Annotated in this window: 85 protein-coding genes and 5 tRNA genes; 45 read left to right on the forward strand and 45 right to left on the reverse strand. The window is 40.0% G+C overall.

Annotated features, from left to right (window positions below; all coding sequences use genetic code 11):
* Positions 1-522 precede the first annotated feature (522 nt).
* The 19 genes from rpoC to DCO56_RS21690 all read right to left on the reverse strand — a co-directional run bounded on the left by rpoC (position 523) and on the right by DCO56_RS21690 (position 22,991).
* Positions 523-4,800: a DNA-directed RNA polymerase subunit beta' gene (gene rpoC, locus DCO56_RS21615; protein WP_108635838.1), complete on the reverse strand. Its 4,278-nt coding sequence runs from the start codon at positions 4,798-4,800 to the stop codon at positions 523-525.
* Positions 4,801-4,872: 72 nt separating this feature from the next.
* The gene (gene rpoB / locus DCO56_RS21620) at positions 4,873-8,682 is read right to left on the reverse strand and encodes a DNA-directed RNA polymerase subunit beta (RefSeq protein ID WP_108636101.1); all 3,810 of its coding nucleotides are present in this window, start codon (positions 8,680-8,682) and stop codon (positions 4,873-4,875) included.
* A gap of 168 nt (positions 8,683-8,850) precedes the next feature.
* The gene (gene rplL, locus DCO56_RS21625) at positions 8,851-9,228 is read right to left on the reverse strand and encodes a 50S ribosomal protein L7/L12 (protein WP_002992785.1); all 378 of its coding nucleotides are present in this window, start codon (positions 9,226-9,228) and stop codon (positions 8,851-8,853) included.
* 78 nt (positions 9,229-9,306) lie between these two features.
* Positions 9,307-9,825 carry a 50S ribosomal protein L10 gene (gene rplJ / locus DCO56_RS21630; RefSeq protein ID WP_108635839.1) on the reverse strand — a complete coding sequence of 173 codons (519 nt, stop codon included), beginning with the start codon at positions 9,823-9,825 and terminating at the stop codon, positions 9,307-9,309.
* 2 nt (positions 9,826-9,827) lie between these two features.
* A complete protein-coding gene (gene rplA / locus DCO56_RS21635) occupies positions 9,828-10,526 on the reverse strand; it encodes a 50S ribosomal protein L1 (protein ID WP_046672240.1) in 699 nt (232 codons plus the stop codon).
* Between the two features lie 22 nt (positions 10,527-10,548).
* On the reverse strand, positions 10,549-10,992 hold the full coding sequence (gene rplK, locus DCO56_RS21640; protein WP_028072660.1) for a 50S ribosomal protein L11: 444 nt from the start codon (positions 10,990-10,992) through the stop codon (positions 10,549-10,551).
* Between the two features lie 254 nt (positions 10,993-11,246).
* Positions 11,247-11,402: a hypothetical protein gene (locus tag DCO56_RS29365; RefSeq protein WP_165305686.1), complete on the reverse strand. Its 156-nt coding sequence runs from the start codon at positions 11,400-11,402 to the stop codon at positions 11,247-11,249.
* A 54-nt stretch (positions 11,403-11,456) separates the two neighbouring features.
* Positions 11,457-12,125, reverse strand: a complete 669-nt coding sequence (locus DCO56_RS21645; RefSeq protein WP_108635840.1) for a CPBP family glutamic-type intramembrane protease — start codon at positions 12,123-12,125, stop codon at positions 11,457-11,459.
* A gap of 344 nt (positions 12,126-12,469) precedes the next feature.
* Entirely contained in the window at positions 12,470-12,943 is a 474-nt protein-coding gene (locus DCO56_RS21650) for a CPBP family intramembrane glutamic endopeptidase (protein ID WP_108635841.1), read from the reverse strand.
* A gap of 116 nt (positions 12,944-13,059) precedes the next feature.
* Positions 13,060-13,908, reverse strand: coding sequence for a TraB/GumN family protein (locus DCO56_RS21655; RefSeq protein WP_165305685.1), 849 nt, complete (start codon positions 13,906-13,908; stop codon positions 13,060-13,062).
* 19 nt (positions 13,909-13,927) lie between these two features.
* Positions 13,928-14,059 carry a hypothetical protein gene (locus DCO56_RS29915; RefSeq protein ID WP_277603201.1) on the reverse strand — a complete coding sequence of 44 codons (132 nt, stop codon included), beginning with the start codon at positions 14,057-14,059 and terminating at the stop codon, positions 13,928-13,930.
* A 252-nt stretch (positions 14,060-14,311) separates the two neighbouring features.
* A complete protein-coding gene (locus DCO56_RS21660) occupies positions 14,312-14,902 on the reverse strand; it encodes a DUF3267 domain-containing protein (RefSeq protein WP_108635843.1) in 591 nt (196 codons plus the stop codon).
* Between the two features lie 1,618 nt (positions 14,903-16,520).
* Positions 16,521-17,117 (reverse strand): CPBP family intramembrane glutamic endopeptidase, encoded by a 597-nt coding sequence (locus tag DCO56_RS21665; protein WP_108635844.1) that lies wholly within the window; start codon positions 17,115-17,117, stop codon positions 16,521-16,523.
* 89 nt (positions 17,118-17,206) lie between these two features.
* Positions 17,207-17,680 carry a CPBP family intramembrane glutamic endopeptidase gene (locus tag DCO56_RS21670; RefSeq protein WP_165305683.1) on the reverse strand — a complete coding sequence of 158 codons (474 nt, stop codon included), beginning with the start codon at positions 17,678-17,680 and terminating at the stop codon, positions 17,207-17,209.
* A 69-nt stretch (positions 17,681-17,749) separates the two neighbouring features.
* The gene (locus tag DCO56_RS29370) at positions 17,750-17,899 is read right to left on the reverse strand and encodes a hypothetical protein (RefSeq protein ID WP_165305682.1); all 150 of its coding nucleotides are present in this window, start codon (positions 17,897-17,899) and stop codon (positions 17,750-17,752) included.
* Between the two features lie 90 nt (positions 17,900-17,989).
* The gene (locus tag DCO56_RS21675; protein WP_108635846.1) at positions 17,990-18,322 is read right to left on the reverse strand and encodes a hypothetical protein; all 333 of its coding nucleotides are present in this window, start codon (positions 18,320-18,322) and stop codon (positions 17,990-17,992) included.
* A gap of 5 nt (positions 18,323-18,327) precedes the next feature.
* A complete protein-coding gene (locus tag DCO56_RS21680) occupies positions 18,328-19,674 on the reverse strand; it encodes a TolC family protein (RefSeq protein ID WP_108635847.1) in 1,347 nt (448 codons plus the stop codon).
* A 16-nt stretch (positions 19,675-19,690) separates the two neighbouring features.
* Positions 19,691-21,853: a peptidase domain-containing ABC transporter gene (locus DCO56_RS21685; RefSeq protein WP_108635848.1), complete on the reverse strand. Its 2,163-nt coding sequence runs from the start codon at positions 21,851-21,853 to the stop codon at positions 19,691-19,693.
* 37 nt (positions 21,854-21,890) lie between these two features.
* Positions 21,891-22,991: an HlyD family secretion protein gene (locus tag DCO56_RS21690; RefSeq protein WP_108636102.1), complete on the reverse strand. Its 1,101-nt coding sequence runs from the start codon at positions 22,989-22,991 to the stop codon at positions 21,891-21,893.
* Between the two features lie 113 nt (positions 22,992-23,104).
* Here DCO56_RS21690 and DCO56_RS21695 point away from each other — a divergent pair, with 113 nt between their 5' ends.
* Positions 23,105-23,746 (forward strand): rhomboid family intramembrane serine protease, encoded by a 642-nt coding sequence (locus tag DCO56_RS21695; RefSeq protein ID WP_108635849.1) that lies wholly within the window; start codon positions 23,105-23,107, stop codon positions 23,744-23,746.
* Here DCO56_RS21695 and DCO56_RS29375 read toward each other — a convergent pair.
* Entirely contained in the window at positions 23,743-23,880 is a 138-nt protein-coding gene (locus DCO56_RS29375; protein WP_165305681.1) for a hypothetical protein, read from the reverse strand. The genes DCO56_RS21695 and DCO56_RS29375 overlap by 4 nt on opposite strands.
* A gap of 156 nt (positions 23,881-24,036) precedes the next feature.
* Here DCO56_RS29375 and DCO56_RS21700 point away from each other — a divergent pair, with 156 nt between their 5' ends.
* Positions 24,037-24,360 carry a helix-turn-helix domain-containing protein gene (locus DCO56_RS21700; RefSeq protein ID WP_108635850.1) on the forward strand — a complete coding sequence of 108 codons (324 nt, stop codon included), beginning with the start codon at positions 24,037-24,039 and terminating at the stop codon, positions 24,358-24,360.
* A gap of 1 nt (position 24,361) precedes the next feature.
* On the opposite strand, the gene DCO56_RS21705 is transcribed toward DCO56_RS21700, so the two are convergent.
* The 10 genes from DCO56_RS21705 to DCO56_RS21750 all read right to left on the reverse strand — a co-directional run bounded on the left by DCO56_RS21705 (position 24,362) and on the right by DCO56_RS21750 (position 28,617).
* Positions 24,362-24,778 carry a hypothetical protein gene (locus DCO56_RS21705; RefSeq protein WP_108635851.1) on the reverse strand — a complete coding sequence of 139 codons (417 nt, stop codon included), beginning with the start codon at positions 24,776-24,778 and terminating at the stop codon, positions 24,362-24,364.
* 146 nt (positions 24,779-24,924) lie between these two features.
* Positions 24,925-25,668, reverse strand: coding sequence for a hypothetical protein (locus DCO56_RS21710; protein WP_146191112.1), 744 nt, complete (start codon positions 25,666-25,668; stop codon positions 24,925-24,927).
* A 206-nt stretch (positions 25,669-25,874) separates the two neighbouring features.
* Positions 25,875-26,420, reverse strand: coding sequence for a transcription termination/antitermination protein NusG (nusG, locus tag DCO56_RS21715; protein WP_104384853.1), 546 nt, complete (start codon positions 26,418-26,420; stop codon positions 25,875-25,877).
* 20 nt (positions 26,421-26,440) lie between these two features.
* On the reverse strand, positions 26,441-26,635 hold the full coding sequence (gene secE, locus DCO56_RS21720; RefSeq protein WP_028072657.1) for a preprotein translocase subunit SecE: 195 nt from the start codon (positions 26,633-26,635) through the stop codon (positions 26,441-26,443).
* A gap of 23 nt (positions 26,636-26,658) precedes the next feature.
* Positions 26,659-26,729 (reverse strand) — tRNA-Trp (locus tag DCO56_RS21725).
* Positions 26,730-26,892: 163 nt separating this feature from the next.
* Complete coding sequence (gene tuf, locus DCO56_RS21730) at positions 26,893-28,077, reverse strand: elongation factor Tu (RefSeq protein ID WP_077437774.1); 1,185 nt, start codon at positions 28,075-28,077, stop codon at positions 26,893-26,895.
* A 72-nt stretch (positions 28,078-28,149) separates the two neighbouring features.
* Positions 28,150-28,221: transfer RNA gene (locus DCO56_RS21735), tRNA-Thr, on the reverse strand.
* Between the two features lie 95 nt (positions 28,222-28,316).
* Positions 28,317-28,389, reverse strand: a tRNA-Gly gene (locus DCO56_RS21740).
* 48 nt (positions 28,390-28,437) lie between these two features.
* Positions 28,438-28,518, reverse strand: a tRNA-Tyr gene (locus DCO56_RS21745).
* 26 nt (positions 28,519-28,544) lie between these two features.
* Positions 28,545-28,617 (reverse strand) — tRNA-Thr (locus tag DCO56_RS21750).
* A gap of 325 nt (positions 28,618-28,942) precedes the next feature.
* Here DCO56_RS21750 and DCO56_RS21755 point away from each other — a divergent pair.
* Positions 28,943-30,106: a BamA/TamA family outer membrane protein gene (locus tag DCO56_RS21755; RefSeq protein ID WP_108635853.1), complete on the forward strand. Its 1,164-nt coding sequence runs from the start codon at positions 28,943-28,945 to the stop codon at positions 30,104-30,106.
* Positions 30,107-30,360: 254 nt separating this feature from the next.
* On the opposite strand, the gene DCO56_RS29775 is transcribed toward DCO56_RS21755, so the two are convergent.
* The 5 genes from DCO56_RS29775 to DCO56_RS21780 form a co-directional block, all read right to left on the reverse strand.
* Complete coding sequence (locus DCO56_RS29775) at positions 30,361-30,897, reverse strand: hypothetical protein (protein WP_245935894.1); 537 nt, start codon at positions 30,895-30,897, stop codon at positions 30,361-30,363.
* A gap of 258 nt (positions 30,898-31,155) precedes the next feature.
* Complete coding sequence (locus tag DCO56_RS21765; protein WP_108635855.1) at positions 31,156-32,475, reverse strand: sensor histidine kinase; 1,320 nt, start codon at positions 32,473-32,475, stop codon at positions 31,156-31,158.
* Positions 32,476-32,478: 3 nt separating this feature from the next.
* Complete coding sequence (locus tag DCO56_RS21770) at positions 32,479-33,840, reverse strand: sigma-54-dependent transcriptional regulator (RefSeq protein WP_108635856.1); 1,362 nt, start codon at positions 33,838-33,840, stop codon at positions 32,479-32,481.
* Between the two features lie 31 nt (positions 33,841-33,871).
* Positions 33,872-35,254 carry a TolC family protein gene (locus DCO56_RS21775; protein WP_146191113.1) on the reverse strand — a complete coding sequence of 461 codons (1,383 nt, stop codon included), beginning with the start codon at positions 35,252-35,254 and terminating at the stop codon, positions 33,872-33,874.
* A 176-nt stretch (positions 35,255-35,430) separates the two neighbouring features.
* Positions 35,431-36,291, reverse strand: coding sequence for a TraB/GumN family protein (locus DCO56_RS21780; RefSeq protein WP_108635858.1), 861 nt, complete (start codon positions 36,289-36,291; stop codon positions 35,431-35,433).
* Between the two features lie 322 nt (positions 36,292-36,613).
* Between DCO56_RS21780 and DCO56_RS21785 the strand changes: the two genes are divergently transcribed.
* From DCO56_RS21785 to DCO56_RS21825, 9 genes are all read left to right on the forward strand, one after another.
* On the forward strand, positions 36,614-37,867 hold the full coding sequence (locus DCO56_RS21785; RefSeq protein ID WP_108635859.1) for an efflux RND transporter periplasmic adaptor subunit: 1,254 nt from the start codon (positions 36,614-36,616) through the stop codon (positions 37,865-37,867).
* 83 nt (positions 37,868-37,950) lie between these two features.
* On the forward strand, positions 37,951-40,326 hold the full coding sequence (locus DCO56_RS21790; RefSeq protein WP_108635860.1) for an ABC transporter permease: 2,376 nt from the start codon (positions 37,951-37,953) through the stop codon (positions 40,324-40,326).
* Positions 40,327-40,361: 35 nt separating this feature from the next.
* On the forward strand, positions 40,362-42,728 hold the full coding sequence (locus DCO56_RS21795; protein WP_108635861.1) for an ABC transporter permease: 2,367 nt from the start codon (positions 40,362-40,364) through the stop codon (positions 42,726-42,728).
* 100 nt (positions 42,729-42,828) lie between these two features.
* On the forward strand, positions 42,829-43,512 hold the full coding sequence (locus DCO56_RS21800; protein ID WP_104385115.1) for an ABC transporter ATP-binding protein: 684 nt from the start codon (positions 42,829-42,831) through the stop codon (positions 43,510-43,512).
* A gap of 104 nt (positions 43,513-43,616) precedes the next feature.
* Entirely contained in the window at positions 43,617-46,034 is a 2,418-nt protein-coding gene (locus DCO56_RS21805) for an ABC transporter permease (RefSeq protein WP_108635862.1), read from the forward strand.
* 34 nt (positions 46,035-46,068) lie between these two features.
* A complete protein-coding gene (locus DCO56_RS21810; protein ID WP_108635863.1) occupies positions 46,069-48,474 on the forward strand; it encodes an ABC transporter permease in 2,406 nt (801 codons plus the stop codon).
* Between the two features lie 48 nt (positions 48,475-48,522).
* Positions 48,523-50,898, forward strand: coding sequence for an ABC transporter permease (locus DCO56_RS21815; protein WP_108635864.1), 2,376 nt, complete (start codon positions 48,523-48,525; stop codon positions 50,896-50,898).
* A 210-nt stretch (positions 50,899-51,108) separates the two neighbouring features.
* Positions 51,109-53,526, forward strand: a complete 2,418-nt coding sequence (locus DCO56_RS21820; protein WP_108635865.1) for an ABC transporter permease — start codon at positions 51,109-51,111, stop codon at positions 53,524-53,526.
* Positions 53,527-53,579: 53 nt separating this feature from the next.
* On the forward strand, positions 53,580-55,982 hold the full coding sequence (locus tag DCO56_RS21825; protein WP_108635866.1) for an ABC transporter permease: 2,403 nt from the start codon (positions 53,580-53,582) through the stop codon (positions 55,980-55,982).
* Between the two features lie 65 nt (positions 55,983-56,047).
* Here the strand turns inward: DCO56_RS21825 and DCO56_RS21830 are convergent, their stop codons facing one another.
* Both DCO56_RS21830 and DCO56_RS29595 read right to left on the reverse strand, forming a co-directional pair.
* On the reverse strand, positions 56,048-57,112 hold the full coding sequence (locus DCO56_RS21830; protein ID WP_206531868.1) for an AAA family ATPase: 1,065 nt from the start codon (positions 57,110-57,112) through the stop codon (positions 56,048-56,050).
* A gap of 68 nt (positions 57,113-57,180) precedes the next feature.
* Positions 57,181-57,480: an ATP-binding protein gene (locus DCO56_RS29595; RefSeq protein WP_206531867.1), complete on the reverse strand. Its 300-nt coding sequence runs from the start codon at positions 57,478-57,480 to the stop codon at positions 57,181-57,183.
* 353 nt (positions 57,481-57,833) lie between these two features.
* Between DCO56_RS29595 and DCO56_RS21835 the strand changes: the two genes are divergently transcribed.
* The 7 genes from DCO56_RS21835 to DCO56_RS21865 all read left to right on the forward strand — a co-directional run bounded on the left by DCO56_RS21835 (position 57,834) and on the right by DCO56_RS21865 (position 74,937).
* A complete protein-coding gene (locus tag DCO56_RS21835; RefSeq protein WP_108635867.1) occupies positions 57,834-60,242 on the forward strand; it encodes an ABC transporter permease in 2,409 nt (802 codons plus the stop codon).
* A gap of 53 nt (positions 60,243-60,295) precedes the next feature.
* Positions 60,296-62,677, forward strand: coding sequence for an ABC transporter permease (locus tag DCO56_RS21840; protein WP_108635868.1), 2,382 nt, complete (start codon positions 60,296-60,298; stop codon positions 62,675-62,677).
* A gap of 33 nt (positions 62,678-62,710) precedes the next feature.
* Positions 62,711-65,077, forward strand: a complete 2,367-nt coding sequence (locus DCO56_RS21845) for an ABC transporter permease (protein WP_108635869.1) — start codon at positions 62,711-62,713, stop codon at positions 65,075-65,077.
* Between the two features lie 215 nt (positions 65,078-65,292).
* Positions 65,293-67,656, forward strand: coding sequence for an ABC transporter permease (locus DCO56_RS21850; protein WP_108635870.1), 2,364 nt, complete (start codon positions 65,293-65,295; stop codon positions 67,654-67,656).
* Positions 67,657-67,686: 30 nt separating this feature from the next.
* On the forward strand, positions 67,687-70,065 hold the full coding sequence (locus DCO56_RS21855) for an ABC transporter permease (RefSeq protein ID WP_108635871.1): 2,379 nt from the start codon (positions 67,687-67,689) through the stop codon (positions 70,063-70,065).
* A 31-nt stretch (positions 70,066-70,096) separates the two neighbouring features.
* A complete protein-coding gene (locus DCO56_RS21860; RefSeq protein WP_108635872.1) occupies positions 70,097-72,502 on the forward strand; it encodes an ABC transporter permease in 2,406 nt (801 codons plus the stop codon).
* Between the two features lie 50 nt (positions 72,503-72,552).
* The gene (locus DCO56_RS21865) at positions 72,553-74,937 is read left to right on the forward strand and encodes an ABC transporter permease (RefSeq protein WP_108635873.1); all 2,385 of its coding nucleotides are present in this window, start codon (positions 72,553-72,555) and stop codon (positions 74,935-74,937) included.
* Between the two features lie 88 nt (positions 74,938-75,025).
* Here DCO56_RS21865 and DCO56_RS21870 read toward each other — a convergent pair whose 3' ends face one another.
* Positions 75,026-75,643, reverse strand: a complete 618-nt coding sequence (locus DCO56_RS21870; RefSeq protein WP_108635874.1) for a hypothetical protein — start codon at positions 75,641-75,643, stop codon at positions 75,026-75,028.
* Between the two features lie 931 nt (positions 75,644-76,574).
* Here DCO56_RS21870 and DCO56_RS21875 point away from each other — a divergent pair.
* Together DCO56_RS21875 and DCO56_RS21880 are read left to right on the forward strand one after the other, a co-directional pair.
* Complete coding sequence (locus DCO56_RS21875; protein ID WP_108635875.1) at positions 76,575-78,980, forward strand: ABC transporter permease; 2,406 nt, start codon at positions 76,575-76,577, stop codon at positions 78,978-78,980.
* 27 nt (positions 78,981-79,007) lie between these two features.
* On the forward strand, positions 79,008-81,404 hold the full coding sequence (locus DCO56_RS21880) for an ABC transporter permease (protein WP_108635876.1): 2,397 nt from the start codon (positions 79,008-79,010) through the stop codon (positions 81,402-81,404).
* Positions 81,405-81,542: 138 nt separating this feature from the next.
* On the opposite strand, the gene DCO56_RS21885 is transcribed toward DCO56_RS21880, so the two are convergent.
* Positions 81,543-82,226 carry a hypothetical protein gene (locus DCO56_RS21885; RefSeq protein ID WP_108635877.1) on the reverse strand — a complete coding sequence of 228 codons (684 nt, stop codon included), beginning with the start codon at positions 82,224-82,226 and terminating at the stop codon, positions 81,543-81,545.
* A 123-nt stretch (positions 82,227-82,349) separates the two neighbouring features.
* On the opposite strand from DCO56_RS21885, the gene DCO56_RS21890 reads away from it, so the two are divergent.
* From DCO56_RS21890 to DCO56_RS21925, 8 genes are all read left to right on the forward strand, one after another.
* Positions 82,350-82,574 (forward strand): helix-turn-helix domain-containing protein, encoded by a 225-nt coding sequence (locus DCO56_RS21890; protein WP_104384877.1) that lies wholly within the window; start codon positions 82,350-82,352, stop codon positions 82,572-82,574.
* Between the two features lie 124 nt (positions 82,575-82,698).
* Complete coding sequence (locus tag DCO56_RS21895) at positions 82,699-83,865, forward strand: ATP-binding protein (RefSeq protein WP_108635878.1); 1,167 nt, start codon at positions 82,699-82,701, stop codon at positions 83,863-83,865.
* Between the two features lie 213 nt (positions 83,866-84,078).
* Positions 84,079-86,481, forward strand: coding sequence for an ABC transporter permease (locus DCO56_RS21900; RefSeq protein WP_245935895.1), 2,403 nt, complete (start codon positions 84,079-84,081; stop codon positions 86,479-86,481).
* A gap of 23 nt (positions 86,482-86,504) precedes the next feature.
* Complete coding sequence (locus DCO56_RS21905) at positions 86,505-88,952, forward strand: ABC transporter permease (protein WP_108635880.1); 2,448 nt, start codon at positions 86,505-86,507, stop codon at positions 88,950-88,952.
* A gap of 34 nt (positions 88,953-88,986) precedes the next feature.
* Entirely contained in the window at positions 88,987-89,181 is a 195-nt protein-coding gene (locus DCO56_RS21910) for an ABC transporter permease (protein WP_108635881.1), read from the forward strand.
* Between the two features lie 212 nt (positions 89,182-89,393).
* Complete coding sequence (locus DCO56_RS21915) at positions 89,394-91,796, forward strand: FtsX-like permease family protein (RefSeq protein ID WP_108635882.1); 2,403 nt, start codon at positions 89,394-89,396, stop codon at positions 91,794-91,796.
* A 54-nt stretch (positions 91,797-91,850) separates the two neighbouring features.
* Entirely contained in the window at positions 91,851-92,510 is a 660-nt protein-coding gene (locus tag DCO56_RS21920; protein WP_108635883.1) for an ABC transporter ATP-binding protein, read from the forward strand.
* 98 nt (positions 92,511-92,608) lie between these two features.
* Positions 92,609-93,460, forward strand: coding sequence for a transglutaminase-like domain-containing protein (locus tag DCO56_RS21925; protein ID WP_313533326.1), 852 nt, complete (start codon positions 92,609-92,611; stop codon positions 93,458-93,460).
* A 16-nt stretch (positions 93,461-93,476) separates the two neighbouring features.
* Here DCO56_RS21925 and DCO56_RS21930 read toward each other — a convergent pair whose 3' ends face one another.
* The gene (locus tag DCO56_RS21930) at positions 93,477-94,625 is read right to left on the reverse strand and encodes a hypothetical protein (protein ID WP_108635885.1); all 1,149 of its coding nucleotides are present in this window, start codon (positions 94,623-94,625) and stop codon (positions 93,477-93,479) included.
* Positions 94,626-94,801: 176 nt separating this feature from the next.
* Here DCO56_RS21930 and DCO56_RS21935 point away from each other — a divergent pair, with 176 nt between their 5' ends.
* The 13 genes from DCO56_RS21935 (at position 94,802) to DCO56_RS21995 (ending at position 107,703) form a co-directional block, all read left to right on the forward strand.
* The gene (locus DCO56_RS21935) at positions 94,802-95,452 is read left to right on the forward strand and encodes an epoxyqueuosine reductase QueH (RefSeq protein ID WP_104385119.1); all 651 of its coding nucleotides are present in this window, start codon (positions 94,802-94,804) and stop codon (positions 95,450-95,452) included.
* A 102-nt stretch (positions 95,453-95,554) separates the two neighbouring features.
* The gene (locus DCO56_RS21940) at positions 95,555-96,091 is read left to right on the forward strand and encodes a YceD family protein (RefSeq protein WP_104384881.1); all 537 of its coding nucleotides are present in this window, start codon (positions 95,555-95,557) and stop codon (positions 96,089-96,091) included.
* 14 nt (positions 96,092-96,105) lie between these two features.
* Positions 96,106-96,297 (forward strand): 50S ribosomal protein L32, encoded by a 192-nt coding sequence (gene rpmF, locus DCO56_RS21945; protein WP_046672269.1) that lies wholly within the window; start codon positions 96,106-96,108, stop codon positions 96,295-96,297.
* A gap of 106 nt (positions 96,298-96,403) precedes the next feature.
* Positions 96,404-97,342: a phosphate acyltransferase PlsX gene (gene plsX, locus DCO56_RS21950; RefSeq protein WP_108635886.1), complete on the forward strand. Its 939-nt coding sequence runs from the start codon at positions 96,404-96,406 to the stop codon at positions 97,340-97,342.
* A gap of 6 nt (positions 97,343-97,348) precedes the next feature.
* Complete coding sequence (locus DCO56_RS21955; protein ID WP_108635887.1) at positions 97,349-98,338, forward strand: beta-ketoacyl-ACP synthase III; 990 nt, start codon at positions 97,349-97,351, stop codon at positions 98,336-98,338.
* A 75-nt stretch (positions 98,339-98,413) separates the two neighbouring features.
* Entirely contained in the window at positions 98,414-98,893 is a 480-nt protein-coding gene (accB, locus tag DCO56_RS21960; protein ID WP_108635888.1) for an acetyl-CoA carboxylase biotin carboxyl carrier protein, read from the forward strand.
* A 71-nt stretch (positions 98,894-98,964) separates the two neighbouring features.
* The gene (gene accC, locus DCO56_RS21965; RefSeq protein WP_108635889.1) at positions 98,965-100,320 is read left to right on the forward strand and encodes an acetyl-CoA carboxylase biotin carboxylase subunit; all 1,356 of its coding nucleotides are present in this window, start codon (positions 98,965-98,967) and stop codon (positions 100,318-100,320) included.
* A 76-nt stretch (positions 100,321-100,396) separates the two neighbouring features.
* Positions 100,397-101,257, forward strand: coding sequence for a twin-arginine translocase subunit TatC (tatC, locus tag DCO56_RS21970; RefSeq protein ID WP_108635890.1), 861 nt, complete (start codon positions 100,397-100,399; stop codon positions 101,255-101,257).
* Positions 101,258-101,270: 13 nt separating this feature from the next.
* Entirely contained in the window at positions 101,271-101,717 is a 447-nt protein-coding gene (gene rpiB / locus DCO56_RS21975) for a ribose 5-phosphate isomerase B (protein WP_108635891.1), read from the forward strand.
* A gap of 184 nt (positions 101,718-101,901) precedes the next feature.
* A complete protein-coding gene (locus tag DCO56_RS21980; RefSeq protein ID WP_108635892.1) occupies positions 101,902-103,476 on the forward strand; it encodes a M28 family peptidase in 1,575 nt (524 codons plus the stop codon).
* A gap of 221 nt (positions 103,477-103,697) precedes the next feature.
* Positions 103,698-106,382, forward strand: coding sequence for a peptidase associated/transthyretin-like domain-containing protein (locus tag DCO56_RS21985; RefSeq protein WP_108635893.1), 2,685 nt, complete (start codon positions 103,698-103,700; stop codon positions 106,380-106,382).
* A gap of 90 nt (positions 106,383-106,472) precedes the next feature.
* Positions 106,473-107,408: a DnaJ C-terminal domain-containing protein gene (locus DCO56_RS21990; RefSeq protein WP_108635894.1), complete on the forward strand. Its 936-nt coding sequence runs from the start codon at positions 106,473-106,475 to the stop codon at positions 107,406-107,408.
* 4 nt (positions 107,409-107,412) lie between these two features.
* The gene (locus DCO56_RS21995; protein ID WP_108635895.1) at positions 107,413-107,703 is read left to right on the forward strand and encodes a chaperone modulator CbpM; all 291 of its coding nucleotides are present in this window, start codon (positions 107,413-107,415) and stop codon (positions 107,701-107,703) included.
* A gap of 36 nt (positions 107,704-107,739) precedes the next feature.
* Here DCO56_RS21995 and DCO56_RS22000 read toward each other — a convergent pair whose 3' ends face one another.
* The 5 genes from DCO56_RS22000 to DCO56_RS22020 all read right to left on the reverse strand — a co-directional run bounded on the left by DCO56_RS22000 (position 107,740) and on the right by DCO56_RS22020 (position 112,353).
* Complete coding sequence (locus DCO56_RS22000) at positions 107,740-108,633, reverse strand: hypothetical protein (protein ID WP_108635896.1); 894 nt, start codon at positions 108,631-108,633, stop codon at positions 107,740-107,742.
* Between the two features lie 12 nt (positions 108,634-108,645).
* Positions 108,646-110,685 (reverse strand): energy transducer TonB, encoded by a 2,040-nt coding sequence (locus DCO56_RS22005; protein WP_108635897.1) that lies wholly within the window; start codon positions 110,683-110,685, stop codon positions 108,646-108,648.
* Between the two features lie 29 nt (positions 110,686-110,714).
* On the reverse strand, positions 110,715-111,083 hold the full coding sequence (locus tag DCO56_RS22010; RefSeq protein ID WP_108635898.1) for a BlaI/MecI/CopY family transcriptional regulator: 369 nt from the start codon (positions 111,081-111,083) through the stop codon (positions 110,715-110,717).
* 149 nt (positions 111,084-111,232) lie between these two features.
* Positions 111,233-111,637 carry an alternative ribosome rescue aminoacyl-tRNA hydrolase ArfB gene (gene arfB, locus DCO56_RS22015; RefSeq protein WP_108635899.1) on the reverse strand — a complete coding sequence of 135 codons (405 nt, stop codon included), beginning with the start codon at positions 111,635-111,637 and terminating at the stop codon, positions 111,233-111,235.
* Positions 111,634-112,353 (reverse strand): DUF1003 domain-containing protein, encoded by a 720-nt coding sequence (locus DCO56_RS22020; protein WP_108635900.1) that lies wholly within the window; start codon positions 112,351-112,353, stop codon positions 111,634-111,636. The genes arfB and DCO56_RS22020 overlap by 4 nt, the downstream gene beginning before the upstream one ends.
* Positions 112,354-112,610: 257 nt before the next feature.
* Between DCO56_RS22020 and bshA the strand changes: the two genes are divergently transcribed.
* The 3 genes from bshA to frr all read left to right on the forward strand — a co-directional run bounded on the left by bshA (position 112,611) and on the right by frr (position 115,124).
* Positions 112,611-113,753, forward strand: a complete 1,143-nt coding sequence (gene bshA, locus DCO56_RS22025; protein ID WP_108635901.1) for an N-acetyl-alpha-D-glucosaminyl L-malate synthase BshA — start codon at positions 112,611-112,613, stop codon at positions 113,751-113,753.
* Positions 113,754-113,827: 74 nt separating this feature from the next.
* Positions 113,828-114,532: a UMP kinase gene (gene pyrH, locus DCO56_RS22030; RefSeq protein ID WP_075991132.1), complete on the forward strand. Its 705-nt coding sequence runs from the start codon at positions 113,828-113,830 to the stop codon at positions 114,530-114,532.
* Positions 114,533-114,560: 28 nt separating this feature from the next.
* Complete coding sequence (frr, locus tag DCO56_RS22035; protein ID WP_104384897.1) at positions 114,561-115,124, forward strand: ribosome recycling factor; 564 nt, start codon at positions 114,561-114,563, stop codon at positions 115,122-115,124.
* Positions 115,125-115,343 lie beyond the last annotated feature (219 nt).

Raw genomic sequence — 115,343 nt, forward strand, 5'->3', positions numbered from 1 at the left:
GAAGTTTTTTTTCTTTTTCTTTTTCCAATTTCTGCGCCTAACTCCCGTTAAACCCTTCTTTTTTCAGGATTCCTTCTTTCGAAGCAACCGTTCCTCCCTTGCGGAGTGGTGCAAAGATAGGGAGTTTTCGGGCAAACTTCCAAGCCTTTTGTTTATTATTTTTTAATATTAGCGTTAACTTACTGTAACATTGAACGATTTATTTTTAAAGACGCCTTCGGCAAACAATTCAAACAGATCAAATCATAGGTTAAATAACCAACAACTTTATCTAAAAACCAACCCGAATCCCAATCATTAACAACAATCCGTTGGCTAAAAATGGATAAGACAACAGCAATTCCCATAATTTTTCTCTTATCCAAAGTGAAATAGAAGGTGATCCTAGATTATTTTCAACAAGACAATATATAGCTAATTAACATCCTTAAGAATAAGAATTCATAAAAACCTAGTTCCATAAAGCAAAAAAAGGTCCAGACATGCGCCTGGACCTTTCTATATGAAATAATCTATGCTAGATTAATCTTCTTCTTTCGAAGCCAACAATTGATCGTATTCTTCACGAGAACCGACAATTAAGTTGCTGTATTGACGGATACCTGTACCTGAAGGGATCAAGTGACCAACGATTACGTTTTCTTTCAAACCTAACAAGTTGTCACGTTTACCAGCGATAGCAGCTTCGTTCAACACTTTAGTAGTCTCTTGGAAAGAGGCCGCTGAGATGAACGATTTCGTACCCAACGATGCTCTAGTGATACCTTGCAACAATGGACTTGAAGTTGCTGGAATTGCTTCACGCACTTCTACAAGTTTTAAGTCACGACGTTTCAAGCTTGAATTCTCCTCTCTCAACTTACGTAAAGAAACAATTTGTCCTGGACGTAAGCTATTGGAATCTCCCGCATCGACAACGACTTTTTTGTCAAACAAAGAATCATTCTCTTCCATGAAGTCCCATTTGTTTACAGCTTCTTTTTCTAAGAAACGTGTATCTCCCGGATCCTCAATGTTAACTTTTTGCATCATCTGGTGAACGATCGTTTCGAAGTGCTTATCGTTGATCTTCACACCTTGAAGACGGTATACCTCTTGGATACCATTCACGATGTAATGTTGCACCGCTGACGGTCCTTTAATCGATAAGATATCTGCTGGAGAAATCGAACCATCCGATAATGGCATACCTGCTTTCACAAAGTCATTATCCTGAACAAGGATATGTTTAGAAAGTGGCACCAAGTATTTCTTGATTTGACCATCACGTGATTCTATCGACATCTCACGGTTACCACGTTTCACACCACCTAATGTTACCACACCATCGATTTCTGTCACGACAGCAGGGTTAGAAGGGTTACGTGCTTCGAATAGCTCGGTTACACGTGGAAGACCACCCGTGATATCTCGTGTTTTACCAGTAGAACGAGGAATCTTAACTAAGATACCACCTTCTTTCACAGTCACCCCGTTAGCAACAGCAACGTGGGCGCCCACCGGTATATTGTACGTACGGATAACCTCTCCGGATTTATCAAGAATCTTGATGGATGGGTTTTTCGTTTTATCACGTGTTTCAATAATTACTTTCTCTTTGTGACCAGTTTGCTCATCTGATTCTTCACGGAAGGTAACACCTTCGATGATTGCATCAAACTCAACTTTACCAGCAAATTCAGAGATAATTACCGCGTTATATGGATCCCATTCTACCAATTTATCCCCTTTAGCTACAGTACCACCGTCTTCAACGAACAATTGCGAACCGTAAGGGATATTTTGTTGGAATACAATTTTATTATGTGCATCAATGATCTTAACCTCACCAGAACGTCCTAAAACGACTTGATGTGTACCATTGTCATTTGTTTGCGAAACGGTACGCACATTTTCAAATTCGATTCTACCATCGTATTTAGAAATGATGCTTGAGTCTGCGGCGATGTTTGATGCCGTACCACCCACGTGGAACGTACGAAGTGTTAACTGTGTACCCGGCTCACCGATTGATTGAGCTGCGATAACACCGACAGCTTCACCCAATTGAACACGTTTACCGGACGCCAAGTTACGACCGTAACAACAAGCACACACACCACGTTTCGATTCACAAGTTAATACAGTACGAATTTCGACACCCTCAATACCTGATTTCTCGATGACTTCAGCGATTTCCTCCGTGATATCTTCGTTTGCAGAAACAATTAACTCATCTGTTTCCGGATGGAATACATCATGTAATGGTGTACGACCCAAAATACGATCGAACAATGGCTCAACTACATCATCATTATCTTTTAATGCTGTTGTGTAAATACCACGTAAACCACCACAATCTTGCTCCACAACGATCATATCCTGAGCAACGTCATGTAAACGACGAGTCAAGTAACCCGCATCCGCCGTTTTCAACGCCGTATCCGCAAGACCTTTACGCGCACCGTGGGTAGAGATAAAGTACTCCAATACGGACAAACCTTCTTTAAAGTTTGACAGGATCGGGTTTTCAATAATCTCACCACCTGAAGTACCGGATTTTTGAGGTTTCGCCATCAGACCACGCATACCACATAACTGACGGATCTGCTCTTTCGAACCACGGGCTCCAGAATCCAACATCATATAAACTGAGTTGAAACCTTGATTATCGTTAGAAAGAATATCCATTACGTGCGCTGTCAATCTATTGTTGATACGCGTCCAGATATCGATGATTTGATTGTAACGTTCGTTGTTGGTAATGAAACCCATGTTATAGTTGTTCATCACTTCTTCAACTTCGTTCGTTGCTTGTTGGATCAACTCAGCTTTCGCAGCAGGAATGTTCAAATCTTCCAAGTTGAAAGAAAGACCACCTTTGAAGGCTGTTTGATATCCCAATTCTTTCATATCATCCAAGAATTGCGCTGCACGAGCCATACCCGTAGTCTTCACAATCTCACCGATGATATTACGCAAAGATTTTTTGGTAAGCAATTCATTGACAAATCCCATTTCTTCAGGAACAACTTGGTTGAAGATCACACGACCCACAGTTGTTTCTAATAAGGTATCAACGATGCTACCATCTTTTTGTCTAACTTTTGTTTTTACTTTAATCCAAGCGTGAAGATCGATTTGCTTCTCATTTAAAGCAATGATGACCTCTTCAGCCGAATAGAAAATCATATCTTGACCTCTTACGATATGATCACCAGCAGTTTTACGGCCTTTAGTAATATAGTAAAGACCCAATACCATGTCTTGAGATGGTACTGTGATCGGCGAACCGTTCGCAGGATTTAAGATATTGTGTGCTGCCAACATCAAAATTTGGGCTTCCAAAACTGCGGCATTACCTAGAGGTAAGTGAACCGCCATCTGGTCACCGTCAAAATCGGCGTTGAACGCTGTACACACCAATGGGTGTAATTGAATCGCTTTACCCTCTACCAAGGTAGGCTGGAAAGCTTGAATACCCAAACGGTGAAGCGTAGGTGCACGGTTTAGTAATACAGGGTGACCTTTCAATACGTTTTCAAGGATATCCCATACAACCGGATCTTTACGATCTACGATTTTTTTAGCTGATTTTACTGTTTTCACAATACCACGCTCGATCATCTTACGGATGATAAACGGTTTGTAAAGTTCAGCAGCCATATCTTTAGGAAGACCACACTCGTGTAATTTCAAGTGAGGACCTACCACAATTACCGAACGAGCCGAATAATCCACACGCTTACCTAATAAGTTTTGACGGAAACGCCCTTGTTTACCTTTCAAAATATCAGACAAAGACTTCAACGCGCGGTTACCTTCAGTCTTAACAGCATTCACTTTACGCGAGTTGTCAAACAATGAATCTACCGCTTCTTGAAGCATACGTTTTTCGTTACGTAAGATTACTTCTGGAGCTTTGATTTCAATCAAACGTTTTAGACGGTTGTTACGGATAATCACACGACGGTATAAGTCGTTCAAATCCGAAGTCGCAAAACGGCCACCATCCAAAGGCACCAAAGGGCGCAATTCAGGCGGAATGATTGGAACAATCTTTACGATCATCCATTCTGGACGATTCTCGATATTTTCACGTGAGCTACGGAAAGCTTCAACAACATGAAGACGTTTTAACGCCTCATTTTTACGTTGTTGCGAAGTCTCGTTAGCAGCTTGGTGACGTAAATCGTAAGATAATTGATCCAAATCAATACGTTTCAACAAATCTTCCAACGCCTCAGCCCCCATCTTAGCGACAAATTTTTGAGGATCGTTATCGTCTAAATATTGATTTTCTTTTGGTAAAGTATCTAAAATATCTAAATATTCTTCTTCAGTCAAGAAGTCCATAAAGTTGATACCATCTTCTTCCTTAATACCAGCTTGGATAACCACATAACGTTCATAGTAAATGATCATATCCAATTTCTTGGTAGGAAGTCCCAATAAATAACCGATTTTATTAGGAAGAGAGCGGAAGTACCAGATGTGCGCAACAGGAACCACCAAGTTGATGTGTCCCATACGCTCACGACGTACTTTTTTCTCCGTTACTTCAACACCACAACGGTCACACACGATACCTTTATAACGGATACGTTTGTATTTACCACAGTGACATTCGTAATCCTTTACAGGACCAAAAATACGCTCACAGAATAAACCATCACGTTCTGGTTTGTAGGTACGATAGTTAATCGTTTCCGGTTTTGTAACTTCACCACTTGAGCGTTCCAAAATAGTTTCTGGAGAAGCCAAGCTGATCGTAATCGAAGTGAAGTTGCTTTTAATTTTATTATCTTTTTTGTAAGACATACTTATTCAAAAGTTAAAGCTTTATAAAGAAGCTTTGAAGGACTGGAGCCCTTCAAAGCCCTAATTGCTTAATTAATCCAATGTGATATCTAGACCCAATCCGCGCAACTCGTGTACCAATACGTTGAACGATTCTGGTACCGATGGTGTTGGAAGATTGTTACCTTTTACGATTGCCTCGTAAGTTTTGGCACGACCAACCACATCATCCGATTTCACAGTCAAGATCTCTTGAAGGATGTTAGATGCACCGAATGCTTCCAATGCCCAAACCTCCATCTCACCGAAACGCTGACCACCGAATTGTGCTTTACCACCCAGCGGCTGTTGCGTGATCAATGAGTAAGGACCGATTGAACGCGCGTGCATTTTATCATCAACCATGTGACCTAATTTCAACATGTAAATTACACCTACAGTCGTTGGTTGATCAAAACGGTCACCTGTTAATCCGTTATACAAATATGTACGTCCGGATTTTGGCAAACCAGCTTTCGCCACCCAGTCTTGTACCTGATCCATTTCAGCACCGTCAAAGATTGGCGTCGCAAACTTAACACCTAATTTTTGACCAGCCCAACCCAATACGGTTTCGTAGATCTGTCCCAAGTTCATCCGTGAAGGTACCCCAAGTGGGTTCAACACGATATCAACAGGTGTACCATCTTCCAAGAAAGGCATATCCTCATCACGTACGATACGTGCAACGATACCTTTGTTACCGTGACGACCAGCCATCTTATCCCCTACTTTCAATTTACGTTTTTTAGCGACGTAAACTTTAGCCATCTGCACGATTCCTGATGGAAGTTCATCCCCGACAGATACTGCGAATTTATCACGTTTGAACGCACCTAACTCTTCATTAATTTTGATATTGTAATTATGAAGGGCCATTTTGATCAACTCATTTTTATCTTCGTCAGTTGTCCATCCCATTGGGTTGATGTTGTTGTAATCTAATTCAGCTAAGATTTTTTGTGTAAACTTAGCGCCTTTAGCGACCAACAACTCTTTATATACATTGTATACACCTTGGCTTGTTTTACCATTCACCACAGTGAATAATTTTTCCACCAAACGCTCTTTCAATGATTTAACAGCTCTATCGTGAGCAACCTCTAGTTTCTCTAAAGTTTTACGTTCAACCTCTTTAGACATTTTCTTCGCACGGGAGAACAACTTCGTATCGATCACAACACCTTTCAACGAAGGCGGCGTTTTCAATGAAGCATCTTTCACGTCGCCAGCTTTGTCACCAAAGATTGCACGTAATAATTTCTCTTCTGGAGAAGGATCAGACTCACCTTTAGGTGTGATTTTACCGATCAAGATATCGCCACCACCAACTTCTGCACCAATACGGATAATACCGTTTTCATCCAAGTCTTTTGTCGCTTCTTCAGATACGTTAGGAATATCAGCTGTCAATTCTTCCTCACCACGTTTCGTATCACGAACTTCAAGTTCGAATTCTTCAATGTGAAGAGAAGTAAACCAGTCTTCTTTCGCTACACGCTCAGAAATTACGATCGCATCCTCAAAGTTATATCCTTGCCAAGGCATGAACGCTACTTTCAAGTTACGACCCAATGCCAATTCACCATTTTCAGTAGCATAACCTTCACACAATACTTGTCCTGGTTCAACTCGTTGGCCTTTTCTAACGATAGGCTTCAAGTTCATACAAGTATTCTGGTTGGTTTTCTTGAATTTGATCAATCTATATGTTCTGACATCATCATCAAATGATACAAGACGATCATCGTCGTTTCTGTCATAACGGATCTTAATTTCATCAGCATCTACATACTCTACCACACCGTGACCTTCAGCATTGATCAAAGTACGTGAATCTTTCGCTACACGACCTTCAAGACCAGTACCTACGATAGGAGCTTGCGGGCGCAATACAGGCACAGCCTGACGTTGCATGTTCGATCCCATCAATGCACGGTTGGCATCATCGTGTTCCAAGAAAGGAATCAACGAGGCCGCAATAGATGTAATTTGGTTTGGAGCGACGTCCATATAATCAAGCATATTAGGCTCGATAATCGGGAAGTCACCCTCATATCTGGCTTTCACTTTTGCATCTTCGAAATTACCTTTGTCATCATACAAAGCATTCGCCTGTGCAATTGTTTTGCCATCTTCATCTTCAGCAGATAAGTATACTACCGGTTCGTCGACCACAACAACCCCATCTTTTACCTTACGGTAAGGAGTTTCGATAAAACCTAAGTGGTTAATTTTCGCGTGTACAGCCAACGAAGAGATCAAACCGATGTTTGGACCCTCCGGTGTTTCGATTGTACAAAGACGACCATAGTGTGTATAGTGAACGTCACGGACTTCGAAACCTGCACGCTCACGGGAAAGACCACCAGGACCTAAAGCTGACAAACGACGCTTGTGCGTAATTTCAGCAAGAGGATTGGTTTGGTCCATGAACTGAGACAACTGGTTAGTACCGAAGAACGAATTGATTACCGACGAAAGTGTACGTGCATTAATCAGATCCGTTGGCGTAAACACTTCATTATCGCGGATGTTCATACGCTCACGGATTGTACGGGCCATGCGAGATAGACCTACACCAAATTGAGCATATAATTGTTCGCCTACAGTACGTACACGACGATTTGACAAGTGGTCAATATCATCCACCTCAGCTTTAGAGTTGATCAAATTGATCAAATACTTCACAATTGCGATGATGTCCTCACGTGTCAATACTTTCGTATCGTCCGGAGTATCCAACTTCAATTTACGGTTGATACGGTAACGACCAACGTCGCCCAGATCATAACGTTTATCCGAGAAGAACAAACGGTCGATGATACCACGAGCTGTTTCCTCATCGGGTGGTTCAGCGTTACGCAATTGACGATAGATATGTTCTACCGCTTCTTTTTCGGAGTTGGATGTATCTTTTTGTAAAGTGTTATATATAATAGAATAGTCCGCATTGTTTGAGTCATCATCTTTCGCTAAAATAATAGACTTAACGCCAGCTTCGATGATCAAATCAATGTGATCTTCTTCTAGAACAGTTTCACGCTCAAGGATAATTTCGTTACGGTCGATAGATACTACTTCACCAGTATCCTCATCCACGAAATCTTCTACCCATTTTTTCAATACCCTAGCCGCAAGACGACGACCAACATATTTTTTAAGACCAGATTTACTAACTTTTACTTCATCCGCTAAATCGAACAATTCCAAGATATCTTTATCCGAATCGTAACCGATAGCACGCAATAAGGTAGTAACTGGGAATTTCTTTTTACGGTCGATATACGCATACATGACGTTGTTTACGTCTGTTGCGAACTCGATCCAAGATCCTTTGAAAGGAATTACCCTTGCAGAATAAAGTTTAGTACCATTTGTGTGTCTACTTTGACCAAAGAAAACGCCCGGTGAACGGTGTAATTGCGATACGATGACACGCTCTGCACCATTTACCACGAAAGTACCTTTAGGAGTCATATAAGGGATAGTCCCTAAATATACATCCTGAACAATAGTTTCGAAATCTTCGTGTTCTTCATCATTACAAGATAACTTTAACTTAGCCTTTAAAGGAACGCTATAAGTCAAGCCGCGCTCGATACACTCTTGGATATCATAACGTGGTGGATCAATGAAATAATCCAAAAACTCTAGCACAAAAATGTTTCTTGAATCAGAAATAGGGAAGTTTTCCGAGAATACCTTGAACAGCCCTTCCTGATGGCGGTTGTCAGAAGTAGTTTCTAATTGAAAAAACTCCTTGAAAGATTCCAATTGCACATCTAAGAAATCTGGATATTCCAATACTTTCTTACTTGTTGCAAAGTTTATTCTTTCTTGTTGAATATTATTGTTTGCCAAGGGAATATGAATTTTAGTTTTAAAAAAACTGCGCTTACATGTATGCTGTAAACCACATGTCCACTGTGCCCAGCATATACACAGCATAGTGGCGTATTGATATAAATAGGAATAGACTCTGACGAAAAATCGTCAGAGTCTAAACCTTTTCGGGCTAATTAGTTGAGATTATTTAATCTCAACAACAGCACCAGCTTCTTCTAATTGTTTTTTCAAAGCTTCTGCTTCGTCTTTAGATACACCAGCTTTCAATTCTTTAGGTGCTCCGTCAACTAAATCTTTAGCTTCTTTCAAGCCTAATCCAGCTAAATCTTTAACCAATTTAACTACAGCTAATTTTTGACCACCAGCTTCTTTCAAGATAACGTCAAATGAAGTTTTCTCTTCTGCAGCAGCAGCACCACCTTCAGCTGGAGCAGCAGCTACAGCAACAGCAGCAGCAGCAGGCTCGATGCCATACTCGTCTTTTAAGATATCAGCTAATTCTTTAACTTCTTTTACTGTTAAGTTAACTAACTGTTCAGCAAGTTGTTTTAAATCTGCCATTTTATTTTGAATTTTTGAATGTACTTTGTAAAAATTGTTAATTAAATTGTAACGAATGATTCTGTTCTAGAGGATTCGTTAACCTCTTTCTTCTAAAGCTTTTACTAAACCTGCAACAGTATTTCCTCCTGATTGAAGAGCCGAAATAACATTTTTCGCAGGTGACTGCAATGCAGCGATAACGTCAGCGATAAGTTCGTTTTTAGATTTAAGATTAACTAATGCAGTTAATTGATTATCTCCTACGAATGCTGTTGCCTCAATGAAAGCCGCTTTTAACAACGGTTTCTCACCTGTTTTGCGCAATTCTTTGATCAATTTAGCAGGTGCATTAGCGACTTCAGAAAACATCATTGTAGACGCACCTTTAAGCGTTCCAAAAATATCTTCTTCTTCAACACCAGCTTCGATCAATGCTTTCTTAATTAAAGTGTTTTTAACAGCTTTAATTTCGATACCTTGCTCAAAACATTTACGACGAATGCTATTCACTTTTTCAACGGACAACTCAGCAGTATCGGTAATATAGAAGTTACCGTAAGATTTAATCTGTTCGGCCAAAGCTTGAACAATTTCTTGTTTTTCTTCTTTTCTCATGATTAAATACCTGCTACTGATTTAGTCTCAATATGAATACCAGGACTCATAGTTGAGGAAATGTGAATACTTTTAAAGTAAGTTCCTTTAGCTGCAGATGGTTTCAAACGAGCTAGAGTTTGTAATACCTCTAATGCGTTATCATATATTTTATCTGCATCGAACGACGCTTTACCAATAGAAGTATGGATGATACCGGTTTTGTCAACTTTGAAATCGATCTTACCACCTTTTACATCTGTTACAGCTTTACCAACTTCTGTTGTAACTGTACCAGTTTTAGGGTTAGGCATCAAGTTTCTTGGACCTAAAATACGACCCAATTTACCAACTTTAGCCATAACACTAGGCATAGTAATAATGATATCAACGTCAGTCCAACCACCTTCAATTTTGCTGATGTAATCATCTAAACCTACGTAGTCTGCACCTGCTGCTTTAGCTTCTTCTTCCTTATCAGGAGTACACAAAACTAAAACGCGAACAGTTTTACCAGTACCGTGAGGTAATGTTGCAATACCACGCACCATTTGATTTGCTTTACGAGGATCTACGCCCAAACGAACGTCGATATCCACAGAAGCATCAAATTTGGTCAATGAGATTTCTTTAACTAAAGCCGAAGCTTCTTTCAAAGAGTATGCTTTACCAGCTTCAATTTTGGATAGTGCCGCTTTTTGATTTTTTGTTAATCTAGCCACTTTTCTTAAATTGATTTCTTAATTAATTGTTCCAAGGAGCATTACCGGATACAGTAATACCCATACTACGTGCTGTACCAGCTACCATTCTCATAGCAGCCTCTACAGTAAATGCATTTAAATCAGGCATTTTATCTTTAGCGATAGTCTCAACTTGTTCCCAAGTGATAGCCGCAACCTTTTTACGGTTAGGCTCGCCAGATCCACTTTTTAATTTAGCAGCATCTTTTAATTGAACTGCTACCGGTGGAGTCTTGATGATAAAATCAAATGACTTATCCGCGTAAACTGTAATGACAACAGGTAATACTTGACCTGGTTTGTCTTGCGTACGAGCGTTGAACTGTTTACAGAAATCCATGATATTCACACCTTTAGCACCTAATGCAGGTCCTACTGGAGGTGAAGGATTCGCAGCTCCGCCCTTAACTTGTAATTTTACTAACGCACTGACTTCTTTTGCCATTTTGTTTTGAATTTAATTTTGTTAAATGTCTGTTAGTAAGTTGGAAGCAAATAACGTAACATTCATCGATCGGGACGTAACACCCCAACCGAGGTGCAAAGTTAATAAGAAGATTTGAATCCTGCAAGTATCTAACTTTTAATTTTTCAGGAATTTAGGTTTTTCTTTGTAAAGGTTCAATCTATTCCGACATCCTTCCATTTGTACTCAATTGCCATCACCGAATAACCTTGTTTCATAATTTTCTCCGAACGCTAACTCCTGTCTCCGCTATTTCCAAAGACATCATCTATTCCCGCATTTACGCCTTGCATAAAAGCATCAAAATTGTTGATCAATGCAATCAAAAAACCGATTATGACCAAAGCATATAGGAGATACTTAACCCTTTCAGATTTTAAAATTTCCATAGCCTAATTTTATTTAAATAAATTATTCATATTATAGACTTTCGCGTATTGTGTTTAAATTTTCACAAGAACAGCAACAAAATTCACCAACACATGCAGCACCACCCCATATATAAATCCATACCTTACCCTTAGAAAAACTGTCAAATATCCAAGGATGATCTGTGGAAGTACATAAATAGGATAAAGAAACCAAATACTCGTATTAATAGGGGCAAAATTTGCTATGTGCACTAATCCAAATGAAATGGCACTTATTGAGCCCAGAACCTTTATTGAAACAATCCTCATTAGAAATTGTTCAATATTCATACCCTTCAGTATTTGATAGGTCAACAAACAGATCAGCAAAAAAGATGAAACGATGGCCAAGGTCATTAAATTCATCTTAAATAAATTCTTAAAGCCTAACAGGGAATAGATTAAAATAACAGAAAGAGATATCGCTATATGCCGTGGATCAAAAGACAGCCACAGACGAAACATAGTCTCCTCCACTAACGGGGCAAAGAAAGCAGCCAATAAAATTATATAAAAGCTATTATTATGCGCTAAAGCCCTGATCGATCTAAACACATCATGATTCAACAGACTTGGCAATTTATAATAATCAACTACCAAAAAAGTATCAACAGATTTAATGATTAACATGAGTACCATGCCAATTCCCATAAATAGCAGATACAAATAACCAACTAACTTTATTTTATCTTTTGTTAACATGGCTGAACGTTAAACATAACAATAGTCATATTAGGAATCAGCCAACATTACTTATTCCTTGTTGAATTGTATCCCTCATTAAACGCTTCGATAAGCGCGCTGCTATTAGAAAAAACATAAACAATGAATGCTATCAATGCTATTATAGCCCCCAATTTTAAAAGTGTTTTAATTTTCATGCTACTTTAGATTTTAGTTACTGTTCCATCATAGACATTTACCGACGGGATGGGCAATTTTTTCTGCTCGTCTACAAACTGTATCTGAGCCTTGGATTGTAGATTTGCGAGCAGACAAATCAGAATAATAATAAACCTTATTCCCATATTGTAGAGAAGCTTCGACTAAGCATAAGTACTAAAAAAAGCAACTATATTGGCCATGGCATGTAGTGCAATCAGCAATAAAATTTTATTCCATTTTCCTTGTGGACGTAATGCCATATAATAATAAGCAAATACAAACCCTGAAATAATAGTTGCAAGTATATACCATATATTATAATAATGAAATAAACCAAAAACAATAGCTGCAATAACAACGCTAATTGAAGCGGAAACTTTTAATTTACGTAATACTTCCAATATAAAAAATTGTGCAAAAAAAGTTTCCAAGATCGGCGCCACAATCACCAATAACACAAATGTAAATGTCAATCCCTGTTTATGATATTCCTCAATATCAGCAAAACCTGGCGAGAAATGATCAAAAAGATAATACGCACCCCAATTTGTCATTTCTTCAATTAAAAAGAATACCAGAAAAAAATACAGATTTCTATGCTTAGGTATTGCTATTACTTTAAAAATATCGCTCATTTTATACAGCTAACATCATTAAATTACGAAGCAGCATTTGATTCCTTGCCAACAACATAATTTAGTCTCCCCCCCCTATCAACGTACTACTTACTTTATATCTAAAAAATAACACCTTAATTAATTGCCGTCAGGCTATAACCCTTTTCTCTAAGTAATGAGATCAACCCCTTTTCACCAGACAGGTGTCCAGCTCCTACAGCAACGAAGCAGCTCTGCTCCTTGACTAAATTCGGAATAATCGTTGTCCAGTTTACATTCCGTCCTGCCAAGAGCTTTTCTTTCTGTTCAGCTGTCATCCAAGTCGGATCCTGAATCAATTCCGTTAACTCGGTTAAGTTTTCATTCTTATAGGCGGCTACCATCTTAGCTGTCAGCTCAGGATACTTATCCAACTGAAACACTGACTCCATAAATAACTTTGGCGTAATCAAATCTTTTAATAGATTGAATTGAAAATCGGGAGTTTCAAGTTCGCCAATTGACTTTCCCTTTATTCTTGCGATCTCTGCCAATTCGGCCTCAAATGATTTGATCTTGGTTGGATCCGGACAGTTAAAACCTTTCATTGCAAATAAGGACATGGCCGTGACAGGCGATACATAATCCAATAGTTTAATGGAAAGCTGCTGAGGCACCAAGATGCTATCCATACTTTTTATATCACTTTCAGTAAATTTTTTTATAAAATCAGGCTGCGGAGCGGCGAAAGCCTGCATGATCTGTAGATTTTCAGGCTTCGTCAGATCAACTTCAAACACGACTTTCTCACTTGAGTTAAGCGCATCCAGGCATTTCTGTTTGATTTCAAAATCGTCAGGACACAACATGTGGATCGTACCAAACAAATAGGAATCGTGTTTCAGGCCATTTCCCGAGATTTTCCATAGCATCGAATTACTTTGCGCAAAGCCACCAGAAGTGACAAAAAAGAAGAGTATTAGGAGAATAAAATATTTTTTCATGTATATTAATATAAGATTATTATTTATTTCTGGCCGCATTCAAACCATCTTCAAATCCTCGAATAAGTTCGCCAACATTAGATAGAAGGTATACACAAAATGCCAAAACAGCTATTATACCTACAAATTTTAAAAGTGTTTTAATTTTCATGATGATTTAGATTTTAGTTTATGTACCAAAAATAAACATTACGATATATTTGTACCACAACCTGTGGTTGTATTGCAATAAATTTCTTTTTTTGGCAAATAAGTAGCAAAATGGCGTATTAATATACGGGATCAAGGCATCTCTTATTACAATAGTTGGGTTGGAGGCATTGGAAGAAATTAAGAACTAGCTACATGGTATTTAGACCAGCCCTTCAGATAGGATATTCTTCGTAATCAGAAATCCGCTAAATTACATAACCTTTTTCAAAACAAAACACCCTCCCTCAGTAGGATGATCAAGTACCAGGTTATCTTTATTCTCTTTATAAATTAAATTTAAAATCATGAAATCACCTGCTGCTGCACCTGAGAAAAAAATTGCAAAAAGTAATAGTGGCAAATTCCCCGTAAAAATTGAATAAATACCTGGCAATAAACCAACTATAATAAAAGGCATAACAAGAGCAAGCATATAAGCCCTAACTTGTAGGGGTTCTTTACAATGAGCATAGGGCGTGAGCATCTTCCATAAAACACCAAATTTTATCGATTTAAAACCCTCTTTGGCGAAAAATGCAAATACAATACCATGAATCAATTCATGAATAACGATACCCGAAACAATAATAATTACATAAACCCACCATACATTAGAATCCTTATCATAAATATTATTTTTCATTATAGAAAAACTTTCCTTTATATCCCATAACAAATAAAAAGGCAGTCCATATAATAAAATAAAAATAGCAAAGAACAAAAAACCAACTACATTGGCTTTATACAAATTAATTAATCGTGGCTCTACGACATATCCTGGATAATTCTCTATTTCACTCATAAATTTCTAGCTTTACATCTGCTTATTATTATCTAAAACCAACACCGCCACAGTGTGGACTTAATTTAATCAAGATGTTCATCATTAAATCACCAAATATAACAACTGCTTTTCAATAGTACTTGTTTGCTCTATAACGATGCATTATAAATCAAGAAAGATAGCATTGTTTATATTTTTTAGATAATACCAACAATGCTATCTAAAATTCATGTTAAGTTAACGCTAAACCTATCGCCAACCCCGCAACAAATCATTAGAATCAACAGAGGTATACCTCCACCATCAAGTTCCTGCATTTCCACTTCTGTAAGTGGAACCAATGACATATTTTCAATTTTCATATTATTACGAATTAACTAGCAACATACATACGAATTTCAGCTCCAATAAAAAAACCAACAGCCATGAACCGAACCCGAATTTTGTCGGATGAGCTCTTGAATGCCGATAATAAAGAAAAAACTCCATGAAAAAAGTTCTCGGTGCCTTTTGAAAACATGCACTTTTAGAAAAAATAAAAAGCGCTATATATGAATATTCAATTTGCTATTTCAATACGCTGTCGTTCAGCAGTATTTTTCCCTATTCTATAACCTATATAAAAAGCTATTAACAATAGAAAACCAAAGCATATAAATGCATCCACATATTTACGTTTTACACTTAATTGAAGAATGTTTTTGTTCACCAATATACTCTCTATTTGCGTTTTTTATGAAATATCGGGAATCGTTCGCATACCACTTTTATTTATAGGTGAAGATCCTCAATATTTTTACTGGCTTGCACTTCCCCCTATTTCATATCCTAAAGCAAACTCAGCATTCCCTATCAATCACCTCATTTCTTTCTTATCAATTTATTCTTGTGATTTTTATGCTCTCCTTCAAATACGCATGCTATCGACACAGCTCTTTGATCTTCACTATCAAATTATCAATATCAATTTGGAGCAAATACACTAATATAGCAATGGCTACAACAGTTAGCACATTTTTCCATATTTTTTTTGTTCCTTCACTCATTTTATATAGGAAAGTATTTGAATAACATTCCGCCTAGAACGTAACCCAGCCTATAAAGAATAAATATGAAAGCGAGTGCTAAAAAGCAAAAATTCTTGTGAGACACAAAAAACAAATAAAACTTCTCCATACATTGATAATGAATTAGAAACTTAGGAATCTAAAAATAAAAATATTGATCGATTTTTGCAATAAACAAATGGAATAATTTCCAGAAAACTCTTAAAAAATTCTCGCTCTTCTCATCTAAGCTTTTATCAATGTGATATAAAATGTAAATCGATTCGCTATCTTCCAACACGGTTATTATTATATTCAAAAACTAAGCGTATTAAGCTTAATTTTTTTAATCAATCTCGGTTCTACAACAAACCCAGAATAATTCTTTATTTCATTCATAAGTTTATTTTTGCTCCAGATAATCATTATGTTTTCTCGATATTAATCGATTGATGAATGCAGAAGAATGAAAATTTGACTTGATGATTTAGATTTGATTTACTATTCCAAAAATAGGCAACACCTCCCGTACAAACTATAACCAGAAGTTGTATTTTGAAATATTTTAACAGAATATTTAGCATTTTTATTTACAAATTGTCATTAATAGATTTCTTATCATAGCGAGAAACAGTAAATACAACAAGGCATAACAAAAGCCCCCGAACAATTAGGCTTGCAAGCCCCCCTTCTATTCCATAGGCTCCTCCAAACCAATAATTGACGGTTGGAAAAGTAAGATTAAACCAACCTTCCTTTATCGTTCCACTCATTGGGAGCGAAAATAACCATTGAGCATAATTCCATCCGAAGTGCAATCCTATCGGGTAATATATATATTTTGTCTGCATATAAGCATAGGCATAAATAATACCGCCTAAAAAATGGGAAAAAAAAGCAATGGCAGTGAAATTAGAATTTGCCAAATGACAAATAGCAAATAACAAACTGGAAATTACTATTGATTTTTTTCTACTGAAAGATTTCCCTAAACCTTTAATCAAATAATATCTAAATATGATCTCTTCAAAAAAAGCTGAACAGATACATATTAGAAAAATATTAAATTGATCAGACATGGTAATAGTGTTGGAAGCTATATCCAAGCCAAACAATAGAAAAAACACAATCAAAATAATACTTGATTGTAAGGTACCAAATATTAAAAGTTCTATTTTCTGTTTCAATAAATCAAACTTAGGAAGAACCTAAGTAGTAAAGTACTTAGGTTCTTACGTAAAATAGTTTTTATTTTGAAAGTACTAAATTACCCATCTTATATATAATCAAAAAATGAAATAAAATTCCCTATCAAATGAAGCATAAAAACAAATACTATTTTATTGCTTTTCCCTTGATCCCGTAGAGCCATATAGTAATACGGTAATATCCAACCCGTCAATAAAATATAACCCATATATGGAATATTATAATTGTGAAATAATGCAAAGATAACGGTACTAACAACAATAGCTATACTGGGCGAAATCTTTAGCTTTAATAGTAACTCCAGCGCGACAAATTGGAACACTATTGTTTCAAATAGTGGAGCAAATATTACCATGATTACAAATAAAAGCCACTTAGGAACATTAGCGACTGACTCTACAGCACCAAAATCAAATGTAAAATAATTAATGATCTGCGTAAAACCGTAACTTAGAATAGTATCTATAAAAAAAAACAGCAAAAAAAATAAAAAATTATATTTTTTATGTATTTTAATAACAGGAAATAATATATATTTCATACAAACCATTAAACGAATGGTATGGCATCTACTCAAATAAAGTCAATGCCACACCAAATTAGATAACTATTATAAAAAAGTTTCCGCAACCCAAACAGCTAGCTCCCCAGCTGCCTTCAACCATTTACCTACGCGTGTCTGCTGTCCACCATCAATTTCCATCATTTCCTTAGCATTCATCTCTTGAACACCGAAACCTTTTAAATCTAATGTATTCATTTTTTTGATTTATAAAAAATTAGCTCCTACTCTATTTTAAGCCTTTTCGGATTCCTGCTTTGTTATTTAATACTACTAAATTACTTTTCCTCAATGCACAAAAAAAGCATTCAATAAATGAATTGAAATAAAGTTGTCACCCGCATTTGCTTGCCTCATTTGATTTAGATCTAGCAAATGGATATTTTCTTGCTGAACTTCTACCTTGATTTGTATTGAGTATTCTTTTTCATAATAATACGTATTAAGCGATCTATCAAAAGCAATTGGAGCACCTATATCCTTGAGATATTCAATAATACGGGCCAATCGCGATACAGAAAGCCCAAGTCGAATCGCTAGTTCCGACTGAGTCCCCGTCCTTCTCCGCCTGATCAACTTGTCCAACAAATTAATCCGGTCTATATATTGGAATAACTTCATATAATTTAATTTATCGTTCCATAAATCTGGTAGCGTAGCAGCAGCTGATTGAACACCACATTATATTTGCTGCGGATCTTTTCCGACTCCGCCTTGATCAAATTACTTTTACTGGTATTGATGTCGTAAATAGATGCCTTGCCTGCCTCAAAACTCCGCAAGGTGTAATCCAAAGATTGCTCCGTTGCCGTGCTCGCTTCTACCGCAATACCATATTGCTTTCTGTTCTCGTCCAATTCAAGCAATAGCTTGTCTAGGATATGTTGCTGAGCGAGCCTTTCATTGTCGGCCGACAATTGGATATTTTGCTTGTTAAATTCGATCTGCTTCAACTGCCGTTTTGTTTTCCCCTTGTTAAATATGGGTACCGAAACCGTTACGGCGAGCTGCTGGGCAAAATTATCTTTGCTCTGCACAAAAAAAGACCGCGTATTCTCTGCTTTAAACGCATTGAAATATGTACTCCCCAAACCAGCAGATCCTTTTACTGTCGGAAATAGTGCTGCTTTAATTAGCTTGGATTCGAGGTCAAGTCCATCCTTTTGATTTTGGAGTTTAGCAAATACTGGATTATGTAAATAGGCTTCTTCCCGCAAGTTCGATATTTCCGAAAAAGTACTGTCATGCTGCGGATCTTGCGCAGTTATCGGGACCGCCAATCGCAAACTACTGTAATCTGGATGGTTCATCAATTGAGCCAATTTGAGCAAGGACTGTTGTCTATCTTTGTGATACTGCTGATATTGCTGCCTTTCCCGTGCCAGATTGGCTTTTGCTTCTGCAACTACCGACACAGCTGTTGCTCCCACCGCCGTACTTTTCTCGGCTTTATCCAATAACTGCTTTGAAAACTGCATGGCCGAATCCTGTGATACCAATAGCGCCTGAGCCAGCAAAGTCTGCAGATAGGCTTCCATCAGCTGAACGGTAAGATTTCTTTTCAATATTTCTTTCTCGATACGTTCCTGCTCCGCTTCAGAAGCTGCTTTTTTGGCCTGATTGCGAAAATAATTATACTGGTAAAGGGTTAGTTCCGCGTTGATCCCCATATTGCTATTCAAGTTATCATTACGCCGGATCGTACCGAACACATCCTGTGATGATCCAAAAGTGGTATAACCGTTCGCATAGCCATTGACACTTGGCAAACGCTCACGGAGTGCCATTTCCTGATCCAACACCTTTATCGCAGCCTTAATTTCCTGCTGCTTGATCGGCAGATTATGCTCCACCGCATAATCGATACAGTCTTGCAAAGTCCAGGTTTGTTGTGCCAGCACATCCACAGACAGCATTACCCATATAAGAATAAGACAATACTTTATACTCTCCCTTCGATAAATGTTCATCATTGAATAATAGGCTAGATTAGTTTAACACGATCGATTGCTTTTTCCACATATCCTTATAAACCGACTCCTGCGCCAGTAGCTGCTTATGTTCCCCCTGTTCGATAAGTACACCGTCTTTAAGCACAAGGATCGTATCCGCTTCCGCAATGGTGCTCAGCCGATGTGCAATGACGATCATCGTCTTACCCGAATCTTTGAAGCGGCGAAAAGCCCGTTGAATCACCTGTTCCGTTGATGTATCCAAGGCCGAAGTCGCTTCGTCTAAAATGAGAATATCCGGATCACGATATAGCGCACGCGCAATGGCAATACGTTGCCGCTGTCCACCCGATAACATAGACCCGTTTTCACCCAGCTGTGTCTCAAAACCAGCAGGTAGCTTTTCGATAAAAGACATCATGTCCAATTCATTGACCACCTGCAATAGACGCTGAAAATTAGGGATATCCTCCCCGACGACTATGTTACTAATGACGTTACCCGAAAATAAATCAATCTGCTGGGGTACTATGGCGATGCGTTCCCGAAGTGAACTCTTTGAGATATAATTCAGATCGTACTGTCCAATGGAGATCTTGCCCTCCTGTAGCGGGTACAGTTTTTGGATAAGTGCTCCGAGAGTGGTCTTACCGCTGCCACTCTCCCCGATCACAGCTGTCATTTTCCCCTGCTCTATTCGGCAGCTAAAATTGCGGAATACCTCCACCCGCGATCCATAGGAAAAACGGACATTATCGAATACGATATCACCAACCAGATCCGATGTCAGCTGTAATTTTTCTTCGGATTCCTCACGCTCCAGATCCATGATTTCAAACAACCGATCTGCAGCGATCAATGCATTCTGCAAGGTTTTGTTCATTCCGATCAATTGTGTCACCGGCCCGGTAAAATATCCGATCAACGCATAAAAGGATAAGAGTTCGCCCGGTGTGATCGTACGTTCGATCACATAATAAGAGCCTGCCCATAAGAGGATAATGGTAAAGAGCCGCGACAACAATTCACCAGAGGTGCTGGAAAACAATCCATTCATCACCGAGGCATAGATTGTTTTCAACAAATGCGAAAACCTGTTGTCTGTACCGCTATTGAAATAAGTTTCGATACCAAACTGCTTGATAGTCTTGACCGAATTGAGCGATTCGACCAGATGCGATTCCAGTTCGGCTCCCTCTTCCATCATCCGCCGCTCTACTTTTTTGTTTAGTTTATTGGAAAGCCAATATACCCCCAGATAAAAGGGGATAACGAGCAGCATTATCAACGCCAGTTTCCAGAAATAAGTAAACATGAGCGCAAAGGAAAATACCACGATCAGCACATTGACCACAGCCTGTATGGCCACATCATTGATAAAAGCACGAATTTTGACCGCATCATTGACCCGCGATATAATCTCGCCGACTTTCATTGTATCAAAGAAGCGCTGCGGAAGGCTCAGCAAGTGTTTATAATAGCCTAAAATAAGATACTTGTCGATCCTTTGTCCCGTCTGTAAGACCATCACGCTTTTCAATGTACCAATGAGCAGCTGAAAAACCAGAATGACCAGCATACCGATAGAAAGCAGGTTCAGTAGGCGTACATTGCCATCCACCAGCACATAGTCGGTAATTTTTTCAATGTAAAATGATGTTGAAAGTCCCAGCAGCGTATACACCGCAGCGCCGACCAGCGCCTGAACAATGACCGAGCGATGCGGCTTGATCAGATTCCAAAATCTTTTATAAACGGCGGTCTTTTCATTTTTCTGTTCAAAGTACTCATTAGGTTCCATTAATATCAGTACCCCGGTCCAGATCTTCTGAAAGGCCTCAAATGTGTATTTTTCCACTTTTCCCAGTCCGGGATCCATCACCGTAATTTTATCTTTTTCAACCTGATAGATCACCACATAATGCTGGAGCTGCTCTTTAAGTACAACATGAGCAATTGCCGGAAGCGGGATCTGCGGAATAGCATCCATTGCGCCCTTGACACCTTTGGCATTAAAACCCATCTGCTGCAGTCCTTGCACCATCCCCAATACATTGGTACCACGCGTGTCGGTATGGCAATACTGTCTGATCTTGGCGATGGGAATATGCGTGCCATAATAGCCTGCAATAGAAGCCAGACAAGCCGCTCCACAGTCACGGATATCGTGCTGTTTGATACAAACAGGTGATTTTTTCATTCGTACAAATTATTATTGTCAGATAATAGAGAAGTTTTTATAATGCGCTCGTTTTAGCGCCAAGGTTTGGATTGAACAGGTCATCAGCCCGATCAAACAGGAGCTGCCATAAGGTACGGTCCAAGAGATAAAATCGGGCATTGAATGTATTCCCCTTTCCTACAAAGACCTTATTACCATTGGGTAAGCCCAGAAAATTTTGATCCATGCGGCACCTGACCCTAAAAAAAGATCCCTGCTGCTGATCCGTCACCAAATTGTAGTCGATATCATGCACTGTACCCGACAGAAATCCCCATTGGTTATAATTATACGTATCCATCTGAAACTTTACCGATTGACCGTTTTTGATGTAGCCAATGGATTTGGTAGGCACCATACATTCGGCTATAAGCTGATCTTCTGGTGAAATTTCGAGGATATCCTGACCCTGTACCAGCTGTCCTCCTTTTTGATACCCTTTAAAATTGACCACGGTCCCAGTGATAGGTGCCCGAACAATATAGTTTTGACCATCAATCAAGATAGACTTTTTCTCAGACGACAGCGATTGCGCCTTTTGTTGCAATTCGACCAGCTTAGCACTCCATTGCGCCATCTGTTGTTTGCGTATTGTTAGAAACTGATTTTCCAGTTGTTCAAAGGAATATTTGGTCTTATCGAGCTCAGCTTGAGACACCACCCCCTGGCTATATAGTTTATTATTACGCTCCAGTTCGCGGCGTGCTAATGTAAGTTGCGACTGGATTTCGGACATCCGCTGCTCCATCGATAGATATTCCAACTGGTATTGTCCACCTTGCACGTTTTTTGCGTCTCCCGCGAGAATGAGTTTCAGGTCAGCAATCTGTCGTGAATAGTCTGCCATCAAATCCTTATTTAAGGACAGCTTATTTTCCAGATCTTCAGAGACGACAATCAGTAAAGTGTCCCCTTCCTTTACCTGCTGATTGTTGCCCACGATACGATTGTCAATGATGCGACCACTGACCAAAGAGAGTATTTTTGCATTCTCCATCTTGGGCCTAATGATCCCCTGTGCCGAAATTGAGATCGGCACCTTGATTAACGGCAATAATATCAGCCCTATCACTATAGCCGCTATCAGCAGTAAGTATATGATATTTGTTCTTTTCATCTTGGTTTTGATCAACGATACAAAATTGATCAATAGCCCGAACACCCACCACAACCTGAGGTTGTATTTTAAAATTTATTAATTATCTTCGGAAGCACAATTAATGGCCGTTGATGAAATTTTTTGATATATTTCCAACTTTTTCCGAAGCTCCATATTCCTATATCGTCGTTCCGATTATATTGGCCTGCAGCATGATTGGATTTTATCACAAACCATTTTTCCATGCACTGATCCTGCACCCCTACGAAATAGCAAGAGGTAAGCGTATTCATACCTTGCTTACCTCCGCATTAGTTCATCGCAACGGGATTCACCTATTGTTTAATTGTATTGTAATTTTTGGATTAGGGTATGATATGTTTGCCGTCTTAAATCAAGCATATAGTATTATCATTGCACAGGTGTTCACAATATTGATTTTTCTTCTTTTTATAATAGTACCTAATTTCGTTCAAACACTTTTTAAAAAGAAAGACTTCAGGTTTACGGCTGTTGGTGCATCAGGCCTTTCCTCTGCACTATTCGGTTTTTCCACACTATTTTTCCCTTTGCAAAAAATCAATCATTTATTTATACCTTGGATTCATAATGCCACACATTATTGGCTATATATGTTATTAATATCTTTTCTACTTTCATTCATCAAGATTTCTAGAATAAATAGACCATTACACTTAGTCGCATTTATCCTTGGCTCTATATTAGCACTCATAATCAGCCCTTATACATTCGAGTTGAAAGATGCTTTTTAAGGTTTAAAATAGTTCAATATTGACTCAAACCAACTTACATCTTTAGAATTTTCCCTTTCAGTTCCCCCCTCAATTTCCACCACTTCTTTTTCATCTAATTCTCTTACGTTAATTTCTTTTAATTTTTTTTCCATGATATCTGATTTTTATTTTTTCAAAATTCACAGAAAAGCAGTTTAGGTACCACAACCTGAGGTTATATCCTATAACCACCAGTTTTATCATAGAAAAACTTACAACTTCAAGTTATATTTATTAAATTAGGCCTTCTTATTTGGGTATTGAAAAGAATGGCAAAAGAGGAAATCGGAACTATTATCAGACAGAAAAGAGAGAGCCTCAAGATATCACAAGAGGCTGTTGCGTTTATTTTGAACATGTCACAGGCAGCGTATTCAAAAATTGAACGAAATGAGACTAAACTAAAAGTGGAGCAAGTTTACAAGATAGCTGACTATTTTGGCATTACGATCTATGAATTGTTGCCGCCTGCCCTAGCAAGCGATATAACCGGAGAAAATATATTCGGGCTGCTCTTTAATTATATCATGATTGCATGGAAAAAAACAAAAAAGCAATTTAAGAAAAAGAATACCGATATTCATGAAGCCTAGTTTATCCAAAAAATGCGATATGTGCCAGAAAGGCCTCAGCGTATATCGGGCCTATCGGAATTTTATGATTGACATGTTCTAGCGTCACCGAATTTGCAGTGACCGATATTATTTTATCAATTCCGCCATAGCTGCACTCGCCCTCCAGCATAAAAAATAAATACAGAAATCGCTCGGGTACATTAAGATTAAAACGGAAGGGTACAAGGGCTTCAACCTGAATAAGATCGACAAAGAATGAATCGTAAAAATAATACTGGCTCATCAGCCTACCAGCTTCATCATCCGCAAGCTGAATAGTATTACCAGTAGCAAAGTGTAAATCATAGCGATAGGTGGTGTAGCTCGGCTCCATGGCGTGACATTTTCCATCTTCCCATACGATGTAATAAGGTCTATTTTTTTGGCTCTTTAGCATAGGCTAACAAATTTGGTTAAAACTTGCTTCAAAAGTTTTTTACCAATCTAGCCTACTTAGCCAAAAACGAAAAAAGTAATCGATGAAATCGGACGGTTTTCGGACGAAATTCCGAAATGAACAATTCCATGTACAAAGCATCCGTATTACCCGGATGTATTATTGCGCAAATGATCACAGCGGAGCGCAAGATTCTTTAGCTTTTTTTCAAGCGCCTTCTTTGAATCCTGCTGCAGCATAGCACCATCCATATTCCGCAATGTCCGCAATGCTTCATAAATCAGATTACGTATTAATATGCGATTGCTTTCATTATCAAATAAACGTTCTATCACGCGGATCTGTGTCTGGATACCAGCCTCCTCGTCATCAGGTAATAACATGGCTCGGGATTCAAGCCTGCCTAAGTGAACTTCCAGTTCTCCTTTCGATTTTTTGAGCTGGCCTGTAACCTCAAGGTCTTTCAAGCTCCTAGAAGCTCCCTCTATTAATTTGATTATTATAGTTTTACTTCCTTTATTCTTTAGAGAACGTCTTATTAGCTCAATTTTCTTTCGCAGCCCCTCAAGAGCGTTTGCTGATGGAGCTTCCTTTTCTTGCCGTCCGTTGGCACGAAGTTCTTTTGCCTTATCTTTCTCATCCGTCACTTCCTTGTAGGCTTCCAGCACTAATTCTGTTTTGCTAGGAAGGTCCAGTTCCTCGCGTCTGCTCGTCAGATGCCAACCATCACATGCGATACAATGATAAGATCTTACGGGAGCATAGCCTGACTCGTTCAGAATTTCTTTGTTATTATATTGCATAAAGTTTTCGGCCTTTTTCTGCGATTCGAAAAGCATTTTTGAACGTTGTGCCTCTCTACAAAAAAATCGACTTTTTGTTGGTTTCATAGTTCATAATTTTTATAAAAGGTTCTGGGAACATATGACCGGCAGTTCAATTTACAAAAAAAAACAGATACCGCTTTTAACATTTTCTTTACAAAGAACGGTGCTGATGAAGCAGTCATCAGTCCGAGATAACATAAAAGAGGAAAAAATAAAAAAAAAGCCTTACATTTTCATGTAAAGCTTTTCTCTATCGTTAATTACTAATCTTACTCTTTTTCTACTTGCATGTAGTTTAACTCCAGCGGAGTCTTACGACCGAAGACTTTCACCATGACGATCAATTTCTTCTTATCTTCATGAACTTCTTCGATCTCACCAGTAAATCCATTGAAAGGGCCATCGTTTACTTTCACTGTTTCGCCCACATAGTAAGGAACATTAATGGTTTCACCTTGCTCGGCCATTTCATCTACCTTACCTAGAATACGATTTACTTCTGCTTGGCGCAAAGGAACAGCATTACCAGCTTTGTCTCCCAAGAAACCAATTACGCTATTGATATTTTTGATGACGTGTTCTAACTCTCCGTCAAGAGCGGCTTCCAATAAAACATAACCAGGATAGTAGTTACGTTCTTTAGCAACCTTCTTGCCATCGCGCATTAAGTAGTATTTCTCCATTGGAATTAACACTTGAGGAACCAAGTGTTCAATACCTAAACGACTAACCTCGGCATCAATATATTGCTTTACTTTCTTTTCTTTACCACTTACAGCACGAACTACGTACCACTTTAAACCTTGATCTGCCATAAATAAATACGATTGAAAAATTAAGAAGCAATACCGTACAAGAATTCTAACCCTACACTTGAAGCTTTATCCATTACAAAGACAACCAATGCAATAAGAAGAGACGCAACAAGCACAATAACAGCTGAACTTTGTAACTGAGACCACGTAGGCCAAGTCACTTTCTCAGTGATCTCCACGTAAGAGTCTTTAAAAAAATCAAGTACTTTTGCCATTTTAGTTTATCTGTTTTTATAAGCACGGGCACCAGGACTCGAACCCAGACCAAAGGTTTTGGAGACCTTCGTTCTACCTTTAAACTATGCCCGTGTATTTCTTATTTTGTGATGCAAATATAGTGTTTTAAACCACTTTCTGCAAATCTTTTTTTACTTTTTTTTATTTTAATCCGATAAATCGCTTATCGAAAAAATAAGCTAATCAACAGCAGTTGATTAGCTTATTCTATGTGATTCTAGATCTTTATGAAAGACTAGATGATTTCAGTTACCTGACCAGCACCTACTGTACGACCACCCTCACGGATAGCGAAACGTAGACCTTTTTCCATAGCGATAGGAGAGATCAATTTAACAGAGATCGTAACGTTATCACCTGGCATAACCATTTCAGTACCTTCTGGTAAAGAGATTTCTCCAGTTACGTCAGTTGTACGGAAATAGAATTGAGGACGGTATTTGTTGAAGAATGGTGTGTGACGACCACCTTCAGCTTTTGACAATACGTAAACCTCAGCTTTGAAATGATCGTGAGGAGTTACTGAACCTGGTTTACAGATAACCATACCACGTTTGATATCAGTTTTCTCAATACCACGTAACAATAAACCTACGTTATCACCAGCTTCACCGTAATCTAAGATTTTACGGAACATCTCAACACCTGTTACTGTAGATTTCAAGTTCTCAGCACCCATACCTAAGATCTCAACTGGATCACCAGAGTTGATTACACCTCTTTCGATACGACCTGTAGCAACTGTACCACGACCAGTGATTGAGAATACGTCCTCGATAGGCATCAAGAAAGGTAAATCAGTCAAACGTGGAGGAATTGGAATGTAGTTATCTACAGCATCCATTAATTCCATGATTTTCTCAACCCACTCAGGCTCACCGTTCAATGCACCTAAAGCAGATCCTTTGATTACAGGGATATCATCACCTGGGAATTCGTAGAATGATAATAACTCACGAACTTCCATTTCTACTAAGTCTAACAACTCAGGGTCGTCAACTAAGTCAGTTTTGTTCATGAATACTACTAACGCAGGAACACCTACCTGGCGAGCCAACAAGATGTGCTCACGAGTTTGAGGCATAGGACCATCAGTCGCAGCAACTACGATGATAGCACCGTCCATTTGAGCAGCACCAGTTACCATGTTCTTAACGTAGTCAGCGTGACCCGGACAGTCAACGTGTGCATAGTGACGGTTAGCTGTAGAATATTCTACGTGTGCAGTATTGATTGTGATACCACGCTCTTTTTCTTCAGGAGCAGAGTCAATTGAATCAAATGAACGAGCTTCTGACAAACCTTTATCAGCCAACACTTTAGTGATAGCAGCTGTAGTTGTAGTTTTACCGTGGTCAACGTGACCGATAGTACCAATGTTTAAGTGTGGTTTACTACGGTCAAATTTCTCTTTTGCCATGTTTATGCGAATTAGTAATTATAAATTATTTCTATTTGTTATATACTCTTGCTTAACTTTTACACAAGTACGAGCCAAAGATGGGATTTGAACCCACGACCTCTTCCTTACCAAGGAAGTGCTCTACCCCTGAGCTACTTCGGCTTACTAAAAAACCTTATTTACGTATTAATGCCCCCACCTTTAGATACATTATTATCAAAGAAGATAGAGACTAAATTTAATACTTGAAAAATTTGAGCGGAAGACGAGGTTCGAACTCGCGACCTATAGCTTGGAAGGCTATCGCTCTACCAACTGAGCTACTTCCGCTTAATAACTAGAAACTAGAGTAAATCTAAACTCCAATTAAAAAAAGTGTGGAGGGAGAAGGATTCGAACCTTCGAAGCCGAAGCAACGGATTTACAGTCCGTCCCATTTGACCGCTCTGGAACCCCTCCAGACCTGTAACTTTCGTTACATTTAGAGCCTCTTATCGGGATCGAACCAATGACCTACTGATTACAAGTCAGTTGCTCTACCAGCTGAGCTAAAGAGGCTTCTAATATTTTTAAAATAACTTACGTTCTATCAACGCCAATCCGATAACTTTATCTTTTCAGCGAGTGCAAATATCGAATTTACTTTTGATTTTTGCAAGTTTATTTTTTACTTTTTTTTCATTTAAAGAACTAAGCAAACTTCGTTATTATGAACCGTTGTTCCCTTGTTTGCTGATGCAAAGATAGACACAAAACTCACTTTACAAAAATAATTGTCAAAAAAAAACAACACTTTTTGTCAATTATACTGATATGCAGCACAATAATTTTTAATTGACTATTTGCCTATTTTGGTTATTTGCCTAATGTGCTATCTTTGGGCATGCAAATTTTACCGCAATCACTTTCAAAACTTACCCGCTATACAGCGCTACTTGCACTATTTGTAGCTGGTAAAGGCGATTTGAAAGCTCAAAATATTATTCAAAAATTGAGTAAAAAATTTCTTTCGGCTGAAAAAGACTCCACCCGATCAGGCAGTTTTATGGTTTTACCGGCCGTTGGTTACGCCCAGGAAACGGGAGTAGAATATGGATTAGCGAGTTCATACAACTTTTACCTGGACAAGTCTGATCCCCATATCCGTACCTCCACAATGACGCTCATGGGGACGTTTACATCCAAACATCAGTCAAATTTTAAATTTCAAACTGATCTTTGGACAAAAAATAACGATTACCATTTCGTCAGTGAAATCCGATACCGCAACTGGCCATTTAATTACTATGGCATCGGCATGGATACCTGGAAGAAGGATGAAGAAAGGGTTGATCAAAAGCTATTTCGATTAAAACTGGAAGCTGAGAAAAAAGTCGGCAACCATCTTTATTCGGGCATCAATATACAGTACGATAATTTTTCAATCCGTAGCGATAGCAGCGACCATATATTCAATCAATCGGGTCTTATCGGAAAAGAGGGCGGTCAACAATTGCTGCTTGGCGTATCTCAATTATTTGACAACCGAGACAATGTTTCCTATAGCACCCGTGGTTATTATGCCAAATTGCGACTTGCTTACGCGCCTAAGTTATGGACCAGCACAGACTTCAACGGGGCAAACTTGGACATAGACCTTCGCGGCTTTATTCCATTGCATAAAAAAGTCACACTGGCACTTCAGGGGATCTTTCGCTCGACATTCGGGAAAACAGTTCCTTTCTATAATTACCGTGAACTGGGTGGCGACATGATGATGCGCGGGTATTACCTCGGTCGTTATCGTGACAAAAATTACCTTGCTTCCCAAGCGGAATTACGTTACCGCTTTCATCCTCGTTTTGGTATTGTCGGTTTTTCGGGAATTGGATCAACCTTTTCAAAAGAAAACAGCAGCAGATATGTACCGAGTTACGGTGGTGGCTTGCGCTACTTCTTTAGCTTAGAGCACAATAGCAGTATCCGATTTGATTATTCCTATGGTGAACAGAGGACGGGTGAGAAAAGACAGTCTGGTTTTTATCTATCTTTAAGCGAAGCTTTTTAATTAAAAACGGGGGAGCCTCAGCTGATGGCCTCCCTCTTTAGACCGCCTCCCTTTTCATAAATAGCAATAAAAGCATCTGATTGATGCTATTTTCGTTCTGTGACCACAATAAGTTTGACCCCAGGTAAAGTCCGCCTTTTTAAGTGAGCGTATTATGCTGATAAGATGTCCGCATTCCGGTCATAAAACGAAGCGGAAAACTTCAGAGACCTAATAAACTTTACGCAAAGCTTGTCGGAAGTAAAGAGAACAAACTAAAACCTGATCAGAAAATTTTCCTTTCGTTGTCCGGCCCTAAAAAAGACCAAACCAATTCGATACAGATCTATCGTGACAACCACGCGATCATCATCCCTAAGTTTGTTCCAATACTCTTCCCGTTCGACCGACAAATGGGGCTCGTTTACAATCAGCATATCGCGTTCACCGACAACAGCCAGAAAATCCAGATCAAGGTTTGTTTGGTCAATATAATAGATCTTCCTAAAAGAATAACTTCCGGCCTTCTGTTTAAATAGCTCCTCATAACTCGCTGGAGGCTCATCAGTCAAAAACATAAACTGATCATAGGCAAAAGTTTTTAGTAGACGGTCGACCAGCAGATATTTTTTTATCTCCACCTTCCCCCCCATGCTGACCTCACGGGGCAAGTTTAAGATCCTATCAGGATCATCCTGCTGATAAATTACTTCATCCACCAATTTATAAACAAACGGAGAATGTGTCCCATGACGGCTATGGGATATGAAATAATGGCGCCAGTACTTCAAGTGGTAGTTCATTGGCTGCAAACATCGAAAAATTTACGTTGATATACAATTTAATTCGTGCGCTATACCACACATTTCATCATCTACAGCCTTATAAAAGCACTTTTCGGATTCAAATTCCGGCAATAGTTGATCGTAGTTTTACATATAGCAATTTCGCTTTTACGAATTATTTCACATGGAACATTCAATTACAAAGACAGAAACAAGCCATTTAAGCCCCACCTGGAGCACAGGAAAATTTTACAGGTAAGAATATATTGTATTTGTGATAGTACGTTAAAATTGAAGTATAAAGGCACTGCCTTCTCCCTCCACACTGTTAAGAAAAATGGTGCCCTTATGTAGCAACATAATTTGCTTACTCAGCGTTAGGCCAACCCCAGTACCTGTTTTCTTTGTCGTAAAAAAGGGGGTGAATATCTGTTCCTGGAGATCAGCGGGAATTCCCGAACCATTATCTTCGATGCGAACCTGCACCTTGCCGTCTATTTCCAATGCGGACAAACTAATGTATGCGTCTTCCCTGGTCTTTACCGCATCGATGGCATTCAGCATCAAATTGATAATAACTTGTTCAATCAGATTGACATCAGCATAAAGTATCAAACGCGTATTCTTTAAGATAATATCGACATCAATATTTTTTTGAATCAATGTCGGCTCGAGCAGCTGATAGATATGTTCAAATAGCTGGGAAACCTGAATTGGTGCCAGCTGTGGCTGATCCACTTTGTTGATCATGCGGTAGCTTTTTGCAAAATGCAGCAGTCCTTCACTCCGACGTTTGATGGTGGATATACCTGTTTTTAGATCTTCAATATCCTCATGTCCTCTAAAATGATCCAAACGCCCATTGAGCGTTTCGGCCAACGAACTGATCGGCGCAATAGAATTCATGATCTCGTGCGTAAGCACACGTAATAATTTATGCCAGGCTTTTGTCTCGGTCTCGTCGATAGCTTCATTGATATTTTGATAAACGACAATACGGAATACGGCATCCTGGGTCTCAAAACTAGAGCTCTGGATCAACAATTTTATCTTTCCTTTGCTTGACTGAATGGGTTCCATCTGCTGTTGGCCATTGTCCAGCAGCATCGTTTTTTCATAGAGGTCAGGATTCTTCTTTTTTAACCCGGCGATATTCCCGAGGTGTGGCAGATGAAACAGCTGTTTAAAGGCATCGTTCACCCACATTACTTTTCCCGTGTCCATTTCATAGAAGATAATGGCCGAGTTAAGCATATTGATGACACGATCGAGGTACTGATGCTGTATTTCCTGCTTAATGCTAATTTCCTTATACGTTTCGTTAATCTGATTAAAAGCGCGGAAAAGCTGCCCTTCTACCGATTTTGGATTTTTAACCAAAAAACGTCGTGTGAAGTCACGATATTTGACTGCTTCGGCAAATTCCACAAGCTGCCTTTCCAAAAAATTATATTGGGCATACAGATTGAAACCAAGATACAGCATTATGCAAAAGATCAATGCAGCCTGCACGTACTCATGCTTCATCAACAGGTAGGCACCGACAACCGAAGCCGCCAAAAGCAAAATAATCTTAATTACATTTAAAACTTTTCCATGTCTCATAGACTAGATATCGTATTTCTCCAAACGTCTGTAGAGTGCGGCACGTGTTAGCCCCAGCTCCTTTGCGGCTTTGCTGATATTGCCGTTATAACGTTCGATGGCTGATTTGATGGCTTTCCGTTCCAATTCTTCCAGATTTTGGCTACTGGATACGGATTCAACAGCGACCTGCTCCACCTGTTGTTCAATGGGTGAGAAAAATAGATCATTTCCTGCAATGCTTACCTGATCAGCCATAATGACCGCCCGTTCGATACTATATTGTAACTCACGAACATTTCCCGGAAAATGGTAAGCAAAAAGCTTTTTTATGGCATCAGGTTCAAACCCCTCGATCCGCTTATTATATTTTTTGGCATAGATATCCAGAAAATGTATGGCCAATAGTCTAATATCTTCTCCTCTTTCACGTAATGGTGGCACCTGAATCTCCACGGTATTGATCCGATAAATCAAATCCTTTCGAAAACGACTTTCGTCAGCCAGGTGTTTCAGGGATACATTTGTCGCCGAAATGAGTCGTATATCCACAGGGATCGGTTGGTAAGAACCCAGCGGTGTAACCTGTCGATTTTGCAATACAGTCAATAGTTTGGCCTGTTGCTGCAAAGAAATATTTCCAATTTCATCCAGGAACAATGTGCCGCCATTTGCAGCTTCGAAACGTCCCTGACGATCCTCCCGAGCATCTGTGAACGCCCCTTTTTTATAACCGAAAAGCTCACTTTCAAATAACGTTTCTGTCAGCGCTCCCACATCAACTTTCACATACACCTGATCCGAGCGTAACGAGCGCCGTTGAATCGCCTGAGCAATCAAATCCTTACCTGTACCGTTTTCACCCAAAATCAAGATATTGGCGTCCGTTGGCGCTATTTTCTCCAGCTTATATTGCAGTTCGTCCATGACCGGGGAGTTACCGATCAGATCCGGAGTATTGCTTGAACGTAAAAGCGAATTTTTATTTTTCTTCTCTCTATTTTTCGATTCCGCCAGCACGCTTTCAATTGTGGCCAGCAACTGCTCATTTTCCCAGGGCTTGACCACAAAATCAGCGGCTCCCTGTTTCAGCGATTTTACGGCCAGATCTACGGCGCCATAAGCTGTGATCATAATCACATGAACCTGTGGAAACTTTTCCTTGATCCGCGACAACCAATATAATCCTTCATTTCCGGTATTGATGGTACTTTTGAAATTCATATCCAGAAGCACAAGGTCATAAGGCATTTTCTCCAAATGTCCAATCAGGTTTTCTGGATTAGATTCGACTTGAACATGGTTAACTTTAGGTTTTAGCAAAATCCTTGCTGCTGTGAGTAAATCTTGGTCATCGTCGACAACTAAAATAGATGCTTTTTTCATATTCCCTGGCTTCTTTCAGACACTAAGATAACTATAAATTTAACGAGCCTGCGTAATAATCATTGATATATTTTTGTAGCAACCATTCATACTGCTTGACAACCAACTGGATCTGGCTATTATCATACTTGGTCTTCGCCGTTAAAAATATAACGGAATTGCTGTTCCCCAGTTCGAATACAACTTTGGCAATGCGAAATGATTCGGCAAAGTTTGTGTTCTGCTCATGCAATTGCACAATATTATTACTGGCATTCTTAAGATTAAAAACCGCATTTGATGTTTCAGCTCTTAAATTATTTAGGGCAATCTCCCGTTGGAATTTAGTTGATTCTAAATCTAGTTTAGCTAATTTAACATCATTCCTTACTTTAAATCTATTGAATACAGGGATTGAAAGATTGAGCGAAACGTATTTCCCAACGTTGTTTTTCATTTGGTACCAATAATCCCCTTCCATTCCATTTTTGGAATAATTCGAATTCAATCCACCACTTAATGATAAAGAAGGCCAATAGGATGATTGTGCTATTTTGATATTCTTTTCGGCTGCTTTAATTTTCCAATCCAGTGCCGGAATATCCGGCAGGTTTTCCGTAGCCAATTTATAAAGTGTTGTAGCATCTACTTTTTGCGCGTCAGTTGTCAATTCCAATGCTTGTAGATCGCCCAGCTGTGCTTCGTCAATATTTAAAAAACCCGCCATTTTAACACGATTCATATAAAGAATCTGTTTATTGTTTTCGATAGAATTGATATCATTGGCAAGTTGCCCCTTCAGATCATAATAATCTCCGGGATTAATGGCGCCTTCCCTTTGCATTGCTTCGGCACGACGCACCTGTTCACGTGTCACCTCAGTCTGCAATTCAGATTGCTTCAAAACATCTTGTGCGGTCAGTACCTGGATGTAAGCTGTAATAACATCAAGTTTCAAAGCATTAACCTGAGAATCAAATTCAAGTTTTCCGGCCGTCTTCGCATCAGCTCGCATCCGGATATCATTTAAAATCCGAAATCCGTTAAATACCGGCACGCTAGCATCTAACGAGAAATTTCCAGAAGAGTTATTTCTGGTAATGTACTGATTTGTGGAGTTATCAACCGAACGTCCGGAGGTAAGACTGTGACCTAATCGTCCATTTAAATCAGGTAATCGGTTAGCCTTTGCTTGCGAAAGATTCACTTCTGCACGTTTAACAGCTAATTCATTCTGTAATAAAGTTGGATTGGCTTTTATTGCCAATTGGATACATTCAGTCAAACTACGTTTTGGTCGCTGATTTTCACTATTGACGGTTGATTCCTTGTTGAAGACAGCCTTCTCTTCTATTCCCTGCTCACTTTGTTGTGCGTCCACTTTCGCGTAAGCCAGCAAAAAACACAATGTACTATATATATAGATTCTCTTCATATCCACTTTTTGTTTCCAAACAGACCATCGCCATGCCAAATAACGAAAAGACTATATATCAAATAGATACAAAAAAAGTATTTTCAAAAATGTTCATTAATGAACAGTCGGTGTGCGTAGTTGGACAATATCAGGCAACACCCAATAAGAATAACTGTCAGTAGCACGATCGGGGATCAATTAATCGGAGACATCTGATATCCACGCTGTTGCAACAGATCAAATAAATTATTCTTATTGTCTGCCAAGTTTATTAGATCAACAGTAAATAGTACACCGCCTTTATCCGCCGCTTCAATTAGGGGACATAGTTCCTTTGCCCGAAGCATATCTGTTTCACTGGGCCGCAAAAACCTGCTCAATGAATAAAGGTCAATAATACCTTTTGTATCCTCTTGTTCATAACAGGCAGCCTTCTTCGCTAAATCTGCCTTCAATTCTGTTTCATTAGCGAGAAAATATTTAATCCGCTCAACTCTCCATTCATTGGGAACACCCAACAAGTTGGCAACCGAATGTTCAAAATCGACTAATTCTTTCACCTCAATCCCATACTGCCCCGCATATTCACTAAAGGTTTTTGCAATTACATTAGTTTTATTACAGTCGCCCGCGGCTTTTCTTTTCAATAAGTTTTCGATAAATACAGGAGTCATCTTATTCAACGTTTTTTCATCGATATTCATTTCACGCATTCGCTCCCGCAGTCGATCATATTCCTTATCCGTTAAAAATCCGCGAATAGATGGCTCTTTTTTTTTCAAAAACATTACTTCGGCACTTCGACTATCAGATTTCTTATTTGATAATGCTGACTCCATATAATATGTGTGGATATTGGAACGTAAACCAAGAATCCTATCCAGTAAAGACTGTGGAATATCACACAGATCTCCCGTGACTAATACAAGATATGAACTTTCAACATTTCCTTTTTTCTTTATTTCCCATAGCAAAGAATTTGTATTGTTAAATTGAGCGCTAGCCAAAAAAGCACTACATAGTAACAGGAGAAAAAAACAAACTTTCTTTATCATAACAGTCAATAATTAATTATTTAAACGGATAAAATTAATCAAAATTGATAAGATCGGGAAAGTTAAAAATTCCGTAACGGAATCATCTATCAATGTTGATCCACAAAATTATTAAAACAAAACGAGTCCTGCCACAACCTGTGGTTATATTAATAAAATCCCGCTATCCTAGCGGTAAAAAACTGTAGGCTGTACGTCTCCGTACAAGAAGTGTCCGCTATCGAACACCGAACGCAAAGGAAAACAAAATAAACAACTACAAATCAACATGTTAAATTATTGGCACAGCTTTCATAGTTAGATAGCAAATTGATATTAAATTATGGACAGACCTTTAGAAAAGAAGAAGTGGAATAGCAAACGTATACTGACCATCGTAGGGGTTGCTGGCATCGTTGGATTAATCGGTGCTAGCTTTTATTTTACCTCGGGCAAAAGCAAACTCAATGTAGAGGCTGACCGCATCTCCATAGTCGAAATAAAAAATGGTAATTTTCAGGAATTCATTCCGATAAATGGTACAGTGCTTCCGATCAGCAGCATCTATCTTGATGCTTCTGTGGGTGGTCGTGTGGAGGAAAAATTTGTTGAGGATGGTACTGTCTTAAAAAAAGGCGACCCGATTATGCGTCTATCCAATACAGATCAAGAGCTCACATTAGTTCAACAGGAAACTCAGGTATTGAACCTATTAACACAGTCGCAAATCGCCCAGACGAATGCGCAACAGGCATCTATCAACAATCGTAATCAAATGGCTGATGTAGAACAGGCCTATCGAGAAGCTGAACGTGTCTATAATCTGAATAAAAAATTACTTGCAGAAAAAGCGATAGGTACACAAGAATTCGAGAAATCGAAGAACGAATATAATTATCAAAAGGAACGTGTCCACTTGACCAAACAGATCCTAAAACAGGACGAGATCTCCAATGCGCAAAAGACCAATCAGGACAAGCAGACTTACCAGCGTACACAGAGTGCATTGGAGTTAATGAAAAGAAAAATTGGTGACCTGATTGTCCGGGCACCTGTCGATGGCCAGTTAACAGCTTTTGATGCCGAAATCGGACAGAATAAAAATGCTGGCGAGCGTTTAGGTCAAATTGACGTTTTGACCGGATTTAAAGTGCGTGCTGATATCGACGAGCATTATATTAACCGCATTTTTCCAGATCTCCAAGGTGAGTTTTCCATTGGTGACAAGACCTACAAACTTCGCATTAAAAAGGTTTATACACAGGTAACCAACGGTCGTTTTCAAGTCGATATGGAATTTATCAATGACGTTCCCAAAGGAATCCGCCGCGGACAGACTTTACAGATCCGTCTTGCCTTAAGTGATGAAACGAAAGCATTATTATTAGCTAAAGGTGGTTTCTATCAGCAGACTGGTGGCAACTGGATCTTCAAATTGGATAAAAATGGAGGCACAGCCTATCGTGTGGATATCCAACTGGGCAGACAGAACCCCGAATATTATGAGGTGATCAAAGGATTGCAACCTGGAGACAAGGTTGTCGTATCAAGTTACGAAACATATGACAAGGTACAGGAATTAAGTATTAAAAGATAAAATCGCATAGCGGTCATTAAAAAATTGAAATAGAAGAGACATCCAATCCTTTCAATATCCGCTATTATAAGAGCATAAGAAAAATGATAAAGAACGCGATCAAAACTGGAATTCGTTCCTTACTGACAAACAAAAAGTTTACACTTTTGAATATTGCTGGACTAAGTATTAGTCTGGCGGTCGTTATTATCATTGCTCTTTGGATTACGGATGAGCTATCCTTTAACAAGGTCTTTAATAATTCGAACCGGGTGTATGAACTTTCCGCAAACTTTGATAAAGAAAATGATCAATTTGTGCATGCTGGCCCACCACCGATTGCTATTTATGGCAAATCAAAAATTCCAGCTATTGAAGAAATCTGTCGTATAAGCGGGGGGCGGAATATACAGTTCAATAAAAACGAACTCATGACCTCGGAATATGGTGTGTATGTTGATAGTACCTTTAACAAGGTATTTGATAGTTCTATAAAGTTATTGGAGCCTAATAAGTTATTCCAAGGGAAACAGTCCATAGTCATTACAGAGAAGATTGCTAATAAATACTTTAAAAATGAAAACCCTTTGGGAAAGACGCTCTATTTAGAAGTCGATCCTATTCTGAAAACAGGTAAACAACCCTTTTTAATCACTGCTGTAGTCAACAACTTTCCAAGTAATAGTTCACTTAAGGCTGATTACCTATTGCCTTTTGAATTATTGAACAGCCTTTCCAAAGAACCATTGGATGAGAAATGGGGCAATTTTCAATATTATATCTATTTTCTGTTAAAACAAGATAGCAAATCAGCCCAAGTAGCGGAGCAATTGACTGCGATTCAAAAAAGCAATTTCCAAGGAAACCCATTGTATAGCAAATTCGCTTTCTTTCTACAAAAAATAACACAGTTAAATTTATACACCCCTAAGGGTGACAATAACGGTATACAGTCCATTTATATATTCGCGATCATTGCCTTTGTCATACTGCTGGTTGCCTGTATTAATTACGTCAATTTAGTTACTGCTAGAGCTACAAAAAGAACAAAAGAAATCAGTATACGCAAAATTATCGGAGCCAATAGAAGTCACTTATTTCTTCAATACCTTATTGAATCTGCTGTATTATTTCTGATTTCACTATTTATAGCAACAGCGATTGCTTATTTAAGTATTCCGTTTTTTAATACAATAGCGGAAAAGAATATTCAATTCAGCCTACTTTCTTCTGAATTATGGTATATCTTTCTGCTCACTTTTATAGCAACTGTATTTATCGCAGGAATCTATCCTGCAGTACTTTTTTCAAGCAGCAAGCTTTTGAGTCAATTAAAAAATAACAATACCTTATTTGGTAATAAAAATAATCTTCGAAAAGGTCTTGTTGTCTTACAGTTCTGTTGCACCGTGATACTTATTGTTACCACTTTTATTTTCGAAAAACAGCTCCGCTACATGCGCAACAAAGACTTGGGCTACGACAAAGAGAATGTCTTTCTATTTGAGCAGAAAAACTTTTTAACGCATTATGAGGCTGTCCGTAACGAATTACAGAAACAGCAGGGTATTTTAGGTGTAACGGCCGCCAGCAATGATATCAGTAACATCGGCTCCGAAACCGCAGATATCGATTGGAATGGAAAAAACCGCATGCAATCCAATTTCTTTATCAGCCGAGTTGCAATAGCTCCAAATTTCACGTCCGTATTGGATATCAAATTAACCGAAGGAAATGGTTTTAAAAACAACCCTTCAGATAGCAGCCATGCTTTGCTCAATGAAACAGCAGTTAAACAAATGGGGCTAAAGAATCCAATTGGACAAACCATCACTTTTCAGGGTAAACAATTGACTATTGTGGGGATTATGAAAGATTTTAATTTTAATGATCTTAAAACAGCGATAAAACCTTGCATATTTTTTTCAGGCATGGGTTATGCACTCGGTGGCATGTATGTCAAAACAAGCCCAGGGCAGGAAAAGCAAGCGTTGAGTGCTGTCCAAAAATTATGGAATAAATATAATCCCGAATCAGCATTCAATTATTCTTTTATGGACGAATCTTTTGATAAAATGTATAAAAAAGATGTTGTTCATGGAAAACTTGTCCAACTATTTGCCGCCATTACGATCTTGCTTTCATGTATTGGTCTGTCGGGACTTGTATTGTTCAGTACAGAAGCTAAACTTAAAGAGATCGGAATCCGCAAAACCTTAGGCGCATCCAAACAAGATATTGTCATGATGATCGGGAAAGATTATATGGTTCCCGTGATACTTTCTTTTCTTATTGCATTTCCCATTTCTTGGCTTATCATTTCAAACTGGCTTAACAATTTTGTTTACCGCACTTCAATAGATCCTTGGATTTTTTTACTGGCAAGCCTAATAACTATTTTATTGGTGGTCCTTACAGCAGGATCTGTTTCTCTGAAAGCGGCAATGATTAATCCAACGAAGATTTTAAGGGACGAATAGAAAAATACAGAACAAATAATAATACAAGATACACGATGATAAAGAACTTTATAAAAACAGCCTTTCGTAACCTTTGGAAAACCAAAGGTTATAGCTTCCTCAACATTTTTGGGTTAGCAATTGGCATTGCTGCGGCAGCACTGATATTTTTATGGGTAGAAAATCAGTTGAGTTATAATGATAACTTTCCCAATAAAAAGGATATTTACATCGTTAAGTCAAAACAGACCTATGATGGCGCAACCTTTGTGTTCGAATCAACCCCAGGTCCCCTGGCGCAAAATATAGCGAAAGAGATTCCGGGCATTAAACATGCTGTACGTATGACATGGATTAACCCAATGTTATTCTCTGTTGGTGACAACAATTTATTTCAAAATGGGTTATATGCTGACGCCTCCGTTGCGGACTTGCTTTCCCTTGAATTTACGGAGGGAGATCGTAAGACCGCATTTGACAAAGTAGATAACATCATTTTATCGGAATCTGGTGCGAAAAAATTATTTGGTAATCAACCTGCTCTAGGCAAAACAGTGAAGACTAATAACAAAGACCTTTACATCGTTTCAGCCATTACAAAGGACCTTCCTAAAAATAGTAGTTACGAATTTCAATGGTTAATTCCATTCAAAAAATTTGAATCTACCCAAGACTGGCTGACCAGATGGGACAATAATGGCATCCAGACTTTAATTCAGGTTGAAGACAATGCAAATGTTGATCAAATCAACAAACAGCTAATGAACTATGTCAAAAACAGAACCAATGGTGAGGTTACTTTTTCACAAAACTTCCTCTATCCAATGGAAAGATGGATTACGCATAACCGTTTTGATAACAGTGGAAATGAAATAGAAGGAAGCTTAAAAAATATTCGTCTATTCACCATTATTGCGTGGATCGTTTTGCTGATTGCCTGTATCAATTTTATGAATCTCGCTACTGCCAGATCCGAAAAAAGAGCAAAAGAAGTCGGTATGCGCAAAGTTGTTGGCGCAAGCCGTCAATCGTTGATCGGTCAATTTCTCGCAGAATCATTGGTCCTAGCCTCTATCTCCTCTTTAGTCGCTATTTTATTGGTCTATATCTGTATTCGGCCATTTAATACCATGATTGGCCAAGACCTTCAGGTCGATTTATTAAAACCGATGCATCTTGCCTTTGTTATCACAATTACTTTAATATGCGGACTATTTGCAGGAAGCTATCCCGCATTCTTTCTGTCCGCTTTTAAACCACTGTCTACGATCAAAGGAGCAAAGCAGAAAGCCGGGACCGGAAGTCTTATCCGCAAGGGATTAGTTGTGCTACAGTATACCGCATCAGTTGTACTGATCATTTGTACAATCATCATTTATCAGCAAATACAACACAACAAAAATAAAGACCTGGGTTTTGACAAGAGCCAGGTACTGACCACCGCATTGCAAGGGGACATGGCCAAACATCTTCCCCTAATCAAAAACCAACTCATCGCAACTGGACTAGTGGAGCAGGTCGGTGTCAGTGATGTGAGTATTCTCAACATTTACAATAATACCTCTGGTTTCAATTGGGAAGGAAAAGATCCCAACAAGAGTATTCTGATCGGCATGTTGCGCGCAGATGAAGGATTAGTACCAGCATTAGATCTTAAAATGTTTGATGGAAGAAACTTCCATGCCAACTTACTAGGAGACAGCACTTCGGTTCTTATTAATGAAACTCTGGCTAAATTAATCCGCAAAGATGGTCATGTTGTGGGTAGTATCCTTAATTACGGCGAAGAAAATTATACTATTGCCGGAGTCGTCAAAAACTTTGTTTATAACAACGTATATGCCGATCCAGATCCGATGTTATTTATTCCCTTGGTCAGAGAGAGCGGCCTATTAAATATCCGGACAAAAGCCGGAATTGATCTACCACAAGCTATTCAGCAAATTGAAAAGATTATTGTAAAAAATAATCCCGGATTTCCTTTCGATTACAAATTTTTGGATGAAACCTTCAATAGCAAATTTCAGGCTGAACTTTTTATACAACAGCTATCCAGCGTATTTGCCATCATATCTATTATTATTTCATGCTTAGGCCTATTTGGTTTAGCCGCCTTTGCTACAGAACAACGTGCCAAGGAAATCAGTATCCGCAAAGTACTAGGAGCGTCAGTTTCTGGGCTTATCCAGATGCTCAATCGCGAATTTATTATCCTTATTGGTATCTCCTGTATTATTGCTTTTCCAATTGCCTGGATTTTTATGCACAAATGGCTGGCAGACTACGCGCATCATATCACAATTTCCTGGACAGTTTTTGTATTGAGCGGACTAGCCGCAATAGTAATAGCTTTATTGACGATCAGTTCACAGGCCTTTAAAGCTGCAATTGCCAATCCTACCAAAACACTCCGAGACGAATAAACAGAAAAATAAACACTATAAAGAATATTTTTAAACAGAATAATAACTGCCCAAAGCTGCTGCCAAGGGCCCAAAACATAAAACCATGAGCGCAAAAAATATGATTAAAATAACCAATCTTCAAAAGTATTACCGCACGGAAGAAGTGGAGACTGTGGCATTGAACAATTTGAACATTCACGTAAAAGAGGGTGAATTTGTCGCCGTGATGGGTCCATCTGGTTGCGGCAAATCCACCCTGCTGAATATTATCGGTTTATTGGATGATTTGGATGAGGGAAGCTACCTGTTCAACGAGATTGAAGTCGCCAAATTCAAGGAACGTGGCCGTTCGGATTTGCGTAAGCACAATATTGGTTTTGTATTTCAGAGTTTTAATCTGATTGATGAGCTGACCGTATTTGAAAACGTGGAACTTCCTCTTGTCTATACCAACGTACCTGCTGCAGAACGCAAGAAACGTGTCGAGGAAGTATTGGAAAAAGTACAGATCATGCACCGTCGCAACCACTTTCCGCAACAGCTTTCCGGGGGACAGCAACAGCGTGTGGCCGTTGCCCGTGCGGTCGTCAATAATCCGAAATTAATTCTTGCCGATGAGCCTACCGGTAACCTGGATTCCAACAACGGTAATGAAGTGATGCAACTCTTAACCGAATTGAACGAAGCCGGCACAACCATCGTGATGGTAACCCACAGTGAGCACGACGCCAAATTTTCGGATCGTGTCATTCGCATGCTGGATGGACAGGTTATTATGGAAACAACATCATTAGGATCCTAGTAAAGCTAGCGGCCCATTTTAAGGACAAGAAATGTTCTTAAAGATCTAAAGCGCTTACCAATACAGGATCAAGAGCTATTAAACGAGTTTAAAGTTATAAAACGATGAAAGGTTTAAAATTAATTTTAAGACAATGGGGACGTAACCGTCTGTTTACCTTCCTTAATATCATCGGTCTAGCGATCGGGATCAGCGCAAGCTGGATTGTATTTCGGATTGTCAACTACGAATTCAGTTTTAACCAGAATCATCCCGGCAAGGAACGGATTTATAAGCTTTACTCCGCCTTTAAGGAAGGTGAAAATATCCATCGTTTTGATGGGACTCCCTACCCGCTTGGTACTTACCTCGGGAATAATTTAAAGAAAGATCTGACCGGATTGGAATTGGTTGCACCGATCGCTAATCGATCATTTGAAAGCATCAAGGTTAAGCGTTCCAACAATGAAACCTTGGAGTTCAATGAGCAGGACCAAATTATTTCTGCTACTGCGGACTATTTTAAACTTGTTCCCTACAAATGGATTGTTGGTAATCCGAATACCGCACTCAAAAACAACAATGAGATCATCCTGACGGCCTCACGTGCAAAACAATATTTCCCCGATGCAGACTTAAAATCCCTTCTCGGCAAGACAATGCAATACGATGATCAGCTCCTTACCGTGACCGGAGTTGTCGCCGACTTAGACTACCCGAGCAGTTTTATCTCCAAAGAATTTATCCGTGTAAACCCCAATCCTCAGGAAGCAGAGAATTGGGAAAATTCAAGTTCAAATTTCCATGTTTATGTTAAATTAACTGAAACCGGAAGTCCCGCGCAAGTAATTGGCGCTGCAACCAAAAAGTTCAATGAGATGGTCGGAGAAAAATTCAAACAGTACAATATAACGGCTGGTTACGAATTAGCTCCGCTTACTGAATTACATTTCAATAAATTCGTCTTAAACAGCAGTGACAAGCAGGTCATGTATGGACTTATTGGCATTGCGGCATTTTTGCTCATACTGGCCAGCATTAATTACATCAACTTGACGACAGCCCGTGTTCCCGCCAGGGCCAGGGAAATCGGCATCCGAAAAACATTGGGTGAGCAACCCCGGCACCTGACATTGTCTTTTATCAAAGAAACATTTTTTACCTGTCTATTTGGGCTATTATTCTCCTGGCCATTGGTCAAGATATTTGAACTTACCTTTAGTTCATATCTCCCGCAAAATATAAATGCCTATTCAGATGGTTTATCTGTTTTTATCTTTCTATTGGGTCTTATTATCCTACTTACGTTGATTTCCAGTCTGTATCCAGCCTACCTTATTAATAAAGTCCATGTCGTCGAAGCCATAAAAATACATGCAACCGATAAAATTTCCTTTGGTGGTATTTCACTCCGCAAGATTCTCATTGTATTTCAATTTGTGATCGCCCAGGCTTTTGTCGTACTGACAGTGATCATGGGTTTACAGTTACAGCATGCTTTACACAGTGATGTTGGCTTTCAGGATGATGCTGTTATTACCCTCAAACTGCCCTATAAAAAAGCAGAAGATTCAGGCAAAAGTCCGTTTCTTTTGAAAGAACTTCTCCAAAAATATCCTGAAATCGACCAGGTTTCGCTAGGACACCTCCCAATGAATAACGACCAATGGGGAAATAATATCATGATGCAGAGCGATACCGGTCAGATCTTGGTCAATATGCCTTTTAAATATATTGAAGAAAATTACCTGGATGTATTCCAAATGAAATTACTGGCCGGGCGGCCCCTCAAACTTTCGGATACAACATCAGGAATACTGATCAATCAAAAGGCCATTAGTAAGTTTGGATTTAAAACTCCGGTGGAAGCACTCGGAAAAACCGTAACTGTAAACGATCGTCCAACCACAATTGTAGGCATACTGGCCGATTTCCACAACTTTAATCTCCATGCTCCATTAGAACCCCTTGCTATGCAAATCTCAACCAACAAGGGCACGCTGCAGAATATTAATATCAAATTAAATGGAGACCCTAAAAAATGGCACCAGGCGATTGCATCTATAAAGACCGAATGGGAAAACGTATATCCAAATGCACCATTTGCCTACCAATTTTATGATCAGCGGATCAAAGAGCTGTATGAGAAAGATTATCGCTTTTATAAAATAATCAATTTGTCAACATCCATTACCATTTTGCTAAGTTGCCTGGGATTGATCGGATTAGTGACACTTACTACGCATCAGCGGACAAAAGAAATCGGTATACGGAAAATTCTGGGCAGCACGATCAGTGGGATCGTGTTATTGTTATCCAAAGATTATATCAAACTTATTATAATTTCAATACTCATCGCCACGCCGATTGCCTGGCTGGCGATTGACAAATGGTTAACAGACTTTGCTTTTAAAATAGAGCTCAGCTGGTGGATGTTTATCGTTCCGGCGATAGTAACTATTGGCGTAGCATTTTTAGCCATGAGCTATCAATCCATCAGTGCTGCCCGCGCAAATCCGGTGGATAGTTTAAGGGATGAATAAAAAGCATTTTATAAAGAATAAAAACTGAATTGTAATGAGTAACGTGAAATTGATTTTTAGACAACTCTGGCGACATCGTCTTTTTACATTTCTGAATGTATTGGGACTTGCCATTGGTATAAGCGCCTGTTGGTTTATTTTTCGTATTGTCAATTATGAATTTAGTTTTGACCAACAACATCCAGACAAAGAGCAGATTTACAAAGTATATTCGCATACACAACAGGAGAATGAAAGCGGGGATTTTGACGCAGTACCATTTCCCCTTCCTTATTACCTGAAAGAGAACTCGCAAGATGTCGAATTGGTTGTACCTTATTATAATCGTTATTTTGAAGTCGTAACACCGGCTTCCAAAAGTGAAACGCCCACAGAATTTTCCGGACAGGAAAAGATTTTTGCAACAACTGCCGACTATTTTAAGATGGTACCCTATAAGTGGCTTGCCGGAAGTCCGCATCAGCTTTTCAAACTCCAAAATGAGGTCGTTCTTACCGCATCACGCGCGAAAGCCTATTTTCCCAAGCTGCAAAATCAGGATATTATAGGCAAGACCATTTCTTATGATACGACACAGTTTATTGTATCTGGTATTGTAGAAGACCTGAGTTATCCAAGTACTTTTATTGGTAAGGAGTTTATCAAAATACCTGATCAGGATCCGAACCTAAACAATTGGATGATGCTGATGAACTATTATCAGCTATTCGTCAAAGTCAAATCCACCGATCATCTCAAAAATCTAGCCCATACCATCGATCAAAAAGTATTGCAGATGAATGGCGAAGAATATAAAAAAGAGAACTACAAACAAACCGTTCGTTTTTCGGCATTATCTGAGCTTCATTTTAACCCTATTATACAAAATCACAGCAATATCAAGGTGCTTTATGGACTTATCGGAATAGCTGCTTTCCTACTTGTATTAGCTGCTATCAATTACATCAATCTAAGTACGGCGATGGTACCTATGCGCGCACGCGCTATCGGTATCCGAAAAACACTGGGTGAACGGGAAATTTACCTGACCAGAAGCTTTTTGACAGAGACTTTTTTGATCGCGCTATTCGCATTATTTCTTTCCTGGCCATTGACAAAAATGATGGAATTGCTGTTCAGTGATTTTATTCCTCCAGACCTCAACAACTACAACGACCAGTTCAATCTGTTGTTATTCATCATCGGATTGCTCGTCTTAATTACATTATTTGCAGGAATATATCCATCGATACTGATCAACAAAGTAAGATTGATCGACGTGATGAAAATAAAATCACTGTCAAACAATTCTAACAAAGGGGTATTTCTCCGTAAAGGTCTGATTATCTTTCAATTTGTAATTGCACAGATTTTCCTTATTGGCACTTTCGTGATCAGCATTCAGATCAAACATATGCTCAAAAGTGATTTAGGCTTTAATCAAGATGCAATTGTCACCATATCAATTCCAAATAGAAATGCTGATAAAGCGACAACAGATCCATTTGTTTTCAAGCAGGCATTAGCTAAATATCCCGAAATCAGCCGTGTTTCCTTGGGGCATTTTCCTATGGACAATAGTTATTGGGGCAATCCGATTCGCAAATATGGCGAAGAGGAAAGTAAAAATCAGTTTATGCAATACAAATTTGTGGATCAGGATTACATTGACCTTTACCATATTAGGTTACTCGCCGGTCGTAAACTGTCGATGTCCGACACAAGTTCGGGTATTGTAATTAATGAAAAAGCCATGAAAGAATTAGGATTTAAAAACGCTGACGAAGCAATTGGACAGGCTGTTGTATCCCGCGACAAAAACGTTAAAATTGTTGGTATCATAGCCAATTTTCACAGCAAAGATCTCCACCAACAATTGAATCCCATTGTGATGGAGGTTTCGACCAATAGAAGCCCACTCGGACATATTAACGTTCGCTTGGACAATGATCCTAAAAAATGGCCAACTGCATTGGCAAACCTCGAAAAAGAATGGAAAAATATCTATCCACATGCAAAATTCAGCTACCGTTTTTACGACCAGGAGATCAAGTCTCTCTACGAGACTGACATGCGATTGTCTAAGATTATCAATCTGGCAACAGCGATCACCTTATTGCTGAGCTGCCTCGGCCTCGTTGGTCTAGTCACGATAACAACTGTACAACGCACAAAAGAAATTGGAATCCGGAAAGTATTGGGAAGTTCGGTTACCGGTATTATTGGCTTACTGTCCAAAGATTACATAAAACTAATCATCATTTCAATATTGGTATCAACACCAATTGCCTGGTGGGCCATGAACGAATGGTTACGTGATATTCCATTTAAAATTGAAATACAATGGTGGTTATTTTTTATCCCGGCAATACTCACGATAATGATCGCATTTATGACATTAAGTTTCCAATCATTGCGGGCTGCCCGCGCAAATCCGGTGGATAGTTTAAGGGATGAATAAAACAGTAAAGAAGCTCAATAGTAATCAATACAATAAACACCTATCTCTATGATAAAGAATTATTTAATAACAGCAATCAGGGAATTAAGGAAAAGAAAATTCTATACCGCTATCAATATATTAGGTTTGTCGGTCAGTCTTACTGCCTCGATATTAATTATTCTCTGGGTACAGGATGAACAAAGTTTTGATAAATTCCATCCAGACTATGAGCATATCTACAAAGTCAATTCTCATTTAGATCCCGAGCATAATGGTTCTATATGGGAAAATTCTCCTGGTCCGATCGGAAATTATGCACAAAATATACCCGAGGTAGACTATGCAACGCGTATTTCACAGGACCACAATACGACGCTGGTCAATGATAAGCTAAAACGTCCCGTAACGGATATGAACATCTACTATGTTGACAGTAATTTTTTCAACATGTTTCATTTTCCGTTGCAAGAGGGCTCCCTTTCAGGTTTTCAGGCAAATTATAAACAAGCGCTTATCACCCCATCGACAGCCGAAAAACTTTTTAGTACCCAGCAGGCTATCGGAAAAACTTTCCGTTATCAGAAAGATCTCTTTACCGTGGCGGGTATCCTAAAAGATCTCCCGCAAAACTCCTCAATTCAGTTCGACGTCGTTATCCCGCTAGGTTATCATGCACAGCGATTTACAAACTGGGGCGGTAATGGCAAATGGAAAACAATAGATGAAGACATGGGCAATTACAGTTTTTCAACCTATGTTAAAGTCAAACCCAACACTTCTGCAGCACTTATCGGAAAATCTATCACAGACTCCTATACCAAAGCCCGTAACGGCGAAAATTCGACTGTATTTGTTTTAGACCCGTTAAAAACCATGCATTTAATTGCTCCTGACGGTAATAAATCAACGCTTCGCATGGTGCAGATTTTTGGGATTATTGCCGTATTGCTGCTGGTCATCGGTGCGGTAAATTATGTCAATCTGAGCACCGCAAGAGCATTGGATCGGGCGAAAGATGTTGGTATCCGCAAAATAATCGGTGCCAACCGTCTCCACCTATTCTTACAATTCATCACGGAAACAATCGTTGTATTCCTTTGCTCGCTGCTGATAGCTTTTATCCTTATATTCATCCTTCATACAGGATATAATCAGATCGCACAAAAATCAATCAGCTTTTCCTTCCGTAATACGGCAATATGGCTATACATTGGAATCGCAATTATAGGGACACTGGGTCTGTCCAGCATATATCCTGCGATACAACTTTCATCATTTAATCCAATCCATTCGTTAAAAGGAAAATCCGTAAAAGGGGTTTCTTCAAATACGATGCGTAAAATATTGGTGGTTTTCCAATTTACACTCTCCGTGACACTGATTGTATGCACACTGGTGATCCGAAACCAATTGGCTTTTATCCAAAAGATCAATCTCGGCTATGACAGAGATCATGTCATGACTCTTGGTCTTCCGGAAGAAGCCTATAAACATATGGATGCGATACGGACCGAACTCAAAAACAACAACGCTATTCAGGCTGTCTCCTTGTCCGGCGTTTACAATATGACGGATTTCGGAAATGCAACCGGAGATATAGACTGGCCAGGCAAGTCCAAAGACAACAAACTGATTGTTGCTCAGGCAACCATTGATAAGAATTTTATTCCATTGATGGGTATTCAATTTCTGGAAGGAGAAAACTTTACCGGTATGCCGGCTGATTCGTCTGGATATGTCATCAATGAGACCTTAGCGAAACAAATGGGCTTAAAACCGCCTTACGTGGGATCCAACATGAGTTTTCATGATGTTCCGGGACAAATTATCGGTGTGGTAAAAGACTTTCACTTCAAATCCATCAAAGACAGAATAGGACCGATGGTCTTTTGGACGCGTTATGGAGCAGGTACTTTATATGTCAAAACAAGTACGACAAAAGCTCCTGAGGCGATTAAGGCATTAGAAAAAATTTATAACCGTTATCCTTCCGATGCTCCATTTAACTATACATTCATCGATCAGCAGTTTGACAATTTGTATAAATCGGAGCGCCGCACTGGCCTGTTATTCAACATTTTTGCGGGCATCGCAATTTTTATATCCGCTTTGGGTCTGTTTGCACTGGCAACTCACGAAGCACAAATGCGCATAAAGGAAATCGGAATCCGCAAAGTACTCGGAGCAAGCACCTTTGGTGTCGTCAGACTACTGGGCAAAAATTTCGTGATCCTCGTTTCCATTGCCATTCTGATAGCATGCCCTATCGCAGTTTACCTGATGAAACAATGGTTGAGCAATTTTGCCTATAAAACAGATCTGGACGTACAAACGTTTGTCCTGGGAAGTATTTTGGCCTTGCTGATCGCAATTATCACCGTTAGTTATCAGGCCGTTCGCGCAGCTTTGAGCAACCCAGTAGATAGTCTAAGAGATGAATAAAAGAAGCTCAATAGTGATCAGAGAAAGTGATGGGTATCAGAAATGATCCCATTACGATCTCTACACGATTATTTCATTAACAAACAAGAGGCATTGGCCAACCTCATACATAGTTTAAAAGATGATTACATAAAATAATGAAGAGCTCATAAGGCAATCTTACTAAAAACAAATAACATACATAACTGAATAAATCAAAAAACAGCAACCATGATACAAAATTATATTAAAATAGCCTGGCGCAATATTCTCAAGAATAGAGGGTATGCCACCATAAATATCATAGGCCTTGCCATTGGCCTTTCTTGTTGTTTACTAATCGTTATTTATGTACAGCATGAACTCTCGTACGATAAATATCATCTCAACAAAGACCGCATTTATCGTGTCGTACATGACTATAAAGAAGTCGGTAGCACATCGCAGCAGCAGATCTGGGGGAATGCCCCAATTGGTGAGGCGCTGAAAGCTGACTTCCCAGAGATAGACAAGATCGTTCAATTCTCTGGGCAAACGTCCATCCTACTCAAAAAAGGAGAAAATAGGTTCCAGGAAGAAAATGTATTTTTCATGGATTCAACGGCCTTTGATGTATTCAGCTGGAAAGTCCTTGCCGGAAATCCACATACAGCACTAAAAAATGCATATTCCGTTGTATTAACAGAAAGCACCGCTAAAAAATATTTCGGCGACCAGAACCCTATCGGCAAAACCATTGAAGGTGGGCTCGCTGCTGGCCGCGCAGATGCAGGTTTATATACCGTAACTGCTGTGATGGCAGATGTGCCGGCCAACTCACACTTTACCTTCGATGCTCTGCTCTCAATGAGTACATTCCGAAAAGCAAGACCAGATGTCTTTGAAAAAGAAGGCTGGGGCTATGTGGACTTTTACACCTATTTTCTCGCCTCAAAAGACTTTGATCCCGTAAAATTCAATCAAAAAATACCTGATTTTCTCAAGCGACATATCCCGGTGCAAGAAAATGCCAATTCTAGATACAATTTCCATCTCGAACCCATGCTTCAGGCTTATATGCATTCTACGGCAGATCGTCAACCCGGAGCAACTGGCAGCTATCAAAATTTGTATATTTTTACGATCATCGGCGGGTTTATTCTACTGATTGCCTGTGTGAATTTTATGAATCTGGCTACTTCCAGATCCATGGAACGTGCCAAGGAAGTTGGTGTCCGAAAAGCAATCGGCGCTAATAAAAGTAATCTGATTCTCCAATTTATGTCCGAATCGCTGGCTCTTGTCTTTTTCAGTGGATTATTGGCAATTGTTCTAGTACTTGCTTTTCTCCCTTTTTTAGAAGCATTTTCTGGAAAACACCTGACTTATTCATCATTAATGAACGGTACTACTTGGTCAATATTTCTTTTGGCAACAACTGTCACCGGACTTTTAGCGGCAAGTTACCCAGCATTGATCCTGGCAAGCTTTCAACCAATTAAAGTCCTTAAAGGAGCTTTTAGCAGCAGTAAGGGCGGGACATTGTTACGTCGGGGTCTTGTCGTCTTCCAATTCTGTCTCTCCATCGCACTGATTGCTGGTACCGTAATCGTATTTTCGCAATTGAATCAACTGCAACAGCAGGATCTTGGATTTCAAAAAGCACAACGACTAATCATCGACTATAATTTTGACGAAAAAGTCAACAACAATTTAGAGGCAATCAAAAATACACTTGCAAAAGATAAAGATGTGCAGTCGGTGACAGCTTCACGCACCGTACCGGGAGCATTTTTTCCAAATGCCGGAACAGAGATTATGTCGACAGATGGCAAAATGACCGATTTCGCTCCATCCCTATATGAGGTAGATATAGACTTTATCCCCAATATGGGCATCAAGATGGTTGCGGGAAGAGCCTATTCACGTGATTTCCCAGCAGATACCGCTCATTCACTCGTTATCAACGAATCTGCGGCCAAATTATGGGGCTACTCAAACCCACAGGACATTATTGGAAAACAATTCAGACAATGGGGCAAAGAAGGTACGGTCATCGGTGTTGTAAAAGATTTCAACTACCTTTCTTTACATCGTAAAATTGAACCCCTAACCTTGCGTCTTGAACCGGGTAGCAGCCGTTATCTAGCCGTTAATTTACAACATGTCAATCAGCAAACGATCGACAGAATCGGTAAATTATGGGCTGAACTCGCTCCCCATCGTCCCTTTTTGTACAGTTTCTTAGACGATAATTTTAACCGTCAATACGAAGCCGATTATAATTTTAGAAGACTCTTTACCGCATTTTCAAGCCTTGCCCTTTTCATTGCTTGCTTAGGTTTACTTGGACTTGTGACTTATACGGCGCAACAGCGCACCAAAGAAATCGGGGTGCGGAAAGTTCTCGGTGCATCCATCTATAATTTAGTGCTATTGCTTTCTTCCGATTTTATCCGACTATTGGTCATCGCAATCTGTATCGCCACACCATTATCGTGGATAGCGATGAACAAATGGCTGGACAATTTTGCGTACCATATTGAACCAAAATGGTGGATGTTTGCTTTTGCCGGATTGTCAGCTGTATTCATTGCCCTGATCACCGTTAGCTATCAAACATTTAAAGCCGCTAAAGCTAATCCAGTAGACAGTCTGAGAGATGAGTAAGTAACATAATACAAAAACCGACTATATATAGCACGACACAATCATATACGATCATGATCAAGAACTACATAAAGACTGCATGGCGGAGTATCAGAGCCAACCGATTTTTCAGCATCCTTAATATTAGCGGATTAGCTATTGGCATCTGTGTTTCACTCCTTTTATTTGCCTTTATTCGTCAGGAACTGAGTTTTGATACCATGTATACAAAATCCAATAATATATACCGGTTGCACATGCAGCTGTCGGCGGAATACAATCGGGAGAAGATGATCAACCTGCCCAATGCAGTGGGCCCCGCATTGAAATCAGATATTGCACAGGTCGATAATATGGTACGGTTGGTAAAAGATGGCTTTGGAGCAACGGCTTCCATCCGCGCCGGTGAGGAAAATTTTAATGAGAGACAATTATACCTTGCAGATTCCACACTATTCTCCATCTTTGACTTCCAATTTATTGAAGGTAGTGTACATACAGCGTTCCTGAACAAAAAGAGTATTGTGCTTTCCCAATCAACAAAAGAGAAGTTGTTCGGAAACAGTGAAGCACTCGGCAAACTCATTTCCATTAACCAAAGGGATACTGTACAGGTAACCGGAGTATTCAAGGATCTCCCTGCCAACAGCACCCTGGACTGTAATATGGTCATGAATATTATGGATTCATGGATGGGGCAAAATGTCTATTGGAGTAATGCCAGTTATGAGACTTATATATTACTAAAAAAAGGAGCTGATCCAGCAATTGTTGCGCAAGAAGCAACTAAACTCATTGACAAATATGTCGAAAAAGATCACCGATATTTTACCGAATTTTTCCTACAACCATTATTAAAGGTACATCTTTACTCATCAAATCTCGGGGAGGGCGTCACCAAGCGTATGGGAAATATTGATACCATTCGCACGCTATCTATCCTTGCGTTTCTTGTTATCGTGATTGCCTGCATCAATTACATGAACCTGGCTACCGCTAAATCACAAAAAAATGCGAAAGAAGTAGGCGTAAACAAAGTACTTGGTGCTACCCGCAGCCAGCTCGTTGTCCGTTTCTTTGTTGAAACCGCAACGATTAGCCTTTTTGCTATGATCCTTGGCGTGCTGCTGTCTGTTATTCTGATTCCGCTGTTTAATACCATAGGCAGCACAAACATTACTATCCGACAACTTCTGAATTGGGATATGCTCGGAATATTAGCCATATCTTGGTTTGTTATCACACTTGTTGCCGGCAGCTATCCAGCCTTATTTTTATCGAAAATCAAATCGATAGCCTTGATGAATAAGGGCTATAACAAACAGGGCAAAACAGTTTTGGTCAGGCAAATTTTGGTGATATGTCAATTTACCATTTCCATTATTCTGATCATAGGCATCAGTGTAATGCTTACACAGATGAATTTTATTCGGAACAAAGATCTGGGTTATCAACCTGAACAGGTGGTATCTATCCCTATCCGTTCTTTCCGGAGCCATGAAAAACTCAATACACTGAACCAACAGGTCCAAAGCTTATCAAATACGCTATCCACCACGTTCGCACAGTCCATACCAGGAAGTAACGAAAGTGGAAAAACAACCTATAAATTAACAACGGACAAGCAAGGTCTGCCGACGTTAAGCTGCGTTACCTATGGAAAGACCGTAAATACGCTTGGATTAAAATTACTTGCGGGAACGGATTTGCCCGATATCTGGGGACGTCCAGACTCTACGTGCTACGTGTTGATTAACGAAAAGGTACTGAAATTTTTAGGGTATAAATCTCCCGGGGAGGCCATCGGAAAACATATTGTTACCGAGATGAGCCCGACCAATTCTATCATCACTGGTGTCGTCCAGGATTTCAATTATTCAAACCTTAAATCAGAAATTGGAGGTTACAGCTATTATACCATGAACGATCCTTCCGAATCGGCACGAAACTTACTGATCCGTTATAAAACAACAGATGTTAGCGGATATATTGAACAGGTAAAGAAGATATATATGGCCATTGCACCCGAAGCTGCATTCGATTTTTCGTTTTTAGATCAGCACGTACAAAATCAATATGAAAATGAAATTCGGTCATCCAATGTCATGAGCCTGTTTTCATTTCTTACCCTTTTTATAGCCTGCCTGGGTTTGTTGGGCTTAGCAGCCTATACAACCGAGGCACGAAGCAAAGAGATCGGTATCCGAAAAGTGCTGGGCGCAAGTGTTCCGAGCATTATTCACTTACTTTCATCAAATTATATCAAACTAATCATTCTTTCTTTTCTTATTGCTGGGCCGATTGCTTATTACCTCTTCAGTAATTGGTTAAATGATTTTGTATATCATATCGAGATGCCTTGGTGGGCATACCTGATTGCGATAATATCAGTCGCGCTGGTCGCATTTATCACAATAGGCTTCCAGACATTTAAAGCCGCACTATTGAATCCGGTAAATAGTTTAAGGGACGAATGATGATCCGGAAATAGCTTTCCATTTTGGACAAATCCGCAATTGGATTGTGGATTTGTTCAAAATAATCAACGATCAAAAAGGACATCCATAGTGAACGACTTCTGTACCAAGCCTGAATATTGTTCCAAATTACTAACACCAAAGGACGTCACCATGGTAAGAAAGAGCGTCTTTCGTGTATTGGATTGTTCCTTGAATATACGAAGTTTTTGACCAAGCTGTTCTGCATAAGATTTTGTCAATTGAAATGGATTGACAGAAAATTTCATTTCGCACACATTGATACATAAATCCTGCCTATCAATCAGTAAGTCAATCTGTACACCTACACCATCCTTCCATCCGCGCTGCCGCCAAGCAGAAACCTCCGTATATATTCCCTCAATTCCCAGCGCCTGTTTCAACTGATCTATATGTTTAAAACAAATCGATTCAAAAGCATAACCGCTCCAAATTTTCCAAGTGGACTTGTCAGCAAGCTTCATCCATGAGCCTGCAGTTCTAGTCCGACTGTTTGCTATAAAATGAAGGTAAAACAGTGAATACTCGTCCGTTAGCTTATAAATACTATCTTTTGATTGCTTGCCGAAAGGGATGTAAGGCTGAATAAAACCTGATTCCGCAAGCTCTTCCAGCAACTTGGTCGCGTGTCCGCCAGAAGTTAAGTCACAGGTTTTGATAATTTCCTTACGCGTCATTCCCGCACTCGTTTTTGCCAATGCGCGAATGATGTCCATGTGGTTTACCGCATCATCAAACAATGATCGATACAAGTTGTTGAACTCCTCCTGTAGTAAACCATCCTTTTGAAAACATAAACGATCTATCACCTGTGCTGTACTTTCACCCGGTTCAATTTCTTTAAGATATTGCGGAATACCACCCAATGCCATATAGAGCTGTATCAGTTGAAACCTATCAAGGGTAACTTTCCTGCTTTTTAGAAATGCTTCGGTTTCAGAAAGATTGAACGGAAGCAGACGTATCCGACGACTAACCCGGTTATGGAGGCCTCCCCGGTTGCGGACTACATTCTTGATCATCCAAGCCGCAGCAGAACCACAGATCACCACAATCAAGTTTTTTTGTTGCGAAGCCCACCTATTCCAAAAATTTTCAAACGCAGGCATAAAGCCCGACCTAGCGGTATTTATCCAAGGAAACTCATCAAAAAAAATAATACATCGCCGCTTTTTTATTAATGGAGCAAAATAGTTTTCGAGCATATCAAAGCCTGTAGCCAGTTACTTGGCACTGCCAATGGAATATTGCCCATGGTTTTGCCAAGAGCCATGCTAAAACTCTCCAAATGCTGTTTCAATGTAGCATGATGAGAACCTGAAAATTCAAAATCCAACGGTCGACTAAATCCGTTCCTGATGAGATAAGTCTTACCTACTCTACGGCGTCCATAAACAGCGACAAGCTCTGCATCACCCGACCGCTCTATTTTACGTAGCAGACTAATTTCCTCTAACCTACCTATAACAATACCCATAAAAACAAAGTTATATTATGCTAAAAGTAATAAAAAAAAGAGTTTTGGCGCAATATAAAAAATCATATCACGCCAAAAGCTATAAAAAAACAGAGTTTTGGCGCAATATAAAAAAAACATATCGCGCCAAAAGCTATAAAAACAACTCCTTATTTGTTCGGAAGCGAACAACATACTGTCCATTTTCGAACAACCCAACATGTGCTAAAAATAAAATTAAGCACTCATATACAACACATTACACTTATGGCAAACGAATTGATCTAGCTCTTTGCATAGCAACACCTGATACCAATCCTCCTGATTGAACTAACGGCGATGCTGCTCGTTGATTAACAAAAAACGAAGTAACAATGATTGCAAATTCACTTAAAACAGCTTACCGTTTTTTAAAAAAACATAAGTTGATTACGTTCATCAACATCACGAGTCTCGCGATTGGTATTACGGCGACTCTTGTTATTTTCTTAATGATCCAATACGATTATAGTTTTGACAAACATGTTTCCAATCAAAAACAGGTCTATCGCGTTGTCAGTAACGGTGAATTCAAAAACGCCGGTGTTTATGTACCATTAGTACGCACCATGCAGGCTGAGTTGCCCAACTTGGAAGCAGTAGCTCCTATTTATCGTAGCCATGTACAAAAACTTAAGGTTTCTTTGGCGACAGACAAATTTCAGGTTTTTCCAAAAGAGCAACAGATCGTTTTTACGAATAGTCAATATTTCGATATTTTTCCCTATAAATGGTTAGCTGGAAATGCCCAGACCTTAAATACAGCTGGCCATATTGTGCTTACAAAAAAGGCTTTAGAAAAATTTTACGGTAAGGAATCCCCCTCAGATGTAATCGGTAGGACAGTCATCTATGCAGATAGTATTCCATTGCAAGTGGCCGGAGTAATTGAAAACCCGCAACATAATTCGGATTTTAATTTTGACAGCTTCATTGCCGAATCAACGATCCCACAAAACAATAGTCTGAAAGATATGTATAGCTGGGACGCATGGAATAGTATATCCGACACGCATCAGGTGCTCATTAAAACAAAAGCACAACCTAATCCTCATCTACTGGAACGCAATATCGCTAATCTCCTTCAAAAATATAAATATAAAGAAGGAGAGAAAATCAATGATAAACTTGAGTTACAAGCGTTGGCAGATGTGCATTTTGACACGAGATTCAACTATGACGCTACTCACCCGGGAACGCTTCGCAATCTGATCCTGCTGGCCTTTTTCCTCCTCGCTTTGGGAGCCGTGAATTTCATCAACCTATCCACAGCTCAGTCTATTGAACGGGCCAAGGAAGTTGGCATCCGCAAAACACTGGGTAGTTCTAAGGCGACATTGATCAAACAATTCCTACTGGAAACATTCCTTATTACCTTATCCGCAACGATACTTGCTGTACTATTGCTTCCTTTATTCTTACATGTCTTTGAAGGATTTATTCCCAAAAACTTAAATTTGGATCGTTTGGACAAAACAGTTATTGCTTTCTTTCTGTTCGGGCAATTGATCTTAGTGACCTTACTAGCCGGATTTTATCCTGCTTGGGTACTGACAGGATATGCACCGGTACTGGCGCTCAAAAACCAGCTCGGAAAAAACACCAATCTTTCCCGCAGCTCGTGGCTACGCAAAGCACTGACCATCTTTCAGTTTGTCATGGCCCAGGCTTTTCTCATTTGTGTGCTTATTGTCGTTCGCCAAATCAACTATGTCACCCATAAAGATATGGGCTTTCAGAAAGACGCTATTGTCAATATCTACATCCCAGGGGCCTTCCAAAACTCTGCGAAAGGTGTCATCCTTAAAAACGAGCTCAAAAAGCTAACAGATATCAAGGCCATCAGCTTTGGGAATATCGCCCCTGCAATGAACGGCTGGATGACTACCGCAATCGCTTACGATCAATCGCCAAACAAGGAATCTCTGACCTTCGATGGCCGGTCGGGTGATGAGAACTATTTAGATGTTTATAAAATTCCACTTATAGCAGGAAGAAATGTCCGTTTACGGGATTCAACAAGTGAAATGTTGATCAATAGAAAAGGACTGGAGTTACTGCATATCAAGAATCCTCAGGATGCCATCGGTAAAACCTTCGAAAATGGACAAAATATCATCGTTGGTGTAATGGAAGATTTTGATTTGGCTTCTGCACGACAAGGGGTTAAACCGGTCCTGTATACAGGCAGCAAGACAGGATATGTACTCCATATCGCATTGGACCAATCGCATCCTGAAAACTGGAAAAACACGATCGACAAGATCACTTTAAGTTATAAATCGGTTTTCCCTGATGACGAACTGGATCTGCGCTTTTTGAATGAGGTTATTCAAAACTTTTATACACAAGAGAAACAGCTCTCTAAGCTCTTATCTTGGGCTGTGGGGCTCTCTGTATTTATTGCAGGATTAGGTTTATTTGGGCTAGCGATATTTACAGCCAATCAAAGGACAAAAGAGATTGGTATACGTAAAGTTTTAGGTGCTTCTGTTTTCCAGATCACATTTTTACTGCTTCGAAACTTACTTTCCCTGGTTGCCATAGCCTGTTTGGTTGCCTTTCCCATCGCTTATTATTTTATGCATAATTGGTTAAATGATTTCGTGTATCGCACTACAATAAATCCGTGGATTTTTGGTTTTTCTGCCCTGAGCTTGATTGCTTTCGCAAGCGTTGTTCTATCAGCCAAAAGTATTATGGCGGCAAAAGCTAACCCGGTAAATAGTTTGAGAGACGAATAGATCAAGTTGAACTTTCATTTATAACATGAATTAAAGACTTAAATCCTAAAACAATGATAAAGAACTTTATAAAAACCGCATGGCGTAGTATTTTTTCCAACAAGTTTTATAGCGCCATTAATATTTTAGGGTTAACAGCAGGATTAGTTGTAGGGATATTCTTATTGCTTTGGATTCAGGATGAACTATCCTATGACCGCTTCCATAAACATCATCGATCCATTTATAAAATTGGTATAGAAGGTGGCACCGGCATATCAAAACGGATCTCTGGGTCCATCATTGCTCCTGTCGGAAGCTCCGCTAAGAAGGAGATTCCTGAAGTCCAAGATGCTGTACGCATATTTAAAATCGGTGATGCCGCCCTAAAATACAAGGAAAAAAGATTCAATGAAAAAAACCTTGCATTTGTGGACCCTAGCTATTTTAGTGTTTTTGACTTTTCTTTAATGCAAGGCGACCCAAAGCGACCTTTCCCCGATAACAATTCCGTTGTGATCACCCAAAGTACGGCACACCGCTATTTTGGCAATGAAAATCCTATTGGAAAAACGGTAATATTGGGCATTGAAGATCTCTGTGTTGTCTCTGGCGTCATTGCCGATTATCCGGAAAACTCTACCTTTCAATTTCAGGTCTTACTGCCGATATCGCGATTCAATGAACACGCTTATATCAAAAACAAAACGACCTATGACAATAAAACCTTTCTATCCTCCATGGATGAAGATTGGTCCAATTTTTCGTTTGAAACTTATCTACAGTTGAGACCAGATGCCAACCCGGCAACTATCGCGCAAAAATTACAATCCATACACGAACGGAATAAACCCGAAGATGCCCCTGTACCATATGTTACACAAGCGCTGGCAAAGGTACATCTGTACCAGATGGACGGTAGTGATGGGGGGATAGGCACTGTTCGAATTTTTATAGGCGTAGCCATCATGATCCTTGTCATCGCAAGCATCAATTATATCAATCTTTCTACTGCACGTTCTTTGTCCCGCGCCAAAGAAGTGGGTATTCGTAAAATTATTGGGGCCGGAAAAAAGGAACTTTTCTTCCAATTTATATTGGAAACAACTCTGCTCTTTACCATTGCCTCAACCCTGGCATTAGCAATCGTTTTTAGTTGCCTTCCTTTGTTTAATAACTTCTCCGGAAAACATATTTCGCTGCAGCTCAGCAATCCTACGCTATGGACAAGCATATTGACCATGCTCATCGGTACATTGCTGCTCACCAGTATATATCCCGCCCTCCTTTTATCGAAATTTGATCCGATTAAGGTATTGAAAGGCCGGTTTGCCCTAAAAAATTCCAGCGCACGGAAAATACTTGTTGTCTTGCAGTTTACAGTCTCTATTATCCTGATTACCCTGACAATTGTTATCGGTCGCCAATTGGATTACATAAAACATCAAAATTTAGGCTATGAAAAAGATCATATTATTTCTATTGGCATGGCACCAAAGATGTCTAAGCATTTTGATGCAGTCAAAAGTGAACTTCTAAAAAACAAGGATATTGATGCCGTTATCCGTCTTGGTCGGGATATGGTCTATGGGGGTGGTTCCACTGGAGACAACGATTGGGATGGAAAGCCCAGCAAATCAAATCTCTGGTTCAATATTACGTATTCGGACCAGTCTGCGCTTAGCTTTTTTCAGATAAAACTTACGCAAGGTCGTAATTTTACGGGCTCAACAGCAGATTCAACACATTTTATTGTCAATGAAACGGCAGTACGCGAAATGGGACTAAAAGATCCCATTGGCACACGCCTACGGATTCGAACTGTTCCCGGAACAATTATCGGTGTGGTAAAGGACTTTAATTATGCAAGCGCGAGGCAGAAAATTGAGCCGATGGTATTCCAATACAGCCCCAAAGATTGCTGGCAGCTTTATATCAAAACAACAGCTTCCGGAGCCAAATCTGCTTTGAACTCAATGCAACAGATCTGGAAAAACTATTATGATGATATGCCTATGAACTATAGTTTCCTTGATGAAAGCTACCAAAAGCAATATACGAATGAACAGAAACAAGGTACCTTATTCAATTTCTTCGCACTGATCGCTATCCTGATCTCCTGTCTAGGACTCCTGGGATTATGTACCTATACCGCACAGGTCAAAACCAAGGAGATTGGGATCAGAAAGGTTCTTGGAGCCACCGTATTCAACATTATAAAACTATTAAACAAGGAATTTTTAGTCTTAGTAATTCTGGCCAATGTCATCGCTATACCGATCGCTTTGTATTTCAGCATAAACTGGCTCAATGGCTTTGCCTTTAGAACGACACTCCCCATGACTATATTTTTATATGCAGGTGGGATAACAATTGCTATTGCATTATTTACCGTTAGTTTCCAATCCATCAAAGCTGCTTACGCCAATCCCGTAAAAAGTCTGCACGATGAATAGCTTATATCTAAGGACCAAAAACAACACCATAAAATGATTCGATTATTCCTAAAAACAGCACTTAGAAATTTAAAACGCAACCCGCTAAATACGGCAATCAATATTCTTGGATTATCCCTTGGAATTACAGTCGCATTGGTAAGTACACTGTGGATCTCGAAACAGTTTTCCTTCAACAAGCATTATGAAAACCATGATAGTATTTATCAGATGATGATGACGGGAACTTTCAATGGTGAAAAATCTACGGATGGGACTTCCACGCCCATTCCGTTAGCTAAGGTTATTGCATCAGATTTCACCGATGAAATTCAAGATTTAGCATTGGTCACCGATATGGAAAGTAATACGATCAAAGTCGGTGACAAGAAACTGAATGCCTCTGGCTTTTATGCAATGGGCAAATTTTCAGAACTATTTTCGTTCGAATCTGTACTGGGAAATACGCTCACTCCAACGGCAACCTCCAGCATCATTATCTCCGAATCATTGGCCAACGCTCTAATGGGATCGGCTGATGTGATCGGGAAAACTATTCAGCTCAACGGGAAGGAACAATATACGATACAAGGAGTTTATAAAGATATACCTGAAAACAACACTTTTCACGGGTTGCAGTATATTTTGCCGTTTGTAGATTACCTCCGTAAAAATGAAGGCATAGACGAAAAATGGTCAAACTGCTTCTTTAGTACCTTTGGTAGAATCGAAAACCCGCAAAATATCCCCGGGATAGAGCATAAACTAACCAGCATCTTTAGAACAAATCTGACGGATATCAACCCCGAGATTCTGTTGCACCCCATGTCCAAATGGCATCTCTATGACGCTTTCAAAAATGGTAAAAATGTCGGTGGACAGATTCAATATGTCTGGATGTTTGCCTGGATCAGTGTGTTTATTCTTTTGTTGGCCAGTATCAATTTTATTAACCTCAGTACGGCCCGAAGTTTAAAAAGAGGAAAGGAAATTGGTATTTTAAAATCGGTCGGTGTCAACCGCCGGCAACTGATTACCGGATTTTTAGTTGAATCCATCCTGTCCGTATCCTGTGCTTTTCTGATAGCGCTTATAATAAGCACTTTGCTTCTTCCGTGGATAAATGCCATTACCAAAACCACATTAGCTATTCCATTTACGAGTATTCAATTCTACCTATACTCCTTTTTGGGGATTTTCTCTGTTGGAATCCTGGCTGGAATTTACCCTGCGCTATTCTTATCCTCTTTTAATCCGATCCTTGCGCTCAAAGGAAAGATGAACATCGGCAAAAGAGGATTCAATGCCAGAAAGGGAATGGTTGTTGTACAATTTGCGATTTCCATCTTTTTGATGATTGCAACCTATCTGGTGATCAAACAATTGCACTATACAAAAGACCGTCCGATCGGTTATAAAAGTTCAAACTTAGTAAACGTTACTAGCAGCAGTCAGTTAATTTCCAAAAACTTTGAGATCCTAAGAAAAGAATTGATTGATCAAGGCCTGATTCAGGAGGCATCACTCACTTCGAGTTTTGTCAATAAGCTCACTTTAACTGGCGGTGGTTTTAACTGGCAGGGGAATGAAACAAAGGAAGGATCCATTATGGGCATTTTCACCGTAGATGAAAACTTTGCCAACACTGTACAATGGAATTTTTTGAAGGGAAGAAATTTCTCCAAGGATTTTAAGACAGATTCCACGGGAGTAATCATCAATGAAGCTGCGGCCAAATTTATGGGGGTTACAGATCTGACAAGCAAACAATTGTCTAAAAGAGGGATTAACTACACAATTATCGGTATTATACAGAATACCTTATCTGAATCCCCATTTAAGTCGATTACGCCAACAGCCTATTTTCTTGATTTTCTACCAAAAAATAAAATAACACTCAGACTGAATGAACAGCAAGATATCAGTCAGACAATGAAAGCAATCGCACAACAATTCAATCGCTTTGATCCAGATCTCATCTTTGATTATGCATTCACAGATAAAGAATACGCCAAGCAATTTGAGCAAATGGAAATGATCAAAAGCCTGACCAGTATTTTTACGGGGCTCGCCATACTGATCTCCTGTCTTGGACTATATGCTCTGGTGGCATTTCTAACCGAGCAACGTGAAAAAGAAATTGGTATCCGTAAGGTTCTTGGCGCATCAGAACTTGGTTTATGGAGATTATTATGTACCGAATACATCTGGTTAACATTGATCGGATTTCTTGTTGCTGCCCCCTTGGCTTATCTCCTAATGGAATCTTGGCTTGAAAATTATGTCTATCGTATATCAATTACCTGGACTGTATTTGCGGTTACAGGCTTAACAGCCTTAGTCATTACCTTGTTGACAGTTAGTTATCAAGCGATCAAAGCAACCTGGGCAAACCCCGTGAAAACATTAAGAAGCGAATAAGACCAATTTGTTCGGGGACGGACACCAAACTGTCCGTTTCCGAACATTTAGGTTTAAAAAAAACCAGAACAAAACCCTAAAAATCAAAAGATTACATTTATGGCAAACGAATTGAATTAACCATTTTCTATTGTGCACGACCATGAATACAGCTATCCATTTGGATAAATGGATTATGGACTAGTAAATTATGAAAAATTCAAAATATCAATTCGATGATAAAGAATTACCTTAAAATTGCATGGCGAAACTTGTGGAAAAGCAAAGGCTACTCTGCAATCAACATCATTGGGCTTTCCATTGGTATGGCTGCTGTACTGATTATTGGCATATGGGTGCAAAACCAGTTGCAATTCGATAATTTTTACAGCAATAAAGATCGCCTGTATAAACTTTGGAATAAATATCAAAATGATGAGGGAAAAATAAGTCTAATGGACGTCACCTCAGGGCGAGCAGCTCCTGCCCTATTAGAAGATTATCCGGAAGTAGAACGCGCAGCTCGCATGTATTTTAGTACAAACAGACTACTGTCGTTTGATGATAAAAAAATCAAATCAAAAGGAAACGAGGTAGACCCGTCATTTCTACAGCTATTTGATTTCAAACTTCGACGGGGAAATAATCATCAGGCCCTAGCAGAAACAAAGAATATCATTTTAACAGAAAGCTTAGCAAAAAGTATATTTGGTAATATCGATCCATTGGATAAAACCATTACGCTCGACAATAAGGAACCTTATAAAGTTTCTGCTGTTATGCAAGATTTGCCAAGTAATACCAATTTCGATTTTAATTATCTGATCCCGTTAGCTGATGCTAGTAAATATTCACCAAATTGGAATACAATTACGTTCTCAACCTACGTGCAATTAAAATCGGGAACCAATATTGAGGCTTTCAATAATAAGCTCATCAATATTATCGAAAAAAAATCCAACAAGGAGCTAAAAGGATCGCTGTTTCTGTATCCAATGTCCAAAATGCATCTGTATTCCAGATTCGAACAAGGTATTCCAGTTGGGGGAAAGATTGATCAGGTTAAGCTGGTTGCAGGAATTGGTCTATTGATACTATTGATTGCCTGCATTAATTTTATAAATCTTAGTACCGCCCGCAGCCAAAAAAGAGCAAAGGAAGTTGCTGTACGAAAAGTTGTAGGAGCTAGACGTCTCAATTTAATTGTCCAATTTCTTACAGAATCAGTCCTGCTAGCTTTTATATCGGGCTTAAGCGCGATAGTATTGACTAAGCTTACGCTCCCGTTATTTAATAAGATTTTCGATAGGCCGTTATTCTTTTCGTTCTCAGATACAACAATATGGCTGTCGTTGATAGGCTTTATCTTCATAACGGGACTATTGGCTGGATTATATCCGGCATTTGTACTGTCCGCTTTCAAGCCCATTAAATCATTAAAAATATTTGCACGGTCAAAAAAATTTCCCTTGAGTTTTCGGGAATTATTGGTTGTTCTTCAATTTAGCATAGCTGTTATACTGATAATTGCTACCATTGTCGTCAGGCGGCAAATTGAATATGCAGGACAGCGAGACGTTGGCTATAATACCGCTCAATTGCTCGAAATAGGAATGGAAGGTGATTTAGGGAAAAATTATGAGGCCATCAGATCAGAATTGATCAATAATGGGGTGGCTACAGCCGTCACAAGGATAGGATCATCAATCACTGGTAGTTCTGGAAATTCCTGGGGTGGTTTTTCCTGGGCAGGAGCTACTCCTGAGCAAGAGAAAAAAATGGGATTTGATCTGGGAAGAGCAGAAAGTGACTTTGTCAAAACACTCGGATTAAAGCTCATAGCAGGACGTGATATCGATTATGCAAGATTAGCAGCCGATAGTACTGCTGCACTGCTGAATGAAGCCGCCGTCAAAGAAATGAAATTGAAAAATCCAATCGGAAGTTATCTCAAATGGGGAGACGGAACTTATACCATCGTGGGCGTAATAAACGACTATATCAGCGGTTCTCCTTATAATCCGGTAAAACCGATGCTTATATACGCGAATAAGACAGCACTATTCAATTTGGTTATCCGTACAAATCCCAACGCTTCGATGAGCGACCAGCTCAAAAAAATCGAACAAATTATTAAAAAATTCAATCCCGCGTATCCCTTCGAGTATCAATTTGTCGATCAAAAATTTGCCACTAAATTCAAAGACCAACAACAAACAGCCCAGCTCGCTTTCATCTTTTCGGGGCTAGCGATCTTTATTTCCTGTCTGGGTTTATTTGGATTAGCATCATATATCGCCGAGCTGAGGACCAAAGAAATTGGTATTCGTAAAGTACTGGGCGCCTCAGTAAGCGGAATTACGGCGATGCTATCCAAAGATTTTGTCAAGCTTGTTATTATTTCTATTCTAATTGCTTCACCTATTGCATGGTGGGCAATGAATAAATGGCTGCAGGATTTCTCTTATCGAACCGAAATACAGTGGTGGAATTTTGCATTAGCAGGCTTAGCAGCCTTGGCTGTCGCCTTCGTAACGGTAAGTTCGCAAGCAATTAGAGCGGCAAATCACAATCCGGTGAAAACATTAAGGGACGAATAATTATCCGTTATTATATTTAGCAGAAACAACATGATCAAGACATACATCAAAATCGCGTGGCGGAATTTGTTAAAAAACAAAGCTTTTTCGGCAATTAATATTCTCGGTTTGGCTATTGGTATGGCAGGTGCTTTACTTATCGCACTGTGGTTACAGAACATGTTAGGCATGGATCGATTCCATGAGAAAAGTGACCGACTTTATATTATTAGTAATAGAGACATTTATCAAGGCGAATTACAAGCCTGGACAAATACACCTAAAATAATGGGACCTACACTGAAAAATGATTTCCCTGAAATCGAAAGTTTTACGCGTATCGAGCAAGATGATAAATTTCTAACGAGCTACGGTGATAAAAATTTAGTTTCAAGCGCCAGCTTTGTCGATCCCGGCTTTTTCAATATGTTCAGCTATCCATTACTTAAAGGGAATAAAACCAATCTACTTCAAGATGCGAATTCAGTTGTCATTACGGAGCAATATGCGAAGGCTCTTTTTGGTGACAATGATCCAATAGGAAAAACGATCAAAATAGAATCAAAGTATTTGGTAACCGTCCAAGCGATCGTAAAAGATCCTTCCAGCTACAGCAGCTTGCAGTTTGATTATCTGCTTTCGTGGGATTTAGCTAAGAAAATGGGTTATGTAGATAAAAATTGGTCTAACAATTCAACATATACATATGTATTATTACGGGAAGGGATAACATTGGAAAACTTCAATGCAAAAATCAGACTTTTCAGCCAAAACCATATCAATGTAGGTGACAATGAAATTAAGTCTACAAACGAAATATTTGCTTTTCCTTACAAAGATACCTATTTGTATGATAGAAGCGAGCAGGGAGAATACACGTCTGGTCGTATACAATTAGTCCGTTTGTTTACCTGGATTGGCGCTTTTATTTTGCTTGTTGCCTGTATTAATTTCATGAATCTCAGTACAGCTCGCTCCGAAAGAAGAGCCAAAGAAGTTGGCGTACGCAAAGTAATCGGTGCTCAACGAAAAAGCCTTATCCTACAATTTATTGTCGAAAGTATCTTAATAAGTATTGCCGCAATGGCACTTGCACTTGTATTTATTGTATTGGTGCTCCCCGCTTTTAATAATTTGGTTGAAAAAAATCTCACGATCTCCATCCTGTCCGGTAATACCTGGTTGTTCTTAATGGGTTTCACTCTTTTGACTGGAATATTGGCAGGAAGTTATCCCGCATTTTTTTTATCCTCATTTAAACCTTTGAAAACACTAAAAGGAAAATTGAATACTTACGATAAGGGGATTAGTATACGCTCCATTTTAGTTATTGTCCAATTTAGTCTTGCTATTATTCTAATCGTTGCTACAATCATTGTTTATCAACAAATCCAGCACACAAAAAATCGAGATAGAGGGTATAATGATAATGGATTGCTAGCGACCAAATTTTCTGGAACACTGGAAAAAAACTATCTGAGTCTCAAGAACGAATTATTAACTAGCAACGCTGTCATTGCAGTATCTAAAAACATGTCCCCTGTGACAAATCGCTATAGTAATGGTTGGGGATTTAGCTGGCCAGGAAGTACTGAAAGTGATAAAAAATTCTCTTTCGACCGTTTTAGTACCGATGCCGATGCGATTAAAAACTTAGGTTTTAAACTCATAGCCGGACGGGATATTGATGCGTATAAATACAAGACAGATAGCGCAGCGATATTACTTACAGAGTCTGCCGTAAGGAAAATGCGTTTGACGAATCCAGTTGGCCAAACGGTCAATGGAGATGGTAGAGATTGGACAGTCGTAGGAATAATCAAAGATTTCGTCATAGAGTCTCCTTTTCAGGAAAGTTATCCTATGATCATTCTAGGTCCGCATTCTTGGTTTACCACGATTCATTATCGTTTGAATACGAATCGCGGCATCGCAGAAAATTTGAAAACAATAGAATCAATCTTTAAAAAATTCAATCCGGATTATCCTTTTGAATACCAGTTTATCGACAAAACCTATGAACAGAAATTTAAAGAAACGAAAGCTATAGGTACACTCGCAATGGTATTTGCAGGATTGACCATCTTTATTTCCTGTCTCGGTCTTCTCGCATTGATCGCATATATGGCCGAAACCCGGATGAAAGAAATTGCCGTGCGCAAAGTCCTCGGCGCAAGTGTTGCACAAGTAACCTCTTTGCTGTCCGTGGACTTTATTAAATTGGTGATAATTGCTATTCTGATTGCTTCACCAATAGCCTGGTGGGCCATGGACAAATGGTTGCAGGATTACAGTTACCGTATCCAGATCCAATGGCATTACTTTGTTATTGCAGGATTAATGGCAATATTAATCAGCATGGCAACCATAAGTTATCAAGCCATTAAAGCAGCACTTAGCAATCCGGTGGATAGTTTAAGGGACGAATAAAATAAATATTACTAACCAACACAACCCGATTATGATAAAGAATAATCTAAAAATAGCGTGGCGGAATCTAAGAAGAAATTCTTCCACCTCGATCATTAATATCACTGGGTTAGCCTTGGGTATTGCAATCTGTTTGCTGATAAGCCTATATGTTGCTGATGAGTTCAGTTTTGACCGTTTCAATACAAATGCGGATCGAATTGTACGTGTGGTCTTCCGCGGTACGGTAAAAGGGGGAACGATGAATGAGGCTCATGTCATGCCACCGGTGGCGGCAACAATGAAAGCTGAACTAACCGAAGTACAGGAGACAGCACGTTTGAGGCAAGGTGGGGCTCCCTTATTTTTGGTTGGTGATAAGATTTTTCGTGATGAACAGATGGCCTATGTTGATGCTTCTTTCTTTAAAATATTTACCCTGCCCTTTATCAAAGGTGATGCTAATACAGCAGTGAAGATGCCTTATACTGCGGTCATATCTGAATCCATGGCACGCAAATATTTTGGAACGACAGATGTCGTAGGTAGGGATCTCACCATAAAAGGCGACCAAAATAGACTAAAAATTACCGGAGTAATGAAGGATATCCCCAGCAATTCGCACTTCCATTTTGATATTTTCACCTCAATGACGGCGCTGGAGGACTCCCGTTCAAACTCCTGGATGACATCCGAATATTATACCTATGCACTGCTTGCAGAAAATACCTCATTAAAAAATCTGGAAAAAAACTTAGCGACCCTATTTGACAAACATGTCGGTGCTCAATTTATGGCCGGGTTCGGAATGAGTTACGAGGATTACAAAAAATCAGGCAATACAATAGGTCTCTATTTGCAGCCCCTGACCGATATCCATCTGCACTCCAATTTTGGCTACGATCTAAGTCCATCGGGTGATATCCGATATATTTATATTTTTAGTGCCATAGCATTGTTTATGTTATTGATTGCGACGATCAATTTTATGAACTTATCTACAGCCAGTGGTTTCCGGAGAAGTCGGGAAGTAGGTGTACGGAAAGTACTCGGTGCCGACAGGCAAAGCCTGATCCGTCAGTTCCTCTTCGAAGGCATTCTGCTGACCTATCTGGCTTTGTTTCTGGCAGTCGGCATTGTTTTACTGGCCCTTCCCTTATTTAATCAATTATCGGGTAAGTCCATTGCCATTCAACAGCTCGATTTTGCCCGCATAATCCCCCTCCTGCTCGCATTCGGATTATTGGTCGGTCTATTTTCGAGTACTTATTCGGCTCTATATCTAGCTGCTTTCAATCCTTTGACCGTATTAAAAGGGCGTTTGTTGCGATCTACAAAACGATTCAATCTCAGGAGCAGCCTTGTGGTCTTTCAGTTTATGATTTCCGTGGGACTCATTTTCTGCACCGTGGTTGTCATCCGACAGCTCGATTATATGCGGAATATCAAATTAGGCTATGAAAAGGAGAATGTCATTGTGATCCAGAGCTGGCCCTTGGGCAAAAATGAAAAAACTTACGTCAAGCTGCTATCCGAAGATAGCCGCGTAAAACATATCTCCCGCTCATCGTACCTGCCCGCTGGAGAAACTAACAACAATAACTTCTTTGTCTATCCGGACGGAAATACAGAAAAATGGGTGAAAACACTGCGTTATGACATAGATGAGGAATATATTGCTGCGATGGGTATGCAGCTTAACGAGGGGCGAAATTTTTCGAAAGCTTTTGGGAACGATACCTTATCCATTATCGTGAATGAAACCGCAGCAAAAGATCTGGGCTGGAAAGGGAAAAGCCTTGGCCATACATTGACCAATAAGGATAACAAAACCTATCGTGTCGTGGGTGTCGTCAAAGATTTCCACTTTAAATCGCTGCACGAACCCATTTCACCACTGGTGATGGTACTGAGCGATCAAGCTGGGAGCCTGATTGTCAAAACACAGACAAAAGATACCGAGGCCCTGATTAAAAAATTGAAAGCTGTCTACGACTCGTTCCCTTCCGATATTCCATTCAACTATTCTTTCCTCGATGATCGCTATGCCCAGACCTATCAGGCCGAAGTCAAAACAGGAAAATTGTTAAGCATATTCGCCGGACTGACGATTTTCGTCGCCTGTCTGGGTTTATTTGGATTAGCTATTTTTACGGCAAATCAGCGCCGGAAAGAAATAGGTATACGTAAAGTCATCGGCGCCTCTGTTCCCGGTATTACAGGGATGCTTTCAGCAGAATTTATCAAACTTGTCCTGATCGCCATCGTGATTTCTTCACCGATAGCCTGGTGGGCGATGTACAAATGGCTGGAAAATTTTGCTTACCGCATTGAAATGCAATGGTGGATGTTTGCCGTTGCAGGACTAATCGCTGTATTGATCGCACTGCTGACAGTGAGTTCGCAAGCCATCAAGGCGGCTGTGGCAAATCCGGTTGACAGTCTGCGGGAGGAATAATCTCCTATACGACAAAAACAATGATATTGTAAACGCAACACAATAAAATTATGATTAAAACATATTTCAGATCAGCGCTACGACAACTATTGAAACATAGCTACTATACCTTTTTAACAATTGCTGGTTTAGGTCTGGCAATTGCATGTAGTTTATTTATCTATAGCTATAATAGCTTCCAATATAGTTTTGATCAGTTTCATACCGATAAAGAACTTACCTTTCTAGTCGTACAGGATCTGAAACTAGAGCAGGTCGAACATAGCAAAGGCGGATCCTATGCCATGTACAATGCTATTTCACGTGAAATTCCACAAGTGGAACGAACAGCATTGTATATGGATAATAAAGACCTTACGCTACGGATAGCGGATCAGTTGTATAAAACGGAGGGCAAAGCCGCTTTTGTTTCATCGGAATATTTCAACACCTTAAATTTCCCCTGGTTAGCGGGATCCCCAAAAGATCTGGATCAGCCCAATACCGTCGCGTTGACCAAAACAATGGCCAAAACTTATTTTAATAACGATAACCCCTTGGGCAAAACGATCTTGGTCGACAGCAAATTTCCAGTGAAAGTTGTGGGTATCATAGATGACCGTAACAAAAATTCAGACTTCCGTTCAGAAATCTATTTTTCGCAAAGTTCTGTTTCTACTTTATGGCAAATCCCTCAAAACGACGGGTTCTTTAATAATTGGGGCTACTCCAACTCAAGCAATAATATCCTTGTCACCTTAAAAAACGCCGCCGATAAAAATACAGTCGAGCAAGCCATACATGCGCTGGTTGCCAAGTACTGGCACAAAGATGTACTACAGACATTCAGTTATAAACTCCTGCCCTTAACAAGTTACCATTTTGACACAGATTACGGAAAGGGAACACAACGTACACTTCTGAGTATCCTGGTCGCAATTGCCATCGGAGTCAGTATCATGGCATTGGTCAATTACAGCAACATCACCTTTGCCAGACAAATGAACCGCAGTGTAGAAATGGGCGTGAGAAAGGTACTGGGTTGTTCCAAAAGGCAACTCTACATTCAGTTTCTGATCGAAACCCTGATCCTGACCGCTGCTGCTATTATCTTCGCTTTAGTTTTATTGCTGATCTTTTCCAATTGGGCAAACCAGGCTCTTTTTCCACATGAACCTGTACAGATTGTCCATCCTCGGTCATTTATAGCTATCATTGGTATCATCTGGGTTTTAACGAGCCTGTTGACCTCCATCTATCCCCTCATTTTTGTCAATAAGATGGACATCCAGCAGGCATTGAAAAAGCTGACCATAGGCCCCTGGAACTTTAGTCGCAAAACGCTTATTGTTTTTCAGAATATGATCGCCATGACGCTGCTGATCGCCACTTTTGTTATTGTCTTACAGGTAAATCACCTCAAAAACACAGATATTGGATTCAGCAGGGAGCAGGTTATCCTGCTTCCGTTCACAAAAAAAATGATCCAATCAAAAGCGAAAATCGCTCATTTCATCAGCAATAGAACCGATGTTCAATCGTACACTTTTAGCGATAATCCACCTTCATCTGAAAAGGTATGGGGCGGAACCATCCAGTTTGACAACAGAACAGAATGGGAAAAATGGCCTGCCCGATACGCTATCGGGGATTCTGCTTATATCAGCACTTTTAACATCAAATTATTGGCAGGAAAAAATTTCAACGACAATCCCCAGAAACCTGAATTTCTGATCAATCAAAATATGGCTACCGCATTGGGCTATAAAGATCCTAATGATATTATCGGCAAGTCTTTAAACGCCGGTGGGCTGAACGAAGAACAAGTAGGAACAATTGTAGGAGTTGTTGCGGACTTTAGCACCAATTCGCTGAACGAGCCCATCTCCCCTACCGTAATTGGGTATAATGAAACGCGGTTAAAAAATGTAGCGATTAAACTGAAGGGTACCGATCACCAACTGCTCGTGAAAGATCTGGAGCAACAATGGAAAAATTGGTATCCCGATGAAGTGTTCCAATACAAATTCTATGATCAGCAGATTGCTCAGCTCTACAAGAAAGAAGTATTACTGGAAAAACTAATCTGGATCGCCGTTATCGTCGCGATAAGCATCAGTATGCTCGGTTTTTTGGGACTGCTCTCCATTAACATCCTAAAACGGACAAAAGAAATCGGAATCCGAAAAGTGTTAGGTTCTTCGGTAACAGGTATTATTGTATTGTTGTCACAAGATTTCTTTAAATGGATAACAATTGCTTTTTTACTTGCTACACCACTTGCGTATTATCTTATGAACCGCTGGCTGGACAATTTCCCTTTTCGGATCAGTATGGGCTGGTGGATCTTTGCATCCGCTTTCTGTGTTGGACTTATGTTAACGATTGCCGTGGTATCCCTCCAAGCAATAAAAGCGGCCACATCCAATCCTGTTGATAGTTTACGGGACGAATAGGAAAGGAAGCTGTCAACAAATTACAGCGAAAATGCTGGGATTTGAACAGACACTCCTTTCCGATGCTCCGTATTCGAATAAGGTTTGTCTAAAGTACATAACTGCTGATGATATCACTATAATTTGGAGTCGGGTCTATTCCGATATAGGAGACCCTAAATTCATATTCACGAAAGGACTCCAACCCATCGATAATACAGCTGCTTTTAGAACAGAGCTGTGTGCTCCAGTCTACATTTTGACCTTTGATGCGGAACTGATACTGATACATGCGTGCCCCCCGCCATCGTTGTGTTTTTAGCTTCACGCGTCCACTACCCACCTCTTCGGGACGGGCGATTAGTCGCTCCACTTTGGGAACCACTCCTCCATAAGAAGTTTTGGATTTTCTGACAGCATAACCGGCAGCTAAAATAATCGTCGGATCAGCATTGGCGATCGTATCTACATATTTAGCCAGTTCTTTCAATACGTACGCCAGTTCAGCTCTTTTTTGATTACGGATCAGTATAGCACGTGTGTCGCGATAATAGGCTTCCGTTGCGGCATTCCGGAATGCAACGAGCGCTTCCTCCAAAATTGACAATGCGGGTACAGGGGCTGCAAACAGTTCGGTTTCAGCAGCCATTTTGCTCAACACCTGTTCCGCCACCTGCATTAACCCGGCATCTTTATGCCCTCTTTCATTAAGTGTAACTTGACTCATCTTTTTTAAAATTAAATGTTTCAGATAAAATTATTTCCATAAGCAAAGATACAGTCAGGAGGCTCGGAGACAGGGGTAAAATTGTCCCAAAATGCAGGAAGTACAAAAAAGATTTTGGGACAATTTTACCCCTTATTTTAGTTGATTTCGAACAGCAATCTGTAGTAAATATTGCGTTATGGACCGATAAACATCCTTTTCCGAAATAGAAAGATCCTGTATCAGCCGCCCTAGGATAATTTGAAAAATCAAAAAACATATTATATTTTGAAAAATACACTTGAAACTGCGCAAAGTCTTGACCCGAAAAAACAGAAAGCAATTGAGCGGCTGCCAATTACATATTGGGTATTCAATTTTTCAATGGAGCGGAAGCTGAATGCGATGAAGATACTGCGTTTCGCTAATTAAACAAATAGCATATTCAAATAGCGTTTCTGCAAATCCAATAAGCGATCGGCGCTTCCAAATTAGGCATAGCACAAATCAAATTGAGAGAACCGAACATTTCGTTTTCCTATTCCTCTTCCTAATGAGCAAGGTCACTTTTCAAATTGAGGACTGGAAATAACACACTGGTAAAAAGCTTTTTCACGATTGAAAATTACAGTGTCTAATCTATAAAATGAAACTGTTCATCCGATACCGCCGATCGCTTCTCTGCTATTGAATTTTTCCAATGAGTTTTTCCTGTTCACCTATTTTATTATTTGTTATTCGTCCAGAAAATCAACGATATCAAGGTGTTCACCGCTGTACAATGACTGTCCGAAATCGAACAGTCCCTTCAACTGAAAGCATATTAATACATTCACTCACAACAACATACCTATTTGGCTAAGGATTTGTATTAGGATACAAAAACTAGCGAAAACCGAAGCTGGCATCCGGTCTTTATGCGGTGACGGAAATAACCCTTATACAAGTGACAATGACTTTTACAAACTTCAAGATTGCCTGGCGGAATATTCGAAAGAAGAAAATTCAAAACCTGATCAACCTGATCGGATTGACTCTTGGCATTACCTTTTTACTGCTGGTCGGGGCCTATATGTGGGATGTTCATCGGGTAAATAGTAAAATCAAAAATATAGATCAGCAATTTTTATTACAGAGCAAGTATAAGAAGGAAGGTTTTGGAATCAATTTGACCACGATTGGAGCACTACCCAAAGCCCTCTATGAAGACTATCCGGATTTGGTGGCCAACTATTATCGTATCGATGGATTGACAGGTATTATCGCCAATGGTGCTACGATCCATGAAGAAGGAATGGCACTCGGAGATCCTAGCCTTTTGACCATGTTTGGTTTTGAGCTTTTAGCGGGCAATCCCAAGACCGCGCTGAACAACCCCTTTTCTGTCGTGATCACTGACCGGGCCGCCTTAAAATATTTTGGAAACATAAATGTTCTGGGAAAAACCTTGCAGATTAAAAATTTCAAAGGCGAAAAACATGATTTTGAAATTACTGCCATTATAAAAACTACCGTACAAAATGCGGTCATGGATCTAACAAAGGATATGCATTCCGATATCTTCCTGCCCATTGCCAACGAACAATACTTCGGCAGATCCGTGGATAACTGGAATAATCCTTACATTGCAGGTTACCTCGAATTGAAAGCCGGGGTGACGACACAACAACTGGATGCGGCGATTCAAACGCTGGTGCATAAAAACACCGATCAGGAATTCGCCAGCCAATACAGCCCCGACCTAAAGCCGTTGAAAAGCTATTATTTAGATGATAATCAGGGCGCTGTCCGCAAGATGATTCAGACGTTAATCTGGATAGCCATTTTTATCCTGGTCATGGCCATCATCAACTTTATCAATTTTAGTATTGCACAGCATATTACACGATTGAAGGAAATCGGTGTGCGCAAGATTATGGGTTCTTCCAGATTACAATTGGTAAGACAATTGCTGACAGAGTATATTCTTATCGTAGCTATTGCAGCCTTGATCAGTCTACCCATGTATTGCATGGTACACCCTTTGTTTGCACATGTGCTGATGCGCGAGCTGCCGTCTCTGATCAATTTACCGGGCTATTTTTTTGGTTTATTAGGCCTGTTGACTATAGTGGTCGGTATGCTGGCGGGACTATATCCGGCAATTAAACTGTCCAATATCAAGATACTTCCCTCGGTAAAAAATCAGTTCTCCGCATTGGGTGACAAGCAATTGATTCGAAAAGTGCTACTGTTCTTTCAGTTTGCCGTTGCCCTGCTCCTCCTGGTCTGTACCCTGATTATCTCCAAACAGGTCAATCTATTCATAAACAGTAATTTAGGATACAACAAGGATTATCTATTGACGGTACAGGCACCAAGGGACTGGTCCGAAAATGGTATCCGGAAAATGGAGACCATCCGGCATGAGCTGCTGCAGGAATCAGCGGTTAAGTCCGTGAGTCTTTCCTATGAAACCCCTGGGTTATTAGGCTTCAATATGCAACCGGCTTTTGGCAATAACAACGACACGGACGTACAGGTACAACGCATTACCAGTGACGGTTATTTTCTGGAAACCTATGAAATCCCCTTATTGGCCGGCACCTTTTTACCGAAAAATGCGGTGACCGGTACCACTAATCGACCCGTTGTTATCAACAAAAAAGCCATGGAAGATTTTGGTTTCAGTGATGCTCAAAGTACGATCGGTCAGCAGATCGCACTAAATGATCCAAAAGATAAGATGACCATTGTAGGGGTTACCGACAACTTTGTCGCAAATTCTCTCCATCAGGCATCTCCGGCGATCGCCTGGACAGATATCCGTGAAAGTTTCCAATACCGATACCTAAGTATCCGTTTAAAACCGGGTCAACTGTCCAGCGCCGTGCAAGGACTGGAAAAGAAATGGAAACAATTGATGCCGGATGCGCCATTTAAATATCAATTTATGGATGACCGCATCAAAGGTTTATACGAAACGGAACTGCAACTGCACCGGGCGGCGCAGATCGCGAGCGCGGTTTCACTTTTGATCGTCGTGTTGGGATTAACCGGCCTGATCTCCCTATCGATTCATCTCCGTAACAAGGAAGTAGGCATCCGCAAAGTGCTGGGCGCCTCCTTAGCACATTTGATGCTGTTATTTTCGAAAGAGTACTATGGCATATTTTTGTTGGCGATTTTGGTAACAGTCCCATCAAGCTATATGCTGATGCAACACTGGCTACAGAACTATATCATCCGAATAGAAATCAATGCATTCACCTACCTGTTGCCACTGGGCATACTGCTGAGCATGCTGGGTCTGCTGGTGGGCTTCATCGTATTTCGGGCCACCCGGTTTAATCCGGTCGAAAAATTAAGGGATGAATAATATCATAAACCAATCCATATAAACAGTATGATAAAGAACCATCTTAAAACCGCCTGGCGGACATTGACACACAATCGGATCTATTCGCTATCAAACCTCGTTGGGTTAACCATTGCTTTGTTCGTATTTATGTTGATCAGTTCACTTGTCGTTGATGAACTTTCTTACGACAGACAATGGAGCAACTCCAATGAGCTTTACCGAATGCGAATAGTGCCCAAAGAAACAAAGGAAGGTGTCACAAACAATATTTCAGGAGCTCCCGAAGGTATCTCGGCCACATTAAAAGCTAATTTTCCAGAGGTGCTTGGCTATACTTCAATCAATTCATTTTCACCAAAATTAACCATAAACAAGCGCTCGAAGCGACTAGCCGAAATCAATACGCTGGAAATTGACAGTGGTTTTTTCAATCTTTTTGACGCAAAAATAATCGCTGGAAATCCGAAACAAGTCATTGCCGGAGCAAAAAATATCACATTGACAGCCTCCGCTGTACAAAAACACTTCGGCGGAAAAGACGTGCTCGGCAGCACATTCTACAATAAACCACAAGAAGGGGAGCCCGAAGCTTATTATGTCAATGCCATTATTGAGGATATGCCCCATAATTCTTCCTTTCAGGCAGAAGCCCTCGTGCTGATGCCTAAGGTCAATGAATTCAATCCGGCAGAGACTGGTTCATTGCAAACACAGCTTCTATTACTCAAAAGCACAACTGACATTAACAGCTTTTCAACTAAAATAAACAAATGGTACAATGCACAGAAACTGAATGACTGGGCGAAAGGACACAATCTTATCATTGAGCCCATCAAAGACATACACTTACTAAGTATTACAGGATGGGAGAATCCGATGCAGGATATTTATCTGCTGGCTGGAATAGCGCTCTTGATCCTTGTATTGGTCAGTATCAATTACATCAACCTGAGCTTTGCCCATGCCTTAAAACGCGCACAGCAGATAGGAATCCGCAAAGTATTGGGTGCAAGCCGAAAGAATCTAATTATGCAAATGGGCCTGGAGAGTACCATACTCTTTGCCGGCTCTTTTCTGATTGCATTTTTTGGTTATGTGCTTATCAGCCCGGCATTTGAACATTATTTAGAACATCCATTGACGATGAGCTACCAGCATTCCTTATTAATGTTTGTTGGATTATTATCCACCTGGATCCTTCTGGGCTGGCTGTGCAGCTTACCTACGGCATTGTCTCTATCAAAAACGCAGCCATCATTGGAACTTCGGAGGCAGCTTTCTTTCTTCAGACTTCCGCTCAATATGGCATTTACCAAAGTACTGGTTGTTATCCAGTTTGCCATTGCCATTGTCGTAGCGATCTGTATGATGTCCATGCGGGCGCAATTGAATTACCTGTACAGCAAAGATCTTGGCTACGAACCTAAAAATCTTTTGGCCATCAACTATACCTCCTGGGAAGGAAAGGATCAGGCTTTCAAACAGGAGCTATTAAAAAATTCATACATCTCATCGGTCAGCCTCACAGGTTGGACTCCCTTTAGTGGGAGTGTGGATTTTAAAACAGTAAAAGACCCCGATAATCCGAACGAAGATCTCGCGGTTGTATTTGTTTATGCGGACTATGATTACATCAAAACAATGGGCATAAAGCTTCTTGACGGCCGGCCTTTGAGTGCGGACTATGCAATGGACAGACCATTTACGGATTCGGTACACAATGGACAACCGGTCTTTACAAACATGCTCATTTCCGAAGGCACCGCCCAGCGGCTATCTTTAAAACTCAATAGGAGCAACGAGCCTCTAAAAAATACACCGGTGGGCGTATTTAAAGAGTTTAACGGGGCAAGTTTAAAGTTTCCGATCGGCCCTTTTGCGATTAAGGCACAAAAGGAATGGGAAGGCGGCTGCATGCTTATCCGCGTAGAAGAAGGCAAGAAAAAGGAAGCTTTAGCCTTGGTAAACAGTACCTGGAACAAATTTTTCCCTAACCGGATCGCGCAGATCAACTGGCAGGAAGATCAGGTACAGCATCAATATAACAAAGAGAAAAAACAGTACCAGCAATTGGCACTTTTTACGGGGGCCAGTATGCTGATTGCTATCTTAGGGATCGTAGCCATTGCCATTTATACGCTAGAACGACGGGTAAAAGAAATCGGTATCCGTAAAGTATTGGGGGCTTCAGTAAATACGATCACCTATATGATTTCCAGATCCTTTATCGTGCTCCTGCTGATCGCTATTCTAATTGCTTTTCCCACAGCATGGTGGTTTACGCACAAATGGTTGGAAAATTTCTACTACCATATTGATGTTCCGATTGCCCTATTTGTTTTCACTGGATTGTTTATCGGTTTGACAACTTTAGCGATTATTGCTGTCCGGATATTCCGGACAGCCCGCATCAATCCCGTCAATAGTTTACGGGACGAATAAATAAGCCGTAGGTGTGCGAAGTTTAAATAGTGCAAACTGTTATTAAGCTAAAGGGAATGGAAGTTATAATTGGTGTACCTACGGCTTAGGATCTTTGTAGCAATTTTTAGCTGTTCGATGTGAACAGTTAAAAATTGCTTATTTCTTTTCAGTCGATTCCGCGTGAGCCGCTAAAACATAGGCAAACCCATATGGAGATTCTTTCCGAACAATTTTGCGTTCGCCAGACAGACTGAGCAGATCATCGAGCACCTTCATCAGATTTTTAGGTCGTACATAGCTCTCCAACTTCTCGCAACATAACTTATGCACCTCGTCAGGTTGTTTTTCCTCGTTAAAATATCCAGCATCAATTGTCTCCTCCAAAAAAGCCGTTATCTTTTCCAATTCATCCGCTGTAGAACTTTCATAAGGATCAATATCGTGACGAATGTCTATTAATTTAAATTCGGTTACTCGCTGATCTTGCTCCTCATCAACTTTATATAGCTGGTAAATAACCCGGTCAGCCAGTTTTGTCATATGCAATTCGTATCTTTTCTCCGCTGACGATATTTTAACACCCATATGCACCATAGTATCTAGGTTATTTATAGCCAATACATCATTCATGACAAATACATCGTGCATAGAAATTTGCTTAATCCTGAATGTCTCAATTTTAGTCATAAAATCCAATGGCTTACCCATTAAAAAAGAAACTTCCTCAGGCGACAAATGCCGCGAGATACGGTGCAATATCATCCGGTAAAATATCAATATTTCTATCTCTTGACATTTCCTTTTATACACTTTCGTGCTAGGTTTAAATTTATTACTCATAACATTTATATAGATTATCAATACAAAAGAACAGAATACATTCTAAAAACAAAAACATTTGTATAAATAAAAATAACATTGTATATATTTATCTATACAAAAGGACAGATTATTAAAAAAAGGATGACAAAATTAGGCGAATTTTTAGCGAAGAAATCTGTAAATAAATCTCAGATTGCCCGCAAAACAGGATTAAGTAAGGCAAGGATCAATGAATTAACCATGACCGAAACCGCTAAATTACGTTTGGATGAAATGTACTTGATTGCTCTGGCCATCGACACGGATCCGGCCAAAATGATGCTCGAACTCTGCGCACATCTCGAACTGAAAGAGATAGAGGAATAAAGTTATGTAATTTCATCAGTATATTCTATGTAATTTCATCAGTAAACTTTATGTAATCTCATCAGTAAACTTTATGTAATTTCATCAAAATAACATATCTTTATATTGTATCAGGAAGTAAGTCATGTTTATACAAAGAAGAATACTACATGAAATCAATGAGTTAAAGGACAAATACCCCATATTGGCCCTCACAGGACCAAGGCAATCAGGGAAAACGACTTTATTAAAAAAAGCTTTTCCAAACTATCGGTATATTTCTTTGGAAAATCCAGACTTATTGGAGTTTGCCGAAGCAGATCCCGTTGCATTCTTGGATATCTATGACCAACAGGTCATTCTTGATGAAGTACAACGCGTTCCCAGTCTATTTTCCTACCTTCAAGGAAGAGTAGATGAAAGCGGTATTATGGGGCAATACATTCTGTCAGGTTCTCAAAATTTCAACCTTCTAAAGAACATCACCCAATCCTTGGCAGGTAGGGTTGCCCTATTCAAATTGTTACCCTTGGATCTCGAAGAACTGAGTAAAAGCGATATGCTCCGAGAAAATTATGCGGACACCACAGTCAATGGGTTTTATCCCGCCATCTACAGTAGAAATATCCCACCAAGCATCTTCTACAGCAACTATATCCGAACATATATTGAGAAAGATGTGACAGACTGGCTAAAAATAAAAGATACCCTACAATTCAGAAAATTCATCGGTCTATGCGCCGCCAGAGCAGGGCAATTATTGAATATATCAGCCCTGGCAAATGAAGCGGATATATCTTTTAATACCGCCAAAGAATGGCTAACCATATTGGAAAGCAGCTATATCCTTTTCCTTTTGCCTCCATTTTATGAAAACCGCAGCAAAAGGCTTGTCAAGACCCCAAAGCTCTATTTCTACGACACAGGACTTCTTTGCTTTCTATTGGGAATAAAAAAAGCGGAACAATTGGAACTGGATAAAGCAAAAGGAAATGTTTTTGAAAATATGATCGTCGCGGAACATGTTAAAAGTCTCCATCATCTCTATAAATTTGAGGATCTCTATTTCTGGCAAGACAGTAATGGTGTAGAGGTAGATCTGCTCTGGAAAAATAACAACAACTATTTTGCGACCGAAATAAAAGCTACAAAAACAGTCAGCAATGAGCTGTTCAAACAGCTCGACAAATTTGAAAGCTACCAACAATTGCCTACCCAGAAAATTTTGATTTATGGAGGCAATCAAACTCAAAAGCGCACCAACTACTTCGTCAAAAGCTGGAAGCAGGCATCTGACGGAGCTGGCTATTAAACATTGTGCGGTATTGGACGAAAAACTGTTCGATATCGTACAGGCATAAAACACACAAACCAGATCAAATAACTAAAAATCAATTACTTAAAAAAATGGCAATACAATTGACTTCAGTCTAATGTCTAGATTGACCGGTCGGTTACGGGTCAATTAAGATCTTAAAAATGTATTGTTATGATAGGAAATAGTCTAAAAATCGCTTGGCGAAACATGGCAAAAAATAAACTCTATTCTTTTATAAAGATCGGAGGATTTGCTTTTGGTATCGCAATCTGTATACTCATCGTACTTTACATTAGACATGAGACGAGTTACAACAAGTTTTATCCGGAGATGGACCGCACCTACCGTCTTGTTGTACAGCTTCCGATCGAAGGTAAGCTACAGCGTTGGGTTTCACTTTCTGCTCCGGTAGCACCAACCCTTAAAGCTGAAATTCCTTCCATAGAGCAAACAGGCCGGATACTTCCAAACCCTTTATTTGGCGCCGGAAGTAATCAGCTCTCCCTGAACGATAATCCACAAAGCTTTTATGACGACGGTTTTGTCTATATTGATCAATCTATTCTGGACATGTTTCCGACAGCCATGGTTTCCGGTCGACTTGCCCATGCATTGGATAAACCCAATACACTGGTCATTACGAAAAGCAAAGCGGAAAAATACTTTAAAAATGATCCCATCGGACAGACCATCTACCTAAACAACAACAAGTCCAAGCTATATACCATCACTGGTGTGATCGAAGACATGCCTCAAAATTCTACGCTGGCCGGTTATAGCTTCTTTATGTCTCTGGCAGGTGAACCTTTTTATCCCGGTGAACAAAACCAATGGCTCAGCAATAACTATACAGTCTACGTTAAATTAAAACCGCATGTCAATATCGAACAGACAGAAAAGGAAATTTTAAGAAACTATAAAGAGCACTACTTACCTGAATATCAAAAATCGGGACGCAAGCTCAATCCCTTATTTGAGCAGGTAAAAATCAACCTACAAAATGCACTTGATATGCATTTAAAGTCCTCGGATATAGAAGATGATAAAGTGAGTACGCTGAATAGAGGTGATATCCGCATGGTATGGACATTTGCCACCGTGGCGTTGTTTATTCTTCTGATTGCCTGTATTAATTTTATTAACCTGTCAACGGCCAATGCCGCCACAAGAGCCAAAGAAATCGGTATCCGGAAAACAATTGGTTCGACAAGAACATTACTGATCGGGCAATTTTTGCTCGAAGCGATTTGTTATAGTGTATTATCGCTGTTCGTGGGACTATTGCTGAGTTGGGCTTTGTTGCCTATATTCAACAATCTCGCCAACAAGTCCCTGACCATTCCCTGGACATCCCTATACTTTTTTCCTTCGTTATTGCTGACGATAATTTTCATCGGCAGCCTGGCCGGAATCTACCCTGCTTTGTATCTATCCCGATTTAAGCCGATTGCCGCATTGAAAAATAAGAGCACCGGAGCCAAATCTTCATTATTCAGAAATGGTCTTGTCGTCTTTCAGTTTGCTACGTCCATCATCCTTATTGTGAGTGCCCTGGTGACCAATCAACAGATACGCTATATCTTGGAAAAAGATCTGGGTTTCAAAAAGGAACAGGTCATTGTGCTGCGTGGTATTGGTACATTGGGAAATCAGATCCCAAGTCTTAAAAACGAATTAAAATCCATTCCAAATGTCAGCTCCGTCTCCCTAGGCGATTTTCTCCCTGTCCCCATTGATGGTGCCAAAAGAAATGGAAACCCTTTTTGGAATGAGGGCAGACGGGAGATGGATATGGCCACACAGGGGCAGTTCTGGGAGATTGACCAGGATTATCTTGCTACCTTCGGATTGCAACTGACCAAAGGTAGAAATTTCGATCCCAAAATGGCCACAGACAGCACAGCTGCCATCATCAACCAAAAATTGGCGGATGACCTTGGATTAAAAAATCCCATCGGGGCAAAAATAACCAATGGCAATACCTGGACAGTCGTTGGTGTCGTGGACAATTTTATTTTTGAGTCGCTGAAAGGTAAAGGATTCGCTGGCCTATGTATGGTATTACGGGGTTATCCATCACTCCTCTCCATTAAAGTTAAACCCGAAAATCTACAGGAGACCCTAAACGGGATCAACACCGTATGGAATAAATTTTCACCTGATCAAAAAATCAATTACAGCTTTTTGGATGAGGGTTTTGCCTCCCTCTATCAAGATGTCGAACGGACCAAGAATATATTCAGCTGTTTTGCAATTGTTGCCATTTTTGTGGCGGCCCTGGGTCTCTTTGGACTGGCCACCTATGTGACACAACAGCGAACCAAAGAAATCGGTGTACGGAAGGTGCTTGGCGCGAGTACCCTCCGATTGCTGAGACTCCTGTCCGGAGACTTTATAAAATTGGTGTTTGTTGCCATGGTCATTGCCTCACCTGTTGCGTGGTGGGCAATGAACCTATGGCTCAGAGACTTCAACTATAAAATAGATATTAACTGGATGTACTTTATTCTAGCGGGTATGGGTGCCGTGCTCATCGCCTTAGGCACCATTAGTTATCAGACCTGGAAAACTATCCGGACCAATCCGGTCGATAGTTTAAGGGATGAATAAGTAAGCATATTAATTTTATTGTTATGATCGGAAATTACCTAAAGATTGCTTGGCGGAACATGACCAACAACAAACTCTACTCAACCATCAAGATTGGTGGTTTTGCATTTAGCGTTGCAATCTGTATACTCATCTTACTGTACATCAAACACGAAACAAGCTATGATAGGATGTATCCGGATATGGACCGTGTGTTCCGTCTGATTGTCCAAGCTCCGGACGGGGATAAATCCGTGCGGTCTCTTTCATTTCCGGCCCCTGCTGCCAAGACCCTTCAGGCCGAGATTCCCAGTATCGAATTGGCCGGGCGAGTGCTACCCAACACGCTATTCGGGGCTGGGAGCAACCTCTTCACAATCAATGGTAAACCCGAGAATCACTTGGACGCAGGCTTCGTTTATGTTGACCAGTCTATCCTGGAGATATTTCCGCTCCCCGTCATGGAAGGACAGTTAAATCATGCTTTAGACAAACCCAATAGCTTGGTCATCACAAAAAGTAAAGCACAGAAGTTTTTCAGGGGAAATGCTGTTGGACAAACAATCTATCTGAACAATAACAAGAACGTCCTGTACAATATAACTGCCGTTATTGACGATGTACCAAGTAATTCAAGCCTCTATGGCTATGATTACTTTATCTCGCTTGCCGGTGAACCTTTTTACCAGGGCGAACAAAACAACTGGGGAGCAACGAACTACATCACTTATGTAAAGCTTAAAGAAAATACGGATTTCGTCACTGCACAACGTGCTATTTCAAAAAACTATGTCGAGGATCATTACATTCCGATCAACAAAAAAAATGGAATGAAAATATCGCCGGAAACCATGCAATCTAAGGTGTTACTTCAAAATGCACTGGACATGCATTTATACTCCAAAAATATTTTAGAATACGCCATGGCAACGAAATATCAGGGTGATATCAAAATGGTCTGGGTATTTGCCGGGATCGCATTTTTCATCCTGCTGATCGCATGCATCAATTTTGTTAATCTGTCTACCGCCAATGCCGCTACACGAGCTAAAGAGATCGGCATCCGCAAAACCATTGGATCCAGCCGAAGTACTTTGATCACCCAATTTATGACAGAAGCGGTATGTTACAGCGTAATTTCTTTAATTATTGGTCTTTTACTGGCCTGGACATTACTGCCTCTTTTTAATAGTTTGGCCAATAAGACCTTGGTTATCCCTTGGGCAGCATGGTACTTTATGCCTTCTTTGATCTTAACCATGTTGACCATAGGCGGCATCGCCGGTATATATCCCGCCTTATACCTCTCAGGATTTCAACCGATCAATGCCCTAAAAAGTAAAGCAGGTTCCAACCCAAAAGCCGCATTATTGCGTAATGGGCTTGTTGTTTTCCAATTTGCAACTTCCATCATCCTAATGATTTCTGCGCTGATCGCCAATCAACAGATCAGCTATATGCTCAATAAAGATATTGGCTTCAATAAGGATCAAGTCATTGTACTCCGTGGCATAAATAGTATTACCTCAGAAGTACAAAACCTGAAAAATGAACTGAAAGCTATTCCGGCTGTGAGCAATGTATCCATAGGTGATTATCTCCCAGTGCCATTGGATGGTGTAAAACGTAATGGCAACCCATTTTGGGCTAAGGGAAAAGAAGACCTCGAATTGGGAAAAGCTGGCCAATTCTGGAATATTGATGAAAATTATGTTTCCACTTTTGGACTTCGGTTAATCGCAGGTCGAAATTTCAATCCGCAGATCGCTTCCGATAGCAGTGGTGCCATTGTCAATAAAAAAATGATCACAACGCTGGGTATTAAAGGGAACCCGATCGGTGCACAGATTACAAACGGAAGAACATGGACAATTGTCGGCGTTGTGGATGACTTTATTTTTGAATCATTAAAAGGCGAAGGATATGTCCCTGTCTGTATGAGTTTGGCCAGCAGCCCATCGCTCCTTTCGATCAAGACCAAGTCAACGGACATGGCTAAAACGTTGGCTGACATAAATACGGTATGGGACAAATTTGCACCTCATCAAAAAATCAATTACAGCTTTTTGGATGAGGGTTTTGCCTCCCTTTATCAAGATGTCGAACGGACCAAGAATATATTCAGCTGTTTTGCAATTGTTGCCATTTTTGTGGCGGCCCTGGGTCTCTTTGGACTGGCCACCTATGTGACACAACAGCGAACCAAAGAAATCGGTGTACGGAAGGTGCTTGGCGCGAGTACCCTCCGATTGCTGAGACTCCTGTCCGGAGACTTTATAAAATTGGTGTTTGTTGCCATGGTCATTGCCTCACCTGTTGCGTGGTGGGCAATGAACCTATGGCTCAGAGACTTCAACTATAAAATAGATATTAACTGGATGTACTTTATACTGGCAGGTATGGGTGCTATCCTCATCGCCTTAGGCACCAGTAGTTATCAGACCTGGAAAACTATCCGGACCACTCCGGTCGATAGTTTAAGGGATGAATAAAATCCGAAGATCTTAAAAATTGGTGTTTGTTGCCATGGTCATTGCCTCACCTGTTGCGTGGTGGGCAATGAACCTATGGCTCAGAGACTTCAACTATAAAATAGATATTAACTGGATGTACTTTATTCTGGCAGGTATGGGTGCTATCCTCATCGCCTTAGGCACCATTAGTTATCAGACCTGGAAAACTATCCGGACCAATCCGGTCGATAGTTTAAGGGATGAATAAAATCCGAAGATCTTAAAAATTGGTGTTTGTTGCCTTGGTCATTGCCTTGCCTGTTGCGTGGTGGGCAATGCACCAATGGCTAAAGGGGGAATGAATGTTCGATTGCGAACGAAAACTGTCCGAAATCGAACATCAAAAACGAACAACAACCACCTAACAAACTCAAAATAAAACAGTTAAAACACTGGCAAGGGGATTGCATTTTTTATGGCATGGCACAAAATGATTTCAAACTGGCTTGGCGTAAACTCTTAAAAAATAAGGGTTTCGCATTTTTGAATATTATTGGACTGACACTTGGTTTTACCGGTTTTATCCTTTCCTATCAATACATCAATCGGGAAACAAGCTTTGATAAATGGAATCAAAACTATAAGGAAATCTATCAAATTGGTCTGGAAGCCGAAGGTGCTTTTACGGACGAAACCTCTCCTTCCCTTGCTCCGTTGCTAAAACAGAATTTACCAGATATCGTCTATGCCGGCCGAAAAATGGTCTACAACTATGGTAGCTACCCCTTATTTGGGGAGAAGACTGTACTTATCAAAAATGCTGCATTAATTGATTCTTCTGCTGCCCGGATCTTTCAGGTAGAAAATGCCATCGGACCACTCTACAAAAACAAAGATCAAAAGGATGCGACCATGGTCAAAAGTCCTATTGCCGAACAGCTTTTCAAAAAGGAGGACCTAAATTTTGACAGCCCCCATTCCATTCCGTCTATGAGCCTTGATCTGGGTATGCGCGAGACGATTTATGGCACCATCAAAAAGCAAGGTCTTTCGATGATTGATTACGACCTTCTTTTTATCCGTGAACCACAGGATCTCTTTGCTGAAAATAATCCTTTTTTATACCAGACTTTTATTCAGGTCAGACCGGGTACAGATATCGCTAAGTTGACCGATCAGATCAACACAATCTACCATAAGGAAATCGCACCAAAAGATAAAATACGCTCTTCCGGTTATGCCAAAGGTAAGATCTACTTGGATCCATTGGCCAACCTGCACCTGCGACCAAAAACCGGAAGCAACACCGCCTATCTCATCACATGGGTTATCGGTATTCTTTCCCTGTTGATCCTCCTGCTTGCATCCGCCAATTTCGCCAATATGATTATGGCCCAAGCCGATCAACGCCTGAAAGAGCTCGCCCTTAAAAAAATATTGGGAAGTTCGCGTTGGGCCATCGTAAGGCAATTATTACTGGAAGTATTTATACTGACCAGCGCTGCGGCAGTATTGAGTTTCATTTCCTTGGCGCTTACCGGCAACATATTACAAAGATGGTTCAATGATGATCTGAGAAGTTATATTTTAAGTTCTGAAACCATTATCCAGCTCTGTGTCGCTGTTCTATTAACAACGATCCTATCCGCAATATACCCTGCCATCGTTCTTTCAGGTTTCAAATCCGTCAATCTGCTCAAAGGCGGATTATCCGCAATACTAAAAAAAGGAACATTCCGAAATGTCTTATTAACCTTTCAGATCAGCATGGCAATTTTGTTTATTTCTGGAATGCTGGTCATTCGGGGCCAGCTTCAGTACATGCAGCATACAGATAAAGGGTTTGAGCCGGCACAAGTGATCAATTTCAAGGGAGTGGGCATGTATTACGACTCCAAAATTGATGGTTCTTTCCACCAGTTGAAACGGCGATTAGAAAATGATCCGAGCATTGCGGCAGTGGCTTCCGCAACAAATATCCCGGGAGAAGGGGAACAACCGCCCAAAATGGAGTTCTCCTATGCACAAAAGAATATTTCCTTTGCGCATGTCGGTATCGATCCAGGCTATTTCAAAACATTAAATATCCCCAATCTACAAGGAAATAGCAATCTGTCCATGGATCAGTTGCTCCGTGATTCCCTTTCCAACTATGCGGTCATCAATGAATCTGCCGCTAAAAGTTTGGGGCTTTCAAATCCCATTGGCGCAAAAATCAGTGGCTGTGACGCAAATTTCGAAATCGTCGGCCTTGTCAAAGATAGTAAGGCCTATGGCTTTGAAAATGCTGTTCAACCTACCCTCTATTCGTTTAAAAATGAATGTGGGAGCATGCGCATTCAGACGACACTTATGGTGAAAACAAAACCCGGAATGGTTGATCGGGCAATTGAAACGGTCAAGGAAGAATGGGAGAAAAATACTACTGCCAAGGATTTGCCCTTAGACTATTCCTTTATGGATCAACAATATGCGTTACAGCACCAAAAACAACAGGAACTACAGATTGCTTTTAATAGTTTCGCAAGCCTTTCGGTTATTATCGCCGCGTTGGGCCTGTTCAGCATGGCCGCTTATCAGGCCGCATTACGCAAGAAAGAAATGAGTATCCGAAAAGTACTCGGTGCCTCGGCACAGCTGCTCTTTGTCCAATTGAATAAACCCTTTTTCAGGCTATTTCTGATCGGTATCGGCATTGCCCTTCCCTTAGCTTATTTACTCATGGACAAATGGCTTTCCAATTTTGCATATCATGTCAATATACAGTGGTGGTCGTTTTTGATCCCGATATTTTGCATATTTATCCTAATATTGATTTCCATTAGCTTCCAGTCGCTGAAAGTCGCCCGGACAAATCCGGTAGATAACCTGCGGGATGAATAGAACAAAGATTAATGAATAAGTAGAAATTAAAAGACAAAATCTCAATACTAGAAAATGATACAATTAAAACATTTATTCAAGTGGTATAATGTAGGTGGTACACGCTCATTTGTGCTCAAAGATGTCAGTTTAGATATAGTAGAAGGTGATTTCATCTCCATCATGGGGCCTTCGGGTTCAGGAAAATCCACCCTGTTGAATATCATCGGTATGCTGGACGAACCCGATGAAGGTGAATACATCTTTATGGATGAAAATGTATTGGAGATGAAAGCAAAAAAACGGACGCAACTGTACCAATCTCATATTGGATACGTATTTCAAGCTTACCATTTATTGGATGAATTGACGGTATATGAAAATATAGAAACACCGTTGATCTATAAAGACATTTCCGGCAAAGAGCGAAAAGCCATTGTAGCCGATATGCTTGACCGTTTTGGCATTGTGGGAAAGAAAGATCTGTTTCCAGCTCAGCTATCCGGTGGACAGCAACAGATTGTCGGCATCGCACGCGCATTGGCCGGCTCTCCAAAACTCTTGTTGGCCGATGAACCTACGGGTAACCTCAATTCCAAGCAAGGCGAAGAGATCATGGAGCTGTTCAAACAATTGAATGATGACGGTGTCACGATCATACAAGTTACCCACTCCGAAAAAAATGCGGAGTACGGCAAAAGAATTGTCAATATGCTGGATGGGCAGCTCAAATAATTGTATGCCAATTTAACCTGAATAATCCCTACTTGGTACATGAATTACTGTAGGGATTTTTTTGTATCCATTTCTCAATTCATTTTTTTAACTTCGTTATGATGAATGAGAGCGCGCTGAAATCGTTAATATTCCTGTTGGACGATACCGATCAACAGGTTATTCAGGAAGTGGAACATCAATTGAAAAGCCAAGGTCCTGAAATTGTCCCTTATTTGGAGAAATTCTGGGAATCCAGCTTCGATCCAAGAGTACAGGGGCGGCTGGAAAACATTATCCATGAAATTCAGTTTGAGCAGACCAAAAATGAGCTACAGATCTGGAATCTGAGCAATTCCTTCAATCTGTTAGAGGGACTTATCATCCTCAATAATTATCAGTACCCATCTTATGAAGACCATAAAATCGTGTTGAAGATCGAAGATCTGAAAACAGAGGTGTGGCGCGGGCTACAATACGATATGAGTCCCCTGGAGAAGGTAAACCTATTGAATCACGTGCTATTTGGCTCCTTCGGTTTAGCTGGCAATACAAAAGATTATCACCATCCACAAAACTCTTATATCGGTCAGGTTTTGGACACGAAACAGGGAAACCCTCTGACCTTATCCTGTATCTATAGCATTATTGCACAAAAACTGGATATCCCGATCTATGGGATTAACCTGCCCAAGCATTTTATCTTGGCTTACATGGATTCGGATGAGGAAGGAAATGAACATGTTTTGTTTTACATCAATGCATTTAACCGGGGGCAGATCATGCAAAAAAGTGATGTGAATTCGTTCCTGAAGCAGTTGAACTTAGGTCCTGAGCGAGAGTTTACTTATCCTTGCGACAATGTGACGATCATGAAGCGTGCCTTACGAAATCTGCTCTCGGCCTATGAAGCCAATGAAAGTGTAGGCAAGCAACAGGAAATCAGAGAACTGTTCGAATTGCTTGCCTGATATATAAATTGACAAACTAGAAATCAGTTCTTTCTCTGGCATCCAAAAAGATATAATTTGGTATCAGTGTCCCATAATTTTTTGTCATTTCTGGTGTTGCATTCCCTTGATCCGTTAATTTAAAACGCGAGATTTTTCTTGTAGTCAAATCGGAGACGTAAAAGAATTCACCATTTTTAGTACGGTCATCAATGGCTATTCCCCAAGGTGCCTTCAACCCCGTATTTGTGCCACCGATTACATAATCGGGGGCGATCGTTTTTTCGCCACTTCCGCTGAACAGCTCCTTCGGATTCTTAAAGAACAACACCTCTTCTCCCGCGGTAACCGCCAATAACGCCTTATTTGGTGCGTAAGACACGGCTCCCAAGCCTGTTTTTCCCTGTATATAGACTTTCATCGCCGGGGAGAAAGTATTCGAATTAACAATAGTATCCCGCGCTCTGTCGATCAGTTCCCGCTTAAGATTTGTATAAACGGCAAAACCGCTTCTATTATTAGCACCCTCCTCATCAAACCCGACCAACAACAATTTTTCATTGGGATCACTCGTGTTACTTTGTAACAGCGTCACTGATGTCGGAACAATATCCCCCAGACTGATCTGTTTATCGATAATTTTGGAACCGCCCGTCGATCCGCCTTTTCCTTCCGGACGGCTTACCGCATATAACATATTATTGTTTGTCACTGCAAGTAGAAAATTGGTCAGAACAGATCCCGAATTACCATTTTGTTGCGCATAGGTATAATAAGCCAGTCCTTTGACGTTCGCAAAGCCCGTATAGCCAATAGCACTTGCATTTCCCGGAATCCCGTAAACGTCGTCCAGTGCAATACGCTGGATAAAGGTATCCTGCGCGACGGTCCCTGAACTCGCCTGAAAAATTGATTTTGCATTAGGGTCAAAGATGACTGGCCCCCCGCCTTTTGCAGGAGAAAGATACTGATAGATATTATCCAAGCTATTGGTATCAGCAGGGTCCACAATAAAGAGATTTTTAATCGAAGAATTATTCGCCTGATAATTCTGAAAAGAAATATACAATCTTGAAATAAGTGTTGCCTCTCCACGCTCAGGTTCATCATCTAATTTTTTACAGGAAGCAACGCCTATTAAACTGGCGAACAATACAATAACACAGGTTTGAAATGAAAATTTCATATATTTTTATTATAAATAGCTTATTGCGTCAAACATACAAATCTACTAATATATGCAGAATATCAATGAATTTATATGATTCTTTTGGACATATAGTACGGGAACTCAAACGGAAATATTTGTCATTCCGCTACTTTTTGATTAAAATTGCCTTTGTTTTTGATATCATATACATTATGGAAAAGAAGGAATTTGTACGGGAGAAGTTGGCATTACCGGGAGAAGGCAAGAAATTGCTTTTACACTCCTGCTGTGCACCCTGTTCCGGAGAAGTCATGGAAGCGTTGATTGCTTCAGATATCGATTTTACGATTTATTTTTACAATCCCAATATTCATCCACGCAAGGAATACGATCTGCGCAAAGATGAAAATATCCGGTTTGCCGAAAAACACAATATCCCTTTTATTGATGCGGATTACGATGTGGACCATTGGTTTGACCTGGCTAAAGGCATGGAACAGGAGCCTGAACGGGGGATCCGTTGCACCATGTGCTTTGATATGCGTTTCGAGAAAACAGCAGAATATGCGGCGGCTAATGGCTTTGATGTGATCTCGAGTTCATTGGGTATTTCCCGCTGGAAAAACATGGAACAGATCAACGACTGTGGCCTACGTGCAGCCTCCCGTCATGAAGGTATGGAGTACTGGACATTCAACTGGCGCAAGAAAGGTGGTTCGGCACGGATGCTTGAAGTGTCCAAAAAAGAGAAGTTCTACATGCAGGAATACTGCGGTTGTGCCTATTCGCTACGTGACACCAACAAATGGCGCATGGCAAATGGACGCGAAAAAATAGAGTTAGGTAAAAATTATTATGAATAAGTCGTGCCATGCGTATATATAAAGCGTTCGACCGGAATATTTAAAAAAATATTTCGATCCTAATGATTTTATACATACCTTTGCAGGCTCAAATGCAAGATTGTGAAACATCTAAAACAATACAGAATTCCCTTTTCGGGACTCAACGCTGGAAAGCACAATTTTGAATTTGACATAAATAAAAAGTTCTTTGACTGCTACGAACATTCGATTGTAAAAGATGGCAATCTGAAAGCAGAAGTTGAATTGCAAAAACAGGAAAACCTGTTGATTTTGCATTTTGATATCCAAGGCGAGATTCAATTGACTTGTGATACCTGCTTGAAAGAGTTTATGTCACCGATTTCAATTCAAGAACGGATATTGGTCAAATTCACGGATGAAGATTGGACAGACAACACGGAAGAAGTGTTGATCTTATCAAAAAGCGACCATGAGTTGGATATAGCTGAGTTATTGTACGAATACATCAATTTAGCTGTTCCCTATATCGTGAAATGTGAGGAGCAGGGAGAGGGCATAGCATGCGATCCTGAAATGCTGGCTTTGTTTACAAGCGAGCCGGATGCAGAGGAGCAAAAAGAAGAAGAAATTATCGACCCACGTTGGGAAGCATTGAGAAATATTAAAAATAACTAAAACAAAAATACGAGATGGCACATCCAAAACGTAAAACTTCTAAATCAAGAAGAGACAAAAGAAGAACACATTATAAAGCTGAAGCTCCTAGCTTGACAGTATGTAAAGAAACTGGCGCAGTTCATTTACCACACCGTGCATACACTGTAGACGGAAACTTGTACTACAACGGTAAATTGATCATTGAAAATACAGCTGTTGTCTAAGGTAAACCTTTCATAACACCAAAACATCCCAAACAAGCAATATTTTAGAAATTTGCTTTATTTTGGGATGTTTTTTGCGTATTATTGATTTACTAAATAATAACGGATGAAGATTGGTTTAGATATTTTAGGAGGAGATTATGCTCCTAAAGCAACGATAACAGGTGCGATTGAAGCACAAAAACAGCTTACTGGAGACCAAAAAATAGTCCTTTTTGGTAAAACTGAAGAGACGAAGCAATTAATCGATCAAGCCGGAGGAAATTCATCTGACTTTGAATATGTGGAAGCTCCAGAAGTCATTGCAATGGGCGAACATCCAACCAAAGCGATAACTCAAAAACCCAACTCAAGTATTGCAAAGGGATTTGAATATTTAAAAAACAAAGAAATCGACTCATTCGCATCCGCTGGTAACACCGGAGCCATGCTTGTGGGATCGATGTTCAGCGTAAAAGCTATTCCAGGCGTATTGCGCCCAGCCATAGCATCAATTGTTCCAAAATTGAAATCAGGATTCGGACTCTTACTGGATGTCGGCGCAAACGCAGACTGTAAACCGGAGATGCTGAATCAATTTGCAATGTTGGGCAGCCTCTTTGCCGAGCATGTATTCAATGTATCCAATCCTAAAGTCGGATTATTGAACATCGGAGAAGAAGAAGAAAAAGGAAACATCCTGACAACCTCTACCTACCCCCTACTTAAAGCCAACAACAAGATTAACTTTATCGGAAATGCAGAAGGCCGCGACCTGTTCAGTGACCATGCCGACGTATACGTCTGCGATGGATTTACGGGCAATGTGGTCTTAAAACTTGCAGAATCATTTTATGTAGTGACCCTGAAAAAAGGTTTTAAAGATGATTTCTTCGATCGATTCAACTACGAGCAGTACGGCGGTAGTCCAATCTTAGGAGTCAATGCTCCTGTCATTATTGGTCATGGTATTTCAACACCGGAGGCCATTAAAAATATGGTTTTATTTTCAAGAGATATGATCGAGTCTAAATTCATTGACAGCATCAGATCTATTTTCAATTAAGTATTTATGTCAAAGATTCATGCCGCAATTACGGCTGTAAATGGTTACGTTCCGGATTACATCCTCACCAACAAAGAGTTGGAAACAATGGTCGATACCAACGACGAGTGGATTGTATCACGAACAGGAATCAAAGAAAGACGCATCTTAAAGGGTGAAGGGCTTGCTACATCAGATCTTGCTGTACCTGCCGTTCAGGGTTTATTGAAAAAGAGAGGAATAGAAGCGACGGATATCGATTTAATTATCTTCTGTACCAGTACACCAGATATGTTGTTTCCGGCCACAGCAAATATTCTGGCCGATAAAATCGGAGCGACAAATGCGTGGGGATTCGATCTTCAGGCAGCTTGTTCAGGCTTCTTGTTCGGTCTAAATACCGGAACACAGTTTATCACCGCAGGCACACACAAAAAAGTGCTTGTCATCGGTGCAGATAAAATGTCATCGGTCATCAATTATCAGGACCGCAATACCTGTATCCTTTTTGGTGATGGATGCGGTTGTGTGTTATTGGAACCGAATGAGGAAGGATTGGGTATACAGGATGCGATTTTGAAAACTGATGGTTCCGGTGGCCAGTACCTCAATATTAAAGGTGGTGGTTCATTAAATCCAGCCTCACATGCTACTGTTGACGCAGGATTACATTATGCCTACCAAGAAGGCCGTACAGTATTCAAATTTGCTGTGACCAATATGGCGGACGTAGCGCATGAAGTGATGGAAAAAAACAACTTGAAATCAGAAGATATCGCCTGGTTGGTACCTCATCAGGCCAATAAACGTATCATTGATGCGACGGCCGAACGTGTAGGTCTTCCAGACGAAAAAGTGATGGTAAACATCCAAAAATACGGTAATACCACCAGTGGGACAATCCCACTATGCCTATGGGAATGGGAATCTCAATTGAAAAAAGGAGATAACCTGATCCTTGCCGCTTTCGGCGGTGGTTTCACCTGGGGATCCATCTATTTAAAATGGGCGTATTAATTGTCCATTTTATGGTATAATTTATTACTTTTGACAGTTAGAATTTTTTAAGAAACAAACAAAACCTAGAATACTATGGGTATGGATATCAAACAAATTCAGGACTTGATTAAATTCGTTTCAAAATCAGGTGTGAATGAAGTCTCGATTGAAGAGCAAGATTTTAAAATTACAATAAAAACAAATCAAGAGCCTACGTATGTAACAGCTACTGTTCCGGCTGTAGCGCCTGTGGCCGCAGCGCCAGTTGCACAAGCAGCAGCTCCAGCGCCGGTGGCTACTCCTGCTGCTCCAGCTGCTAGCAATGACGCAAACTTGATTACCGTTAAATCACCTATGATCGGTACATTTTATCGTTCAGCTGGTCCGGGTAAACCATCTTTCGTTAATATTGGCGATGATATCAATACAGGTTCTGTATTGTGTATTATTGAAGCAATGAAATTGTTCAACGAAATCGAATCTGAAGTTTCTGGTAAAATCGTTAAGATTTTGGTAGAAGATGCTCAACCTGTTGAGTATGATCAACCATTATTCTTAGTAGAGCCTAAGTAATTTACGAACGTAAATGAATACTATGTAGCCTCAAAAGGGCTACATTTTTGTAAACTTCATAATTCAAGAAAATGTTTAAAAAAATATTAATTGCAAATAGAGGAGAAATCGCCCTGCGCATTATCCGTACCTGCCGTGAGATGGGTATCAAAAGTGTTGCAGTATATTCGACCGCAGATAGAGATAGCTTACACGTACGCTTTGCTGATGAAGCGGTTTGTATTGGCCCTCCACCGAGTAAAGATTCTTACTTAAACATTCCTAATATTATTTCTGCGGCTGAATTGACAAATGCAGATGCAATTCACCCAGGATATGGTTTCTTGTCTGAGAACGCACGTTTTTCGGCAATCTGTGCAGAGTATGGCATCAAATTTATCGGTGCTACTGCTGAACAAATTGAGAAAATGGGCGACAAGTCCCGTGCGAAGGACACCATGAAGCAAGCTGGCGTACCTACTGTGCCCGGATCAGATGGTTTGATCTCAAACGTAAAAGAAGGCATCAAACTAGCCAATGAAATAGGTTATCCTGTTATTATTAAAGCTACGGCCGGCGGTGGTGGCCGTGGTATGCGAATCATCTGGAAAGACGAAGAGTTCGAACCAGCTTGGGATTCTGCCCGTGTAGAATCTGCTGCTGCTTTTGGTAACGATGGTATCTACCTTGAGAAATATGTTGAGGAACCCCGTCACATTGAATTCCAGATCGTAGGCGACCAATTTGGTACAGTGTGTCACTTATCAGAACGTGACTGCTCGATCCAACGTCGTCACCAAAAATTGATCGAGGAATCTCCTTCACCGTTTATGACACCTGAATTAAGGGCTGAAATGGGTGAAGCGGCTGTCAAAGGTGCAAAAGCTGTAAACTATGAGGGTGCAGGTACAATCGAGTTCTTGGTTGACAAACACCGCAACTTCTACTTTATGGAAATGAATACACGTATTCAGGTAGAGCATCCCGTAACCGAAGAAGTGATCAACTTCGACCTGATTAAAGAGCAGATCAAAGTTGCGGCAGGAATTCCGATCTCCGGAAAGAATTATGAACCGGAAATGCACGCGATCGAGTGTCGTATCAATGCAGAAGATCCGTTTAATAACTTCCGTCCTTCACCGGGCAAAATCACGAATTTTCACTCTCCGGGAGGTCATGGTGTACGCGTAGATACACATGTTTACTCTGGCTATACTATTCCGCCAAACTATGACTCCATGATCGCTAAATTGATCTGTGTTGCACAAACACGTGAAGAAGCAATCTGTACCATGGAGCGTGCATTGAGCGAATTCGTAATCGAAGGTATCAAAACTACCATTCCTCTGCACCTGAGATTGATGCGCGACCCTAACTTTAGAGCGGGCAATTTCACGACAAAATTCATGGAAACATTTGACCTAACTGAATATCCTGTAGAAGATTAAATAAAATTGTCTTTACATACATAAAAAATACCATTCTTTACAATAAGAATGGTATTTTTGTTTCCAAACAATTTTTATGAGTACACCAAATTCGAAAGATTTAATACAAGCTATCAAAAATAAGGGGAAGAATATAGAAGCAGAAATGTCTTTCTTTGACCATCTTGAGGTCTTGAGATGGCATTTGGTTCGTTCAGCTATTGCAATCTGTATCTTTGCCGGTATCGCATTTACATTTTATGACTTTGTATTCAACGATATTATCATGGGTCCCAAGAATCTCGATTTTTGGACTTATCGCATGATGTGCAAAGCCGCAGATGCATTTAATCTAGCCGACTTCTGTGTCAAGAAAATACCTTTTAACATTATCAATACGGAATTAGCAGGGCAATTTATGCTCCAGATCAACTCCTGTCTTTTGATGGCTTTGATGATGGGTTTTCCCTATCTTTTATTCGAAATTTGGCTATTCGTAAAACCAGCATTGACAGATGTTGAAAGACGTTCTGCACGTGGATTTGTGTTTTACTCTTCCATGTTGTTTCTTTTAGGGGCACTTTTCGGATACTATATTGTTGTACCATTATCCATTAACTTTCTGGCGAACGTGTCCTTAAGTGACGAAATCGTGAATCAGATTACCATCGACAATTATCTGTCCACGATCGCCACGTTGACATTAGGTTGTGGGATTGTTTTCCTGCTTCCGATCCTGGTATTTATTCTGTCCAAGATAGGCATTATGACACCTGAATTTATGCGTGCCAGCCGTCGCTATGCCACTGTAATTATTTTGGTCATCGCAGCGGTCATCACACCTTCTGCGGATATCATCACCATGTTGACTGTTGCTGCACCGATGTTCTTATTGTATGAAGTCAGTATCATGGTCTCAGCAGATGTCAAAAGAAAAAAATTAGCACTAGAAAAATAAAATAACAATAGAAATGAGCAGCGTAAAGAAAATTGCGATTGGAAGTGACCATGCAGGTTTTGAGTACAAAACGGCATTAGTTGGTTTTTTGAATGAACTGGGCTATGAAGTTCAGGACTTTGGAACAAACTCGCCAGATTCAGTGGACTACCCAGATTTTGCACATCCCGTCGCATCCGCAGTGGAAAACAAAGAAGCTGATGCTGGTGTGCTAATTTGCGGCAGTGCAAACGGTGTTGCGATAACGGCCAATAAACATCAGAATATCCGTGCCGCAATCTGTTGGCTGGAAGAAATTGCCGCATTGGCACGCCAACACAACGACGCGAATGTCGTATGTGTGCCGGCACGTTTTATCGACCTTGATTTAGCTAAAAAGATCGTATCAACTTTTATGACAACCGATTTTGAAGGTGGCCGTCATGCCAACCGTGTCAATAAAATAGCTTGCGACTGTTAATAAATTAACATATTTTAAGAAGCGGATGAAAGGTAAACTATACTTTTCATCCGCTTTTTTAGTTATATTGTGTAGAAGTAAGGAGGGTGGGAACCATAAAAAACAAAGTAATAGATACAGCTTAAGGTCTAGGCTTACAGCACCAAAGACCGCTGCATTGAACACCAAAAGAATAAAATAAACAATGAAGAAAATACATAACCTGATCTGGATAGCATTTGCTGCGATGAGCTGTGCTCAGGCACAGGATGTCAGCAGCAAATATGCCAGCGAGATCACCGTAGAATCTACACAAAAGCATTTGCGGACACTCGCTTCCGTGGACTTCGAAGGAAGAGGAACAGGACAAAAAGGCGGGCAGCTGGCTGCAGATTATATAGCAAACGAGTTCAAGAAATACGGGCTTTCAGCCCCAGTAAATGGGTCCTACTTCCAACCTTTACGGCTCATACACAATAGTTTTAAAGTCAAGCACTTTAGCATCAATGACCGACCATTCTTAAATGGAAAAGATATCTTTGTCATCGGCAACAATGAGGATAAGCTCTTTGAAAGCAATGAGATTATCTTCATTGGTTATGGGATCGATGATCCAAAGTATTCCGACATCAGCGGTTTAGACCTGACCAATAAAGTTGTCTTATTATTGAATGAAGGTGAACCTACGGATGACAAAGGAAATTCATGGATCACCGGGAAAAAAAACCTGTCTGACTGGTCGACAAGCAGAAATAAAAAAATAAAGGAAATTCTCAAGAAGAAACCAAAGTTGGTGCTGGCTGTCAACAGTCAGCTTTCACAACTGCTTGAAGATGCGGGAGACCGTGCTACCGAAGGCCGCTATAACCTGGCCATAGATCAGCCGGCACCCGAAAAATCCCCCATGATCCCCGTTGTCAACATTACCGATCATGCAGCGAATTATATCTTCAATCTGGCACGTACAAATCTTGCGGCTGTAGTTGGTAAAATCAACCGTTCCGGACAGGCAAATTCCTTCGCGATCAGTACAAACCTCAAAGCTGAGTTCGGCACAAATGCAAAACCTTTAGCCGACCCAAATATCCTGGGATATTTAGAAGGAACCGACAAAAAAGATGAAATTGTTGTCATTGGGGGGCATTATGATCACGACGGCAAAGATTCCAAAGGAAACATCTTCTTCGGTGCAGATGACAATGCATCCGGAACAACGGCTGTACTTGAGCTCGCACGTAGCTTTTCCCGCGCAAAAGCCGCAGGCAATGGCCCAAGGCGCAGTATTCTATTTATTACTTATGCAGCTGAAGAAAAAGGTTTACTCGGTTCTAAATTTTATACCGAAAACCCAGTTTTTCCATTGGCAAATACCGTAGCCTGTATCAACATTGATATGATCGGGCGTGTTGATGACAAACATCTTAAAGGAAATCATGATTATATTCATGCGATCGGTTCAGACAAACTAAGCTCTGAACTCTACCAGATCAATAAAGATGAAAATGACAAAAACACCAAGCTGGAGATAGATTACATGTATGACAATCCAAAGGATCCAATGCGTCTTTATTACCGTTCTGACCATTATAACTTTGCAAAGAAAGGCATACCATCCATCTTCTATTTTTCGGGTCTTCATCCCGACTACCATACACCCGCGGATACCTATGACAAAATCGACTTCCCGCTGATGGTCAAACGGGAAAAATTGGTCTTTTTTACGGCATGGCAGATCGCCAATAGAGAAAACCGTCTGGCAATAGACAGCAACAAAGAGTAAAAATAGTTTTCGCTATAATAAAAAAAGGTCGGGTAAAAGCAGTTTACCTGACCTTTTTTTATTACACAAGACCACCTATTCCGCTAGCAGATAAATTATGCCTTTAGTGTTAAACTCTGTTAAAACATAGCCATAATACCGACTCCTATTTTTTGTTTCACCTACTACTTAGTATAATTGTACTAAATAATTGTACTAAGCCAATAGCCAAAATAACCTTTATGAAAATACTGTTTATTTTCTACTTTCTGCTTCTTTTTACCATTCCCGCTTTATCTCAAACAAAAGGGAAAGCAAACGGAACAATACTATCGCAAGCAGGTGAACCACTTGAAAAAGCAACAGTCACGGTGCTTGCTCCCAAGGACTCCGCTGTTATCTCGTATCTACTGACAGATGCCAAGGGAAACTTCGAGTTTTTTCGGCTACCGGCCGAAACCAGGCTTATTTTAATTGTATCACATATCAATGCCTCCCCTTACAGCCAAGATTTTAGTATTCACAATGGGTCACATAATTTTGGGCAATTAAAGCTCGCGGCTAAAAGCCTGGATGAAGTTGTGGTCAATGTTCTCCCACCCGTCCGGATGAACAAAGACACATTGGAATATAATACAAGCTTCTTTAAAACGAGGCCCAATGCCAATGTAGAAGAACTAATTAAACAGCTCCCCGGATTACAGGTCAATATGGACGGGACCATCTACTATCAGGGAAAAGAAGTGTCAAAAGTCAAAGTCAATGACAAAGATTTCTTTTCCACGGATGTACGCATCGCTACACGAAATCTGGATGCTTCTTTAATAAAAACAGTACAGGTATATCGTGACAAAGGCGAATCTAAGATCAATGTCGAAGATGAAGACAGGCTCCCAATTACGATCAATCTTAAAGTCAAGAAAGAGTTTTTAAAAGCGAGCTTCGGAAAAGCATATGGGAGTGCTGGCACCAGAGGGCATTACGAAGCCGGAGCACTGTTTAACACCTTTCGGGATACATTGCAATTGAGTTTTCTGGCATTTGGAAACAATGTCAATAGACAGAGTTTCGATTATAATGAATTAAACCAGCAAGGTGGATTGGGCCGAGCGGAAAGTTATGGTTTTGATAGCTTTGGCGGGCGAAATTACTCGGGGAAAGCAAATGATGTCGGTATCGGTTTCAATCTCAACAATGACTGGGGCAAAAAAACAAAACTTAACATCATGTATATGCTGAAGCATAACAACACCGAAAATGCTAACCAGTCCAGTAATATCGCAAAATTCGATTCCATCGAGCAATTCAATAACAGTAATTATGAGGAACGCAAAAAACGCTTAGGTCATGATCTGAAGTCCCTATTTCGACACCGACTGGATACGACCGCCTATCTTGAATTTAAACCGAGTATTAGGATCAATAGCGATCACAACGATTCGAAGTCCTTTTCAAAAACTGATACACAGCAAGATAGCATAAACAGATCACAAACAAGGGGAGATTCTAAGCAAGCCCAGTTCAACTATTCACATAATTTTTATATTGAAAAACAGTTCAACAAAAAGCATAGTCTTTCTTTTCGCAATGAAATCAACTACAGCAACAATGATGTGGATGGCACCAATGAACAACTGAGTGAGATCTACAACAACCCAAATCCAAGAACCCTCCTATGGACAAACGAAGGTTCGGTAACGAAGTCCCGTGCCATCAATTCGACGATCAGTTATTTCAACAAAACGGTGAAAAAGTTAGATTTCAATCTATTTTTTTCCCTCAATAAAAACAGCCGTTCGCAGACCGAAACTTTCTATTTTGATCGGAACAACAGCGGAAAGACTCATGGGAACGATCTTGAAAACAATTTTGATTACAATTACCAAGAATATGTCACGGGTCTTAAGCTTTATTGGAAACCCGTGAAAGATATGTTTATTGATATAGGAACCACCTACGCCATAAAGGATGATCATTTCAATCTCAAACAGCTCAACGAAGAGAAAAAGTTCAAAAATGGCTATTGGCTTCCTAATGTTTCCGTTCGTTACAAAAATCTGTCACTCAGTTGGCAGAAAAATATCCAATCGCCCGCCACAAATGGAATCCGCACGGTTGAAAACGACCTCAACCCATTACAAACCCGATTGAAGGCGTTTATTTTCGATAACATAGAAACCCAACAGGTAAGCGTATCTTTTTATGCATATAACGCGAAGATCCAATTCAATACCGGAGGAAATATTAACTACCAAGAACGCAGCATCGGCACTAGAAGCTGGCGTGATGCCAAAAATGGTCATTATACCGTTCAATCTTATTTAGCTGGTTCCAGGTATAATTCTTCTTTATATAGTTTCCTCAGATATAGTTTTAAAAGCGGCGAAAACTGGAATTTTTACCTTTCCCAGACCAGTACTGCTTATAATTTCGAAAATTACAGTACAATCAATGACATCGCCAATAAATCAAATAATGTGGGGATAGATCTATCGCAGGAATTTTCCATTACCTGGAGAAATCTGATCGGTATTCAGCCCAAGTATACTTATAACAGGAATAAAAACTTAAATTCCGCCAAAAACCATCCCGACTTTGCTGAAACAGCTTATTCAACACATCAGATCGGCATGGGATTAAACATCAACCCTATTAAGGGCTTTTCGTTAGAGAGCACTTATTCATTGGATAATAGAGCAAGTGGATTAAATGGAAGAAAAAACTACCATATATTGAACGCTTCGATGTACTATACTTTTAAAAACAAGTCTCAAGTGAAGCTGACCGGCTTTGACATCCTGAATCAAAATACACAAAATTACTGGGGAAGTCAGGGAAACATGACTTATTTTGGAAGTTCAATGACCTTAAAACAGTATTTTATGCTCGGATATATCCACAAATTCAATATGATAAAAACCAAATGATGGGTCTATCTGGAAAAGTTTGATTTGACGACAAGCAGAAACATTTTACCTGAATTTATTGTTATCTTTAGGATAAAACACGTATAATTTATGGCTTTTGTAGATTACTATAAAGTGCTTGGCATTGATAAAACGGCTTCGGCAGATGATATCAAAAAAGCATATCGAAAACTAGCGCGTAAATATCATCCTGATGTCAACCCCAATGATAACGAGGCTAAACAACGGTTTCAGGAGATCAATGAAGCGAATGAAGTCTTATCCGATCCCGAGAAACGTAAAAAATATGACCAATATGGCGAACATTGGCAGCATGGAGAGGAGTACGAAAAAGCACAGCAGCAATACCGACAATCCCAATCTGGTGGTGGCAATCCTTTTGGTGCCGGCGGGAACCCATTTGGTGGCGGTGCGGGTTCTTATGAGTATACCGGAAATTTTGATGATGGTCAATTCTCGGATTTTTTCGAGCAGATGTTTGGCAGTCGGCGTGGTGGCGGCAGACAAAGTACCTTCCGCGGGCAGGACTTTAATGCCGAGCTGAGTTTAACGCTCCAACAGGCCTACACTACCCACCAACAAACCTTTAATATCAACGGCAAGAGTATCCGTATTACGATTCATGCGGGTGTTGAGGATGGACAGAAAATCAAATTAAAGGGCTATGGTAGCGAAGGAATCAATGGCGGCCCTAAAGGCGATTTATATATTACGATCAACATCACGCCGGATGCAAATTTCAAACGTCAGGGAAATGATCTGTACACCTCGCTGGATGTAGACCTCTATACGGCGATTTTAGGTGGCGAGGCAACACTCGATACCTTTGGCGGTAAGATCAAATTAAAGGTCAAACCCGAAAGTCAAAACGGTGCAAAAATGCGGCTCAAGGGCAAAGGTTTTCCGCTATACCGGAAAGAAGGTGAATTTGGAGACCTCTACGTAAGCCTAAACATCAAAATGCCCAGCAATCTATCCGATGACGAAAAAGCGCTATTTCAACAATTGAAGGATTTAAAGCAATAATCTTATGGAAACGACACTCATAAAAGTGATAGACTTCTGTCAGTCTAGAAAGGTTGAAACAACTTTTCTACAGACCATGGAGGAATATGGACTCATTCATATTGTCATCCAGCAGGAAGAACAATATATCGACGAAGATGAACTCAAGAAACTGGAACGTTTCTCAAATCTATATTACGATCTCGAAGTAAATCCCCAGGGAATTCAGGTAGCCAATCATCTATTGGATAAGGTCGAACAACTGCAAAATGAAATCTTACTACTCAAAAATAAATTAAAAGCCCTGGATTATTAGTCCAGGGCTTTTATACCCGTCAATAAAATAGAATAATTAGAATACCACGTCCTTCTCGGTATTGATTTTGGTCTGCCAGACGATTTTATCCTGCAACGTTGTATAGAGAATTTCATAATCCCCTTTACAAACGACGAATGAGCCATAAAAATCTTTTGGCTTCATTAGCCGGTAGACCACCAATGTACGCTTCCCTTCTACATTTCCGTATGCTTTCATCAGCATATATCCGGTCTTGTTAATCTTCTCCTCAGGAATCTTATAGTCCAGATGCGAGCGGCTCCCATCATCAGGACATAAGATCTCCGTCCTGCTTGGCGTAAAAACATAACGGTCACGATACATAGCCACATTAGATAATACAATATCCTTCGCCCAGGCAATGTCATTGAAATCAGCCGGAAGCAGAAAGATCATGCTGACCATCTTTTCCTGCCAGAGCCTGTCATTGAACGGAATAACAAAATGCAACAGCTTTTGCCCTTTGAATTCATTTATGTTGTAGAAATACCGTCCTTCCCTGTTTTCTTCCCGCTGAAGGGCGGTCAAGTCCAGTAAATGATTTCTTTTGCCTTTGACATTCGGAAAATTGTTTATCACCGCAAGCATGTCATAACTATATTTCCCTTTCATATGCCCGGTAAATAAGACCTTGTAAGCAGTATCCGAGTAATTTAGATGTTTGAGTACATTTTTGTATTTAGCAGTAACCTTACTCACATTGATCGGCCCACCATTGGATTGCCAGTTCTCTTCCTTTAAAATATCATCGCCTAAAAATACAGCCAGGTTTTTATCGATATTGATAAAATATTCGTCCCCCTCCACGGTATAGCCATTTGATGCCACCTGATAGGATTTGCAGGAAACAAATGCAAAAATTAGCCACACAGTGATCAACAGAAGTAAGGGTTTCTCTTTTTTAAACATCCGGGCGGTCTTCTAAGATTTTAAATTCTGCATCTTTAATCCTTCCCAACGGTAAACATCATAAAAATTACCATTCACTTTCATTACCCTTAATGTCAATTCATATTGATTTCTAACAGGGCTGCCATCGAGAATACCGGGCTTCCATTTTGCTCCAGATCGCAACAGTCGGACTAACTCGTCACCAGCCTTCGTATTGGGCGTGCTGACAACTTTAAAATTATTCAGCTGACCATTTTTTTCGACAACAAATTGCACCACGACATTCCCATCTTTACCAGTTGAGTTTGGTGCGTAATTTTTCATCACATAATCACGTAAGGCAATCATCCCTCCGATAGGTTCTGATGTCACGTCTACACGCGTATAATTTTTTACATAACCACCATTCGGGGCAAATTTGTAGTAGAAGGCAGCTTTTGATTCAACAGGTTTACCATCCACCAGGGCAGGCTCCCATTTTGACTGCGACAATAATTTGGTCGCTTGATCAACAAACTGTTTGTCCAGATCCGTCCTGATTTTTAAAGACTTTATTGTACCATCGGGATTAATAATAAAGTAACTTTCAATCACGGGATCGAGGTCTTTATTGGATATTTTTCGCGGCATTTTAAAATTCTGGGCAAACCAGCTGCTTAAGCCATCAACGCCGAGCTTTGGTGTAGCAACCGCTTTTTTTGATTTAGCTGGCGAGCTACCCTCTTGCATTGTATTTAAACGGATAGGTAAGGTATAGGCTACACGTACTTTTCGACCGTTTTGTAGGCCGGGATTCCATTTTGCTGCACTTTTCATTAACTTCAATGCAGCTTCACCGGTACCATAGCCCAGTTCTTTTTTGAGTTCAAAACTCGACAAGCTCCCATCCTGTTCCACAATGAAGGAAATTTCAATAATACCATTCACTGCGTTTTCCAATGCGGCTTTCGGATAGTCGTAATTGTTGCTAACCCACATCATAAATTGCCGCATGCCACCAACGGGTTCAGGAACAACTTCAACTTCGGTAAAAACAGCATCCTTCCGAGGGTTCGTTGTATCCTGCTGGATCAAGGCGTTGGCGCTCCCATCCGCATAAACATTGCTTCCTGCCACAGCTGGTGAAGGTTCAACAATCGCATTCCATTGCCTTCCCGGTGCTTGGTTCGCCGGGATCAACTCTTCAACAGGCCTGACTGATTCTTTTGATCCGGGTATCTCCAGCTTGTTAATGGAGCTTTCCACATCGGTGACAAGATCCTTCGCCCGGCTTGTATTAAATACCAAGGTGGAAGCCGTCACCACCAATAGCATTGGTAAAATGGTTACATACAAAAGCTTATGTTTCTGCGTTGATTTATTCTTAAATAACATCATAATTCTTTTCTTTAAAAACGAATGATTAGAAAACTCATGCGTCAGCGGAAGATGATCCGTCTGCAGGGCGTGAGCGACCAACATTTCGGCATAAGCCACCTTATCTGTCGAACAGATTTCGTCGGCTATACATTCGTGCTGGAACTTTAACTCCTTTTGAAAGAAATATAAAATCGGATTAAACCAGTTGAAAATTTTCAACAGCTCCATCAAAAGCAAATCGTAAGAGTGGCCCTGGTCGACATGAACACGCTCATGTAATTCGATACTGCCACTGTCTTTAATAGACTCGCCAATGATGATTTTATTGAAAAATGAAAAACTTAGATAGTCCTGTTCGTGACGCAAAGCGCGAAATAACCACATCAGCCGAGCGATCAGGAAAACACAGGCAATCGCAACTCCTGTCCAATAGACATAAGTCATCATGTCTATCAGATAAATGGGCTGCTCCTGCGGGCGGATAATGGCAATGTCCATATAGCCGCTCAGATCCACCATCGGTATGGAATACGCTATTATCTGGGCTTTCGGTAATTCAATAAAAATCCCAATGGGTGCCAAGATCGAGAAAAATATCATCCCGATCAAATAAACCCGATTCCATTGAAAAAAGGTGAGTTTTCGAAAAATCAGCCTATAGAGCGCAAAGCTGATAATCAATGAAACATTGACAATCAATAAGTAAATCATAATCAAAAGTTTATAAGAGGTGGTTGTTGTTATTTGTTTTTTCGGATAATCGAAAGAATATCATCTAATTCTTTGACATCCAATTTATTCTCTTCCAGAAAATAAGAAAGCATACTTTTGGGAGAATTATCAAAATAATTATTCAACAACTTACCAGTGATTCCTTTTTTATATTCCTCTTTTGAAATCTTTGGCAAATACTGATGGCTTTTACCAAAAGACTCATGCGATACAAAACCCTTGGTTTCGAGAATACGCACTATCGTTGAAACTGTATTGTAAGCAGGTTTTGGTTCAGGTAGTCGGTCAATGATATCTTTGACAAAACCACGTTCCATTTCCCAAAGCTCCTGCATGATCTGTTCTTCTGCTTTAGTCAACTCTTTAAAATCTTCCATAACTCCTTTATATTAACAGTACTGTTGTAATCGATTACAATACAAGTATATAACTAAAGAAATAGTTCTACAACTATTTCTTTAGTTATATGCATAAGTTACTGATTATAAATAAAATAAAATTAAACCAAATACTACTTTATAACAGACTAATCTTCAAAATTCCGTCTGCGTAAAGCTTTCAGCTGGGACTGTTGCTTCTTGCGGTCTAGCCTTTTTAACACACTGGAATAGGGTATTTTGGTTTTCTTTCTTGGTTTTATGGGTATAAGGGCATCCTTCACCAGGTGAAGAAAACGATCAATGGCAATTTCCTTGTTGCGTATCTGCGAGCGGTCTGTATCAGATTCCAGCTGCAAAATGCCTTCTTTATTTATGCGATTTGAGAGCCTTTCAGTCAGAATGGCCTTTTCCTCGGCTGATAAAACTGTCGACTGTTCCACATCCCATTGTAGGGTCACTTTGGAGGATACCTTATTGACATGTTGCCCCCCTGCCCCACCGGACCGTGAAAATTTAAACGTCAGCTCTCCGATTAATCCTGTTATATTCATTTGTTTTTAAATGCTTCTTCTATTTTTTCCATCTTCTTGAGCAGAAAGCCTAATTTCTCGACTTGGTCACGCTGCACTTCAACGAGTTCCTGCTCTTTGCGAATAATGAGATGGTCTATTTTTTCATGTAGTTCCCTGATTTCAAGTTCAGCTTTGAGGTTAACCATATAATCATTCCGTGCCCGCTCACGGTCTTTGGCCTCCTGCCTATTTTGGCTCATCATAATGACAGGTGCCTGTAGCGCGGCGACACAAGATAAGATGAGATTAAGCAAAATAAATGGATAAGGGTCAAAACCTTTATTATTTAGCCAATAGGTATTGAACGCAATCCAGATCAGCAAAAATGCGAGGAAAGAAATAATAAATGTCCAACTCCCGCCGAATTCGGCAACTTTATCCGCTACACGTTCTCCCACCGAGGTCGCGCCGCCTACATCACTGTCTATACCTGCACTAATGACTTTATTATCCTTAAAGCTCTGTATCACTTGTTGATCCAATTGACTGAGCTGTCCAGACTCATCCTTCAAAAATTCGGTAATATAGGCTTCCTTAAACCGCGTCAGTTCAGAGGCAGCAATGCACTTATCTTTCGCAAAACCCGGGTATTCCTTCCGGATCAATTTAAAAATAGGTTGTCGAATAGAAGCACCCCAAATACGCTGTTCGATAGGGAATTGCTGTCCTGAAATATCACTTGTAAAATTGTCCATATACCGCTTAAATGTCTACTTAAAGATAATGCTTTTTAAGTAATCAAAAAATTCACAAAACTATGGCAATTGGTTTTTGTTATTTTAGGCATAAATAGTCGAAATTTGCAGCACAAAAAATTAGTTATGAAATCATCAGGATTTATTCGCACACAGAAAAGGCGGTAAATCTGACGCTTCATCACCTTTAAAATAGAACCGAGTGCAGCGAGTTCATTTGTACCAATGAAAGCGAACACTAAATAAAAATTATATCAATGAAAATAGGCATTGTTTGTTATCCCACATTTGGTGGCAGTGGTGTTGTGGCAACGGAATTAGGAAAGGCTCTGGCGGCCAATGGACATGAGATCCATTTTATAACCTACCGACAACCTGCACGCCTAGATTTCTTTTCGGAAAACCTATACTATCACGAAGTAGCAGTATCCCAATATCCACTTTTTGACTTTTTACCTTACGAATCCGCCCTGGCCAGTAAACTGGTTGATGTTGTACGTTTTGAAAAGCTGGATCTGATCCATGTGCATTATGCAATTCCCCACGCTTCGGCTGCGTTTATGGCAAAGCAAATATTGCTGACGACTTATGGCATTAATATCCCTGTTGTGACCACTCTTCATGGCACAGATATTACACTGGTTGGAAAGGATAAGAGCTTTAGCCCGGTCGTCACCTTTTCGATCAATCAGTCAGACGGTGTAACCGCCGTTTCACAAAATCTAAAAGATGAGACACTCCGATATTTTGATATCTCCAGAGATATTAAAGTGATTACCAACTTTATCGATCTCGATAGATTCAGTAATAGGGATCGCTCCCATTTCAAAAAAGCGATTGCTCCGGGCAACGAACGGATCCTGGTCCACACCTCGAATTTCAGAAAAGTCAAAAATACAGAAGACGTTATTCGTATATTTAAGAAAGTACATGACGTCATCCCTTCCAAACTATTAATGGTAGGTGACGGGCCCGAACGCCGCAACGCGGAAGAATTATCCAGAGAATTGGATGTGTGTAAAGATGTTCGCTTTTTGGGCAAACAGGATGCCGTGGAAGAGATTTTATCTGTTTCCGATCTTTTCCTGATGCCTTCCAGTTCCGAAAGTTTTGGATTGGCCGCACTAGAAGCAATGGCCTGTCAGGTCCCGGTAGTTTCATCCAATACGGGTGGATTACCAGAGCTCAATGAAAATGGTGTCACAGGATTCCTCAGTAATGTGGGTGATGTAGATGATATGGCCAAGAATGCAATCTATATTTTAGAAGATGCAGAACGATTGGAAAAATTTAAAGAAGCGGCGTTAAATCATGCTAAAAAATTCCAATTGTCTAATATCATGCCGCTATACGAACAATATTACCAGGAAGTGATTGATCAAACGACAAAAGCGCAATAAATATCATTTTTGGCCTTAAGGGTTGAAAAAAAAATTTTATCTTTGACCTTTGGAAAATTTCCAAAAAAACAATTATGAAATACAAACGTATCTTATTAAAACTTAGCGGTGAATCCTTAATGGGTGACCAAAGCTATGGTATCGATATTAACCGTGTATCACAATACGCTAATGATATCAAAGAAATTCACGATCAAGGTCTAGAAATCGCAATTGTTATCGGCGGTGGTAACATTTACCGCGGTTTAAGCGCTGAAAAATCAGGGATGGACCGTGTTCAGGCAGACTACATGGGAATGCTTGCGACCGTCATCAACAGTATGGCACTTCAGGATGCACTTGAGAAAGTTGGGAAAAAGACACGTTTGCTAACGGCAATCAAAATGGAACAGATCTGCGAACCGTTTATTCGCAGAAGAGCGGTACGGCACCTGGAAAAGGGACGTATTGTTATTTTCGGAGCTGGTACCGGAAACCCATATTTCACAACCGATACGGCAGCGTCATTACGCGCGATTGAAATCAACGCCGATGCTGTATTAAAAGGAACACGTGTAGATGGTATCTATACCGCTGATCCGGAGAAAGATCCTAGTGCAACAAAATTTGAAGAGATCTCATTCACGGAAGTATATGAAAAAGGGTTAAACGTAATGGATATGACCGCCTTTACCCTCTGTCAAGAAAATAAATTACCAATCATTGTATTTGACATGAACAAGCCGGGCAACTTATTGAAACTTGCAAACGGTGAACATGTCGGAACTGTGGTAAAATAATTAATATCTGTAAAAAACGTAATCTTATATGAACGAACTAATTTCAATTGAATTGGACGATTGTAAAGACAAGATGTCCAAAGCAGTTGCTCACACTGAGTCTGAATTAACAAAAATTCGCGCCGGTAAAGCTTCACCATCCATGTTAGATGGTATTTCAGTCGATTATTATGGTAGCGCTACTCCACTTTCGCAAGTAGCCAACATCAATACTACTGATGCACGGACAATTGTCATCCAACCTTGGGAAAAATCGCTCATCAACGCAATTGAAAAAGCTATTACGGATGCTAACCTTGGCATCAATCCTCAAAATGATGGTATCGTAATCCGCTTAAATGTCCCTCCTTTGACTGAAGAAAGAAGACGTGACCTGGTGAAAAAAGTAAAAGAAGAGACTGAAAGAGGTCGTATTGCTATCCGTAATATTCGTAAGGATACAAATGAATCCATCAAAAAACTAAAAAATGATGGCGCCTCAGAAGATGAAATCAAAACTGCTGAAGGTGAAGTCCAAAAATTGACTGATGCATACATTGTAAAAGTTGATAAGTTGGCTGAACTGAAAGAAAAAGATATCATGACTGTTTAAGTTGCTATGCTTAAACAAACGAAAGGAGGATGTTCAAAAGATTGAACATCCTCCTTTCGTTTATGGGATTCGTATCCCGGCCTCCACTCTCATTAAATATTCAGCAGGCTCGCCTTCACTTTCCCAACAGCTTCTATCTTATTTTCTGATAGTTCAATATATCCCTTCACAAAATATTCCGCGGCGTTTTATTGATATTTGACCAAAATAATTGTACAT

The sequence above is a fragment of the Sphingobacterium athyrii genome (assembly GCF_003071065.1).
GTDB lineage: Bacteria > Bacteroidota > Bacteroidia > Sphingobacteriales > Sphingobacteriaceae > Sphingobacterium > Sphingobacterium athyrii.

Excerpts from the sequence above, each read along its gene's own strand:
- rpoC (WP_108635838.1), bottom strand. The coding sequence starts at position 4,800 with ATGTCTTACAAAAAAGATAATAAAATTAAAAGCAACTTCACTTCGATT.
- rplL (WP_002992785.1), bottom strand. The coding sequence starts at position 9,228 with ATGGCAGATTTAAAACAACTTGCTGAACAGTTAGTTAACTTAACAGTA.
- rplJ (WP_108635839.1), bottom strand. The coding sequence starts at position 9,825 with ATGAGAAAAGAAGAAAAACAAGAAATTGTTCAAGCTTTGGCCGAACAG.
- rplK (WP_028072660.1), bottom strand. The coding sequence starts at position 10,992 with ATGGCAAAAGAAGTCAGTGCGTTAGTAAAATTACAAGTTAAGGGCGGA.
- DCO56_RS29365 (WP_165305686.1), bottom strand. The coding sequence starts at position 11,402 with ATGGAAATTTTAAAATCTGAAAGGGTTAAGTATCTCCTATATGCTTTG.
- DCO56_RS21645 (WP_108635840.1), bottom strand. The coding sequence starts at position 12,125 with ATGTTAACAAAAGATAAAATAAAGTTAGTTGGTTATTTGTATCTGCTA.
- DCO56_RS21650 (WP_108635841.1), bottom strand. The coding sequence starts at position 12,943 with ATGAGCGATATTTTTAAAGTAATAGCAATACCTAAGCATAGAAATCTG.
- DCO56_RS21655 (WP_165305685.1), bottom strand. The coding sequence starts at position 13,908 with ATGAAAAAATATTTTATTCTCCTAATACTCTTCTTTTTTGTCACTTCT.
- DCO56_RS29915 (WP_277603201.1), bottom strand. The coding sequence starts at position 14,059 with ATGAAAATTAAAACACTTTTAAAATTTGTAGGTATAATAGCTGTTTTG.
- DCO56_RS21660 (WP_108635843.1), bottom strand. The coding sequence starts at position 14,902 with ATGAGTGAAATAGAGAATTATCCAGGATATGTCGTAGAGCCACGATTA.
- DCO56_RS21670 (WP_165305683.1), bottom strand. The coding sequence starts at position 17,680 with ATGAAATATATATTATTTCCTGTTATTAAAATACATAAAAAATATAAT.
- DCO56_RS29370 (WP_165305682.1), bottom strand. The coding sequence starts at position 17,899 with ATGAATACATTAGATTTAAAAGGTTTCGGTGTTCAAGAGATGAATGCT.
- DCO56_RS21675 (WP_108635846.1), bottom strand. The coding sequence starts at position 18,322 with ATGAAGTTATTCCAATATATAGACCGGATTAATTTGTTGGACAAGTTG.
- DCO56_RS21680 (WP_108635847.1), bottom strand. The coding sequence starts at position 19,674 with ATGATGAACATTTATCGAAGGGAGAGTATAAAGTATTGTCTTATTCTT.
- DCO56_RS21685 (WP_108635848.1), bottom strand. The coding sequence starts at position 21,853 with ATGAAAAAATCACCTGTTTGTATCAAACAGCACGATATCCGTGACTGT.
- DCO56_RS21690 (WP_108636102.1), bottom strand. The coding sequence starts at position 22,991 with ATGAAAAGAACAAATATCATATACTTACTGCTGATAGCGGCTATAGTG.
- DCO56_RS21695 (WP_108635849.1), top strand. The coding sequence starts at position 23,105 with ATGAAATTTTTTGATATATTTCCAACTTTTTCCGAAGCTCCATATTCC.
- DCO56_RS29375 (WP_165305681.1), bottom strand. The coding sequence starts at position 23,880 with ATGGAAAAAAAATTAAAAGAAATTAACGTAAGAGAATTAGATGAAAAA.
- DCO56_RS21700 (WP_108635850.1), top strand. The coding sequence starts at position 24,037 with ATGGCAAAAGAGGAAATCGGAACTATTATCAGACAGAAAAGAGAGAGC.
- DCO56_RS21705 (WP_108635851.1), bottom strand. The coding sequence starts at position 24,778 with ATGCTAAAGAGCCAAAAAAATAGACCTTATTACATCGTATGGGAAGAT.
- DCO56_RS21710 (WP_146191112.1), bottom strand. The coding sequence starts at position 25,668 with ATGAAACCAACAAAAAGTCGATTTTTTTGTAGAGAGGCACAACGTTCA.
- nusG (WP_104384853.1), bottom strand. The coding sequence starts at position 26,420 with ATGGCAGATCAAGGTTTAAAGTGGTACGTAGTTCGTGCTGTAAGTGGT.
- secE (WP_028072657.1), bottom strand. The coding sequence starts at position 26,635 with ATGGCAAAAGTACTTGATTTTTTTAAAGACTCTTACGTGGAGATCACT.
- tuf (WP_077437774.1), bottom strand. The coding sequence starts at position 28,077 with ATGGCAAAAGAGAAATTTGACCGTAGTAAACCACACTTAAACATTGGT.
- DCO56_RS21755 (WP_108635853.1), top strand. The coding sequence starts at position 28,943 with ATGCAAATTTTACCGCAATCACTTTCAAAACTTACCCGCTATACAGCG.
- DCO56_RS21765 (WP_108635855.1), bottom strand. The coding sequence starts at position 32,475 with ATGAGACATGGAAAAGTTTTAAATGTAATTAAGATTATTTTGCTTTTG.
- DCO56_RS21770 (WP_108635856.1), bottom strand. The coding sequence starts at position 33,840 with ATGAAAAAAGCATCTATTTTAGTTGTCGACGATGACCAAGATTTACTC.
- DCO56_RS21775 (WP_146191113.1), bottom strand. The coding sequence starts at position 35,254 with ATGAAGAGAATCTATATATATAGTACATTGTGTTTTTTGCTGGCTTAC.
- DCO56_RS21780 (WP_108635858.1), bottom strand. The coding sequence starts at position 36,291 with ATGATAAAGAAAGTTTGTTTTTTTCTCCTGTTACTATGTAGTGCTTTT.
- DCO56_RS21785 (WP_108635859.1), top strand. The coding sequence starts at position 36,614 with ATGGACAGACCTTTAGAAAAGAAGAAGTGGAATAGCAAACGTATACTG.
- DCO56_RS21790 (WP_108635860.1), top strand. The coding sequence starts at position 37,951 with ATGATAAAGAACGCGATCAAAACTGGAATTCGTTCCTTACTGACAAAC.
- DCO56_RS21795 (WP_108635861.1), top strand. The coding sequence starts at position 40,362 with ATGATAAAGAACTTTATAAAAACAGCCTTTCGTAACCTTTGGAAAACC.
- DCO56_RS21800 (WP_104385115.1), top strand. The coding sequence starts at position 42,829 with ATGATTAAAATAACCAATCTTCAAAAGTATTACCGCACGGAAGAAGTG.
- DCO56_RS21805 (WP_108635862.1), top strand. The coding sequence starts at position 43,617 with ATGAAAGGTTTAAAATTAATTTTAAGACAATGGGGACGTAACCGTCTG.
- DCO56_RS21810 (WP_108635863.1), top strand. The coding sequence starts at position 46,069 with ATGAGTAACGTGAAATTGATTTTTAGACAACTCTGGCGACATCGTCTT.
- DCO56_RS21815 (WP_108635864.1), top strand. The coding sequence starts at position 48,523 with ATGATAAAGAATTATTTAATAACAGCAATCAGGGAATTAAGGAAAAGA.
- DCO56_RS21820 (WP_108635865.1), top strand. The coding sequence starts at position 51,109 with ATGATACAAAATTATATTAAAATAGCCTGGCGCAATATTCTCAAGAAT.
- DCO56_RS21825 (WP_108635866.1), top strand. The coding sequence starts at position 53,580 with ATGATCAAGAACTACATAAAGACTGCATGGCGGAGTATCAGAGCCAAC.
- DCO56_RS21830 (WP_206531868.1), bottom strand. The coding sequence starts at position 57,112 with ATGCCTGCGTTTGAAAATTTTTGGAATAGGTGGGCTTCGCAACAAAAA.
- DCO56_RS29595 (WP_206531867.1), bottom strand. The coding sequence starts at position 57,480 with ATGGGTATTGTTATAGGTAGGTTAGAGGAAATTAGTCTGCTACGTAAA.
- DCO56_RS21835 (WP_108635867.1), top strand. The coding sequence starts at position 57,834 with ATGATTGCAAATTCACTTAAAACAGCTTACCGTTTTTTAAAAAAACAT.
- DCO56_RS21840 (WP_108635868.1), top strand. The coding sequence starts at position 60,296 with ATGATAAAGAACTTTATAAAAACCGCATGGCGTAGTATTTTTTCCAAC.
- DCO56_RS21845 (WP_108635869.1), top strand. The coding sequence starts at position 62,711 with ATGATTCGATTATTCCTAAAAACAGCACTTAGAAATTTAAAACGCAAC.
- DCO56_RS21850 (WP_108635870.1), top strand. The coding sequence starts at position 65,293 with ATGATAAAGAATTACCTTAAAATTGCATGGCGAAACTTGTGGAAAAGC.
- DCO56_RS21855 (WP_108635871.1), top strand. The coding sequence starts at position 67,687 with ATGATCAAGACATACATCAAAATCGCGTGGCGGAATTTGTTAAAAAAC.
- DCO56_RS21860 (WP_108635872.1), top strand. The coding sequence starts at position 70,097 with ATGATAAAGAATAATCTAAAAATAGCGTGGCGGAATCTAAGAAGAAAT.
- DCO56_RS21865 (WP_108635873.1), top strand. The coding sequence starts at position 72,553 with ATGATTAAAACATATTTCAGATCAGCGCTACGACAACTATTGAAACAT.
- DCO56_RS21870 (WP_108635874.1), bottom strand. The coding sequence starts at position 75,643 with ATGAGTCAAGTTACACTTAATGAAAGAGGGCATAAAGATGCCGGGTTA.
- DCO56_RS21875 (WP_108635875.1), top strand. The coding sequence starts at position 76,575 with ATGACTTTTACAAACTTCAAGATTGCCTGGCGGAATATTCGAAAGAAG.
- DCO56_RS21880 (WP_108635876.1), top strand. The coding sequence starts at position 79,008 with ATGATAAAGAACCATCTTAAAACCGCCTGGCGGACATTGACACACAAT.
- DCO56_RS21885 (WP_108635877.1), bottom strand. The coding sequence starts at position 82,226 with ATGAGTAATAAATTTAAACCTAGCACGAAAGTGTATAAAAGGAAATGT.
- DCO56_RS21890 (WP_104384877.1), top strand. The coding sequence starts at position 82,350 with ATGACAAAATTAGGCGAATTTTTAGCGAAGAAATCTGTAAATAAATCT.
- DCO56_RS21895 (WP_108635878.1), top strand. The coding sequence starts at position 82,699 with ATGTTTATACAAAGAAGAATACTACATGAAATCAATGAGTTAAAGGAC.
- DCO56_RS21900 (WP_245935895.1), top strand. The coding sequence starts at position 84,079 with ATGGCAAAAAATAAACTCTATTCTTTTATAAAGATCGGAGGATTTGCT.
- DCO56_RS21905 (WP_108635880.1), top strand. The coding sequence starts at position 86,505 with ATGATCGGAAATTACCTAAAGATTGCTTGGCGGAACATGACCAACAAC.
- DCO56_RS21910 (WP_108635881.1), top strand. The coding sequence starts at position 88,987 with ATGGTCATTGCCTCACCTGTTGCGTGGTGGGCAATGAACCTATGGCTC.
- DCO56_RS21915 (WP_108635882.1), top strand. The coding sequence starts at position 89,394 with ATGGCACAAAATGATTTCAAACTGGCTTGGCGTAAACTCTTAAAAAAT.
- DCO56_RS21920 (WP_108635883.1), top strand. The coding sequence starts at position 91,851 with ATGATACAATTAAAACATTTATTCAAGTGGTATAATGTAGGTGGTACA.
- DCO56_RS21925 (WP_313533326.1), top strand. The coding sequence starts at position 92,609 with ATGATGAATGAGAGCGCGCTGAAATCGTTAATATTCCTGTTGGACGAT.
- DCO56_RS21930 (WP_108635885.1), bottom strand. The coding sequence starts at position 94,625 with ATGAAATTTTCATTTCAAACCTGTGTTATTGTATTGTTCGCCAGTTTA.
- DCO56_RS21935 (WP_104385119.1), top strand. The coding sequence starts at position 94,802 with ATGGAAAAGAAGGAATTTGTACGGGAGAAGTTGGCATTACCGGGAGAA.
- rpmF (WP_046672269.1), top strand. The coding sequence starts at position 96,106 with ATGGCACATCCAAAACGTAAAACTTCTAAATCAAGAAGAGACAAAAGA.
- plsX (WP_108635886.1), top strand. The coding sequence starts at position 96,404 with ATGAAGATTGGTTTAGATATTTTAGGAGGAGATTATGCTCCTAAAGCA.
- DCO56_RS21955 (WP_108635887.1), top strand. The coding sequence starts at position 97,349 with ATGTCAAAGATTCATGCCGCAATTACGGCTGTAAATGGTTACGTTCCG.
- accB (WP_108635888.1), top strand. The coding sequence starts at position 98,414 with ATGGGTATGGATATCAAACAAATTCAGGACTTGATTAAATTCGTTTCA.
- accC (WP_108635889.1), top strand. The coding sequence starts at position 98,965 with ATGTTTAAAAAAATATTAATTGCAAATAGAGGAGAAATCGCCCTGCGC.
- tatC (WP_108635890.1), top strand. The coding sequence starts at position 100,397 with ATGAGTACACCAAATTCGAAAGATTTAATACAAGCTATCAAAAATAAG.
- rpiB (WP_108635891.1), top strand. The coding sequence starts at position 101,271 with ATGAGCAGCGTAAAGAAAATTGCGATTGGAAGTGACCATGCAGGTTTT.
- DCO56_RS21980 (WP_108635892.1), top strand. The coding sequence starts at position 101,902 with ATGAAGAAAATACATAACCTGATCTGGATAGCATTTGCTGCGATGAGC.
- DCO56_RS21985 (WP_108635893.1), top strand. The coding sequence starts at position 103,698 with ATGAAAATACTGTTTATTTTCTACTTTCTGCTTCTTTTTACCATTCCC.
- DCO56_RS21990 (WP_108635894.1), top strand. The coding sequence starts at position 106,473 with ATGGCTTTTGTAGATTACTATAAAGTGCTTGGCATTGATAAAACGGCT.
- DCO56_RS21995 (WP_108635895.1), top strand. The coding sequence starts at position 107,413 with ATGGAAACGACACTCATAAAAGTGATAGACTTCTGTCAGTCTAGAAAG.
- DCO56_RS22000 (WP_108635896.1), bottom strand. The coding sequence starts at position 108,633 with ATGTTTAAAAAAGAGAAACCCTTACTTCTGTTGATCACTGTGTGGCTA.
- DCO56_RS22005 (WP_108635897.1), bottom strand. The coding sequence starts at position 110,685 with ATGATTTACTTATTGATTGTCAATGTTTCATTGATTATCAGCTTTGCG.
- DCO56_RS22010 (WP_108635898.1), bottom strand. The coding sequence starts at position 111,083 with ATGGAAGATTTTAAAGAGTTGACTAAAGCAGAAGAACAGATCATGCAG.
- arfB (WP_108635899.1), bottom strand. The coding sequence starts at position 111,637 with ATGAATATAACAGGATTAATCGGAGAGCTGACGTTTAAATTTTCACGG.
- DCO56_RS22020 (WP_108635900.1), bottom strand. The coding sequence starts at position 112,353 with ATGGACAATTTTACAAGTGATATTTCAGGACAGCAATTCCCTATCGAA.
- bshA (WP_108635901.1), top strand. The coding sequence starts at position 112,611 with ATGAAAATAGGCATTGTTTGTTATCCCACATTTGGTGGCAGTGGTGTT.
- pyrH (WP_075991132.1), top strand. The coding sequence starts at position 113,828 with ATGAAATACAAACGTATCTTATTAAAACTTAGCGGTGAATCCTTAATG.
- frr (WP_104384897.1), top strand. The coding sequence starts at position 114,561 with ATGAACGAACTAATTTCAATTGAATTGGACGATTGTAAAGACAAGATG.